The following is a 115,343-nucleotide window of genomic DNA, read 5'->3' as shown; positions in this document are numbered from 1 at the left end:
CTGCTTGCCAAGAAGAGGCCAGAGGTTTCAGCACACGAGTGCTGGGCTACTGAGCCCGGTACACCCAACCAGATTCTGCGCACGTCAACACTGACTGGGCGCGGGAAGGACCCTGTTGCCCTGTGTCATCTCCGGACAGATCGAGGGCAACTGCAATGGCCAATTTCAGCAAGTCGGACCTTGAATTCATCCTCAAACAGATCTTCATCGCTGAGGCACACGCCGATGGCGCCAGCCTGATCGACCTGTTGCCCAACAGCCAGGTACCCTTTGGCCTGCGCACGGTGGATGGCAGCTACAACAACCTGGTCACCGGGCAGAGCGAGTTCGGCGCAGCCGACAACTCGTTCCTGCGCCTGCTCGAAGCGTCTTACCGCGCCAACTATGTCGGCACCGGCAATGTCGTCGATTCGCAACCGCGCACCATCAGCAACCTGATCGTCGACCAGACAGCCAACAACCCGGCCGCCGTCGAGGCCAACGGCGGTGCCGCGCCGGTGATGAGCCCTGGTATCGATGGCGTATTCGGCACCGCAGACGACAAGCCTGTGTTCTTCATCCCGAACGTGTCGCCAGACGCCGGGCTGACCGCCGGCTTCAACGCCTGGATGACCTTCTTCGGCCAGTTCTTCGACCACGGCCTGGACCTGGTCAGCAAGAGCAGCACCGACATCGTGTTCATCCCGCTGCGCCCGGACGACCCTCTGTTCGTGGCCGGCAGCCCGACCAACTTCATGGTGCTGTCCCGCGCCGTGCGCACCGCCGGCGCCGATGGCGTGGTGGGTACCGCTGACGATAGCCAGCCCAACACCACCTCGCCCTTCGTCGACCAGAGCCAGACCTACAGTTCGCATCCCTCGCACCAGGTGTTCCTGCGCGAATACACGGTCAACGCCGCAGGTGAGCCGGTGGCAACCGGGCGCCTGATCACCAACCGTGATCTGGGCGCCGATGGCAAGTTCGGCACCGCCGACGATGGCAACGGCGAAAGCGGTGGCATGGCTACCTGGGCAGTGGTCAAGGCCCAGGCCCGCGACTTGCTGGGTATCAACCTGACCGATGCCGACGTGCATAGCGTGCCGCTGCTGGCCACCGATGCCTACGGCAACTTCCTGCGCGGACCCAACGGCATGCCGCAGGTGGTCATGCGCGTGAACAACGGCGCCGATGGCATTGCTGGCACCGCCGATGACGTCACCCAGCTGGTCGAGGGCGACCGCAATGCACCAATCAGCCTGGCCAATGCCGTGAGCACCGGGCATGGCTTCCTTGACGATATCGCCCACAATGCCGCACCGGTGGTGGTCGGGGGGGCGCTGCAGGCTGACGCCGACACCCTGGTGGGCAACGCGCAGCCGGTCGGGCAGGGTGGCAACAACCTGACCTACGACAACGAATTGCTCGACGCGCACTACATCGCCGGTGACGGCCGGGTGAACGAGAACATTGGCCTGACCGCCGTGCACCATGTGTTCCACTCCGAGCACAACCGCCTGGTGCAGCAGACCAAGGACACCCTGCTGGGCGCGGGCGACCTGGCGTTCCTCAATGAGTGGCTGATCGACGACGTAACCGCTATCCCCACCACGCCTGCCGACATCGCCGCGCTGGTGTGGGATGGCGAGCGGCTGTTCCAGGCCGCCAAGTTCGGCACCGAGATGCAGTACCAGCACCTGGTGTTCGAAGAGTTCGCCCGCACCATCCAGCCGCAGATCGACGAGTTCCTCGCCCCCAACGGCTACGACACCTCGATCAACCCGGCGATCCTCGCCGAGTTTGCCCATGTGGTGTACCGCTTCGGCCACTCGATGCTGACCGAAACCGTCGACCGCTACGACCCGGCGTTCAACCCGGTTTCTGCCGACCCGGCCAACCCCGACCAGCAGTTGGGCCTGATTGCCGCGTTCCTCAACCCGCTGGCGTTCGCCGGTAGCGGGGCCACGGCCGATGAAGCGGCGGGCGCAATCATCCGCGGCGTTACCCGCCAGGTGGGCAACGAGATCGACGAGTTCGTCACCGAAGCCCTGCGCAACAACCTGCTCGGCCTGCCACTGGACCTGCCTGCGCTGAACATCGCCCGCGGTCGTGATACCGGCATCCCCAGCCTGAACGAGGCCCGCCGCGAGTTCTATGCCGCCACCGGCGACAGCCAGCTCAAGCCCTACATCAGCTGGGTCGACTTTGCCGATCACCTCAAGCACCCGGCGTCGCTGATCAACTTCATTGCCGCCTACGGCACTCACAGCAGCATTACCGGGGCCACCACCGAGGCCGCCAAGCGCGCCGCCGCCGTGGCACTGGTACTTGGCGGAGACGGCGCCCCCCTTGACCGCCTCGACTTCCTCAACGGCACCGGTGCCTATGCCAACGTGACGCTGGCCGGCGCGGACGGCATCGCCGGCACGGCCGACGACATTGCCGGGGTGACCGTGACCGGGGTCGACGCCATCGACTTCTGGGTCGGCGGCCTGGCCGAGAAGAAAATGCCGTTTGGCGGCATGCTTGGCTCCAGCTTCAACTTTGTCTTCGAAACCCAGCTGGAAGCGCTGCAGAACGGTGACCGCTTCTACTACCTGTCGCGCACGGCGGGCATGAATTTTGGTACGGAGCTGGAAAACAACTCCTTTGCCAAGCTGATCATGGCCAACTCCGACGTCACCCACCTGTCCAACACCGTGTTCCTCACTCCCACGTTCACCCTGGAAGTGAACCAGGCCAACCAGTTCACCGGGCTGGGCGCCGACGGCAAGGCCGACCCCACTGGCGGCATCGAGATCAACGGGGTTGAAATCGTCCCATTGGTGATCCGCGATAACCCCGATACCGTCGGGCCAGACAGCAACTTCCTGCATTACACCGGTGAAGACCATGTGGTGCTGGGTGGCACCGCGGGCAACGACATCATCATCTCCGGCGAAGGTGACGACACCCTCTATGGCGATGCCGGTGATGACGTGCTCGAAGGCGGCGCCGGCAACGACGCGGTGCTGGGCGGCGCGGGCGACGACATCATCACCGATTCGTTCGGCGACAACCGCCTTGAAGGCAATGCCGGCAACGACGTGATCGTCGCTGGCAGCATGGGGGTTGCCGGTAACCTGATCCTGGGCGGCGATGGCCAGGACTTCATCATCACCACCGAGGACATCAGCACCACCTTCGGTGGCCAGGGCGACGACTTCATCCTCGGCGCCAAGACCAACCTGCCACCTACCGGTAACGAGGGTGACGACTGGATCGAGAAGGGTACCCAGGACGGCGCACCTGGTGACAACTTCGCGCCCTTGCTGGGTGACGAAGTCATTGGCAACGACATCTTCGTCGGGGGCGGCGGCTTCGACGAAATGATCGGTGAGGGCGGCGACGATATCTTCGTCGGCAGCGATGCCCAAGACAAAATGGATGGCATGTCCGGTTTCGACTGGGTCACCAACAAGAATGACCGCGTCGGTGTCACCGTGGACCTCAGCCTGGCCGCATTGGCTCAGCCCCATGGCAACGCGCCTAACCAGAACGCTGGCGTGTTCAACCCGGTGGGCGCTTCGCCGGCATCGATTCTGGACAGGTTCGCCGAGGTCGAAGGGGTGTCCGGTTCGGCCTACGCCGATGTGCTCAAGGGCGACGACGTCGATGCCGTGACCATTCTCAACCATGGCGGCGCCACCGGCAGTGCGCTGACCAACGTGGCGCTGATACGTGGGCTGCAGCAGTTCCTGGCGGATGCCGGCCTGCCCACCACCGGCTTTGCCACCGGCAACATCATGCTCGGCGGCAATGGCAGTGACCTGATCGAAGGCCGGGGTGGCGATGACCTGATCGATGGCGACAAGTGGCTCAACGTGCGCATCGCCGTTTACGCCCCTGGCGACGTCGACCACACCGGCCCGGAAATCGCCAGCTTCGACAGCATGACCGACATGATTCCGTTCATGCTTGACCGCACCTACAACCCCGGCCAGCTCAAGGCCGTGCGCGAAATCCTGCCCGGCACTTCGACCGGCGGGGCCGCCTTCGACACGGCAGTATTCTCTGGGCTACAGAGCGAGTACGTGGTGACCCAGAACACCAAGGGCACCGCCGATGTTGCCGATGACGTCTGGACCGTCACCGATACCGTGGCCGGCCGCGATGGCGTCGATACCCTGTTGCACATCGAACGCCTGCAGTTTGCCGATAGCCAGCGCGTACTGGTGGAGGGGGTGAACGCACAGCCCACCGGCAGCCCGACCCTGCTCGACGGCAACGGCGGTGCGATTACCGTGGGTGACATGCTGACGGTGAGCGTGGCCGCCGTCCGCGACGCCGACAATATCAGTGCGGGCAACCCGACTGGCTCGCTCGCCGACCGTTCGGTGTCCTACTACTGGCAGTTCGAGGCCGACCCGGGCAGCGGTGTGTTCCAGGACATCATCCTGCTACCGGCCGGCGACCTGGCCTTCCAGAGCGCCGATGGCACTTCGTTCAAGGTGTCTCCAGACCTGGCCGGGCTGAGCCTGCGGGTCAAGGCGATCTATCAGGATGCCCATGGCACCACCGAAGTGCTGTACTCGCAGCCTACCACCGTGGTGCAACCGGGCGCGCCCGTGGTGCCGACAGCGGCCACCCCGGTGGTGGATGCCAGTGACGGCGGTGCCGGCCTGCACATGGTGCGCTCCGACCTGAACTTCATCCTCGCGCAAATCAAGATTGCCGAGGCCGATGCCGCCGGGCAGGACATCCTCTCGCTGATCCCCAACGTCCGCGCAGCCTTGGGCCTGCGTGCGGTGGATGGTTCGAACAACAACCTGATGAACCTGAACGGCAACAACAACACCCAATACGGTGCCGCCGACAACGTCTTCCCGCGCGTGACCGACCCGGTATTCAACCCGGCCGAAGGTGCGCCAGCCGGTTTCTTCGGCCCAGGTTCCCCCGCGATCCCGGGCTCGTCGTACCAGCAGACCAGCGGGCCGGTGTTCGATTCGCAGCCACGTACCATCAGCAACCTGATTGTCGACCAGACCTCCAACAACCCGGCAGCCTATGCCGCCGCGTATGACCCGGGTGTCGATGGCGTGCTCAACTTCGGCGCCGCAGGCAACGACGACGTGCTCAAGGATGGCGTGCGCATCGTCGCCAGCCCAGGTATGGACGGCCAGTTCGGCACCACCGACGACCATGACGTGTACCTGTTCGAGAACACCGCTGCCGATGCCGGGCTGTCTGCGCCGTTCAACGCGTGGATGACCTTCTTCGGGCAGTTCTTCGACCATGGCCTGGACCTGGTCACCAAGGGCGGCTCCGGTACCATCTATATCCCGCTGCAACCGGATGACCCGCTGTACGTGGAGGGTGGCTTCACCAACTTCATGGTGGTAACCCGTGCCACCAACCTGCCTGGGCCGGACGGCATCCTCGGCAACGCCGACGACATCCGCGAACACACCAACACCACCACGCCATTCGTTGACCAGAACCAGACCTACAGCTCGCATCCCTCGCACCAGGTGTTCCTGCGCGCCTATGTAATGACTGACGACGGCCCGGTCGCCACGGGACGGTTGATCACCAATCGCGACCTGGGCGCTGATGGCAGGTTCGGCACGGCCGACGACAGCGAGATCGGCGGCATGGCCACCTGGAAGGTGGTCAAGGCCCAGGCCCGCGACCTGCTCGGCATCAACCTGACCGATGCCGACGTCGACAACGTGCCGCTGCTGGCCACCGACGCCTACGGCAACTTCATCAAAGGCCCCAACGGCTACCCGATGGTGGTGATGAAAGGCCTGGACGGTATTGCCGGCACCGCTGATGACCAAGAGGTCGAAGGCAACCCGCTGGCACCGCTCGACTTGACCAACGCCGTGCGTACCGGGCATCAGTTCCTTGCCGACATCGCCCACAATGCCGCGCCGGTGTTCAGTGGCGGCGTGCTGGCGCCGGATGCCGACAACGTGGCCGGCAATGCCGTGCCGGTCAACCCGCAGACCGGTGCCAACCTGGCCTACGACAACGAACTGCTGGACGCGCACTACATCGCCGGTGATGGCCGGGTCAACGAGAACATCGGCCTGACCGCCGTGCATGCGATCTTCCACTCCGAGCACAACCGGCTGGTGGCGCAGACGATGGACACCGTGCTCGACTCGGGTGACCTGGCCTTCCTCAACGAATGGCTGCTCAACCCCGTCAGCGCCTTGCCAGTCACCCCGGCCGAGATCGATGCCTTGGTGTGGAATGGCGAGCGGTTGTTCCAGGCGGCCAAGTTCGGCACCGAAATGCAGTACCAGCACCTGGTGTTCGAGGAGTTCGCCCGCACCGTGCAACCTCGGGTCGACCTGTTCTTTGCCCCGACCCAGGTATACGACGTCGACCTCGATGCCTCGATCGTGGCCGAGTTCGCCCACACCGTATACCGCTTCGGCCACTCGATGCTGACCGAGACTGTCGACCGCTTCGACATCGACTTCAACGTCATCCAGGACCCGGCCAGCGCCAACCCCGACCAGCAACTGGGGCTGATCGCGGCCTTCCTCAACCCGCTGGCTTATGCCGCCAGTGGCGTTACCCCCGAGGACGCCACCAGCGCCATCGTGCGCGGGGTCACCCGCCAGGCCGGTAACGAAATCGACGAGTTCGTCACCGAGGCGCTGCGCAACAACCTGCTCGGCCTGCCACTGGACCTGCCAGCGATCAACATCGCCCGTGGCCGCGACGTCGGTATCCCTTCGCTGAACGCTGTGCGCCGCGAAATCTACGGGCAAACCGGCGATACCCAGCTCAAGCCGTACACCAGCTGGGTCGACCTGGTGCAACACCTGAAGCACCCAGAGTCGCTGATCAACTTCATCGCGGCCTACGGCACCCACAGCACCATCACCAATGCCACCACCCTGCTGGAAAAACGCGCCGCGGCCATGGCCCTGGTGTTCGGCGGCGATGGCGCACCCGCCGACCGCATGGACTTCCTCAACAGCAGCGGCGCCTGGGCCAACGTGACCCTGCCCGGCAAGGACGGTGTACTGGGTACTGCCGATGACCTCAAGGCAGTCACCGTGACCGGTGTCGATGCCATCGACCTGTGGATCGGCGGCCTGGCGGAAGCAAAAGCGCCCTTTGGCGGCATGCTCGGCAGCACCTTCAACTTCGTGTTCGAGAACCAGATGGAGAAACTGCAGGACGGCGACCGCTTCTACTACCTGGAGCGCACGGCGGGCCTGTCGATGAACGCCGAGCTGGAAAGCAACTCGTTTGCCAAGCTGATCATGGCCAACAGCTCGGCCACCCACCTGCCAGGCCTGGTGTTCTCCGACCCTGGCTTCTACCTGGAACTGGACCAGACCAAGCAGTACAACGAGGGCCTTGGCAGCGCCGATCCGCTGGGCGAAAACGGCGAGCAGGTGGTGTTCCGCGACAGCCCGCTGACGGCTGGCCCAGACACCCACTACATCCGCTATGCCGGTGCCGAGCACATCGTGCTGGGCGGCACCAACGGGGACGATATTCTGGTCTCCAGCGAAGGCGACGACACGGTCTGGGGTGATGCCGGCAACGACCGCATCGAAGGTGGCGACGGCAACGACCAGCTGCGCGGTGGGGCCGGCGACGACATCATCAGCGACATGGGCGGTGACGACAACATCCAGGGCGGCGACGGCAACGATGTGTTGCACGGCGGTAATGGCGTCAACCTGATCATCGGCGGTTTCGGCAATGACTTCATCGTCACCGGTGAGGACGCCTCCGAAGCCATCGGCGGCCAAGGCAATGACTTCATCCTCGGCAGCAAGGCCAACGAGCAGGACATGGGCAACGAAGGTGACGACTGGATCGAGAAGGGCACCTCGGACGGCGCGCCTGGCGACAACTTCGACCCGCTCGGCAACGACCCGGTCATCGGCAACGACGTATTTGTCGGCGGCAACGAGAACGACAAGTTCAACGGTGAAGGCGGCGACGACATCATGGTCGGCAGCCTGGGGTTTGGCGACCGTTACATTGGTGGCTCGGGCTACGACTGGGCAACCTTCAAGGACTTGGCCCAGGGCGTGTCCATCGACATGAGCGACCGCTTCTTCGATGTGCCACCGGTACCGGGTTCGGGCGCTTCGACGCTGGTGCGGTTCGACATCATGGAAGGCCTGTCGGGGTCGGCGCATGGCGACTACCTGCGCGGTGACAGCGAAGACGCCACCTCGCTGCCTACTGCAGGTGCTACCGGCAGCGTGCTGACCAACATCAGCCTGATCGACGGCCTGGCCGGCCTGCTGGCGGCCGGTGCGACCTTCTATGACGGCGGCAACATCATCCTCGGCGGCAGCGGCAGCGACTTGCTCGAAGGCCGGGGTGGCGACGATATCCTCGACGGCGACAAGTGGCTGAACGTGCGCATCAGCGTACGCGCCAACCCTGATGGCACCGGCCCGGAAATCGCCAGCTTCAACAGCATGGAGCCGATGGTGCCGTTCATGCTCAATGGCACCTACAACCCCGGCCAGTTGGTGATCGTGCGGGAGATCCTCAGCGGTACCGACCACTTCGACACGGCGGTGTTCTCAGGGGTGTCCACCGACTACAGCGTGGTGGTCGATGGCAACTCGGTGACCGTTACCGACCTGGTGGCCGGTCGTGATGGCGTCGACCACCTGACCGGCATCGAGCGCCTGCAGTTCTCTGACAGTTCGCAGGCCTCTGGCGTCGGTACGGCAGTCAACGCCGGCCCCACCGGCAACCTGGCGATTCTCGATGCTACCACCGGCCTGCGCGATGATACGCCAGTCAGTGGCCAGCTGCTGAGGGTAAGCAACCTCGCCGTGCATGACGCGGACAATGTCAGCGCAACCAATGCGACCGGTGCGGTGAACGGCCCCGTGGCCTACTACTGGCAAGTCGAGGCGCTGCCGGGTTCCGGGGTTTATGAAGACATCACGGTAGTGGCCGCTGGTGAAGCGACACGGGCCACCGGTACGACCTACCGCGTCACGGACGATGTCGCCGGCCTGAACATCCGCGTGCGTGCGGTGTACCAGGATGCCAAGGGCACGCTGGAAATCGTCGATTCGTCGCCGAACAGCGCGCCGAGCGCCGGGCCGACCGTGACCGGGCTGCTGGTGCAGAATCAGACGCTCACCGCCAACCCGGCCACCATCGTCGATGCCGACGGCCTGAGCAACCCTCAGTTCAGCTTCCAGTGGCAGTCCAACCGGGGTGTCGGTTGGGTCAACATCGCTGGCGCCATCAGCAGCACGTTCGTCCTGACCCAGGCGCAAGTGGGGCAGAACATGCGCGTGGTGGTCAGCTACGTGGATGACTTTGGCGTGCAGGAAAGCGTCGCCTCCGACATCCTCGACCCGGTGGCCAACGTCAACGATGCGCCGACCGGTGCGTTGCTGATCAGTGACACCACACCCGACCAGGGCCAGACGCTGACCGCACTCACCGGCGCAATTGCCGACATCGACGGCCTGGGGGCCTTCAGCTTCCAGTGGCAGCAAGGCACCGGCGGCACCTTCGCCGATATCGCCGGGGCTACGGCGGCCACCTTCACCCCTGGCTTCGCCCAGGGTAACCAGCAGCTGCGGGTGATCGTGCGCTACACCGACGGCTTCGGCACCCTGGAGTCGCTGACCTCGGCGGCGACCGCTGCAGTCACCGTGCCACCGGGTGTTGTACTGGTTGGTACCAATGGAGCCAACACCCTGACCGGTGGCGCAGGCAATGACGTGATCTCGGGCTTGGGCGGCAACGACACGCTCAACGGCCTGGGCGGCAGCGACCAGCTGTTCGGTGGCATTGGCAACGACATCCTCAATGGCGGTGACGACCCTGACTTCCTCAATGGCGAGGATGGCAACGATACCCTCAACGGCGGGCTTGGCGCAGATGCCATGAATGGCGGTGCCGGCAACGATACCTTCCTGGTCGACAATGCCGGGGATACCGTCACCGAGGCACTCAATGGTGGCACGGACCAGGTGCAGACCAGCCTGGCCAGCTACACCCTGGGCGCCAACGTCGAGAACCTGACCTATACCGGCAGCAGCGCCTTTACCGGTACCGGTAACGCGCTGGCCAACACCCTCACGGGGGGGGGCGGCAACGACCTGCTCAACGGCGGTGCGGGTGCCGACCGCTTGGTGGGTGGCGTGGGCAACGACACCTATGTGGTGGATGACGCCGGGGATGTGGTGGTCGAGGCGACGGGGGCCGGTACGGACCTTGTGCGTACCACGCTGGCCAGCCACACCATGGCCGCCAACGTCGAGAACCTGGCCTATACCGGGGTGGGCAACTTCACCGGCACGGGTAACGGGCTGGCCAACATCATCGACGGTGGGGCAGGTAATGACACGCTCAGCGGCGACGGCGGTAACGATGTGCTCAACGGCAATGCCGGCAACGACATCCTCAACGGCGACACCGGGAACGACCAGCTGTTCGGCGGCCTGGGTGACGACCAACTGCGCGGTGGGGGAGGTGACGACAGCCTCGATGCCGGTGACGGCAACGACACGTTGCTGGGGCAGGCCGGTAACGACAACCTGAACGGGGGCGCTGGCGATGACAGCCTGGATGGCGGCAACGGCAATGACACCCTGCTGGGCGGCGATGGTAACGACACATTGTTCGGCGACGTGGGTACCGACACCCTGATCGGGGGGGCCGGCAACGACTTCCTCAACGGTGCGGCAGGTAACGATACGGTGGTGGGTGGGGCCGGTAACGACACCATGATCGCCACCGATGGCAACGATGTGTTCCAGTTCGCTGCAGGCTTTGGCAACGACCTGATCATCAATTTCGATGCCATTGCGGCGGGTGGCCAGGACCGGCTGGATATCACCGCCCTCAACATCACCGCAGCCACCTTTGGTGCCAGTGTGACCATCGCCGATGTTGGTGCGGACACCTTGGTAAGCATCGGTGCTGCCGACTCCATACGTTTGGTGGGGGTGGCAGATGCAACCACGGTGACCGCCGCAGACTTCATCCTGGCCGGTTGAGGGGGCGCAGGGGTTAGCTGTTACGGGTACAGCAGGGGGCTGCGCAACAGCCCCCTTTTCCCGCGCAAGGGGTCGCCGAATGTTGCCCCGGGCTTGTCCAGCGACCACGGCAGTTGCTTCGCGTTATACTCCGCGCCTTTTGCCCGTGCCGGAATCCGCCCATGCGCCAGGTTTTGCTCATCGTCGATGTTCAGTCCACCTTCAGCCCGCCCGAGTGGCTGGTCGATGGTTTGCGGCGGTTGTCAGCGAACATTCCCACCATAGCCTCGGTCGAGTTGCACGATGAACAGGTCACGCCGTTCGAACGCCAGCTCGGCTGGCACCCGGCGGCCGAGGACGAGAGCCTGGTCGAGGCCGACCAGGTGTTCGTCAAGCATGGCTATGGGCAAAGTGCCGAAGCTATCGAGTACATCCGGCAACTGGGTGTAGAGCGGGTGCTGGTGTGTGGGCTGCAGACCGAAACCTGCGTGCTGGCCGCCGGCTTTGCCCTGTTCGATGCAGGGCTGATGCCCACGCTGGTGACAGACATGACAATAGGGTCGTCGCTGGACCGCTCGGGCAAGCTGGGTACCGACCTGTGGAAGCACCACTTCCGCCAGGTCACCACCTCGGCCGAGGTGCTGGCTGAACTGGCCGGACGCGAGTAGTGCATGCGCTGGCGGGTCATCTTCGTTCAGACAGAGGTGGCGCGTTCAGCTGGATCGGCTCCACGCGCCTGATGCTGCTTGCGCCTGCGGGTAAACAGCAGACGCAACAGGGTGTTCCAGCAATAGCTCACCAGTACCCCTCCAGCGAGTGCCAGGGCTATCTCGAACAGCGGGTGCCTGAAAACATGCTCCGCTACCGACTCGAACTGGAAATGCGTCAGGTAGATATACAAGGTTGACGAAGCGATCACCGCACCTGCCCGTGCAACCAGGGCGGGTACTGGCACCGAGCGGAACCAGACAAGTGCCAGCATCGCTGGCAGGGCGATGTCGACATAGTGTGTAAACGCTTGCCAGCCAACACCGGCAAGCGCCATCAGGTCCAACTCGCCAACCACCAGCACGGCCACTGCACTGGCCACCCATTTGCGTGAGGTCGTGTCGGCATGGTGCACGGCCATGCCCAGTACCATCACCGCCAGGAAGTGCTGGGGCACCCGGTTGAGCAGGGCGCTGGCGTCGAATACGAACTGGTTGAGGAGCACATCCAGCGCCACCAGTGCACAGGCAGCGATGATCAGCCAGCGAAACGGGTCGGCAATCAGCACCTGGCGCACGCGCCTGATCGACAGCACCAGGCCAATGATCACGATCATCTGCACCAACACTTCGATGTACCAATAGTTGAACAGGCTGACCTCGCTGGCGGGGAACCAGTTGGAAACCAGCAGCAGCGATTGCCAGTGCAGCCGGGCGAATACCAGCTGGATCAATGCGCTGTACAACAGTGTTGGTACCACGATGGCTGCCAGTGGCCTGAGCAGCGTGCGTGCATCGCCACGCGCTTCGATGGCCTTGAGCTGAAAGCGCGCCAGGGCGATGCCGGAGACCAGGAACAGCACCGAGGTTTCGCCGAGTATCGGCCAGTGGTCGAAATCACCCAGGTGGCCGACCACAATCAGGATGATGGCGAGCATGCGGATGAACACCGGCATTTCCATTACCCGCCACGCGCCTTTGGGCGGCGCACTCAGCTCGGCCAGCTGGCACACCGGCAGGGTTTCCCAACGTTCAGGCAGGTGACCGATAAGCGCCTCCAGCACACGCGAGGCCTGCACGAACGACAGCGAGTCGCCGCCCAGTTCGACAAAGCTCAATCTGGCGTCCAGGCGCGGTACCTGGAGGATGCGGGCCCAGGCTGTACTCAGCTTTTCGGCCAAGGGTGACAACGGTGGGTTGATACTGTCGTCAAATGCCGCAGGCAGCGCGCGTTTGTCGACCTTGCCGTTGGGGGTGAGCGGCAGGGCATCAAGGAACACGAACAGCGCCGGAACCATGTAGTCAGGCAGCTGGCCGCTAAGGGCCTGGCGCAGTTCGTCAGCACGGATGGCCTGCTGCGCGACGCAATAAGCCACCAGCCGGGTCGATGCACCCTTGTGGTTGGCCAGGACAACGCATTGCCCTATGTGCGGGTGACGGCAGATGGCGTTCTCGATTTCTGCCAGCTCGATGCGATGCCCCCGGATTTTCACCTGGCTGTCAGCGCGCCCCAGAAAACTGGCGCTGCCATCGGCCAGATAGGTGCCCAGGTCACCCGTGCGGTAACAGCGGTCGGCCGTGTCAGCGGTGAACGGGTTGGCGATGAATTTGGCTTCGGTCAGCCCCGGGTCGCCCCAGTATCCCCGTGACAGGTAGGGGCTGCGGATCAGGATTTCGCCTGTCTCGCCCTCGTTGACCAGCTGGTTGGCCGGGTTGACCACCAGCAACTGTGCATCGGCAATGCCTTTGCCCAGGGGCACGCGGGCATTGTCCATTTCCGGGTCGAGGGTGTGGAAAGCCATGGCCTGTGGGGTTTCGGTGGTGCCGTAGAAGTTCACATTGACGGCATTCGGTGCGATGGCGCGGACCTGCTGGTACTGCGTCGGGCTGAGTGCATCGCCACCCCAGAACAGGTAGCGCAGGTGGTCGAGAACCTGGCCGTTCAGGTGTGCGCCAGTTTCGATCAGCTTGCCCAGCGGCGGGGTGAGGTGGATCACGCTCACACCGTGCTGGTGAAGCCAGCCGGCCAGCCATGAGGGGTCGGTCAGGGTCGACTGGGCCGGGCAGGCAATGGTCGCGCCAAGCGACAGTGGCGTGAACACGTCGCGGTATACCGGGTCGTGGCCCAGGCCAGAAAGCAGCGAGAAGGTGTCGGCCTGGGTAAAAACGTGCTGGCGCACATGCCAGTCGATGAAGTGCACCAGCGGTGCGTGGTGGGTAACGATGCCCTTGGGCTCACCGGTGCTGCCCGAGGTGAAGGTGATGTAGGCCGGCTGCTCAGGGCTGACAGCGGGCAGCGCGACAGGTTGGCCAGCGAAGGCCTGCAGCGCCTCAGCGGGGGCTTCAGGCACCGTGACGACCATGGGCTGGCCGACGTCGACGGTGGCCTCGGCGCAGCGCAGTATCACCGCAGGCTTCAGGGTGCTGACGATTTGCTCGATACGCGCGGCCGGGTAAGCGGCGTCAGCCACGGTGAAGGCCAGGCCGGCACGCAGGCAGCCGAGCATGGCGTATACCAGGGCGGCGCTGCGATGGGTGACGATGACCACACGATCGGTGCCGCTGGCGGCGTTTTTAACCAGAAACGCGGCAATGCCCGCGCTGATCTGCTCCAGTTGGGAGTAGCTGCAGGTTGTGTGCTGGCCAATGATGGCAATGGCCGCCGGGCAGCGGCTGGCCTGCTTGATGAACGCGTGGTGGATGGGCTGTTCGGCACGGTACGCCAGGCACAGCGTCGGGTTCGGGCGCAGGTCCGGCATGATGATCGAGTGCTCCGCAGGAACGTTGGGCTGGCTGGTAGCACAACGCTAGTGCAGGCTGGCTGATGGCGCCAATGCATGATCGCTGCTTGCGATAGCCGGGAGCTCCAGCGCAGCAAGCCAGCCCCCACAAAACCCTGCTAACCCTACGGGTTAGCGGTTGTTCCAGGGGAGCCGCCTTGCGCTGCGACATGGGTTGTCACAGGCCTGGTTTTCAGGCCACATCCACGAGCACGATCTCGCTGTCCTCGATGGCGGTCACCCGCAGCACCGCTTCCTGCTCGATCGCCACGCCATCGCGCGCCTTGGCCCGCAATCCGTTGATCTCCACCAGCCCCTTGGCCGGCACCAGGTAACCCCGGCGTTCGGCATCGAAGCGGTACTCGGCGGTTTCACCGGCTCGCAGGGTGGCAGCCACCAGGCGGGCATCGGTACGGATCTGCAGGCTGTCCTCGTCACCCGCGCGGCCGCTGGCCAAGGTCACGAAGCCCTCACCGCGCTCGCCTTTGGGGAACGGCCGGCTACCCCACTGCGGTGCTTCACCGGTGCGCTCCGGCACGATCCAGATCTGGAAAATACGTGTATCTATATCTTCCAGGTTGTACTCGCTGTGCACGATGCCGGTACCGGCGCTCATGACCTGAACATCACCGGCTTCGGTACGGCCCTTGTTGCCCAGGCTGTCCTGGTGGCTGATCGCGCCTTCACGCACATAAGTGATGATTTCCATGTCGCGGTGCGGGTGCGGCGGGAAGCCGCTGCCGGCTGCGATCAGGTCGTCGTTCCAAACCCGCAGGTTACCCCAGTGCATGCGTGCCGGGTCGTAGTACTCGGCAAACGAGAAATGGTGGTGGGCATCGAGCCAGCCATGGTTGGCGTGGCCGAGGCTTTCGAAGGGTCGCAGTTGCAGCATGGTCGTGCTCCTTGAATCAGTGGAATGACGCCATGATGCGCTATCGAAACATCGAAAATAAGCGTAAATATCGGCTTAAAACAATCTGATTTATAGATGCTTTTTCTGCGGCGTTTTATTCGCTTCATCGCCTAATCCACTGATCTGCAAGCATTCGCTGGCGATTTTTCGTCGATGCGGCGAACATGCCTGCTGTTTTGAATTTCAACGGAGTGACCGTGGCCCACGAGCAACCCCTGGCCCCCGCCGACCTTACCCCTCCTGCCCAGTTGCCCTGGTTTCGCCGCCTGGCCGCCCGCCTGCTGGGGCGTGGCCTGACCCGCCTGCAAGCCCAGCACCGCGACTCGTGGTTCCTCGGCCACGCCACAGGCCAGCGCACTGGCCATGCCGATGGCGTGCGTGAAGGGTTCGAGCGTGGTCGGGTGGAGGGCTATGAAGCGGGGCGCCAGGTGCTGGTGATACGCGATACGCGCCCCGACAGCGCCGCCGTGCCAGGCCAGGATGACAACTTGTTCGACGACTGGCGCCTGCCGTTGACGGCCGAGTTGAAGAAGCGCTTCAAGGCCGATGTCGCCCAGCGTCTGCCCGCCGAAGCCCAGCCCAGCGCCGCGCAATGGAAGCTGATCTTCAGTGACACCCCGTCTACCTGCGTGGTGGCAGGCGCCGGGGCAGGCAAGTCCACGTCGCTGGTGCTGCGCATCCTGCTGCTGCGTCATTACCTGGGTTACGAGCTGGATGCGATGACCGTGGTCACCTTCACCCGCGAATCGCGCAAGGACTTCATCAAGCGCCTGCTGCAGGTGTTCGCCCTCTGGCAGATCAACCTGCAGCCTGTGCAGGCCCGCGAGCTGGTGCGCACGTTCCATTCGCGCATCCTGCCGCTGGTGCGCAGCCTGCCGGGCTTCGGCCAGGTGCGTGCATTTGAAACACTGGGCCACGAGATGCCTGCGGGGCGTGAGGCCGAGGCCGACAGCAACCCGTTCGACCTGCGCCTGAACGATGCCCAGCGCCAGCAGCTGAACCAGTGCTACAGCAGCTTGCTGGGCGAGAGCCCGCGTTTTGCCGAGCTGGTCGGCCAGTTGCGCAGCGAAGCCTTGCAACTGAAACCGCTGGACCCGAACAACCCCGATGTGCAGAAGCGCGCACAGGTGACCCAATTGGCCGCCCAGCGCGACGAAGAACTGTGCGACGTGATCGAGGACCTGTGGTTTGCCGCCGGCGTCTGGCCGATCAAGGGTATCGAGCCCTGCCGCGAAACGGTCGACATCCGTGGCAGCCGCTTCCATGTGCACGGCCGCCTGGAAGGCCAGGGGCCTTTGGTGGTGCTGGGCTTCGACCCCGCACAAAGCGCGCAATACCAGCGCCCCGGCGCCAAGCTGACCGTGCGTGCCGAGTGGGCGGTCAAGCGCACGCTGCTGCAGGCGTTCTGCGACAGGCCGCTGATCTGGCTCGACAACTACGCCATGGCCAGGCGCCTGGCGGCATCGTTGGCGGGCGATGCCGTGGCCGGTCCTGGCTTCGAGTACAAGGTCAAGGGCGAACTGGCCCCGGCGCCGCTGCTGGATGCGTTCGTCGGTGCCGCCAACTTCATCGAAAACCTGGGGTTGGAGGTGAACAAAGCAGTGGCGGCGATGAGCTTTCCGTCCGGCGATAGCGATGCACTGTTCTTCGAGGCCCTGGCGCTGTACTGGAAAGCCCTGGAAGCGCACCTGCTGGACCAGTCGCCGCCGGTGATGAGCTACAACCGCATGTTCGCCCTGTTTGGCGAGAACAACCCAGAAAACCTGCACTTGCTGCCCGATCCGTTGCTGCGGCCGCTGGCGCACCTGATGATCGACGAGTTCCAGGACGTGTCGCCGCAGATCGTCAGCTGGTTGCGTGCCAGCCTCGCTGAAATACGGCGCCGCGGCCCGGCCATGCACACCGGGCGCCATGCCCAGCATTCGTCGTTGCTGTGCGTGGGTGACGACTGGCAATCGATCTACGGCTGGCGTGGCAGTTCGCCCAAGTATTTCATGGAGTTCACCAAGGCTTTCCCGTCGCCGGCCAATACGCGGGTGATGCTGGTCGACAACTACCGCTGCCAGCAACAGGTGATCGATGCGGCCGAGCACCTGGTCAAGGGCACCCCGGCGATTGCCGGCAAGAAAGCCCGCGCCAGTGGCCCGGCGGCCGAGTTGCCCGGCTCGCCGGTCAAGGTGTTCGACCGTGACGAGGCTGCGTTGGGCGAAACGCTTGTCGAGCACTACCAGCGGGGTGAGACGGTCATGATGCTGTACCGCAAGGGCAGTGACCGGGCCTTGATGAACGAGCACCTGCAAAGCGTGCTGCACGCCGAGGCGGCGCTACCGGCCGAACAGCGCCGGCTGCGCCAGCTGACCTATCACAGTGCCAAGGGTTTGCAGGCCGATGCGGTATTCATGCTGGGTGACTGCCAGTACCTGACCAGCTCACCCTACAAGAACCAGGTATACCGCCAGGCCGGGCTGGGCAAGGCAGGTGATGCCCAACCGTTCGATACGGCACAGAAGGAAGAAGTGCAGCGCTTGGCCTACGTGGCGGTGACCCGTGCAGTACAGCACTGCTATTGGCACGTGGAGGCCGCCAATGGTGACGCCGCAGCGGCCCCACGGGCGTCCAGCCAGGTGGACGGCAAGCAGGCCTTCTTCGAAGACCTGCGCGGGCAGTGAGTGGGGTCAGCGGCCGATTGTTTGCGTCTGGCGGGTGAGGCTGGTCAGCAGACCGGTTTCAACCTGCTGCTGCTCGGCAGTCAGCGCGTCAACGCCCTGGCGATACTGCTGCTCGTTGAGCACCACGCGACGTAGCCTGCCGTCAGCATCCACCGGGCTTTCAGGCATCACCCTGGCCAAGGCTCGTCGCACCGAGCTGTCCAGGTATGTCACCGGCTCGGCGGTTTCATCCAGGCAGTAATAGAGGTAATCAAGGCCTGGCCGCCAAAAGTCGGTGATCAGGCTGAACTGGGCCGCATGCTCTCGTTTCAAGTACTCGACCCAGCCCGGCTGCTGGGTCAACCATTGCTCCCGAGCGATGGCATCCCTGTCCAGGGAAAGGACCGCAGCTTTCACCATTTCGATGATTGTGTCGTTGATTCTGGCCGTATTGCGGTACAGCATGCCTCGGCTCGGCTCGGGGTAGTCCAGCGCGCTGGCCAACGACTGGCGCAAGGCCAAACGTACCTCCACATCGTCCACCAGCCCCGTTTGAAGTTCGCTGTCCGGAAAGGCTGAGGGGTCGTCCAGCTCATCGTAGGGGGGGAGGTTTTCATCGAAGGCCCCGTCGAGCAGCGCCTGTTTGCGCAAGGACCTTCTCCAGCTGATGCGATCGGCCAGTTGATTGACCTGACTGCGTCGATACAACTTGCCATACAGGCTCAGTAGATCAGCTGGTCGACTGCCGGCGACGGCTGCGGCTTCGTGGGCCAGCACTTCTATCTCCAAGGCACTGAACGCGTCGGCACCCGCGTCGCCACAGGTTGGCGGGAAGTCGCCGGCCACGGTGGCAAGGCGCTCACGCAGCACGGTGTCGTGGGCAGCGTCATCCAGCAGCTTCCAGACGCGCGCCCTCAGGGCCTCGCCATCACGCTGCGCTTCTGCCGACTGGGCAAGACGTTCGAGTACGCCCAGCAGCGCTGCGTTTTCACCTTGGTCGAACAGGTCGCTCCACAGCTGCTCCTCGGCATTGCTCGCCTCGCCACGGAAAACGCCTTGCCACAGTGGCACGTCTTCTGCGTGCTCGAAGACGTTGACGCCGCTGCTGCCCAGGCGTGCACGTGTCTGGGCTTCCAGGGTGTTGTAGTTGAACAGCCAGCGGCGCTCCGGCAAGTGCGCGGCGACATCGCGGGCAAACGGGGTACGCAGCACACCAGGCAAGTCTGGCAGGGTACGAATGCGGTTGGACGAAAGGTTCAGATAGCGCAGTTGGTACTGGGGCTGGCTCATCAGGACGGTCAGGCTGTCGGGCCACTGCTGCAGTTCGCAACGCTCAAGCTCCAGGTGGACAAGACGGGCCATGAAGCGCAGGTCGGGTGCCAGTTGCAGTGGGTTGCCTGAAAAGTGCAGTAGTACGGGGTGGATCATGTCCTGAAACTGGGCAGCAAGGCTTTCGTCGAGGGTGATTTGATTGTGGGCCAGGCCGAGGGCATCCAGGGGCAAGCGCGTCAGGAAGCCCAAACTGGTGGTGTCGAGTTGCAGCCGGTTGCGGCTGAGCCACAGGAGTCGCAAGCCGGGCATTGCTCCGATGGCCTGTTGGGCGGTGGGTGAAAGGGTGGTCAGGCCATTGTCGGTCAGGCCCAGCTCGCGTAGCCGCGGTGCCGACCTGAGCGCCTCGAACAATGTCTCGGCATCGATGTCCGGGTTGCCGACGATTTCCAGGGTTTCCAGGTTAGGGAAGTTTGCCAGGAAGCTGCCCTCCAGGCGCCGCATCTGCAGCCCCTCGAGCCTGAGATTGCGGATATGCGGCATGCGTGCAGTGAAAGCGGGTAGCGCTTCGAGCTGCATACGGTCCAGTACCAGTGTTTCGGCTTGCGCGCCACCTTCACGGCGGGAAGCGCTCATCAGTCGCTCGGTGCATTGCTGGCGATCAAAGCGCTCTTCAAGGGTGCGGGCGGTGCTTACCCAACGGTTGAGATCTCGGTTGAGAGTACGCTGCTCGACCTCCAGCTGGTTGATCGCACTACCCAGGTCGCCTCCTCGAGCCAGTTCGGCTTGTAGCCCGGTGATTTGCTCGCTGCTGAGTTCGGGGTAGAGCGCCCGGAGTCGACGTGCAGCCGGCAAGGCGCGTCCCTGCAGGCCACGGCCGCTCAGGGGATAGCCCAGCTGGCCGTTGGCCAATCGCAAAGGGGAGCGGAACCTGGGGTTGATGGGCTGTTGGCCAAGCAGTGAGGCGCAGTGCTGGCGATCACCAAGGGCAAGTTGCAGCAACCGGGCCGGGTCAGCCTGCGGGTGCGCGGCTTGCAGCGCCTGCTTGATGCGTAGACTGTCGTCGTTGGCCAGGCTGGGCCTGAACAGGCCGAGGAGGGCGCGGTCAAGCCGCGCTCGAGCTTGCAGAAGACGTGCTTCCTCGGCAACGCGAAGCGGCACCCGTCCGTTTGCCAGGCGTTCCCGTTCGGCGTTGCTAAGGTTGGCAAGCAATTCTTCAAGCGCACTGTCCGGCAGCCCGGGAAACTGCCGGGCGAGGGTTTGTGCAGTGGGTGGGTGTGTGGGACGGCGTCGTTGTTGCAGGCTCTCGAACAGCGCCTCGCGATGCTGTTCCAGGTGTTGCGCGAGCTTGTTGTTCAGTGCGGACGATCGGTGCTCAGTGGGTGTGTCACCGAGCAACTGCTCAATGGCTTCTTCATCCATCTGATCCAGCACGGTCTGGCTCAACTGGCCATTGTCCAGGTCGGTACGGGTAATTTCGATTTCTGTCTGGCCCAGCGTGTGAGGGGGGCCGTAGCGCACCGATTCGCCCCAGGGTTCTGGCCCTTGGTAAACCTTCAGCACGTTCCCCTCGGGCCACCCCGGCAGGCGCAGCAACTCAGGCAAGGCAAAGTTCTTGTACGCAGCCAGCGGCAACCCATGGCGTACGCAGTTGATGATCTGTTGGGTCTGATTGTCCAGTTGCAACCGCTGCAGCGTGTCGATCAACAAAGCGGGTGGACGCAGGCCCGCTGCCTGGGTGCGGCGCAGCACGTCTGGATCGGTACCGGTAGTGCGCATGGCATGGTCCCGTTCGCTGTCGTCCAGGCCTGCGCTATGGCTGCCGAGGCGGCGCGCAAGCTGTTCACGGTCCCATTCCAGAGGCTGTTCATGGGCCAGTTGCCAGCGGGCGTTACCATGATGCAGCAAGCGTGGGGCATAGGCCTGCGCATCCTCGGGGTGGCGCACGCGCCATTGCTGATCAGCGCCCTGAAACACCTCGTACAGGGTCCCATCCAGCTTCAGGTAGGTCTTTCCGTCGACGTGCACATGGCCGAGCAAATCGGGTTGAGCCCCCTCAGGAATAGCCGCCGTGCTCGCATAGGGTTTCATGTCGGGATGCCAAAGCACTTCCTTGTCTTCATGCCATACACTTTTCAGTGCATCGACAAAGCCAGACGCCTGGACGATCCTGGTGCCCACTGCAAAGCCGGCAATCACGCCCGCGTTGATGGCCAATGATTCCAGCTGCGCCAGTGCCTGCCGGGTATCACCTTCTTCCCAGGCCTCGAACCCGGTGAAAACAGAGCTCATCAGGTCGTAAGCAAAAACGCCTAGCATGACCGTGTTCAACCCCGGCACGAAGAACGCGGCGACATTCAGCACGTTCATCCCCAGGTCGAACCAGTACTTCAGACGCTCATTGCGGGCGTTGGCGTCGACTTCGGCGGTAGGCACAGCAATGGTTTTTGCGTCGGCCTTCATGCGCGCAAGGTGTGCGTTGTATAGGTTCGTCCAAGGGTCGGTTCGGATTGGCGAGAGCGTGAAAGGGATCACTGGCATGATTCGGGGTTTGCGTATGCCCGCTTCATCCTTTTCGAACAGCGCAATTTCCAGCTTTACGGCAAGTTCTTTTTGCCTGTCCTTGTAGGCGAAATGCACCAAGGCGCGGCGAAACTCGCTTTGCAATAGCCGGCTGCGCAGGTGCTTGCCCGCTTCCTGACGAGAAGCGAACTCCCTTACCGGGTGCTCGCTGTCGCCAGGGACATACACAATGCAGGGGTTCGTGCGGTAAGGGTTGTCCGGCCCGATGAACAGTATTTCGTGGACGGGGATATCGAACAGGTTGAAGTGCCAGCAATGCAACGCCTCGTTTTCATAGGTGGGGTGAGACTTGCCGTCGCACAGTTGCCCAAGCGCATCGAGCCCGGCCTCGCTCAGCAGGCCTTTGAGCTTGGCGATCAATGCCTGGACCCTCAAGGCCTCACGGTTCGCTGCAATCGACAGGCGCTGGATTTCAGCGCGATTGGCGCCTTCATGGGTTGCAAGCAGATGGTCTTGATAACGTTTGCCAAGGTCCAGCGCCCGACAATGTCTGACGAAGTCCGCCATCGTCAGGCCTGCCAGGGGCGTGTCGCTGCCAGCGGCGTTGGTGAGCCTGCTGTAGGGGCCTACTTCGTCCAGCCCCTCGAAGTTGTGCAGGGCAGCCTCCAGCAAGCTGCGTGTTTGCGGCTGGCCGACCGGGCGAGTAGCCAGCACATCCGCTTCCACGTCCGGGACCAAAGGCGTTTCCACATCGGGAACGCCGACCCAGATGTTGGCCTCTGACTCAAAGGGCTGGAAGACATACTGCGCCCTGTCTACAGGCACATTCAGCTTCAACCGCTCGGTCAACAGCGGGCCGCAGAACGCGATGATGTCCTTGAACTCGCCCAGCGCCTGTTTGACTTGCGCCAGCCGTTTGTTACGGGTTTGCAATGCGTTGTGCAACTGCTCACGCGTTGGCTCATCGGCAGTGGCATACCACGCGTAAGGGCTGCCATCTTCATCGAGATATTCCTTGTACAGGCTCTGCACCACTTTGCGTGTATGCGTGGGTTGGAGCGCCTTGCTCCATTTCGGTAACGATCGGGTTATCTGGCTTTGATGCAACGGTGTCGGGGTTGTCATGGTCACCATCTCTTTTGTGGGGGGAGATAGTCCACGCTGATCAAGGCGCCGGGGTGCGGTAGATAGTTGTTGGCTGCGGTCGGTCCTGCGCATGCGCGGGTCGGTGGCGGGCTGGCAGCGAGGGAGGATCTGCGAGAGGGTGAGGCAGGTCATGGTGCAGGCTTCAGCCAAGGAGAATTGCAATGCGTTCGCTGTGCAGTCCGAAAGACCACCTGCTAGACCTCGATGGCGTTGAAATAGCGGTTCGCACCTGGGGGGCAGAAGACGGTATCCCCATATTGGCCTTGCATGGCTGGCTGGATAACGCTGCCTCGTTCGAGCGCCTGGCACCGATGCTGGACGGCTGCTTCGTGGTGGCCCCCGACCTGATCGGCCATGGCCGTTCTGGCCATCGTCGCCACGACAGCGGCTATTACCTGTGGGAGCATGCCGAAGACATGCTGGCGGTGACCGACAGCCTGGGCCTGGCGCAATTTCATGTGCTGGCCCATGGGATGGGCACCGGTATAGCGTCGCTGCTGGCGGCGATGACCAGTGGCATTGCCAGCATGACCTTCCTCGACGGCATGGGCGCACCGTTCACGGTGGCCGAAGATGATCGCGTGCAGCACCTGGCGCGGGCCTACCGGCTCAAGCGCATGGTACAGCGCAGCCAGTTGCCGGGTTTTGCCGAGCCGGATGTTGGTCGCTTCGACGACCTGGACAACGCCCTGGCGCAACGCCGCGAGCGGCTGGACACCGAACTGTCGGAAGGTGCCGCTCGGCTGCTGGCGCTGCGCGACCTGCTACAGCTGGACGATGGCTATTGCTGGCGCCACGACCCGCGGCTGGTATTGCCCGAACCCATGCCACTGACCGAGCGCGAAGCCTGCGACCTGCTCAGCCAGATCCGCTGCCCGTTGTACCTGCTGTTCGGCCGCCAGGGGGCCTTCACCGGCGAGGCCTTTACCCGGCGTCAGGCCGCCTTGCCCAGCCAGGCGAAAGTCTCCTGGCACCCAGGCGGGCACCACTTCCACCTGGATGCGCCGGACCGGGCGCTGGTCGACCAATTGCTGCGTATCCTGACGCGCCATGAAGGGGGCGTACTGCAACGCTTGGTGAACGAGTAGCTGATTCTGGTCACGCCGCGTGAACCTGCGCTATGGTGGCGAACCTATTCGCAAACACGCCACAGGGAGCCCGGCATGCGGCCTTTCACCATCAAGCACATCGACCACCTGGTGTTGCGGGTCAGCGACCTGCCGCGCAGTGTTGCCTTTTACACCGAGCTGCTTGGCTGCACCGTCAGCCGCGTGCGCGAAGACCTGGGTATGGTGCACCTGGCCACGGGCACGGCGATGATCGACCTGGTGACCCTGGATGGCCCACTGGGGCAGCCAGGCGGAGCGGCACCGGGCGTGGAAGGGCGTAACCTGCACCATTTCTGCCTGCGCATCGAGCCGTTCGACGAGGCCGCGTTGACGGCCTATCTGGAAGCCGCCGGGGTAAAGGTGGAGCCTGCCGAGAAGCGGTATGGTGCCGAAGGCGAGGGGCTTTCGCTGTACTGCTACGACCCGGATGGTAATCAGGTCGAGTTGAAGGGGCCGGTAGTGCCTGGCGGGTGAAACCGCCCCCGCCAAAATCGTCAGCCAACCCGCTATCGCCCGGCACCCCGGTGCTGCGTGTCGTCCAGGCCGCCCTCTCGTGCAGGGCCCGGCGGGTGGATATCCAGCCAATCCCGATTATGCTTCATGAACCTTGCTGCGATCCGAGGCGGCCAGCCTCGTCGTGCTTCGCGCAACCAAAGCAAGCGCCAGGGCCTGGGTGCGACGGTGAAGTGGTTGTGAGGTGCTCCGGCCTGCATGACAACATGACGGAGGCAACCCATGGCGGTTCTCGACAGCACATCCACGGGCAGCGCGCCCCAACGCGGTATCACCAAGGAGGAGCGCAAGGTCATCTTCGCCTCGTCCCTGGGCACGGTATTCGAGTGGTACGACTTCTACCTGTACGGCTCACTCGCCGCGATTATCGCCAGGCACTTCTTCGCTGGCGTCAATGAAACCACCTCGTTCATCTTTGCCTTGCTGGCCTTTGCCGCCGGCTTTGCCGTCCGACCGTTCGGCGCCATCGTGTTCGGCCGCCTGGGCGACATGATCGGGCGCAAGTACACCTTCCTCATCACCATTGTCATCATGGGCCTGTCCACCGCAGTGGTGGGCCTGCTACCGGGCTACGCCACGATCGGCGTGGCCGCGCCGATCATCCTGATCACCCTGCGCTTGCTGCAGGGGCTGGCGCTGGGCGGTGAGTACGGCGGCGCGGCCACCTACGTGGCCGAGCATGCGCCCAAGGGCCGCCGCGGCTTTTTCACTGCCTGGATCCAGACGACTGCCACCCTGGGGCTGTTCCTGTCGCTGCTGGTGATCATGGCCTGTCGCACCGCCATGGGGACGGAAGCGTTCGAGGCCTGGGGCTGGCGGATACCGTTCCTGCTGTCGATTCTGCTGCTGGCGATTTCGGTGTACATCCGCCTGCAGCTGAACGAGTCGCCAGTGTTCATGAAGATGAAGGCCGAGGGCAAGGCATCCAAGGCGCCCCTGACCGAATCGTTCGCCCGCTGGGACAACCTCAAGGTGGTGATCATGTCGCTGCTCGGCGGCACCGCCGGCCAGGCCGTGGTGTGGTACACCGGGCAGTTCTACGCGTTGTTCTTCCTGTTGCAGACGCTCAAGATCGAGGCGCAGACCGCCAACCTGCTGATTGCCGGTTCATTGTTGATCGGCACACCGTTCTTCATTTTCTTCGGCAGCCTGTCCGACCGGATTGGCCGCAAGAAGATCATCATGGCCGGCTGCATCATCGCCGCGCTGACTTATTTCCCGATCTTCAAGGCACTGACCGAGTATGGCAACCCGGATGTATTCGTTGCCCAGGAGCAGAACCCGGTGGTGGTGGTGGCCGACCCGGGCCAATGTGCATTCCAGTTCGACCCGGTGGGCAAGGCCAAATTCACCAGCTCCTGCGACATTGCCAAGAGCCTGCTGGCCAAGCGCGCCATCCCGTATACCAATGAAGCGGCGGAACCCGGCAGCGTGGCACAGATCCGCATTGGCGAACGGGTATTGCCGAGCTTTGATGGCAGCAGCCTGGCGGCGGCGGACTTCAAGGTGCAAAGCGAAGCGTTTACCGCAACCCTGAGTGGTGCATTGAAAGAGGCGGGCTACCCGGAAAAGGCCGACCCGGCGAAAATCCACTACCCGATGGTGCTGTTGCTGCTGACCATTCTGGTGATCTACGTGACCATGGTCTACGGGCCGATTGCCGCCTGGCTGGTGGAGCTGTTCCCGGCGCGCATCCGCTACACCTCGATGTCGCTGCCTTACCACATCGGGAATGGCTGGTTCGGCGGCTTCCTGCCGACCGTGGCGTTTGCCATGGTGGCAGCGACCGGGGATATCTATTACGGCTTGTGGTACCCGATCGTGATTGCCGTGATGACGGCGGTGCTGGGGATCTTCTTCCTGCCGGAGACCAAGGATCGGGATATCACTCACACCTGAAGGTCGAGTTTGCCTGTGCCGGCCTCTTCGCGGGTGAACCCGCTCCTACAGGTACCGTGTAGGAGCGGGTTCACCCGCGAAGGGCTGCAAAGCAGCCCCAACAATCTCTGCCCCCCTGCGGCCCCCGTAGGAGCGGGTTCACCCGCGAAGGGCTGCAAAGCAGCCCCAACAATCTCTGAACCCCTGTGCCCCCCGTAGGAGCGGGTTCACCCGCGAAGAGGCCGGCACAGGCGATCAATCAGTCGAAGTAGCCACGAAGCCCGAATGCATACCCGGTATCCACAGCTGTCGCCTCACCCCGGCTCCAGCGCTTCTTCAGCACGAACTCGAACGCTGGCTCGTACAACCCGTCGCGCACCAGTGCCCCCGCCAGTACCTCCACGTCGTACCAGCCATTGTCCAGCTCGATGATCGGCCGCCCAGGCAGCCGGTAACGCGCCATCAGGTCACCCAGGGTCTTGGGCGTGAAGTGCTGCAGGATGCGCCAGGTGTACAGCATCAGCGCACCGTGCTCGATCCGCAGTACATAGCCATTGCGCCGGTGCTTCAGGCGGCTGCCGGCCTCGCGCAGGGCCGGTGTGTGGTTATCGAGGGTGAAGAGGATGCGGTAGGGCAGGTTGTCGACACCGGCCAGCGGCAGCACGATGCCTTCGCGCACAGCCTGGTCGCCGCTGTCACCGTGGGTGAACGCATGGGCCAGGTCGTCGGGCAGTTGCTGGTCTTGCTTGAAGCGTTCGAGCAACTGGATATCGCCAAGCAGAAAGTAGTCGACCAGGTCGTTGAGCACTTCGCTGAATTCGTGGCGCATCTGTTTTCCTTGTGGGTGCGCATTGGGTTAAGGGCAACCGGCTAATGCTTCTGGGCAATCTGGATCAGGTTGCCGCACGTGTCATCGAACACCGCCACGGTAACCGGCCCCATTGGGGTTGGTGGCCGGATGAACTGCACACCGGCCGCACATAGCCGGGTGTATTCGGCCTGGATGTCACGCACGCCGAACGAGGTGGCGGGGATGCCATCCTGCTTGAGCGCGGCCTTGTACACCTTGGCCGCCGGGTGCGCGTCGGGTTCCAGCAGCAGTTCGACGCCATTGGGGTCGTTGGGCGAAGTCAGGGTCAACCAGCGGTGCCGGCCCATGGGGATGTCGTGCCTGGGCTCGAAACCGAGTACGTAGTGGTAGAAAGCCAGGGCCTTGGCCTGGTCGTCGACGAGGATGCTGGTGACCACGATCTTCATAAGCGCACACCGTTTACCTGGGGCCGATGACTATCAGTAAAGACGTTCGGGCGTTTTTGACCAGTGGTTGCTGTGCCACGGGGCCCCGTTCCAGGCGCAAGCGTGGTGCGGCGCCGGTTTGCGCAGGCCTGTGAGCCGAGGTACTGGCAGACCCTACAAAAAACCTGCTCAAGGCATAGGTAAATCCTTCAGCGCTCAGCCCCCGCAGAGCGGCAGCCAAGGGTAAAGTGTGAGGCATGATCCCAGCCTGCCCAGACCCGCGTCAGAGAGGTACCCTGTGGCTGCCTATACCTTGCGACAACTGAAGTACTTCGTCACCACCGTGGAAGCGGGCAGTGTGGCCGAAGCGTCACGCCAGCTGTACATCGCCCAGCCGTCCATCTCCACGGCCATCAAGAGCCTGGAGGAAAGTTTCGGTGTGCAGCTGTTCATCCGCCACCACGCCCAGGGTGTGTCATTGACGCCCAGCGGCAAACGCTTCTACGCCAAGACCAAGTCGCTGCTGCAGATGGCCCATGAGTTCGAACAGAACGCCCTGGCCGACAACGATACCGTCGCCGGGCAGATCGACATTGGCTGTTTCGAAACCGTGGCGCCACTGTACCTGCCGCGCCTGATCGCCGGCTTTCGCCAGCGCTACCCGGGTGTGGACATTCGCCTGCGCGACGGTGAGCAGCAGGACCTGATCCAGGGCCTGACCGCTGGAACATTCGACCTGGCATTTCTCTATGACCACGACCTGGATGGCACCATCGAGGCCGAGCCGCTGATGCCGCCGCAGAAGCCCTATGTGCTGCTACCCGAGAACCACCGCTTTGCCAGCCAGGCCCAGGTCTCGCTGCGCGACCTGTGCCCCGAGCCGATGATCCTGCTGGACGTGGCCCCTAGCCGCACCTACTTCGTCAGCTTGTTCAACGAGATGGGCCTGGCACCGAACATCGTCTTCAGTTCGCCGTCGATCGAGATGGTGCGCGGCATGGTCGGTCAGGGTTTCGGTTTTTCGTTGCTGGTAACCCGTCCGCACTCGGAATACACCTATGACGGCCAACGCCTGGCGATGCTCGACATTGCCGAGCCGGTGGCGCTGTCGGGGCTGGCTGCGGCGTGGTTGAAGCGAGTCCAGCTGACCAAGCCGGCGCAGTTGTTCGTGGAATTTTGTCGCGAAGAGCTGGCGAAGTTCCTGAACTGAGCACGCCATGCCACCCCGGCAGGAGGAGCATGGCGTGGCGATTGCTCAGGGGTTGACCTGGTAGCCGCGCCCTTGCAGGCAACCGCTGTAGGCACTGGCATGGGCCTGGGTTTTGGCCTCGTCCTGGCCGCGCCGGTCCTGGCGCCGGTCCTGACGCTGGCGCATGCCACCGACCGCGGCCCCGGCGGCGGCCACTTCGCCGGCACGGTTCTGCCGGTATTGCTGCTTGGCATCGTCACCCACCCGGTCATACAACTCGTCATGCTGGTTGCCGCGCACCTGCGCGCCTACAGCACCGGCGGCGGCACCCGCAGCTGCACCGCGAACCCGGCCACCGACATGTGGGTCGCTGGACGTCGCTGTGCCGTTTGCGGCATTGGTGGCTACGGTATTGCAATCGTTGATATCCAGTTGCATCTGCTGGCTGCTCTGGCCCTTGAGCGGCACCACCGACTGCGCCTGGGCGGCCGATGCTGCGCACAGCAGCATCAACAGGTAACTCCACGTGAACGTACGCATGGCACACCTCCACCGGGCGGAAAGCCCGCCTCACAGAATAGTTCGCCTTTGATGTCGTGATGGAAGTTTTGCCCAGATGGTCTACACCGGATATCAGACGCCGTTCCGATTAGCCTCTTGGCCTGATCCAAGGCTACCTGTGGGCAAACCATGAGCCAGACGCAAGATGTGATCATCTGCGAGTATTGCGACACGGTGTACCACCGTGCACCGCTGCTCAAACATCAACGTGCCCTTTGCCCGTGCTGTGGCGGCGTGCTGTACCGGCACAGGTCACTGACTATCGAGCAGCGGCTGGCACTGAGTGTGACTGGCGGTGTCCTGCTGGTGTTCGCCAACTATTACCCGGTGATGACCATCGGCATGCAGGGGCTGACCCACTCGGCCACATTGTGGGACGCCGTGCAGATCCTCAGTCATGGCAGTATCACCTTCATCGCTCTGGTCATGGCGCTGTCGATCATTTTTGCGCCGCTGCTGCAAATTGCCCTGTTGTGCTGGGTGTTGGGTTTTGCCCTTGCCGGCCAGCGTGCCCCCGGCTTTGCCCTGTGCATGCGTGGCCTGGAAAGCCTGCGGCCCTGGAGCATGCTGGAGGTGTGTCTGCTGGGGGCAATGGTGGCAGTGATCAAACTGGCGGGGCTGCTCGATGTGATCCCCGGTATCGGCCTGCTGGCCCTGGCCGCATTGAGCATGTTGATCATCCACATTGCCGGCAAGGACATCCGCGACTTGTGGGAACAGGTATGACTGCCCCGGTCAAGGCGCACGACCTTGGCTTGTGTCTGTGCCATGGCTGTGGCCAGGCATGCGACACGCGCAGTGGCGCGCACACCTGCAACCGTTGCGGCGCCGTCATTCACCGACGCAAGGCCAATGCCATCAGCCGTGGCTGGGCGTTTCTGCTGGCCGCACTGATTTTCTACATCCCCGCCAACCTGCTGCCGGTGATGCACACCGAAATGCTCGGCAGTGGTACAGAAAGCACCATTGGCGGTGGCGTGCTGGAGTTCTGGGAAGCCGGGGCCTGGGACATCGCGCTGATCATTTTCATTGCCAGCGTGGGTGTGCCCGCCATCAAGTTCTTCTCCCTTGGCCTGCTGCTGTTCACTGCCCAGCGTGGTTCTTCCTGGGCCTGCCGGCAGCGTTCGCAGTTGTACCGCTTCGTCGAGCTGATCGGCTATTGGTCCATGCTCGATGTGATGGTAGTGGCGCTGGTGGCTGCGCTGGTGCAACTGCGCGGGCTGGGCACCATCGAGCCGCGTGTGGGCATTCTGTTCTTTGGCATGGTGGTAGTGCTGACCATGTTCTCTGCGATGAGCTTTGATCCACGCCTGATCTGGAATAGCCATGCCAACGAGGGGAGGCCGCATTGATGGGGCAACAGACTGACAAGCGCGAGGGCCCTGGGCAGGTTGAAGTGCGCACCCGACGTTGGAGTGTGTCGCTGGTATGGATCGTGCCGATCCTGGCGATCCTGATCGGCGCTTCGCTGGTGGTGCGCAACTGGATGCAGCAAGGGCCGGTGATCACCATTTCTTTCCACAGTGGCGAGGGATTGGTGGCGCACAAGACCCAGGTAAAATACCGCAGCGTGGTGATTGGCGAAGTGACCACGGTGGACTTGGCCGACGACAAGAGGAGCGTGGTGGCCAAGGTTCAGCTCTCCAACGATGCCCGTTCATTCGCTACCCGGGGAGCGCGCTTCTGGGTGGTGCGACCGCGCATCGGCGTGGGCGGGGTTTCCGGGGTGGACACGCTGCTTTCGGGCAGTTTCATCGGGGCTGATTCCGGCGAGTCGAAGGTGCCGGAAAAGTCTTTTGTCGGGCTGGAGCTGCCACCGCCGATCACCTATGACGAAAAGGGCAAGCGCTTTGTTCTTGTCGCCAGCGACCTCGGCTCGCTGGATATCGGCTCTTCGATCTACTACCGCAAGATCCCGGTGGGTGAGGTGGTGTCCTTTGCCCTCCAGGACGATGGCAAGGGGGTAGAGATTGGGGTGTTCGTGCAGGCGCCCTACGACACGTTCGTCACTGCTGACACGCGCTTCTGGAATGCCAGTGGCATCGACATGCAGATCGGTGCCAATGGCCTGAAGGTCGATACCGAATCGCTGTCGTCGATTCTGGTGGGCGGGCTGGCCTTCGGCTCGCCCGATTTCGCGGCGCAAGCCGAGCCTGCTGCCGACCAGGCCCGCTTCCAGCTATTCGCCGACCGCGACATGGCGCTGTCGCCTCCGCATGGCCAGGCGCAGTACCTGCAGTTGCGCTTCGACCAGGCCATGCGCGGCCTGTCGGTGGGCGCGCCAGTGGAGTTCAAGGGGGTGGAGTTTGGCCGGGTCACCTCGATCCAGCTCGATTACGATGCTACGCGGCAGAGCTTCCCGGTAGTGGTCGATGCGGTGATCTACCCGCAGCGGCTAGGGCCGGTGCACCGCAAGATGCTGGCGGTGTTCAAGCACACCGAGGGCGATATGCAAGGGGCGCGGAAACTGATTGGCACCTTTGTCGAGCATGGGCTTCGGGCCCAGGCGCGTAGCGGCAACCTGATCACCGGGCAGATGTTCATTTCGCTGGACTTTTACCCCGATGCCCCCAAGGTGGCCTTCGACATGGCTGCCAACCCCATCATGATCCCGACGCTGCCCGGCAGCCTTGAGCAGTTGCAGGAACAGCTGCAGAGGGTAGTGGAGCGCATTGCCAAGCTGCCGCTGGAAAGCATCGCCGGTAACCTGGACGGCAGCCTGCGTGAACTGCGCGCCAGCCTAAAGCAGTTCAATGGCCAGACGTTGCCGGAGGTGAAAGTGGCGCTGGACGAGGTGCACAAGACCCTGCGCACGGCCAACTCGGCAATTTCCGAAGACTCGCCGCAGCGCGAGCGAATGGGTGAAACGCTGGACGAGCTGGAGCGCATGTCGCGTTCGCTACGTGACCTTGCCGATTACCTGGGCCGCCACCCCGAGTCGCTGATTCGTGGCCGGCCGAAATCGGCCGGGCCTGCAGACCTTGAACCCTGAGGAGACAGCCGATGCAACGACTGCGCAATGCATGTGTGGCCAGCCTGCTGGTGTGGCTCGGGGGCTGCAGCAGTACGCCGAACAACTACCACACGTTGGTACCGAGCGACCCGGTACGTGACAGCGGCCAGCGCATTCAGGTGGTCAGGGTGGCTGTGCCGCCCCAGGTCGACCGCCCACAGTTGGTGGTGCGGCAAGGGCAGAGCGGCCTGGCCATTCTGGAGACGGAGTGGTGGGGCGCCAACCTGGTGGATGAATTCCGCAGCGCCCTGCAGGACCTGTTGGGCGGCCCGGCGGGTGGCGGCAAGGCGTCGCTGCGGGTGGATGTGCAACGCTTCGACACGGTACCAGGGCGCTACGCGTCGCTGGAGGCCGTGTGGCGCCTGAAGCAGCAAGGGCAGGTCGAGCTGACCTGCCGTACGTCAGTGCAGACTGCTGCGGACAACAGCATCACCAGCCTGGTGAATGCGCACCAGGCCAACCTGCGCAAGTTGGCCGAGGCGGTGCGGGGGAGTGCCCTGCAGGGTAGCTGCCGGGCATGAACCGGCCTTATTACTGCCGGGTGCTGGCTGTTTCCTGTGCCCCGTCGGCCTTGTCCTGCGGCAGCTGATCGAACTCGCGCAAGCCATCCTTGCGGTACGGATCGCCGATCCAGCGTGGTGCTGCCACGAACTGTGGACTCACCAGGCTCTTGGCCGGTTCATAGCGGTCGTAGCTCAATCCGGCCAGGTCTGACAGGGTATGGATCAGATGCGAACTGCTGTAGGGGCGGTTGGCCATTGCCTGCAAGTCACGCGGGTGTTCGGCCTGCCAGCTAGGCGAGGTCCACAGCAGGAACGGGATGGTGTACATCGGCCGGGTCGGTGCGCCTTCATTGCGCCCCAGGCGGTCGTGGTCACCGGAGCTGTACACGTCTTCACCATGATCGGACAGGTACATCAGGAACCCGTTGGGGTTGCCTGCCGCATAACGCTTGATCAGGCTCGACACCACATAGTCGTTGTAGCGCACCGCGTTGTCATAGAAGTTGTAGGTTTTTACCTGGTCCGCTGTCAGCTTGGCTGGCACACCCTGCCTGTCGTTGAAGTGCGCATAGTCGTCCGGGTAGCGGTAGCGGTAGTCCATGTGCGTGCCCAGCAGGTGCACGATGATGAACTTGTTGGGCGCAGGGTCTTGCAGGGCTTTCTCGAACGGCGCCAGCACCACGTCATCGTACTGGCGGGCATTCTGGTTGCGCTGGTTGTTCAGGTACACCGGCGCGTCTGTTTGCTGCGAGAAGGTGGTGAGCATGGTGTTGCGCTTGGTCAAGGTCTGCTGGTTGGTGATCCAGAAGGTCTTGTAACCTGCCTGTTTCAGCAGGTTGATCAGCGACGGGGCGCTGAGGAAACGGTCCGGGTTCTGCTCGTCGCCGAACGTGAGGATCTGCTGCATCACTTCGATGGTGTACGGGCGCGGCGATACCACGTCGCGGAACACGGTCAGGCCCGTATCGCTGGCGGCCAGCGCGTCGAGGTTGGGCGTGGTGTCGCGGTCATAGCCATACAGGTGCATGTGCTCGCGGGTGGTCGACTCGCCGAGCACCAATACCAGGGTGCGTGGCGCTGTACCACTGCTGTCGCGCAGGTTTTGCAGCGGTGGCAGTGCGGCATTCTGGGCCAGCAGTTTCTGCATGTTGTCCAGTTGCTGGCGGTACTGTCGGTAACCGACCAGCAACTGCCAAGGGACGGCCGGTTCCATTCGCTGCTGCACTTTTTCGAGCGCATCGGCGAAGTTGCGCTCCTGGGTGACCATCTGCTTGTAGAACGGCACGACCAGGTTGGCCACCAGCAATAGCACGACCACCGGCAGGCGACTGCGCAGTGGCAGGCTGACCGGGCGCACGCGCCGCCACAGCAGGACCGCAACCAGCGTGTACAGCACCAGTGCCAGGCCCAGCCCCACGCTGAAGTATTGGCTGAAGTACTCACCAGCCTCGGCGGTGTTGGACTCGAACATCACAAAGATGACGCTTTGTGAAAATTCCTGGCGATAGATGCCGAAGTAGCTCAGGCCCACCAGCGAAGCCGCCCACAGCACCAGACCGATGATTGCCGCGGTGGCGCGAGTGAAGCGCGGCAGCAACAGGACGGGCGCCAGCCACAGGCTGCTGAGGAACAACGCATCGCGAAAACCGGCGAAGCCGGTCGTCCCGCTGAACAGCAGCAACGCTTGGGTTACACCGGAGAAATACCAGAAGAACAGCAAGAGCCAGCCGAGGCCGGCCCAGTCCACGCGCTTGTGCGCGGCGGGGGATGTAGTGTGTGACACGTATGCCTCGTCGTACCTTGGCGGCCAGCGGTTGTGCGCGTGGCCGGAAAGGGCGTGACGCTAATCTGCGGACTGTGAAAATAACGTAAACGCGTTTAATCCTGCGACCTGCATGGCCGTAGCAGGCATACGCTGGGCCGTTCACCGCGTTTTCCCCTCGCCGCCGGGGTATGATGGCGGCAGCGAAAACGTACTGACAGGCCCCTAGACCATGAACCGTCGTAAGAAGATCAAGCAGCTATTGCAGGCGCATGCCAAAAAGGCCAGTGCCAAGCTGGCGCCACGCAAGCCCAAGTATATCTGCAAGGCGGATCGCTTGAAGATGGAGGCAGAGGCGGTGAGCGAGAGTTCCCAGCTGGCTGACTGACACCGCCCCTGCACCGATCGCATGGGCTTCAACGGCGGTAGTAATAATGCGCGTCATGATGACGCTGGCGCATGGCGCGCTCATGGCGGCGCTCCCAATCACGGCGCCGTTCCCAGTCGCGCCGCCGCTCCCAGTCCCGGCGGGCTTGTTCACGCCGCCACTGTTCGCGCCGCCAGTCGCTTCGGTGGTCGTGCCAGCGATCGTCATCATGCGCCAGGAGCGTGGCCGGCTGTTCAACGGCCACGCTGGCCACGCTCGACCAAGGGTTGCCGGCTGGCTTCAACGGTGACTGGACGGCCGGTGAAACCGGTTCGGCTGCTTTCATTTGCGTTGCCGATGCCGTGCCCACCGCCGCGAGCGAGAACAGGCCGAGCAGCACCAACCTTGCGACACGTATTTTCATGAGCGTAGCCAACCTCTGATAACGAATGAGCCATCTGGCCAGCAGGTGTGGGGGGCGAACCTTGTCTCGCGTTCCGCTACCTTTCTGTGCCTCACACATAGACAGGGAATCAAGAAAAAGTTCGCTACAGCAACAACTTGTAGAAAATCGCCGTGGCAGTTGGTGCTGTGCAGCACCCGCTAAAGGTGCCATTGCACTCGGTCAACTGCCTGCAAATACCTCACGCAGATGCCCCCGATAACTGTCGAACGCTGCAATCGCCCCCGCTACCACCTCTGCTTCCTCCTGCTCCCCCAGCACCAGGCTGTCCAGCCTGGCAACAAATTCGCGCCAATGCAGCGCTCGGCCATCCGGGTGAGGGGCCAGGTGGCGGGCCCCCTTGTCACCCTCCAGCCCAAGACGTTGCGTTTGCTTGTAGAGAAACGCCGCCCCCAGGTTCGAACCTTCACTGCAATACAGCCATCCCAGGGCCTGGGCCGAGCTGACACGGACCAGTTGGGCGGGCGTTGGCAGCGGCAGGCCGAGGTCGCGCAGGTCGGCCTGGACTACCGCGAACCGTGACAGCGCCTCCAGCCCCGGCAGTTGCTGGTTGAGCTGTTCATCCTGATACAACGCCAACAGGCTGCCATGAAAGCGGTGCTGCACCTGCAGGAAGCGCCCATAACGCTCGCGGTTCTCGAAAGGCCGCGCTGCCATCACCAGTTGATCGACGCTGTCATGATCCCTGCTGCTGGCCGCTTTCAGGCGTTTGCAGCGGCTGGGTTCGGTGAAGGGGAAAGTTACAGCGGTCATCGGCGTATCCGTGGCAATAGAGCAAGGTCCCCATGATGCTTGCCCTCCTTGGCAGGCAGCAAGCGTCACACACTCGACCTGACCGAGTTCGCAATGATGGAGTGCAAGGTCGATGCTCATTTATCATGGCGGCTGCTTTTACCATTGCCAAGGATACCTGCCATGAGCGCCCTTCAGTTCCGCACCCCCGTTCCCGCCGATGCCGAGCGTTGCTACGCCATCGAAATTGGCGCCTATGAAGGGGATGAGGCGGCCACGCTGGAGAAAATCCGCACGCGTATCACGCAGTACCCACAAGGCTTCCTGGTGCTGGAAAGCGACGGCGAGATTGTTGGTTTCATCAACAGTGGCTGCGCCCACGAGGTCGTGATGTCCGACGAGGCCTTCAAAGAGCTGGTTGGCCATGACCCGGCGGCCGCGAACGTGGTGATCATGTCGGTGGTTGTAGACCCGGCCCACCAGGGCAAAGGCTACGCCAAACTGTTGATGAACGAATTCATCGGGCGCATGCACGCGGCGGGCAAGCAGACCATTCACCTGATGTGCAAGGAGCAGCATGTGGCCCTGTACCAGAAGCTTGGCTACCGATACGTGAAACCGTCGCCGTCGGACCACGGCGGCATGGCCTGGCATGAGATGGTCATGGACCTTTGAGTGGACATGACATCGTAGTGTGCGCTACCCGCAGCTTGCCTAGGTGACAGCGCAGCCCAAAGGGCTGCGCATGCCCTTCATTCAACCCGGCGATGCCGAGCTGATGCCTGGCCTCAAGTGCCACTGACCAGCTGATGGGCCAGCTGGTTGTGGCGTTCCAGTACGCGCGGCAGGTCGACGGTGGCCAGCTGGCCGTCTTTCACCACGACGCGGCCGTTGATCACGCTGGTATGCACCTGGGTCGGGGTGCAGAACACCAGTGCCGCCAATGGGTCATGGTGGCCGCCAGCATACGCCACATGGCCCAGGTCGAAGGCGACGAAATCGGCGACCATGCCCGGGGCCAGGGCGCCAATATCATTGCGGTTGAGCACTTTCGCGCCACCCAGGGTGGCAATCTCCAGTGCTTCGCGTGCGGTCATCGCGTCAGGGCCAAAGCCCACCCGTTGCAGCAGCAGGGCCTGACGCACTTCACCGATCATGCTGGCGCCGTCGTTGGAGGCAGAGCCATCGACCCCCAGCCCCACCGGTACGCCGTGGTCGCGCATCTTGCGTACCGGGGCGATGCCTGAGGCCAGCCGCATGTTCGAGCATGGGCAGTGGGCGACGCCGGTGCCGGTGCGGGCGAACAGCTCGATGCCGTGCTGGTCGAGCTGCACGCAGTGGGCATGCCATACATCATGGCCGACCCAGCCAAGGTCTTCGGCGTACTCGGCAGGGGTCATGCCGAACTTCTCGCGGCTGTAGGCGATGTCGTTGACGTTCTCGGCCAGGTGGGTGTGCAGCGACACCCCATACTGGCGCGCCAGCACGGCAGCCTCGCGCATCAGGTCGCGGCTGACCGAGAACGGCGAGCATGGCGCGACCACGATGCGGCGCATCGAGCCGTGGCTGGCATCGTGGTAGTCCTCGATCAGGCGTTGCGATTCCTTGAGGATGTCGGCTTCCTTTTCCACCACCGAGTCAGGTGGCAGGCCGCCTTGGCTCTGGCCCACGCTCATGCTGCCGCGCGCGGCATGGAAGCGCATGCCGATCTCGGCCGCCGCGTGGATGCTGTCGTCGAGCTTGCAGCCGTTGGGGTAGATGTACAGGTGGTCGCTGGAGGTGGTGCAGCCGGACAGGATCAGCTCGGCCATGGCGGTCTGGGTCGACACCGCGATCATCTCGGGGGTCAGGCGCGCCCAGATCGGGTACAGGTTGGTCAACCAGTTGAACAGCTCGCCGTCCTGAGCTGCCGGTACCACGCGGGTGAGGCTCTGGTACATGTGATGGTGGGTGTTGACCAGGCCTGGGATGACCACCTTGCCGGCCATGTCCAGAATCACGTCGGCGTGCTGCGGGAGGGTTTCGCTGGGGCCGACTTGCTTGATCAGGTTGTCTTCGATGAACAGGCCGCCGTTCTTGATTTCGCGGCGTTCGCCGTCCATGGTGACCAGCAGTGCGGCGTTTTTGACGAGGAGCGTTTTTGCAGGGTTTGTAGATGACATGGTGCAAGCCTGCGCAATACGCATCGGCGATTACCGATGTCATAGGCGCTCGGTATTGTAAGCAAGCTTTTTACTGATTGTATACAGCTCGAAGCGCCAGTGCCGGCCTCTTGGCGGCTATAGCCGCGAAGAGGCCGGCACGGGTTGCAGCCATGAAAGATCACACCGCCTCGCGGCTGCTCACACCCTCCAGCAACCGGGCAATCCCCAGCGGGTTAGCGTTTTTCAACGCATCCGGCAGCAGTGCGTCCGGGTAGTTCTGGAAGCACACCGGGCGCAGGAAGCGGTCGATGGCCAAGGTGCCGACCGAAGTGCCGCGGGCGTCGGAGGTGGCCGGGTAGGGGCCGCCATGCACCATGGCATCGGAAACCTCCACACCGGTCGGGTAGCCATTGAGCAGCAAGCGCCCGGCCTTGCGTTCCAGCAACGGCACCAGTGAGGCAAAGGTGCGCAGGTCGTCAGGTTCGGCAATCAGGGTGGCAGTCAGCTGACCTTGCAGGTGACGCAATGCTTCGGCCAATTGCTGGGCATCGGCCACTTCAACCACCACGGTGCTAGGGCCGAACACTTCTTCCTGCAACAGCGGGTCGCCATTGAGCAGCAGGCTCACGTCGGCCTTGAACAACTGCGGCTGAGCCTGGTTACCGGTTTGCGGTTGGCCGGCCAGATGCTGGATACCCGGGTGCGCCAGCAGGTGCTGCACAGCGTTCTGGTAGCTGCGCAGGGTGCCAGCGTTGAGCATGGTCTGCGGGCTCTGGTCGGCCATGCGTGCCACCAGCGTTTGCAGGAAATGCTCGAAGTGTGGCGACCGGATACCCACCACCAGGCCCGGGTTGGTGCAGAACTGCCCGCAGCCCAGCACCACCGAGGCGGCCAGCTCGGTCGCCACCTGTTCACCGCGAGCCTGCAGAGCCTGCGGCAGCACGATCACCGGGTTGATACTGCTCATTTCGGCGAACACAGGGATCGGCTGCGGGCGCGCTGCGGCCATGTCGCACAGGGCGCGGCCACCGCGCAGCGAGCCGGTAAAGCCGACCGCCTGAATGGCTGGGTGCTTGACCAGTGCTTCGCCCACACCGGCACCGTAGATCATGTTGAAAACGCCTGCCGGCATGCCGCTGCCGGTCACTGCACGGTCGATGGCCGCGGCCACTTGGGCCGCAGTGAGCATGTGCCCGCTGTGTGCCTTGAACACCACCGGGCAGCCGGCGGCCAGCGCCGAAGCGGTGTCACCGCCAGCGGTGGAGAAGGCCAGTGGGAAGTTGCTGGCGCCGAATACGGCCACCGGGCCCACGCCGATGCGGTACTGGCGCAGGTCCGGGCGCGGCAGTGGGGTGCGCTGGGGCAGGGCGCGGTCGATGCGTGCAGCGTAGAAGTCGCCACGCCGTACCACCTCGGCAAACAGGCGCAGCTGGTTGCTGGTGCGGCTGCGTTCGCCGCGGATGCGTGCTTCAGGCAGTGCGGTTTCGCGCATCACGTCCTGGATGAAGTCATCACCCAACGCGTCCAGTTCGCTGGCGATAGCGTCGAGAAAAGCGGCGCGCTGGTCCGGGTGGGTGCTGCGGTAGCTCGGGTAGGCCACCTCGGCGGCCTGGGCGGCGGCCTCGACTTCATCGCCAGTCGCCTGGTGGAAGGCGTAGGGCAGTGTTTCACCGGTGTGGGCGTCGAGGCTGTGCAGCAGCACGTCACCGTGGCCACTGAGCTGGCCGGCGATGTGGTTCAGGCGGTGTTCGATGGACATTTCGTTTCCCGTTGGCAATGACAATCGTTGGTCAGGACTGTAGGGGGCGAACGGGGGGCTGAATAATGATTAATACGGATCGGGCGATAACGAGCAGTTATCACCCGGGTTCTCGCGATGCCCTGCAGGAGCGGTCATGCAAGGCGTCAGGGCTCACTCGGCCATCTGCAACTCTGGCAGCTTCACGCGCAACGCCCGGGTCAGCCCCAGTAGCACCAACAGGCCCAGGCCCATCCAGCACAGGCCGATGGTGAACGACAGGCTGGTCAGGCTGCTCCATAGCCACAACGTGCTGAGAAAGCCCAGGCCGGGAATGGCGCCGTACAGCAGGTAGTTGCGGCAACCGCGCAGTTTCTGGTCAACCAGGTAGTGCTTGACCACCGCCAGGTTCACCGCCGAAAAGGCGAACAGTGCGCCAAAGCTGATCATGTTCGCCACGGTATCCAGGGTGATTACCAGGGCGATCAGCGACAGCAGGCTGACCACCAGGATGGCAGTGGCCGGCACGCGCTTTTTCGTCACCAGCTGGCCGAATGCCCGCGGCAATGCGCCGTCGCGACCCATGGCGAACAGTACGCGCGACACGCTGGCCTGGGACACCATGGCCGAGGCGAAGCAGCCCGCCACGTAGGTAGCGGTGAAGGCGGTTACCAGCAGCTCGCCGCCCACCCGGCGCATCACGTCCACCGACGCCGAATCCGGGTCGGCGAAGCTGCCCCAGTCGGGGAACACCATCTGCGCGCAATAAGACACCACCAGAAACAGCAGGCCGCCGATCAACGACACCGCCAGAATCGCCACGGGAATGCGGTAGGTCGGGTTACTGGTTTCCTCAGCCATGGTCGACACCGCATCGAAGCCGAGGAACGACAGGCACAGCACGGCGGCGCCGGTCATGATCAACGGCACGCTGAAGCCATCGTGGTGCAAAGGGGCCAGCAGCGACACCGGCTCCGCCTGTCCGCTGAGCTTGAGAATGGACAAAGCGACGAAGACGATGATGAACACCAGTTGCACCACCACCAGGATCCAGTTGACCCGGGTGATCGACTCGATGCCGATCAGGTTGAGGAAGGTGACCAGGGCAATGGAACCCGCTACCCACACCCAGGCATGGATGGTCGGGAAGTATTCCGACATGTAGATGCCGATCAGCAGGTAGCTGAGCAGCGGTAGAAAGATGTAGTCGAGCAGCAGTGTCCAACCGGTGATGAAGCCGATATGGCTGCCGAAGGCCTTGCGCGTGTAGGTGTAGACCGAGCCGGAGTAGGGGTGGGCCTGGACCATGCGGCCGTAACTGTAGGCGGTCAGCAGCATGGCGGCGAGCGTTAGCAGGTAGGCGGTGGGCAGGTGCCCTTTGGTCATCTGGGTGACCAGCCCGTAGGTGGTGAATACGGCCAGGGGCACCATGTAGGCCAGGCCAAACAGCACCAGGGCGGTCATGCTCATGGATTTGCGGAAGCGGCCGGTGCTGGTGCCGGGTTGCGAGGGTGCATGCGGGGCGGGGCTATGGGCTGTACTTGTTGTTGTATGCATTGCTAACTCCTGAAAAGGGATGCAGGACACCGCGGCAGGCGAGCAGGCTCGCGACCGTCAGGTGTTGTGCAAGGAGGTCGAGCCGAAAGCTCGCAGCGCTGGGGCGGGTTGATGCTCCCACACCCTGCAGGCACCCGGAATCACCCTTTGGGGTGAGCGGACACAGCCCTTGCCCGGCTCACCCCAAAGGGTGATTCCGGTGCCTGCAGCGCCGTGGGAGTATCTGCTCAACGACGCACCGCACTGGCGGCGGTGCCACTGAGAAGAAACGGCAGGCTTACAGTGACCAATCAATTGCTTTCAGAACAATGGTTCGAGCACCAGGCCAAGGTCACCGAGGCGATCGGCCGGCCGGGCTTTGCCGCCAGCCTGTTTGCAGCACTGGGTGTGATCCGGCCGATCCAGGCGACCACGGTGTACCTGTACCCGCACGACGGCATGCCCTGTGCGCTGTTCGAGCAGGATGACAAGGCGCCCTGGCAGCCCGAGGGCAATGTCAGCCGCTACCTGTCGGGCTTCTACCTGCTCGACCCGTTCTACGGTGCTTGTGTGGAACAGGTCGAATCCGGCTGCTACGGCCTGTTCGAAGTGGCACCCGACCACTTCGAGGTCAGCGAATATTACCAATCGTTTTACCGCCACTCGCACCTGGAGGATGAACTCAACTACATCCTGCAGGTGGCGCCCGGGCAAAGCCTGGCGGTGTCGCTGGCCTTCACCGACAAGCTGGATGGGCAAAGCCGCACGCGGTTCGGGCTCATCACGCCTTGGGTGCTGGCGGTACTCGGCAAGCATTTTGCCGGGCTGGACAGCCGCGCAGGGCGCTTCGAGAACATCCTCGAACAACGTATCCATGCCGCGCTGAACAACTTCGGCAGCTCGCTGCTGACCGAGCGTGAATGCCGTATCGCCCAGCTGATCCTGCGTGGCCACTCGACCAAGTCGCTGGCCGAGCGGTTGGGAGTGTCGGAGGACACCATCAAGTCGCACCGCAAGAACGTCTACGCCAAGCTCGACATCGGCACCCAGTCCGAACTGTTCTCCCTGTTCATCGATGCACTGGCCAATGCCCAGGGCGTGCTGGGCAAGGACCCGCTGGAAAGCTACATGGGCAAGCTGCGCTGAGCGCCAGCTGCCCTGCAACCCCACCGCAAAGGAAAACCAACAATGAACGCGCCTTTCGCCCCGCAACGCCAGACCCGTGACTATCAGGCAGCCGATGCCGCCCACCACATTCATGCCTTCCTCGACCAGAAGGCGCTGAACGCCGAAGGGCCGCGGGTGATCGTCGGGGGCGAACGCCTGCACCTGTGGGACAGCGAGGGCAAGCGTTACCTGGATGGCATGTCCGGCCTGTGGTGCACCCAGCTCGGTTATGGCCGTCGTGACCTGACGGCCGCCGCAGCCACGCAGATGGATCAGCTGGCCTACTACAACATGTTCTTCCACACCACCCACCCGGCGGTGATCGAACTGTCCGAACTGCTGTTCAGCCTGCTGCCGGGGCACTACAGCCACGCGATCTATACCAACTCCGGCTCCGAGGCCAACGAGGTACTGATCCGCACCGTGCGCCGCTACTGGCAGGTGGTTGGCCAGCCAGGCAAGAAGGTCATGATCGGCCGCTGGAACGGCTACCATGGCTCGACCCTGGCGGCCACGGCGCTGGGCGGGATGAAGTTCATGCACGACATGGGCGGGTTGATTCCGGATGTGGCACACATCGACGAACCCTACTGGTACGCCGAGGGCGGTGAACTGACCCCGGCCGAGTTCGGCCGCCGCTGCGCCTTGCAGCTGGAGGAAAAGATCCTCGAACTGGGTGCCGAAAACGTTGCCGGCTTCATTGCCGAACCCTTCCAGGGGGCCGGCGGCATGATCTTCCCGCCGGAAAGCTACTGGCCGGAAATCCAGCGTATCTGCCGCCAGTACGACGTGCTGCTGTGCGCCGACGAGGTGATCGGTGGCTTTGGCCGCACCGGCGAATGGTTCGCCCATGAATACTTCGGCTTCGAGCCCGACACCCTGTCGATTGCCAAGGGCCTGACCAGCGGCTATGTGCCCATGGGTGGCCTGGTGCTGAGCAAGCGCATTGCCGAGGCGTTGGTGGAGCGCGGCGGGGTATTTGCCCACGGGCTGACCTATTCCGGCCACCCGGTGGCGGCGGCAGTGGCCATCGCCAACCTGAAGGCGCTGCGTGACGAAGGCATCGTGCGCCAGGTGAAGGACGACACGGGGCCGTACCTGCAGCGCATCCTGCGGGAAGTGTTTGCCGACCACCCATTGATCGGCCAGGTGCAAGGGGCCGGACTGGTGGCGGCGCTGCAGTTCGCCGAGCACAAGCCGACGCGCAAGCGCTTTGCCAACGAGAACGACCTGGCCTGGCAGTGCCGCACCTTTGGTTTCGAGGAAGGGGTGATCATTCGCTCGACCCTGGGCCGGATGATCATGGCGCCGGCCTTGATCGCCAACCACAGCGAGCTGGATGAGCTGGTGGAGAAGACCCGGATAGCCGTAGACCGCACGGCGCGGCTGGTCGGCAAGCTCTAAGCCGCTGACAAGGGCAACGCGCTTCCCTGTGGGAGCGGGCACGCCCGCGAACACCGGCGAAGCCGGTGCCATCCACCGTGTCGCCTGATTCGCGGGCATGCCCGCTCCTACAGAGGGAGTGCGGCGTGCTTGCGGACTGTGTGGTACCTGTTACTTGCGCAAGAAGGACCGCCACGACGGTCGTCTGGAGTACAAATGTACACTCTCGAATTCTGGCAACAACGCGCCTCGGACCTCTACCTTCCGGCCCATGCACTGATCGACGGCAAACCCGTCAACGCACAGGATGGCGCCACCTTCGCAGCCATCAACCCCGCCACCAACAACGTAATGGCACAGGTTGCCGCCTGCGGCCATGCCGAGGTCGACCTGGCTGTCGCCAGCGCCCGTCGAGCCTTCGAGCAAGGCCCCTGGCCGCGCATGGCGCCGGGCGAGCGCAAGAAAGTGCTGCTGCGCCTGGCCGAGCTGATCATGGCCCATCGCGAGGAGCTGGCCCTGCTGGACTCGCTGAACATGGGCAAGCCGGTGATGGATGCCTACACCATCGACGTGCCGGGCTCTGCCCATGTGTTCGCCTGGTACGGCGAGGCGCTGGACAAGCTGTACGACCAGGTGGCGCCCACTGCTGCCAATGCGCTGGCCACCATCACCCGCGAAGCACTCGGTGTGGTCGCGGCCGTGGTGCCGTGGAACTTCCCCCTCGACATGGCCGCGTGGAAGCTGGCCCCGGCGCTGGCTGCCGGTAACAGCGTGGTACTCAAGCCCGCCGAGCAATCACCGTTTTCGGCCCTGCGCCTGGCCCAACTGGCGCTGGAAGCGGGGTTGCCGGAAGGCGTACTGAACGTGGTGCCGGGCCTGGGCGAGCAGGCCGGGCAGGCGCTGGGCCTGCACCCGGATGTGGACTGCCTGGTATTCACCGGCTCCACCCAGGTGGGCAAGTACTTCATGCAGTACTCGGCGCAGTCCAACCTCAAGCAGGTGTGGCTGGAGTGCGGCGGCAAGAGCCCAAACCTGGTGTTCGACAACTGCCAGGACCTGGACCTGGCTGCGGAAAAGGCCGCCTTCGGCATTTTCTTCAACCAGGGCGAGGTGTGTTCGGCCAACTCGCGGCTGTACGTGCAGCGTGCCATCCACGATGAGTTCATCGAGCGGCTGCAGGCCAAGGCTCGCCAGTGGCTGCCCGGTAACCCGCTGGATCCGGCGAGCCGCGCCGGGGCCATTGTCGATGCCGGGCAGACCGGCCGCATCGAGGCCGCCATTGTGCGTGCCGGGCAAGAGGGCGCGCGATTGGTGTGTGGTGGCCGACGCCTGACCATCGAAGGTTCGGACAACTACATCGAGCCGACCATTTTTGCCGGTGTTGAGGGCCGCATGAGCCTGGCGCGGGAGGAGGTGTTCGGCCCGGTGCTGGCGGTCAGCGCCTTCGACACCGAAGAAGAAGCGGTGCGCCTTGCCAACGACAGCATCTATGGCCTGGCAGCTTCGGTGTGGAGCGACGACTTCAACCAGGTGCACCGGGTAGCGCGGGCCTTGAAAGCCGGTACCGTATCGGTGAACACGGTCGATGCGCTGGATGTGACGGTGCCGTTCGGTGGGGGCAAGCAGTCGGGGTTTGGCCGCGATCTGTCACTGCATTCGTTCGACAAGTATTCGCAGCTCAAGACCACCTGGTACCAGTTGCGCGGCTGATGCCCTGATCATGGCCCACGTCGCCTGTGTCGCGGTACAAAGCCTTGCACGCTCGTCTGTAAACGTGTTGCCGGCCCGGCAGAACGCTCACGCGCACTCTACACTGCTGCAGACATCAGCCAAGGCAATGTGCCGCACATGGAGTACCTGGGATGGGCTGCGTGTCGACGAGGCGTGTTGTTGGCAATACAGGACGTGGTATTTCACTGCAGTGGCTGGTGGCGCTGGCTATCGTGCTGGGCATGCTGCTGCTCGGCGCCGCCCTGGCCTGGCAGGGCTATCGCGGTATTCGCCAGACCCTCGTGGCTGCTGCTGGCGATGCTGCCCAGCAGGTTGCCAAGACCATCGATGAGCGCGCCAGGCGCCTGATCGAGCCGGCGCAAAGCAGCATCCGCCTGCTTGCCCACAACACGACGCTTCACACCCAGGCACAGCGCATGGATCGGCTGCCACAGCTGGTGGAAATGCTGGACGCCAACCGCATGCTCAGCGCCGCCTATCTGGGTTACCCCAGCGGCGAGTTCCTGCTGGTGCGTCGCCTGCATGACCCGCAGCTGATGCAGCGTTTCGCCGCTCCACCGGGCACGGCTTTTCTGGTGCAGAGCGTCAGCCATGGCGACGGCGCCAAGGTGCAGGGCGAGTGGCGCTTTTATGATCGGGCGCTGAACTTGTTGCAGGCCCAGGCCAAACCTGACTATCGCTACGATCCACGCCTGCGCCCCTGGTTCGCTGAAGCCACGGTACAACCCTCTACTGTGCTGACGCGCCCCTATGTGTTCTTCACCACCCGCGAGGTCGGCTTGACCATGGCCCAACGTAGCGTCGACGGTGGGGCCGTGATCGGCCTGGACGTTTCGGTCAATGACTTGGCCAGTGAGATTCAGGACCTGCGCATGACCCCGGGTACCGAGATCGTTGTGGTCGATGACCAAGGCGATGTTGTGGCTTATCCGGACCCGCAGCGGGCAATCGTGCACGATGGGCAAGGCGTGCGCCTGTCACGTGTCGCCGAGCTGGGCGCTCCCAGCCTGGCGCAGCTATACGCTGACCTGCCGAAGGGCAACCAGCCTCAGCCTTATCAGGTGGACGGCCAGACCTGGTATGGCATTCGTGTGCAGCTGACCACCCTGGCCGGGCACGACTTGCACGTGCTGATTGCCGTACCAGGCCACGAGCTGCTGGTGGGGGCACGCAAAGTCTTGTTCGAGCAGTTGCTCTGGACCGTGGCGCTGATGGCCGTGTTGCTGGTGCTCGGCGGTGTGCTTGGCCGGCGCATTGGCCGCCCGCTGCGGCTGTTGCGCGAGCAGGTTCAAGGCTTGGCCAGCTTTGATTTCAGCCGTGAAGTGGGCGTGCACTCGCGGGTTTCCGAGGTGCGCGAGTTGAGCCGCGTGCTGAGCCGCATGTCCGGTACTATTCGCCACTTTCAGGCGATTACCCTTGCGCTCAGCCGCGAGCGAGACCTGGAGCGCATGCTCGATGGCGTGCTGAGCCATCTGGTAGAAGCTGCCGGGGGCGACGCCGGCGGGGTTTACCTGTACGACGCTGAACAGGCTTTGCTGCGCCTGGCCGCCTCGTGCCGCGGTGAACACTACCCAAGCGAGCTGGCAGTGGATGAAGGCGCCCGGCAGCACTTGGCTGCAACAGTGACCCAGGCCCTCGGCCTGCACGAGCGCAGCCTGGCCGTGGTGCTTAATGACCGTAGCCGGGCACTGTTGGGCATCCTGGTCCTGCAAATGGGCGAAGAGCAGGCGCAGGAGCGGGTGGGCGAGGCATTCCGGCGCTTTGTCGAGGAATTGTCCGGAGTGGCTGCGGTGGCTATCGAAACCCGCCAGTTGGTCGAAGCCCAGCAACGCCTGCTGGACGCCATGATCAAGCTGCTGGCAGACGCCATCGATGCCAAGAGCCCCTACACCGGTGGCCACTGCGAGCGGGTGCCTCAGCTGGCGCAGATGCTGCTGGATCAGGCAGTGGCAGCCGACAGCGGCCCGTTCGCCAGCTTCAGCATGACCGAGGCAGAGCGATACGAGTTCCATGTGGCAGCCTGGCTGCACGATTGTGGCAAGGTCACCAGCCCCGAGTACGTGGTGGACAAGGCGACCAAGCTGGAGACCCTGTACAACCGCATTCACGAAGTACGCATGCGTTTCGAAGTGCTGTGGCGCGATGCGGAGCTGGCTTATTGGCAAGGCCTGGCCAGCGGCGTCGACCAGCAGGTACTGAAAGCCGCCCTGAGCCGAAGCCAGGCCGAGCTGCAGGACGACTTCGCTTTCGTCGCCCAGGCCAACATCGGCGGCGAGTTCATGCAGGACACCGATATCCAGCGCTTGCAGGTGATCGGCAAGCGCCGCTGGCTGCGCCATTTCGATAACCGCCTGGGCATCTCCCGTGACGAGGCGGAACGCCTTGTTGGCGTGCCGCAGCCTGAACTACCGACAGAGGAGCCATTGCTGGCCGACCGCCCCGAGCACTGCGTGCCCTGGGGTACCCGCACGCCGCCGGTGGTGAAGGGCGACCCGCGTAATATCTGGGGGTTCGACATGCACCTGCCAGGCCACGCCAGCAACTACGGCGAGCTGTACAACCTGTCGATCCGCCGTGGCACGCTGACTGACGAAGAACGCTTCAAGATCAACGAACACATCGTGCAGACCATCATCATGCTCAGTGCACTGCCGCTCCCGCGCCAGCTCAAGCGGGTACCCGACATCGCCGGCAACCACCACGAAAAGATGAACGGCAGCGGCTATCCGCGCCGGTTGGACGGGCAGGACCTAGGCATTGCCGAGCGAGTGATGGCGATTGCCGACATCTTCGAAGCACTGACGGCAGCAGACCGGCCATACAAACCCCCGAAAACGCTGTCCGAATCGGTGAAGATCCTGGTGGCCATGGCCCGTGAGGGGCACGTCGACGGGCAACTGCTACAGCTGTTCCTCAGCAGCGGGGTATACCGCCAATATGCCGAGCGCTTCCTGCGCACCGAGCAGATCGACGAGGTGGATGTGGCCTACTGGCTGGCGCAAATTCAGGAGCGCAGCGCGGCGAGACCTGTGAGCTGAGGGGCGACAGCGCTGAACAATCAGACCGCGTGGCACTCGATTCAAGCGCCACGACCTTTCCCTGCGTCCTCCAGCAGAGCGCCGACCACCCGGGTATTGTGGGTCAGCTCACTCGTACCCCTGCACCCCGGCAATGTGCCGCCCGGCGACATAGCCAAAGGTCAGCGCCGGCCCCAGGTTGATACCGCCCGACGGGTACCAGCCACCAAACACGCTGGCCATGTCGGTACCTGCTGCGTACAGGCCTGCAATCGGTTGCCCGGCCTCATCCAGTACGCGGGCATTGCCGTCGGTGCGCAACCCGGCAAAGGTGCCAAAACAGCCGGGCTTTACTTTCACCGCATAGAACGGCCCGTGCTCGATGGGCGCCACGCAAGGGTTAGGGCCCTTGTGCTGAGGGTCACCCTGCTTGCGGTTGAACGGCGTGGAACCACGGCCAAACGCCGGGTCCTGGCCGTTACGGGCATGGCTATTGAAGTCAGTGACCGTGGCCCGCAGCCCGGAAGGGTCAATGCCGCAGGCCTGGGCGAGTTGCTCGAGCGTGGCGCCGCGTTTCAGGTAGCCGTTGCGCACATGCGGCCCTACCGGCAGCGGTGCCGGGCGGGCATGCCCCAGGCCATAGCGGCGCAAGAAGCGATGATCGCAAACCAGCCACGAGCACACCTCCTGACCCTGCGGCACTGCAGCGACCATGGCCGACACATAGTCGTAATAGCCATGCGCTTCGTTGACGAAACGCTTGCCGTTGGCCAGCACGCCGATAACGCCCGGTTTGCCGCGCTCGATAATGTGCGGGAAGTGGCCGACGCTGCCGTCGCGATACGGCACCTGTGAAACCGGTGCCCAGGCCACCGGCGACTTCAGGTCGGTGGCAACCACACCGCCGGCGGATTCGCCCAGGCGCAGGCCATCGCCAGAACACCCCTTGGGCGGCAGCGCCAGGTTGTCGTGGCCGCTGGCATCGCGCGGGAACAGTTGCTGGCGCCGGGCGTTGTCATTGGGGAAACCACCTGCCGCCAGCACCACGGCCTTGGCGCGGATCAGCTGCTCGCCCTGTGGCGTCGCGACCCACGCCCCGCGTACCTGGCCACCCTCGATCAGCAGGCGTTTGGCCGGCGCCGACGCTTGCAGGTGCACACCCAGGTCCTGTGCCGATTTAGCCAGGCGCGCCACCAGTGCCACACCGTTGACCAGGTGCATGGCCCGACCATGGCGGGCCAGGTGGTACAGGTGGCGGCCAAAGCGCTTGCACACGTGCAGCAGGGCTTTGGGCGAGCGGGTCATGTTAAGGAAGGCGGCAAGGTCGGTACCGGCCATGATCGGCATGCCCATGAACGAGGTTTCGCGCATGGTCTTGCGCAAGCGTGGCAGCAGGGCGCCAACCTCGCGGGCGTCGTAGGGCGCGGCGATCACCTGGTGGCCGCCAAGGGCTGCCCCCGGCGTATCGCCATGCATGTCCGGGATGCCATTGCCGTCGGCAAACTGCAACGCCGTGTACTTCTCGAAAAACGCCACCATGTGCGGGCACGCCTCAAGGAAGGCATCGACGCGCTCGGCATTGTAGTTTGCCCCCAGCTCATGGCGCAGATAAGTCCGCGGCTGTTCGATGTCTTCCTCGATGCCGGCCCTGCGCGCCAGCGGGTTGCGTGGCACCCAGGCCCAGCCGCCGGACCAGGCGGTGGCACCGCCAAACACCGGTTCTTTCTCCGCCACGATCACCTTCTGCCCATGCCAGGCAGCCGTGACGGCCGCCGCCAGCCCGGCGGCGCCAGAACCTATGACCAGTACATCGCATTCGGTTTCGAGAGGAGCGGAAGGCATTGCGGGTTTCCTGTGTTTTTATTAGAACTAAGTTCCATATTCTTATCAGCAGGTAGGGGGCTGCAAGGGCGGAATGGCCAAGTCCGGCAAGAACTGGGCGATCATCGGACATTCGAGTTGGCCCGAGCTGCGCTGGGTAGCGACGATGTGGAATCATCTTCTAGAATCCGCAAAAAAATCAGGGACCTGTGACATGGCTGGTAGTCAGATCGAACGCGCCTTCAGTCTTGTAGAAAGCCTTACCGGTGAGCCCCAAGGGCTGCCGTTACAAACCCTGGCCGAGCGCCTGGACATTCCCAAAAGCGCTGCGCACCGCATGCTCACAGAGCTGGTGCGGCTGGGCTATGTGCGCCAGAACCGGGAAAACAGCCGCTATCAGCTGTCGGCCAAGCTGGTAGCGCTGAGCTTTCGTTACCTGGCCAGCAGCGGTGCCGACATCATCCAGCCGATTCTTGACCGCCTGGCCCAGGACAGCGGCGAACTCGTGCGCCTTGGGGTGATCGACGGTGCCCGGCAAACCTGGATCGCCAAGTCCCAGGGGGCCCGCTCCGGGCTGCGCTATGACCCGGATATGGGGCGCGACGCGCCGCTGTTCTATACCGCCTCCGGGCATGCTTGGCTGGCCAGCCTGGACGATGAGCAGGCGCTGCAGATGGTGTTGCGCCAAGGTATTGCCGACCCCGACCAGTTCGGCCCGAACGCGCCACGCTCCACCGACGAGCTGCTCGCCTACCTGCACCGCGCGCGCGAGCGCGGTTATGCCTGGGTCGAGGAAACCTCCGCCATCGGCACCTCAGCCCTGGCCGCAGTGGTGCGCCGCCCGCAAAGTGACGAGGTGATCGGCGTACTGAGCATCGCCGGGCCCAGCGCGCGGCTGGCACAGAGCCGCCTTACAGCGCTGGCACCGCTATTGCTGGCGGCGGCAGAAGAGCTGTCGGCGGCCAGTCCCGCCAGCGAGCTGTTTGCCTGAGGGGATATTCCGGTCGATTACCGCACAGTCTGTTGCGCCTGTTCTTCTGAAAAGCTGAACTTGGTTCTAAATTGTCGAGTGTGAATTGTGGAACCCGGTTTCAGAATTTCATAACAACAATGACAAGAGGACAGGCTGTTGAACGCACCCCTTCGTATTGCCTTGATTGGCGCCGGCATCATGGGCCGGCAGCATTACCAGCATTTGCGCAATGTGCCGCAAGCCCAACTGTGTGCCGTGGCCGACCCCGGCCCGCAGGCCGAGGCCTTCGCTGCCGAGTGTGGCGTGCCCTGCTTTGCCGACCACCGGCAAATGCTGGAGCAGGTGCGCCCCGAGGCAGTGATCGTCGCCAACCCCAACAACCTGCATGTTGCCACCGCCTTGGATTGTGTCGAGGCCGGGGTGCCGGTGCTGCTGGAAAAACCGGTGGGGGTGCACCTGGATGAAGTGCGTGCACTGGTGGAAGCCTCACGCCGCCGATGTGTGCCGGTGCTTGTAGGGCACCATCGCCGACACAATCCGCTGATCGCCAAGGCGCACCAGGTTATCAACGAAGGCAAACTGGGCCGTCTGATCAACGTCACCGCGCTGTGGCAATTGCAAAAGCCCGACAGCTATTTCGAAACGCCCTGGCGTCGCGAGCCAGGGGCCGGCTTCTTGCTGACCAACCTGATCCACGACCTTGACCTGTTGCGTTACCTGTGCGGCGAGGTGGTGCAGGTGCAAGCCTTCACCCGCAACGATGTACGCGGTTTTGCCAACGAAGACAGCGCCGCAGTGCTGTTGCAGTTTGCCAACGGTGCCCTGGGCAGCCTGACCGGGTCTGACGCGGTGGCTGCTCCGTGGAGCTGGGAGCTGGACACTGGCGAAAGCCCTGTGTACCCGCGCCAGGATGGCCAGCCGTGCTATCTGCTGGCCGGTACCCAAGGAGCACTGAGCATTCCCCAGCTCAAGCGCTGGCATTACGCCGAGGCAGGCTCGGGCTGGCATACGCCCCTGTTGCAAAGCTCGGAAAGCATCCCCGCCGGCGAGGCATTGACCCTGCAATTGCAGCATTTTGTGCGGGTTGCCCGGGGTGAACAGGCGCCGCTGATCGACGCTGCCGACGGGGGGCGCACACTGGCGCTGATCGAAGCGATAAAGCAGGCAGCCCAAAGCGGTCGGGCTTGCGCGCCTGAGCACATTGGCTGACACAACCTTACTATTGCTGGTGATGATAAATGACTGATCGAATTTTTTCCCTCGCGGCCCTGACGGTGCTCGAGCTGTCTCCACCGGACATGGTCGAGGCCGCCGCCCGAGCGGGTTACAGCCATGTCGGCCTACGGCTGGTGCCAGCCACCGAACAAGAGCGGCATTTCCCGTTGGTTGCCGATGCCGAACTGCGTCGGCAAACCCAGGCGCGCCTGCGCGACACGGGCATCAAGGTGCTCGACCTGGAGATCCTGCGTCTTGAGCCGGCAACCTGTGTGGCCGATTTCGAAGCGATCCTGGCGGTGGGCGCCGGGTTGGGTGGCACTGAATTGCTGGTAGCGGGCAACGACCCCGACGAAGCGCGCCTGACCGAACGCTTTGCCGCATTGTGCGAGCTGGCGGCGCAATACGGCATTCACCCTCACCTGGAGTTCATGCCCTGGACCGACGTACGTGACCTGCGCCAGGCCATGCGGGTGGTGGCCAACGCCGACCGCGCCAATGGCTGCGTACTGGTGGATGCCTTCCACTTCAACCGCTCCGGGTCTTCGCTGGACGACCTGGCGCAGCTGAAGCCGCAGCGCATGCGCTATGCCCAACTGTGTGACGTTGCTGGCCCGGTACCGGCCGACATGGACGAGATCCTGCGCCAGGCGCGTAACGAGCGACGCTTCCCGGGTGATGGCGATGCCGACCTGGTTGGCCTGTTACGCGCCTTGCCGCCGAGCGTGCCGCTGAGCCTGGAAATCCCCACGCGGCAATTGCTGGAGCAGGGCATCAGCGGCGAACAGCGCGCGCGCATGGCGCTGGAGAAAGCCAAGGCAGTGTTGGCCGCGGTCTGATCGAGCGAACGTGGCGCATGGCACCGGCTACGCCACGTTCGCGAGTGAACCCATACCGAACGCTGCATTGTCGTTATCCGCTTCTCAAGAAACTCCAAGCCAAAAAAAGGGCCCGCAAGGGCCCCGTAGAGGTAAGTGGCTAGCGCTCTCAGGCGCTCTCGACCTTGCGCGGTGCCATGAAATACATCCACACCAGCGCCAGGAAGTACATGGCGGGGATCATGGTAAACAGCACGGCATAGTTGTTGTTGGTAGCGGTCAGCACGCTGCCGACAATCTGCGTCATGAACATCCCGCCAATTGCCGCACACATGCTGCCGAAGCCGAATACGGTGCTCACCAGATGCTTGGGTGTGTAGTCCATCACCAGGCTCCAGATATTCGCCGTCCACGCCTGGTGCGCGCCTACCGCGATCGAGATGGCCGCCACCGCGACCCACAGTCCACTGGCGTTGGCGGCAAAGATGACGCTGAGCATGGTGCAGGCAAAGATCAGCATGGACACCAAGCGCGCTGTCGTGGCGCGCACGCCACGGCCGATCAGCCACGACGACAGGATGCCTCCCCCGATACTGCCGAAGTCTGCCGTCAGCCAGATGATGATCAACGGGATGCCCATCTGGGTCACGTTGATGCCCAGGCTGTATTGCTGGTTCAGGAACGGCGGCAGCCAGTACAGGTAGAACCAGAACACCGGCGCGGTAATCGCATAGGCCACTGCAAAAGCCCAGGTGCCACGCAGGCGCAGGATACGGCTGAACGGCACGCGGGTCGGCTCGGGCTCATCATCCTGCTGGATGTACTGCACCTCGCTCTGACGCACGCGGGGGTGGTCTTCAGGGTTGTAGTATTTCAGCACCCAAAACACGACCCACACCAGGCCCAGGCTGCCCATGGCGATGAACGCAGCCTGCCAGCCCCACACAGCCAGGATCAGCGGCAACAGCGCGGGGGTGACCATGGCGCCAACGTTGGTGCCGGCGTTGAACAGCCCCGTTGCAATGGCCCGCTCACCCGCCGGGAACCACAGGCGCACGGTCTTGACGCAGGCCGGGTAGTTGGCGGCCTCGGTCAGGCCGAGGATGAAGCGGCAGACCATGAAACCTGCCGCCGAGGTGGCCAGGCCGTGGGCACCCGTGGCCAGGCTCCACAGCAGTACAGCGAAGAAGAACGCCCGTTTGACCCCGACCTTGTCGATCAGCCGGCCTTGCAGCAGAAAACCGATGGCGTAGCCGACCTGGAACCAGAAATTGATGTTGGCGTAGTCCATCGCCGTCCAGCTCATTTCCTTGGCCAGCACGGGCTGCATGATGCCGAGGGCGGCGCGGTCGATGTAGTTCAGGGTGGTGGCGAAGAACACCAGGGCCAGCATGCCCCAACGGGTCTTGCCGACGCCGAAGGCGCCGCGGAGCTTGTCGCCGATCGAGCCCTGGGACATCCGGGGCGCGGCGGGGGGGATCTTGGAGTGGTTCATAGACTGCTCGTTTCTTGAAATTGTATTCAGCTGCGGTGCTACGGGTACGTGACCGTTTCCCAGGCAGGGGGGCACGCAAGGCCGGTGCATGGTGAGCAGTGAAGACGGCAGCGTCAATTCAAGAGACGGGCTACTGTTCGGTTATCGAACGGTTGCGTTGGCCTGCGGGCGCGGCAGGTATTCACCTCACTGAAGGGTAGAAGGCTTTGGCCCTGGTTGCCTGATGCGCGCAACACCGACATCAATGATGTGCACAGCTCCCGCTCAACGCTCTACCGGCCAGATACCCGAAGGTCATCCCAGGGCCAAGGGTAATGCCGCCGCTCGGGTAGTACCCACCCATCACGCTGTGCATGTCGTTACCCACTGCAAACAACCCGGGTATCGGCTGCCCTGCGTGGTCCAGTACGCGGGCTGAGGCGTCTGTATCCAGGCCGGCGAAGGTGCCAAGGCTGCCTGGCAGCAGTTTCACCGCATGGAACGGCCCCTTCAGCAACGGCCGAAGCGACGGGTTAGGTGCCTGCTGCGGGTCGCCTTGGGCCCGGTTGTAGGCCGACGCGCCACGTAGAAAGGTAGGGTCTTCACCTTGTGCCGCATGATGGTTGAAGCCCTCCACCGTGCGCTGCAACTGCTCGGCGTCGATCCCGCAGCGCTGCGCCAGTTGCGCCAGGGTAGCGCCGCTGTGCAAATAGCCACTGCGCTGATAGAAGCGGGTAGGGAAGGGAAAGGGCTTGGCCCAACCGATGCCATAGCGCCGTTGCGCAGCATGGTCGCAGATCAGCCAGGCCTCCGGCTGCTCAGCCTGCGGCGTGGCGGCGAACAGCGCGTTCATGAAGTCGTGGTAGCAATCGGCTTCGTTGACGAAGCGCCGACCATCGCGGCGCACGGCGATGAAACCGGGCTTGGCACGGTCGATCAGGTGTGGGAAATGGCCGAAATGGCCATTGCGGCGCGGTACCTGCGATACCGGCGCCCAGGCGCCCCCGTGGGCGCCTGCCGCAGACACCCGCCCACCCGCCTGTTCGCCCAGGCGCAAACCATCACCGCTATTCTCCCTGGGCGCAGCGGAGTAATGCTGGTCACCGTCCGGCGCGTGCGGCATCAGCTGCGAGATACGCTGGCGATCATGTGGGAAGCCACCGCAGGCCAGCACCACACCACGCCGTGCGTAGATCGCTTGGCCATCGGCAAACAGCGCGCCGTTGACCCGTTCTTCGCACAACAACAGACGGCTGGCCGCTTTCTCGGTCAGCAATGTCACGCCACGATCAAGGGCGCTGCGCAGCAGGCGCGCCACCAGCGCGTTGCCATTGACCAGATGCAAGCCGCGACGGTGCAGCAGCAAGTCTCGGCCATGGCGCAACAGGCGCTTGCCAACATGCAGCGCTGCCTTGGGCGAGCGTGTGGCGTTGAAGAAGGCAGCCATGTCGGCGCCCCCGGCAATGCCCATGCCGGCCAGGCTGACGATGTCCAGCGGTGGGCGTAACGTGTGCAGCCAAGGCCCCAGCCGTCGCCCGTCGTAAGGTAATGCACACAGCGAGCGACCGCCGCGTGCACTGCCATCGCCTTCACGCATGTCGGGCATACGGCTACCGCACTGGAACTGCACGGCTGTGTGTTGCTCGAAGAACGCCACCATTTCCGGACCATGGCGCAGGAAGGCGCGTTGACGCGGGTCCAGCTCGCGTGTGTGGGTTTGCGCACGCAGATAGCGCTCCGGGGCATCGTCGGCTTCGACGATGCCTTCGGCGATGGCCAGCGGGTTGCGCGGTATCCACAACCAGCCCCCCGACCAGGCGCTGGTGCCGCCCAGCTGGCTGGCTTTTTCCGCGACGACCACTGTCAGGCCATGATGCGCGGCGGTTACGGCGGCAGCCAGGCCAGAGGCGCCGGAGCCGATGACGAGTACGTCACATTCAAGGGGGGGCATGGAAGGGGTCCGCTCGGCTGTTGGAAGAAGTGGCGTGTGGCTTACTGCAGCGGCGAGAAACCGGTCGGGCGCAGCAGCCGTGATTGCAGGCGCAGTACCGCGCCCAGCTCGCGGTTGCGTCGCGAGAATTCCGCCCAGCGCGAGTCTGCCGCCATGGCTGCGCGGCGTGCCATGCGGTCGTCGAGGCTGGCATAGCCCCAGATGTGCACCACTTGGTTGACGTCGCCGAACTCGCTGGTGAAAAAGCCCACCAGGTTGCCCAGGTGTTCGCTCTGCACCTCGAGTGCGTGGCTTTGGTACAGGGCCAGCCAGTCGGCCATTTTCAATGGGTCGAGGGTGTAGGTTCTCAGTTCGTAGTACATGCCGGGTTCTCCGTAGGGGTAGCCGGCGCCTGCAGGCGCGCGGTGATGTGGTTGGCAGCAAGCCAGCCGAAGGTGAGGGCAGGGCCCAGAGTGATGCCGGGGCCGGGGTAGGTGCCCTTCATCAGTGAGTTCATGTCGTTGCCCACCGCATACAGCCCGGGAATCGGCAAGCCGTTGCGGTTCAGCACGTTGGCATCGGCGTTGGTCACCAGGCCACGGGCTGAACCGAGGTCGCCGGTGTGAATACGGATGGCGTAGAACGGCCCCTTGGTCAGGGGTGCCAAGCATGGGTTGGGCGTATGTTGCGGGTCGCCCATGTAGCGGTTGTAACTGTTGCCGCCTTTGCCAAAGGCGCGGTCGATGCCATTGCTGGCATCGCTGTTGAACTGTGCAAGTGTTTGCGCAAACACCTGTGGATCGACGCCGATGGCCAGGGCCAGTGCCTGCGATGTGGTGGCCCGATACAGGTAGCCTGCATCGATCAACGCCTGGTTGTTGACGGGCTTGGGCCGCGCCAGGCCAAGCCCGTACCGGTTCATTGCCTCGGCATCGCAGACCAGCCAGCAGCTGGCAATGCCTTTGGCGAACATGGTGTGCACGAAGTGGTGGTAGGAGTCGGACTCGTTGACGAAGCGCCGCCCGGCTTGGTCTACCGCAATAACGCCCGGCTTGGCGCGGTCTGTGACCAGGTGCGGGAAGCGCTCACGTTCACCATCGGCATGACGTAGTTCGGAAACCGGTGCCCAGAAGAAGTTGGCCGCCAGGCCCTCGCCCTCGGCTGCTGCCACGGCCTGGGCAAGGCGCAGGGCGGCTCCGTCGTTGGCCGGTGGTGACAGGGTCAGGTGCGGCGCCTTTTGAGCCGGGCGGTAGTCGGCGGCCATTGCGCCTGCTGCGAATCCGCCCATGGCGCACACCACGCCACCACGGGCCATTACCCGCTCACGGCGGCCCTCGCGCTGTACGACCACGCCCGTGATCACGCCGCGCTCGGCGATCAGCTCCACGGCTTCGCTGCGCAACCACAACTGCGTGCCGTGGGCGAAGGCGCTGGTGGCCAGGCGGGCGATCAATGCGTTGCCGGTGGTAAGCCGGGTGCCGCGTGGGTGCTGCAGGCGGTCGCGCGCGTAACGCGCCATCAGCTTCAGGCAATGCCACAGTGACCTGGGTGAGCGGCGAATGCTGAGGAAATGCTGGATATCCACCCGGTTGACCATCATGCCGCCGAACAGCAGCATGCCGGGCGGTGGCATCTGCAGGTCCTGGAAGCGTGTGCCGAGGTGCTTGCCGTCGTATTCGACCATTTCCAGCGCCCGGCCGAACTGAGTGGCACCGGGTGCATCCGGGTAATAGTCGGGCGAGAGTGGGCGCAGGGCATAACGCAGTTCGGTGTTCTGCTCCAGCCAGCGCAGCGCCTGGTGGCCATGCTCGATGAAGGCATCGCCCAAGGCGGGGTCGTAGCCGTCGCCGATGACCTGCTTGAGGTAGGTGCGCATTGCCTCGGGGGAATCCTTGGCGCCGGCGTCACGGGCTTGGTCGGTGCCGTACAGCCACACCGCGCCGCCAGAAATCGCCGAGGTGCCGCCAAAGCGTTCGGCCTTTTCCACCATCAGCACCTTCAGCCCGCGGCGGGCCGCTGTGGCGGCAGCGGCAAAACCACCGGCACCACTGCCCAACACAACCAGGTCGAAGCTGTTGTGTGTGTGCTCCAGAGTCGTCATGGCTTCAGATCTCCAACGGTGTGACGCCCATGAAGGCGCCAAGGTGGCCCAGTTGGGCGAAGGCCATTTCCGGGCCAGTCTGGATCCTGCAACCTACTTGCCGCGCGCGGTTCAGCAGCGGGGTTATCTCGGGTGAGGTGACCACGTCGGCGACCAGGGTGTCTGGCAGCAGGGTAGCCAGCAGGGCGGCGGACAACGGCAGCTCTGCGCGGGTGCCCATGCCGACTGGGGACGCGTTGGCCACCAGGTCGAAGTCTTCCAGCCCACTGAACTGTGTGCTGACCGTAAGCCCGGGGAAGCCGTTGCCGAGCAGTTCGCATACAGCACCCATGCGTGCTGTGCTGGGGTCGCTGAGGGTAATACTGGCGGTCCCTGCCTCAGCCAGTGCATAGGCAATGGCACTGCCAACACCGCCGCAACCGATCACCAGTGCCCGTTTGCCCGCCGGCTTGAAGCCATGCTTGTGCGCAGCGCCGAGGAAGCCGGCGCCGTCCACGTTGTCGCCCAGCAGGCGTCCGTCGCGCTCGCGGCGTATCACATTGACCGAACCCAGGGCAGCTGCGCGCACGCTCAGGCCGTCCACGCGGTTGGCCAGCGCCTGCTTGTAGGGCACGGTGACCACGCAACCGCGTAGGTTCTGCCAGCCACGCAGGGTATCCGCAAAGCTGTCCAGCGCCGCCTCGTGCAGGTCGAAGGGCAGCATGGCGAGGTTGCAGTTGTTGTGGTTGAACCAGGTGTTGAAGTTTTCCGGAGACTTCACCTGGGCGATGGGCGAACCGACGATGGCGACCAGTTCAGTGGAACCTCGAATCATGCTGACCTCCTTATTGGCGTTGTTATGGCGCCAAGGGTGAGGCAGAGGGGCGTGAGCAACAATGCGCCAAGCGGCCACTTAATGCGATAATCGCAGTCATGATCCGGTTATCGCAGTAATCGGCTGTTTTTATGCCTCTGGTAGCGAGTCGAATGCATGAACACACCCGTCATCCATCCCCGTGACCTGATCGCAGGCTTGCAGAAAGGCCTGGCGCTGATGCAACTGTTCAGCGCCGAGCAGCCGCGTCTGAGTGTGCCGCAGGCGGCCAGGTTATCTGGCCTTACGCCCAGTGCGGTGCGGCGGTTTCTGCTGACCTTGGTGCATGAGGGCTTTGCCGAAACAGACAGTCGTGAGTACTGGCTGACCCCCAAGGCCTTGCGTATCGGCCAGGCTTATGTGGACTCGGCGCAATTGCCGCGCATGCTGCGGCCGATTGTTGAACAGGTGGCGCGGCAGACCCAGGAGCACGTATCGGTGGGTACCCGCGATGGCGATGAGATCATCCATCTGGTGCGTAGCCGGTATAGCCATGTGGCGTCTTTGTCGATCAGGCCGGGCTCGCGGGTACCCATGTATTGCACGGCCAGCGGGCGGGTCTGGCTGGCCTGGCTGGATGAGGGGGCGCGGGACGAATACTTTGCCCGTCACCCGCTGCGGGCGTTGACGCCCTACACACTGACAGACCGGGCGCAGCTGGACGCTGAGCTACAGCGCGTGAAGGGGCAGGGGTTCTGTATCGTTGATCAGGAATATGAAATCGGTATGCGGGTGCTGGGGGTGCCATTGCTGGGGCGGGCCGGCCAGTTGAAAGCCACGCTGACCATAACTACTCATGCATCGCGGTTGAGTATTGATGAGATACGGTTGCGGTATTTACCGACCCTGTATGAGGCGCAGGCGTTGCTTCGGCCAGTGCTGGATTGACGCAGACATGGCGCAGTTTGCGGGCTGGCGCCATGAATGTGAGAACGGGTCACCTGGAAAGGTGGCTTTGCTCGCCTTTTGGGCCGCTGGACGGCCCAAACCTGTTGACTGTCAGGCTTCAGCATCCGGCTCGGTGGCCGGTAGTGGCTTTCAATCAATGAGCCAACCCTGGTCCCCCTCGATCAAGGTCCCTCCATGACTGGTAGTGTCACCCTCCCTTGCTGCGGGCTGGCCCTCGATGATCGTGCAGGCAGCGCCGGTTTCGATAACGGCGCCACAACTGATGCGATCGCCCATACGAGCGACGGCCTTGCCATCCACGAATGTTGCACTTGCGCCGGATTCCACAGTGCCTTCGCCATGGAGCGGGCAGCTATGACGATGGCCTACCAGTACGATGGGTTTCATTTGCGCTTCCTTTTGCCGGGTTGAATGGGGGCTTCCTCAAATGCTTCGGGAGGCGGTGGCGCTGCTCGGACGTTGAACAGGCGGCAGATGCCGTACCAGCAAATGGCGACGCAGAGGTTGTAGGGAAACAGCACGGCCCAGAACGGCAATTGCCAGTTCTTTTTGCCCTGCATTTCACCGGGCTCGCCGGTTCGCCAGGGGGCATAGTGGCGCCAGGCTTCTGCCGGGGTCAGGCAGATAGCATGGAGTGGCTTGTGCCACCAGTTGGGCTCACCGGGCGGGGGGAGTTTGTCCGGGCCGTGGTCCATGAAGTGGCGCAGGTATTCCCATACCTCGGCCACATGCTTGACGCCGGGTTCGGAGGGTTCGTTGCTGTCGACCCAGAGGCAGTCTTTTTGATGCAGGCTGCCGTCTTCCCGGCGGGGGGCGAAGGCGAGGGCATAGCTGGTGCTGAATGATGAGCCGCCGTATTCGGTGCGTTTGAAGATGCCACCTCCGGTGTTGGCCCATTCGAATACGAGTACCTTGCTCAAACGTTGGTAATAGATTTTTTGGGTCGCCCGATTGAAGCAGAAGCTTGATAGGCGTTTTATGAAATATATTCGATAAATGAGGAAAGGTAGGAAAGTGAAAGGCATAAGCAAGAATCCGGTCGCCAGTAATGGAGCGGATTCGTACATGTGCCATATATCTCTGGATAGTAAGTGTGGGTAAAAGCCGGCAATTGACAAAATAATTATTGCGCAATACAGCTTTCCCATGAAGACAGAGTCTGTGACCCATGGATTCCTTAAGCATAAAATGGTGTCAGATAAGCTTAATAGTTGTCCTGTGATAGAGGGCTTGTGTCCAGAGTCTGACATTGAGTTGAATATCCAGATGGTTGCCATGATCAGCGCTCTAGACGAAAAATTGACAGGATCTCAGCCATGGCCGGGAAGTCGCGGGTGCATGGCACGTTGGTGTAGTGCACCGTCAGGATGGGGACGCGTGAACTGCAGACAGGGCCTGGAGGTAGCGCTGCTGACGGAGGTGTCGCTCATGTACGCTTCCCTTTTTGGGTTGAATGCGCTGGGGCCTCCTCAAATGCTTCGGGTGGCGGTGGCGCTGCTCGGACGTTGAACAGGCGGCAGATGCCATACCAGCAGAGGGCGACGGAGAGGTTGTAGGGAAACAGCACGGCCCAGAACGGCAATTGCCAGTTCTTTTTACCCTGCATTTCACCGGGCTCGCCGGTTCGCCAGGGGGCATAGTGGCGCCAGGCTTCTGCCGGGGTCAGGCAGATGGCGTGCAATGGCTTGTGCCACCAGTTGGGCTCACCGGGCGGGGGGAGTTTGTCCGGGCCGTGGTCCATGAAGTGGCGGAGGTATTCCCATACCTCGGCCACATGCTTGACGCCGGGTTCGGTGGGTTCGTTGCTGTCGACCCAGAGGCAGTCTTTTTTGTGGAGGCTACCATCCTTCCTAGGCGGGGCAAAGGCAAGTGCATAGCTAGTGCTGAAGGATGAACCACCGAACTCTGTGCGCTTAAATACCCCTCCCTTGATATTGGTCCAATCGAATGAGATAAGTTTTTTGTTGCGTTGATATAGGATTTTTCCAGTTGCGCGATTGAGGTAGATGTTTGATAGGTTTTTTATGAAGAATATCCTGTAGGCAATGAATGGTGTAAATATTAGTGGTGCAATAACGTATTGTGCGAGTGAGTGAAGGTCCGCTAGCGCGGACTTTCTAAAATCCGCATCTATAATGTCCGGGTAGATATAAGCTGCTAACCCTAATGTCATGGCGGTGTATAATTTTCCCATGAATACGGAGTCGGATACCCATGGGTTCACGAGGGATAAGTGATGTTTGTTTATGGTTGATAGTTGGCTTGAGATGTGTGGAGTGAACTGAGAGCGTGCGGAGGGTGTGAAAATCCATGAAATGGCCATTATCGTCCCTCAAGTTTGAATGTCTGGGAGGAGCCTGCTTGTTCATCTAAACCTAGATTTGGCAGATATTTGATGTTTAGTTTAATGTGGCGGTGGTTTCGAATTTGATTCTTGAAGTGGAGTATCAGTCCACCCCTAATTTCATAGCAGTCTGGTGTGGCTGGTAATATAGATATGCCACTGTTCTCGAGTTGGCTACTAAGGCTGGCTTGCCATTCGCTCTGGCCCAATAGAAATCCCCGTAGGAGGACTGTAAACTCAGCAGTGGGGGGATGCTAGAAACTTGATTGTGTGTGATGGCAGTCCAGTTCGGAGTAGTCCATGTGTTTAAGTCAGTCCATTTGCTGTCCAGATGCCCTAGGTCAAATAGTTTTGTCTCGTTTTTTGAAAGCAGCGAGGGTGAGTAAAATACCTGGTGCCAAGCGTTGATTTCGTCTTTAATGTTGACGAAAGTTGGAAGTTTCTTGTCGGTATCTAAAATTATGTCTGGTCGGCTTTCGCCATCATTGAGACGGTTCCCAAATATACTTCGACTGGCCCATAGCTCTATAGGGGTGTGAAGGTGTTCGGTGGCTTTCGCATGGAGGTAGATGCCTCCAGCTATGATCGCAGCACCTAATAGGACTACTGCAGCTGCAGCCCATCCTGCAAAAGGGATAAGTGTTGTGGCGCCTGCAATAGCTAATCCACCTTCTAATACCAAGACGGAGCCTATTGCGACCGCGCCCCCGCCATAGAAAGTTAAATCAGAAGCGGCAGTATTACCGTGCATCTTCTGCCTTTGGGATTTTTTATAGTCAGAGGCGAACCCTAGGAAAATAGCCGGGTAGCCGGCCAACCTTGCGAACAAATTACTTCCTAGGAGCTTGATTAGACCGTTACCAAAGGCCATGCCCGGCGCTGTGGCACTTAATCTCAGCATGACGGCCTTTTGCGTTGCCCGTACGCTGACCAACGTTGCCGCCGCTGCACCAATCACCCCGAAAACAGATGAGGCGAACCCTAGGGTGTATTCCGGTGCATCGCTCTTCTGCAGGCTGTTGTAGGCCGTCTTGAGCGATAAGATGTTGAACCACAGCATCCCCGCGTTTAAACCACCACCACCGCCCGAGGTGAGTAACCCAAGGAAGTTGGGTTTCACGCGCGCAGTGGTGGTCAGCTCGATGGACACCGTGCGGCTTCCTGATATGCGCAACGCTTTCATCTCTTCAACCTGCGCCATGCCGCTCTTCAGATACCTCTGCACTTCCTGGCTAAATGGATTTTCCGTAATGGCCTGCTCGGTGATTCGATAGCGCGCCGCCAGCAACCCCAGTGCTTTCTCGGCATTGGCCTCACGCGCTGCCAGCAACACTTGCTGGCGCAGGCCATGGCTGGCATCCCAACGGGTCTGGCCACGCAGGCGCTTGAGCACCACGGCATTGACCGACTGGGCGGTGAGGTCGGTGATGTCCGCCATGGCCGGGAAGCGCCCCGCCAATCCCTCGATCACGTTGTCGCTGGCGCCGAACAAGGTGCCGATCGAATCGGCTTTGTCCTTGAATGGGTTGAACGGCGCCAAGGCGGTGTAAAGCGGGCTGTCGTGCTGGTCCAGCCATTGCTCCAGGCGTTTGAAACGCCGGTCATGATCTTCGGTGCCGGGTGTCGGTTGGCCCATTGGGTGAATCAGCAACGCCAGTGAGATTTCCAGACCGCGGGCGGAGGTGCGTTCGTTGCGGTCGTAACAGGCCAAGGCGGCTGCCAGGCTGTAGGGGTTATCGATGTGTTGGGATTCGGCCGTCGCCAGCCACGCGTCATGATCGTTGCTGGCTTGCAAGGCCAGGTTGCGCAGGGCGGCAATGCGCCGTTCCAGCGCGTCGCGTTCGGCGAGGAAGCGCCGGTATTTGTCGACATCGAGACGCTGTGCCAGGCGCGCGCCATTGGGGGAATAATCTTCATGGGTGAGGGCCTGGAAGTGTGCCTCGGCCGGCGACAGGGCGGGCCCCCGGCGTGACGTGCCCAGCCTGAACGCGGCCAGTTCCGGTGAAGGGGCATCCGCCGGGTACAGGCTTTCCAGCGTCTTGTTCAACAGCATGGCGACCAGGTTGCGATGGTGAAAGTCGCGGCTCTGCGGGCTGAGCTGTTCGGCATCCAGCCGGTAGCATGCCGGCACGCGCTCCTGCTCGGGAGGTTGGGCGGGTTTTGTGTGCTCCAGTTGTTCGGCCGGCATCAGGTCACGCAGTTGATGCTGGTAGGCCGAGACCGACAGGCTCAGGTCCAGGGCCATGCCTTCGGCATCGGCGAGCGCCACCACCACCGGCACTTTCGGTTGGGTCCAGGGGTAGTGCCGGGCGATGGCAGTGAGGTTGCCGATGGGCAAGGTTTCGGTGATCGGGTCGCTGCTCCAGGTCAGCGGCATGCGCCGCTCGGTTGGCTTGAAGTCTTCGACCCAGGTTTGCAGGGCACTGACTGGCAACACATGGGGCTGGGTGGACGGCGCCTGGTTGCCGCTCACCAGCTCGGCCATGTCCAGCTGGCGCATGTGCCGTTTGCGCAGGGCTGCCGAACCGGTGATACGGGCGGTGATGGCGTTGGTCCACAGGTGCGGGCTGTAGCCGATCCACACTTCCTCGGCGGTGTCCTGGCAGGTGTCGGCCCACACCCAGCCGGTGCTCTGGCCGGACAGGTAGCGCTCACGGCGGTGGTAGTCCTCCAGCCCTTGGTAGCGCAGCTCCTTGTAGAGGCCCGCGCCGACGTGCTCATGAATGACCAGCTTTTCGCCCTGAAGGCCTTTCATGAACACGTAGACATAGCCCGGGCGCAAAGCGCGGAGGGTGTAGGCCGAGTGCTGCAGCGTGGGGAAGCCTTGTTCCAGGTTGAACCCTGCATCGGCATAGCGGCAGGCGGGGGCGTCGCCGGTGCGGGGCACGATGGCGTAGCGCACCGGCAGGATAGGCACGCGTGCGCTGCAGGCAGGGCCGGAGGTGGCGCTACTGACGGAGGCGTCGCTCATGTACGCTTCCTTTTTTGGGTTGAATGCGCTGGTGCCTCCTCAAATGCTTCGGGAGGCGGTGGCGCTGCTCGGACGTTGAACAGGCGGCAGATGCCATACCAGCAGAGGGCGACGGAGAGGTTGTAGGGGAACAGCACGGCCCAGAACGGCAATTGCCAGTTCTTTTTACCCTGCATTTCACCGGGCTCGCCGGTTCGCCAGGGGGCATAGTGGCGCCAGGCTTCTGCCGGGGTCAGGCAGATGGCGTGCAATGGCTTGTGCCACCAGTTGGGCTCACCGGGCGGGGGGAGTTTGTTCGGGCCGTGATCCATGAAGTGGCGGAGGTATTCCCATACCTCGGCGACATGCTTGACGCCGGGTTCGGTGGGTTCGTTGCTGTCGACCCAGAGGCAGTCTTTTTGGTGCAGGCTGCCGTCTTCCCGGCGGGGGGCGAAGGCGAGGGCATAGCTGGTGCTGAACGATGAGCCGCCGTATTCGGTGCGTTTGAAGAGGCCACCTCCTGTGTTAGCCCATTCAAACACAAATACCTTGCTCAAACGTTGGTAGTAGATTTTTTGGGTTGATCGGTTGAGGCAAATGGTTGATAAGCCCTTTATAAAGAAAATTCGATAAGCTAGGAATGGAGTAAACACGAAGGGGGTTATTAATAATAAAAGCATCAATAAAATGTCTTCGTTGTAAAGTTTCGAGATGTTAGGGGGTAGATAAGGGTAAGTGCCTGTCAGCAGTGTGATCGTCATTGCGCAGTATAGTTTTCCCATAAACACGGAATCTGTTATCCATGGGTTTCTCAGGCACAAGGTATTCTCGGATACGTTTGCCAACTGCCCTCCAATTGCAGGGGTGTGTCCGGAGTATGACGTTGAATTGAATATCCAGATGGTTGCCATGATCAGCGCTCCAGGCGAAAAGTTGACAGGATCTCATTGTCTTCGTCCAGGCCTTGATTAGCGCTGTAAGCTAGATGCAGTGAGACATGATTTTGGTTGGCAACCGTGTTCTCGAAATGCAGGATTAAGCCAGCGTCTACGATGTGTCCGGTTGGAGTGATTGGGAATACGTCAATTCCTTGGTCGTCACGGAGGGAACTCAAACTTCCTGACCATTCACTTACGCCTAGCCTGAATGCAGGCAGCAGCACTGTGAACTCCACGGTTGGTTGGGGGGTGGCTACTTCGTTATGTATGATAGCTGTCCAATTTGGCGGCGACCAGTGGTTATTCTGATGCCATCGGGTGTCGGCTTTAGTTATGCCGAGGGATAGGGCCTGCTCGGCGGATAGTAACTTGGCCCCGTAATGTTCATTGTGCCAAGCCTTAATTTCTGTTTGCAGTGAGGTGAAAGCAGGAAGTTTCTTGTCAAAGTCCAAGTTGATGTCGGCGTGCGACTCTCCATCATTGATGCGATTGCCGAATATGCTACGTGCTGCCCACAGTTCTATTGGGCTGTGAAGGCGTTCATGTGCCTTGGCGTGTAGGTAGAGGCCTCCTGCGATGATGGCTACGCCTACTAGGACAAGGGCAGCGGCGGCCCATCCGGCAAAAGGTACTAGCGTTGTAGCTCCCGCAATGGCAAGTCCTGCTTCAAGAGTGACAGCAGAGCCAATGGCCATGGTTAATCCACCAGCAATTGTGTATCTGCCAGCCGTAGAGTTACCGTTATCGAATTGGCGCAATCCCTTTGACCAATCTGAGATCAGAGAAAATGCAATTGCCGGATATCCGGCTAAACGCGCAAACAGATTGCTACTCAAAAACTTGATAACCCCATTGCCAAAGGCCATACCCGGCGCTGTGGCACTTAATCTCAGCATGACGGCCTTTTGCGTCGCCCGCACGCTGACCAATGTCGCCGCCGCTGCACCAATCACCCCGAAAACAGATGAAGCGAACCCCAGGGTGTATTCCGGTGCGTCGCTCTTTTGCAGGCTGTTGTAAGCCGTCTTGAGCGATAAGATGTTGAACCACAGCATCCCCGCGTTTAAACCACCACCACCGCCCGAGGTGAGTAATCCAAGGAAGTTGGGTTTCACCCGCGCAGTGGTTGTCAGCTCGATGGACACCGTGCGGCTACCCGAGATGCGCAACGCTTTCATCTCTTCAACCTGCGCCATGCCGCTCTTCAAATACCGCTGCACCTCCTGGCTAAATGGATTTTCCGTAATGGCCTGCTCGGTGATTCGATAGCGCGCCGCCAACAACCCCAGTGCTTTCTCGGCATTGGCCTCACGCGCTGCCAGCAACACTTGCTGGCGCAGGCCATGGCTGGCATCCCAACGGGTCTGGCCACGCAGGCGCTTGAGCACCACGGCATTGACCGACTGGGCGGTGAGGTCGGTGATGTCCGCCATGGCCGGGAAGCGCCCCGCCAATCCCTCGATCACGTTGTCGCTGGCGCCGAACAAGGTGCCGATCGAATCGGCTTTGTCCTTGAATGGGTTGAACGGCGCCAAGGCGGTGTAAAGCGGGCTGTCGTGCTGGTCCAGCCATTGCTCCAGGCGTTTGAAACGCCGGTCATGATCTTCGGTGCCGGGTGTCGGTTGGCCCATTGGGTGAATCAGCAACGCCAGTGAGATTTCCAGACCGCGGGCGGAGGTGCGTTCGTTGCGGTCGTAACAGGCCAAGGCGGCTGCCAGGCTGTAGGGGTTATCGATGTGTTGGGATTCGGCCGTCGCCAGCCACGCGTCATGATCGTTGCTGGCTTGCAAGGCCAGGTTGCGCAGGGCGGCAATGCGCCGTTCCAGCGCGTCGCGTTCGGCGAGGAAGCGCCGGTATTTGTCGACATCGAGACGCTGTGCCAGGCGCGCGCCATTGGGGGAATAATCTTCATGGGTGAGGGCCTGGAAGTGTGCCTCGGCCGGCGACAGGGCGGGCCCCCGGCGTGACGTGCCCAGCCTGAACGCGGCCAGTTCCGGTGAAGGGGCATCCGCCGGGTACAGGCTTTCCAGCGTCTTGTTCAACAGCATGGCGACCAGGTTGCGATGGTGAAAGTCGCGGCTCTGCGGGCTGAGCTGTTCGGCATCCAGCCGGTAGCATGCCGGCACGCGCTCCTGCTCGGGAGGTTGGGCGGGTTTTGTGTGCTCCAGTTGTTCGGCCGGCATCAGGTCACGCAGTTGATGCTGGTAGGCCGAGACCGACAGGCTCAGGTCCAGGGCCATGCCTTCGGCATCGGCGAGCGCCACCACCACCGGCACTTTCGGTTGGGTCCAGGGGTAGTGCCGGGCGATGGCAGTGAGGTTGCCGATGGGCAAGGTTTCGGTGATCGGGTCGCTGCTCCAGGTCAGCGGCATGCGCCGCTCTGTTGGCTTGAAGTCTTCGACCCAGGTTTGCAGGGCACTCACTGGCAACACATGGGGCTGGGTGGACGGCGCCGGGTTGCCGCTCACCAGCTCGGCCATGTCCAGCTGGCGCATGTGCCGTTTGCGCAGGGCTGCCGAACCGGTGATACGGGCGGTGATGGCGTTGGTCCACAGGTGCGGGCTGTAGCCGATCCACACTTCCTCGGCGGTGTCCTGGCAGGTGTCGGCCCACACCCAGCCGGTGCTCTGGCCGGACAGGTAGCGCTCACGGCGGTGGTAGTCCTCCAGCCCTTGGTAGCGCAGCTCCTTGTAGAGGCCCGCGCCGACGTGCTCATGAATGACCAGCTTTTCGCCCTGAAGGCCTTTCATGAACACGTAGACATAGCCCGGGCGCAAAGCGCGGAGGGTGTAGGCCGAGTGCTGCAGCGTGGGGAAGCCTTGTTCCAGGTTGAAGCCTGCATCGGCATAGCGGCAGGCGGGGGCGTCGGCGGTGCGGGGCACGATGGCGTAGCGCACCGGCAGGATGGGCACGCGTGCGCTGCAGGCAGGGCCGGAGGTGGCGCTGCTGACGGAGGCGTTAGTCATGGGCAGGCTCCTTGCTTTCGACCAGTGCCTGGAGCTCGCGAAGGCGGGCCTGGGGCGACTCTTCGAGGTTGGTATAGATTTTTCCCGCCTTGTCATTGCTCATCAGCCACATGTGCCCGGCTATCAGCCGAATGAATTGGCCCGCAACTTCCTCGCTCCGGAAATTGAGGGCTGTCAGTTGCGGCAGGAGTGTTTCTATCCATAGGCGTATGTCCGCCAAGGTATGGTTGGCATGGGGCGGCATGGCCAAGACCTCATGCGCCAATGAGAGGACAAAGTGCTCGTGCATGCCTGCTTGCAGCCGATCAAGTTCAAGCTGCTGGAGGGTCAAAGGCAGTTCTGATTTTGAGCGGGCAGCAATCGGCTTGTTTTCGTGTGTTTTCCACTCATGAGCCGGCCCCCAGTTGACTCGCCATGCCAACCGAGACACCGGGCCAAGCCAGGCCTTGCGATGGTCGTCGTCCAGCGCATTCAGCCAGGCTGCAAGATGGTCCGGTGTGACATGGTGAGTGGCAACGCTGTGGTCAGGGAGCACGACCTGCACCAGGCTGGTGAAGTGGTCTGCCAGCGCTGCCAGGCCAACCTCGGCATCCAGCGCGATGGCGCCACCGATAGGCATCCAGGTCGTGATTGCATGGGCAAGCAGCTCGTGAGCGTCTGCAACGTCCACCAGCAAAGGCCCAAACTCATGACGGTCATCCAGGGCGCTGTTCTTCCATAACCATGCCTTTTGAGTATTCCGGCTGACAGCGTTTATAAGGTCGAGTACCGATGGGGCATAAGCAGGAACCAGTTCACCCTCCTGCGGGATGGGCCGATAGGCCCAGTACTCGATTGCCCTGGTCATGAGCAGCAGAAAGCGGCAGTTATGAGCGAAGTCTTCGCTGCGCGGAGCAACTGATGACGGTGTAGTCATTGGACTGGCCCTCGGATACAGCGGCAATCGGGCAGGGGGCAGGAACCATCAGGGCGGCGCCCACACAAGCGCTCCAGAGGCTTGCCGGTGTTCGGTGCACTGCTGATGGAAAAGGGGCTTGTCGTCCCATTTGCCGACTTGAGCATCTGGCCGGTGATGCGAATCGTCGGGCTGTCCAGGGTGATGCCTGTTTCGTCGATTCGAATGGAGCCACCAGGGCCTTGGATGACCACGGCTTCCGATGCTCGAAGTTCATAACGGCGTGTACGTCTGCGGATATCCCCACGGGCTTCCAGATCGGCATGCCCTTCGACCCGTTGCTCGAAGTTGCCACCGATACGGGTGTGGTGATTGGCGGCGATCTGGTCGTGACGGTGATTGCCGATGTTTTCGACACGGTCCTTGGCGATCCTGATCGTGTGGTTTCTACCGATGTCGAGCGCGGCGTCCTGCCCAATGGTGACGCGCTCGTCATTGCCAACCGTTTCCGTACGGTCGTGGCCGATCAGGATCGATTCGTCGTGATCGACCTGCTCTTTGCGGTCATTGCCGACCTGCGTAGTCTCATCGTGCTTGACCACATTGTTCTGGTCCCTCTGGGCATGAATGAACACTTCCTCCTGGCCCAGTTCGTCTTCGAAGCGCAGCTCGTTGAAGCCATCGCCCTTGTGGGTCTGGCTCTTGATGGTCATGCGGGTCTTGTGGCGGGGAAGGTCGTAGGGTGGCAACTGGTTACCGCAGTAAGTACGGCCGGTGATCATCGGCTGATCGGGGTCGCCGTTGACGTAGTGGATGATCACGTCCTGGCCAATCCGTGGGATGGCCATCGAGCCCCAGCTGCCGCCGGCCCAGCCTTGGGATACGCGTACCCAGCAGGAGCTGAACGCGTTGTCCTGGCTTTCTCTGTCCCAGGGAAAGCTGACCTTGACCCGGCCCCATTCGTCGCAGTAGATCTCTTCACCGGGCGGCCCCACCACGGTGGCCATATGCGGGCCGTCAACGCGTGGTTTGGGCAATGGGGCTGGGCGCCACTCGGTTCTGCCTGGCACCAGTACCGCCTTTTGCTCGTAACGTGTGCCCTGGTCGGCCCCGGCAGTTTCTTCCTGCAGGCTGGTGAACTGGCTGCCTTCGTGGCGAACCGTGCTGACCCGCCAATGCACATTCAGGTCTTCGCGCGGGTGGCCGGTCAGGGTGAAGCTCAGGCCTGGTTGCAGGCGCACATCGTCGCCTTGGACTTGGGCAATACGCACGTCATGGCGCAAGCCGGTGATGCGGTTTTCGGTGAACGGCTTGCCAACGGCATCGCGTTTGTAACGGCCGGGGTAGTCGAAGCACTCATAGTCCGTGGACTGGTGCTCAAGATAGGGGCCCGAGGCCCTGTGTTCCTGACGATAGGCCGGGTGGGTGAAGGTGTAGTCGCGTTGAACCTGCCGTGCAGTACGCACTTGTTCGCTGTAGCGCAAGCGCCGTAGGCACGGTTGAGGCTGGTCGCCGCCGTGGTTGGAATGGTACAGCACGGTGTCCGGGGCTGACGGTTCACGCTCACGGTAGAAGCCTTCGGCGTCGTCCTCGTGTTTGATGACACCGTGACTTATCAGACCGAGTGACTGCAGTCTGTCGGTGATGATCAGCTTATGGCGTTTTTCGTTGTGCTCGAAGCGGTAGACAAAGCCTTCTTCGGCCGCGAGGCGGGCGATGAAGTCGAGGTCGGTTTCGCCGGCTTGTACGCAGAATTCGCGCACCTGGTGGTCCAGGCTGGCGCGTAGTTCGTACTGGTCGATGCCCTGGCGCTTGAGCATCAGCTCGAGAATTTGCGGTACGGTCTTGTGCTGGAAGATGCGCCAGTTCGAGCGCAGGTTGGCCCGTGCCAGTTGGGGCTCGACCAGCGCGTGGTAGTAGGTGCGGTAGAAGCCGCTTTCAGCCTGGCTGAAACGGCTGACAAGGCCGTGCACGTACCGTACCGGGCGTTCGCCCTCCAGGATGGTGAAGAGCACGGGCTTGTCGAGCAAATGGCCGAAGTCGATGTCGTTTTCGAAGCTGATCAGTTTCAGCTCCAGTTCAAAGGGGGCGCTGATGCCCTCTCGGAGTTCGAACGACACCACCTCGAATTCAGCTTTGCCAACGAGTGCCTCAAAGCTGTAGCGCAAATCAGATTGGCTAGGCATAAAAGATCCTTGTCCGCCGTCTGAATCAACACAAAGCCCGGGCGGGCATGGCCTGCCCGGGGCATTTGCACAGGTCAGGCGGCAGGTGCGCGCCAGTCGTCAGAGCCTTCGGTATTGGCTACATCGTGAGCCCACGTGATCTTTCGATAAGCCAGCGATACTTCAACCAGTTGGGTGTAGTTTTCATTGTCTTTGTCGAGTGCGTGGGGAAGCACGGTATTGATGCTGACGATGGTGGCGTCTTCGAGCGTGGTGGTGAAAAAATGCTCTTGTTTGCCTTCCGACGAGGTGCGATACCAGCTGACCTCGACCGTTGGCAGCATTTCGCCGGTGGCAAGTGCCTGATACATCAGGGGGGTAGCTTTGTTCAGTGAACTGGTGAATATGAAAGGCTTATGCACGCGCTGGCCACTCGGTTGACCGCTCTGGGGGTCAGTGGGCGTAATCACCTCATGCTTGATTTCCTGAACCAGAATCTGATCTTCATGGCCTTGTTGGAACACGTTGCCGACGGAGTCAGCGGTGAAGGCGCCAGCGGTGATGTTGCCTTGGGTCTGGCCTACGATCTTGATGTAAGCGGGTGTTGGCATGGCAGTTACTCCTGCGTCCATGTGGGTAAAGCACGCACACCACAGGTGGCGTGGCCATCGGAAACGATGGGCTTGTCAACGAGGCAGGTACCTCGTCAATTCAATGAATCAGCTGCGCCGTGGATCGACGCGCTACTGCTGCAAGATGCCGTTGAGCGACTCCAGCACCTCGGTGGTAATCAGGTGCAGGCGATAGCTGTAGATGCTGTAAGCCACCGCCATGGCGATGGCGGAAATCACCAAGGGGCTCCACCAGGGCCATTGCCGGCTCATGCGGAAGTTGCGTGGGGCCACATTGGTGTAGGGGTCGCAGACTTCTTCGGGGGTAGGGCCGCGCAGTTCGCGGATGATCCCGTGCAGTTGGTGAATCAATGCGTTGAGTGTTTCTTCGCCTTTCGGCGCGAGCGCGTACTTGCCCTTCAGCCCAAGGCACAGGGCGTAGTACATGAACTCCAGTACGTCCTGGTAACGCTTGGGCTCCTGCATCAGGCGGGTAATCACCGTGAAGATTTTTTCTCCACCCCAGGTCTCGTCGTGGAAGATGCTGAGCAGCGGCTCCTGGCTCCAGCAGCTGCTCTTGCCCCAGGGGCGCTCCATAACGGCCTCGTCTATGAACAGGCACAGACCGTAGGAGTACGCCAGCAACTGAGCCGGCTCGTAACCGTGCTGGCGCATTTCTTCCTGGATGTTGTCGATCTGGCCGCGCACTTGCTGGTGCACGTCCTGGATGTTTGGCAGCTCGTCCAGCGTACGCAGGCGTATAACCAAGCCGAACAACGGCGATGCGGCATCCAGCATCAGGTTGGCGAAGCCGCCCCGCAGCTGAAATTCCGGGTCAGCGGGGTAGCCTTCGGAAACGGGCTCAGGCTCAGTTTTGTCCGTGGATACTTGCGCATTGGTTGCCGCAGCCCGGGGGGCGGGTACTGGCTGTTCAAGGGTTGAATCAAGCGCGTTGACTGCAGCGTTGTTTTCATCGGTGGGCGTATTGTTGTCTTTTCCCATGTCACTCACTCCTGATCGCCCAGAACTGCAGTTCAAGCCCTGGGAAGTCGCCCGCAATGTGGATGCCGAAGCCATTCGCCTTGCTCATGCACGCCCAGGCCGGGTCTCGTCGGTCCAGCTCGAAGTAGCTGAAGCCCGCATGGAAGGGCAGGTCGCGGGGCGCCACGGGTAATGGCAACAAAGGGATGCCCGGCAATTGCAGCGGCACCAGGTCATTCAGTGACTCAAGTGAGGTGATCTTGGCTTTCTGGATGAACATCTGGCGCAACGCCTGTGGTGGCAGGTCGGCGCGCACGGCGAGGATGAAGTCGGCTTCGTCGATCAGCCGGCGATCTTCCAGCGTGGTCGTCATCACGCCGAATTGTTCGCTCTCCAGCGGCAGTGAAACAGCGCGCGGCCGCAAGACGGTGCTCAGAGACCGGCGCAAGGTGTCTTCCAGCGGTTTGAAGGAGGTGCGCAGTGCGGTGTGGTGATAGGCGGGGTACTCCTGCGGCAGCCGGTTCTGGTCGGTGAAGGTGACGAATTCGCCGCAGGCCTGGCTCATGCACAGGTACAGCTGCTCGGGGTGCGTTTGCGCTTGCCTGGCCAGATGCTGGAAGCATGGCCACCAACGGTTCATGGCCTGCAGCAGGTTGAAGTCGCGAATGTCGGCGATCCCGGACTGGCCCGAGGCACCAATCCGCGTGGCAAGGCCGCGCGCCCGCTCGCGCAAGGTATGGGTGATTTCCTCAAGAAACCGCTGCAGCGCTGGCACCGCCCGCACCGAAACGCTGGTGGGGTAGAACGCTTCGTCCAGTTGCAGGCTGCCGTCGGGGCGCCGTTCCAGAATACGTGCCAGGGCCAGGCGGGTGTAGGCGCTGCTGTCTTCGGTCTTGCGTTTGAGCTGCAGGTTGGGCACCGCAAGGTCTACCTGCACCAGGTCACCGTCAGCGGTGTGGGTATCCTTGATTTCCTGTGCCTGGGCGGTATAGCGGAAATTGGCTGCATTGTCGGGCCAGCTCACTTCGCGGCCGCCATCGGTACGCAGCGGCAGGCACAGATAAACCTCACTGTCTTGGCACGCGTCGTCGCCGATTTCCAGCGGCGGCGGTGGCGGCAGGTCGGCGGGAATGTCGAACACCGTGCCGTCCGGCATCACACCTCGCGCCCGGGTGATGGCGACTTTGCCCAGGCTCAGGTATTCGTCGTTCAACTGAAGTTCGCTGAAGCCGTAGAAGGCTGCATTGAGGCTGGCGAGGCGCTGGTGCAGGGCTGCTTCGCTGGCCCTGGCCGCCTGTTGGAAATGCTGTGGTTTGACGAACAGGCCTTCGGGCCAGAGAACGGGATTGCGTGAACTCATGGGCGCTCCGTGTCAGCGTGAGTAAGCAGGAAGGGCAAAGGGTGTTGAGGCGCCATCAGTCTTCTTCCTTGAGCACGATGTGCGTGTCGTTGACCAACACCGACAGCATGATCTGGCGGCCACGCGGCGGAATGCGCAGTACTTGTCGCCAACTGGCGTTTTCATGGCCTCGGTAGTCGGCAATCACCGCGACGAAGCGGGTTTCGGCGTGGATGGGTTCGAACGGGATGTACTTGAACTGGCCAGGGCGCAGCAGGTAGTCGTCACTACGGATATAGGTACTGCGCAGCGCCTTGGCCGGGTCCTGCTCCAGTAGCTGGTACACGGTGTTGCGCAGCAGTGAGTCGTCGCGCAGTTGCAGGATCGTGATGGCAATGGGCGTGGCGACCAGCGCTGAGGCAACGCTTGTGGTGCGCGGCAAGGTCAACGCCACCTGAGGGTCGTCGTAGCTGCCGGGGCCGCTTTCTTCCAGGGGCGAGCGAGCCGGGTCGCTTTCGTCTCCTTCGTCCAGCTCGACGGGGGACATGGCCGGGAATTGCGCTTGCAGGTATTCGAACAGAACCCCGATTTTTTCGGTCAACGCATAGGGGTCGCCAGCACTCAGGGTCACAGCGTAGGGGCTGGGCTCCAGGGCGCGATCCTGATCGGCTGCGACGTCAAGGCTGTCCGGATTGCCGTTGAGGGTAGGGCTGGCATTGATGCTGAATGCGACCTCGGTCGGGTGATCCTTGGGCGGCCCGATGGGCAACGAGTGGTCCATGGCCACCTGGCTCATTCTGCTCAAAGAGGTGCAGCCGGCGGGGCCGACCAGCGCAAGCAGCAGGGGGGCGAGCAGAAGTGGATGAGGCTTCATGGGTATGCTCCGGCAATCAGGCGCTGCAGCGGGTTTTCTCGGAGTGCCCCTTCACCGTCTGCTGCGTCCAGCGCTGCCAGAGGGTCGTTCCCCATGGCTGCTTTGAAGACCGAGCAGATCTCGACGGCTGGTTGGGGGGCAGAAGGCTGTGCCGGCCAAGCGGGTGCAGGCGCTTCGGCTATCAGGCGGTCGAGCACCCTCGGGTCCGGGTTGAACAGGTCCTCCAGCGAGCGTGTGCAGGCCTGATCCTGGGAGTACTGAACCTGTAGGCGATAGGCACCAATGAGAAGCTGGTCACCCTCAACCAGGCGCCTGGGTGGAAGCGGCCCCAGGCTGTTGGCACTGCCATTGACGTAGGTGCGGTGGCAGTGGTCGATCACACAGAAGCTGCCCTCGATCCAGCGGATTTCGCAGTGGATGGGCGCAACGGCCTGATCGCGGTCATTGATTCGCCAGTTTGCTCGCCCGCTGCCGATGGTGCCGCCCTTGCAGTCGAACAGGTGCCGAGCAGTAACGCCGTGCTGCAGTTGGTCGAGGTTGGTGATGCTCAAGGTGACTGTGCTCATGAGCGCCCCCGGAAGCGTACAACCGGGCTGATCTGGCCATGCCGGTCGTCGACGAAGCTGGTCCAGCCCAGATAGGCACCCTGGCTGCGGTGCAAGCAGAAGGGTGACAACGCGCTCTGCTTGAGGCGCAGCTCCAGGTCATAGGCCAGCCCGTCACGCAGCAGAAAGTCGATCAGTGCGCGCAAACGGCCGAAGTTGATGCCGCTGGGCAGCAAGTCCCGCAGCTGCTTCTGGTCGAGTTCGCTGAGCACGATGGTGAACTTGCTGCTGCGGGTGCGCGTGCGGCTGCCAATCATGAACGTGCTGCCCAGCTGGCCGTTGGTCCGCCCCAGGCTTGCAAGCTGCCTGGACGGCGTGACGACTGATCGCGTCTCGAACTCGCGGATGTGCACCTGCTTGAGGTCGAAGCAGTGCGCAATGATGCCGGCCACAGTGCCCGGCGCACGGCTGCGGCTGGCGATTACGCCGGCAAAACTGAGCAGGCGGCTCCAGGGCAGCGCCGTGTCCCCTCGCAACTGCTTGTCGTTAAGCCCCAGCAGGGCAAACATGTACTGCGAGAACCCGTCACTGGCACCTGGCTGGAAGCGGATGTAATAGCGGTACTTGCGCCAGATACGGTGCAACAGGCTGAGCAGGTAGTGGTTGAAGAAGTCGAAGAAGGCCGGCCGTACACCGATGCCATGCGCATGTTCATACGCCACCTGTTCCAGATAATAGGTGGGCAATGGCGAATCGGTGCCGTGCAACCCCAGGAACGTGGCAACGACGCGGTAGCGCTCGTCCTCAGCGGGCATTCGCTGGGCTTTGTACACGTCCGATACAGGGAAGGTCAGCCGTGTGTCGCAGGCCAGGCGCACGCGCAGCCGGGTGGCCTTGTCCGGCCAACGCGGTTCCAGGTTATCGCCATGCAGCCCGTGCAACCGCTCCAGCAACTGGAAGAAGTTGTACTGGTGCGCTTTGCAGAGCAGCTTGTCGGCTAGATCAGCGGTTGCTTGCCGGTCTGTATTGGCCATGTGTAGTGCTCGTTATTGGTGGTGTTGATCACTTCCAGCTGGTGGAAGGAATTGATGCTGGCGTACAGGGCGAAGAAATGAGCGAGCACACAGCTGAACAGGTACAAGTCGCCTTCGCAGAGGAAGGCGGACTGGTCCAGTTTCAGCAGGGTGTGCAGGCCGCGAATGGGTTGCCCCTTGATCAGCCAATCCATGGGCTGCGTATGAATGTCGCGCATACCCTCCAGGCGTTTACGGGTGGTGCGAGCCTGCTGGATGTCGTGCAGGGCCATGAAGTCATAGGCGCGGATCACCGCTTTCAGCGGCTCTACCGAGAGCATGGACAGGTAGTTGAGCGACATGTTGGAGATCAACGCCCACTGCAACTGGCCGTCCAGCACCGGGCGACAGGGGCGGGTGGGGGTACAGAGATTGGTGTAGGTGGCCAGCGGCGGCGTAAGTTCGCTCAGGACGTTGATGTCATCCACGCCTAGCGCCAGCGGTAGGTCCCGATTGGTGCAGGTGAGGTCGATGGACGCGGTTTCCAGCTCGCCTATGTAGCTGTTGGCGTCGGCGCGGACGAAGGCGATTCGATGCATGACGCCATTGCCGTGCAGGCACTCTTCCAGCTGGCAGCGGTAATACAGCGCCGTGCGCCCCTGGACGTGCTCGATTTCATGGGCGAAGGACTCGAAGGGACGGAAGGTCCGAAGGTGCTCACCGGTGTTACCGTCAGTCGTCGTTCGGGTGCTGATCACCTGGTCGACACTGAAGATTTCGTAGCCGTGCGGCGCTGTGCCCTTGGGCTTCAGTGGAACCATGGCGTCCTTGCCGGACAGGTCGATGGGCTCGGCGCTGTGCTGGAACAGGTTGACCGCAGGTGCGCAGAACAGGTTGAAATCTGCTTTGCCGACACGCAGCGAGTCGGGTAGCTGGCGCGTGAAGTGAAATTCAAGGTTTACCTGCTGGCTGTCATGAGCTGGCCAGATCTTTTCCAGGCCGGTAACGCTGAAAAAGTGGAAGCGTTGAGGGAACGCGAAGTACTCCTGCAGGATGCGATAGCCATCAAAGACGTTCTGTGGGTAAGGCAGCAAGGCGTCGTTGGGGCTGAACCCTGGGAATGTGATGCTGTTTGCCGGCAGCCGACGAACCTCGCCATTGATGGTCACGCTGACATCCTTGAGGTATTGAGAAACCCACAGATAAAGCGTGCGCGCGGTTCGAGCATCGCCGCTGAGGTAAAAGTCGAGGCTGGTACAGCCCAGGCTGTTCAACGGCCGCTCGACCAGTGATTGCAGGCTGATGCAGATCACAGAACTATCGGATGTCTGGGTGGCTGCGACCGTGTCGATCTCGAACGGATGAATGTTGACCGCTGTACAGGTGCGGAACTCGCAGGCCACGCCGTCTACCGGTTTCGAGAACAGCCGCGACCCCTTTGGGATGCGCTGTGACTGGCTGAGGGATTGCCTCACCGGGCTGAACTTGATGATCGTCGCGCTGGGCAGCGGCCGCAGGTAGTTCGGCCACAGCAACTGCAGCATGGGATGGGTCAGCTCTGGCAAGTCGTCTTCCAGCTTCAGCCGTAGCTTGGCGGTCAGGAACGCAAAGGCTTCCATCAGGCGTTCGACATCGGGGTCGCTGGCACCTTTGCCAAGCAACCGCGCGAGTTGTGGGTTTTCCTTGGCAAAGTCGTTCCCCAGTTCGTGCAGGTAACGCAGTTCTTCGCTGAAACTGTCTCTCAGTGACATCGGTCACCTCACTCGCGTGTAGCGATTGTGGCCATCGACCAGCAGCTCGAGTTGCAGCTGCTCTGCGTGGTTGTTGACCTGTACCAGGCAGTCCAGCCTGAAATGCAGCTCCAGCGGGGCATGGGTATCGGGCACTGCGTTGAGCGTGCGTACCTGTATGCGCGGCTCGAAGCGCTGGAGGGTGCGACGGATATCCGCGCTCACCTGCACAAGCAAGTCGCCGTTGCTCACGTCATGCCCATTGAAGTCGCGCAGGCCCAGCTCAGGGCTGCTCTGGGAGCACCCCTGGCGGGCATTCAGCAGCGTTTCGAGGTGGCGCTTGATGGCGGCGAACTTGTGGGAAGCGCTCTCGCGTCGGGAGGCCTCCCGGCGGGTGCACTGGTCCACCATCAGGCGATCAAAAAGACCACTCATTGCGTATCGAGCCGCCCGACCAGAGAAATCTCGAAGTTCGCGCCCATGTACTTGAAGTGCGGGCGTACGGCGAGCGAAACCTGGTACCAGCCCGGGTCACCCGCAACATCCGAGACCTCAATACGGGCGGCACGCAGCGGCCGGCGGCTGCGAACGTCGGCAGACGGGTTCTCCTGGTCGGCGACGTACTGCTTGATCCATTTGTTCAGCTCGGACTCAAGGTCACGGCGCTCTTTCCAACTGCCGATCTGCTCGCGCTGCAGCACCTTGATGTAGTGGGCGAGCCGGTTGACGATGAACAGGTAGGGCAACTGGGTACCCAGCTTGTAGTTGGTCTGTGCCTGAAGCCCCTCAGGGGTTTTCGGGAAGTGCTTGGGCTTTTGTACCGAGTTGGCGGAGAAGAACGCGGCGTTGTCGCTGTCTTTGCGCATGGTCAGGGCGATGAAGCCCTCTTCGGCCAGTTCGAATTCCTTGCGGTCGGATATCAGCACCTCGGTAGGGATCTTGGCCTGCAACTGGCCCAGGGATTCGTACAGGTGGACCGGCAAGTCTTCGACGGCACCGCCCGATTGGGGGCCGATGATGTTCGGGCACCAGCGGTAGCGGGCGAAGCTGTCGTTGATGCAACTGGCTAACAGAAAAGCAGAATTGCCCCACAGGTAGTTGTCGTGCTGCCCGGCGATGTCTTCGTTGTAGTTGAAGCTCTCGATCGGTTGTTCCTGCGGGTGGTAAGCGGAGCGAAGCATGAAGCGTGGCCCGGTCAGGGCGACGTGGCGGGCGTCTTCGCTTTCACGAAAAGCGCGCCACTTGGCATGCCGAGGGCCGGCGAAGAGGTCTTTTATTTCCTTGAGGTTAGGCAGCTCCTCGAAGCTGTTCAAATTGAAGAATTCGGGGGCAGGTGCAGCAAGAAAAGGGGCATGGGACATGGCGCCAACGGAGGCCATGTAACTTAGCAACTTGATGTCAGGGGAAGAGGGGCCGAAGTTGTAGTTGCCTACCATGGCCGCAACCGGCTCTCCCCCGAATTGGCCATAACCCGCGGTGTAAACATGCTTGTAGATACCGCTGCAGGTAATGTCAGCAGCATTTTCGAAGTCGTCGAGCAGGTCCTCTTTAGTGACATGCAAGACTTCAAGCTTGATGTTCTCCCTGAAGTCCGTGCGGTCGACCAGAAGTTTCAGGCTGCGCCATGATGATTCAAGCTGCTGGAACTCAGGCTGATGCAGAATGGCATCCATCTGTTTGCCGAGCATTCGGTCGATCTCGGCAATCATCTGGTCGGCTCGGTGTTTGTTGATCAGTTGATCCGGGTCATTGCTCTTGAGGATTTCGGCGATGAAGGCAGATACGCCCTGCCTGGCAATCTGGTAGCCCTCCTGAGCAGGCACCAGCTTGGTTTCTGCCATGATCTGGTCGAGCAAGGTGGCATTGCTCAATGTGTCGGCCGTTGCGTCTGTGGTGATGGCGGTGCTGCTTGGCTTGGGCATGGGGACGCTCCGTTGTCTCAATTTTTTTCTGGCGCCTCGAGCACCAGGTCCAATTCTTGGGCGAGCTGCTTACGCGCCTGCTCGTTGTTAAGCAGGTGCTGCAATTGCTTGCGGAAGGCCGGGACGTTACCCAGCGGGCCTTTCAGGGCGACCAGTGCTTCGCGCAGCGCCAGCAGCTTGTTCAGCTCGGGCACCTGGCGCGCGATCCGGTCCGGCCCGAAATCGTTGATGGACCTGAACTGCAGGTGGACGGCCAGCTCGGTATCCGGGGCGGTGCCAAGCCTGGACGGTACCGTTACGTCCAGGCTCACGTTGGCGTCGTTCAACACGCTGTTGAATGTATGTTTATCGATGCGCATGACCTGACGGTCCTCAAGCGCACGGTTGTCATCCAGGCCGAAGTCGCCCAGCACCAGCATCTTGTGCGGCAGCTCCACCTCAGCCTGCTCATCGCTGGTAGCGGGGACATACTTGATATTGACGCGTTCTTTCGGCGCAACGGATCCCGTATTGTTAGACATCGGTACGCAACTCCCTGTTGGGCTGTAGGATGTTCAGGTGCTAGTTGTGTTTATTGTTGTCTCGGTCTTGTAGGAAGATTCCCACATATGATTAATGGGTTGGGTTATTTGTCCGTTCCCTATGAAAACGATGCGCGGAAGAGTGGTCTTTGGTCGAGCATTAAGATGTAAATAAATATTTGTTTGTGTGCATTCGGTACTGTGTAATAGGCTTCTGCTGGATTTGTTTTAATTGGTCGCGCGGACGCATAGGCATTGCTATCTATTTGTAGGAAAGTTCTTTGCGCCATATAGGCCATTTGTACTATTCAGAGAGTAAATTCAGGATGATTAACCGCTGTGCATATGGCGCCGGTCTCTCGTTGCTGTTTTGTCTGCAGCCGGTGCTGGCAGGCTCCACGCGAGACTGTCCCCGGATCGTGTCCAACGTCGAGCGACTGGCCTGTTTCGATCAGGCTGCTGGCACCCCGGCGTACACGCCAAAGCGGCAGTGGTCTGCACCGGAGCAGCAGGCCCCCACTGTGTTACGGGTGATGGCAAATGAAGCTGAACGGGCACCGGATGACCTGACGTTTCGCATCGGGAGCCAGCCCCAGGACGGGGCAGGCGCACCAGCGCTTGTGATTTCGGCGCCCGCCATCGCATCGGGTGATGAACGTGCCTACATGGCAATCAGTTGCATCCAGGCCATCTCCCGGCTACAGCTGATTGCCAGGCGTCCGATCGAAGCAAGCTGGGTCAAGGTACGCCTGAGCGGGGAGGGCTGGTCTACCCGTGAGACCCCCTGGCAGGTGATGGAGAACGGTCAAGTGCTCGATGCCGGGCGGGGCCTGCCCGCCATAGAGCAGATCAGGAAGCTGATCGGTGCCCAGCGTATCGAGGTTGTGAGTGATCACGGCGAGGTCGACGGGCTGACCTTCGATGCGCAAGGCCTGGACCCCTTGATCAGCCGAGCGCGAAGCACATGCCGGTGGTAGCGCAGGTATCCAGGGAAGAGGTCACTCGGTTGCTCGCGCCGATTGATCCGGCAGTTCCGGCTGGCCTGTTCGATGTCGAGGACGAAACCTATCAGGCCATTGATCAGGAGATGGTCAAGCTGGGTGGGCTGCAGGAAGCCTCGATCGACTGGGTGTACATCGAAGACGCGTCCCGTCAGTACCTGAGCCAGCAATGCAAGCACTTGCGAATCGTTGCGCACCTGAGTGCCGCATGGTTGCGTAGCGGCTGCTGGGAGCAGTGGGGATGCACCTTGGCGTTGCTGGCCGGCATGCTCGAGTGCTATTGGGAAGCCGCTCATCCCAAGCCGGGACCGAAAGGCTTCCTGGGCAAACGCAAGCTGGTTGCCCTGGTGATCGATCGCTTGGCCGAGGCGCTACCGCGTCTTGATCGTTTTACCTACACCCCGACCCACGCAGCGGCAGCGCAGGCTGCCTTGAAACGCCTGCAACAACAGGAAACGGTGCAGCTGGACACGGCAGCACTGGGCGAACTTGAGCGCCTGCTAGGCAAGTACTCGGAACTTGCCAACGGTGTTGGTGAGGCTGCTGTGCCCAAAGCGGCGGCTGCAACCGAGAAGCCTGCGCCGTTGGCCGATGTCATCGTCACACCCGTGTCACGCATGTCGATGGGCAATGAGCGTGAGACACGGCGGGCTGTGCTGTCCATGGCCGAGCTCATCAACCAGCAGGACCCTTACGACGCTACCGGCTACCAGTTACGGCGTTTCGGTTTGTGGGCGCACATTCAGGTTGCTCCCCAAGTCAGGCAGGGCAACCGTACGGAATTGATGGCGGTTCCGCTGGATATCACGCGGGTCTATGAAGAGGCCATAGCCAGTCAGGTGGTTGACCCCGCCTTGCTGCAGCGCATTGAAAAGAGCCTGACGGCTTGCCCCTTCTGGATTCGCGGCAGCTTTCTGGCTGCGACCGTCGCCACACAGCTGGCGATGTGCGAGGTGGCCGAGGCCATCCGTTGTGCCACCGCCCGGTTTGTACAGCGTATGCCTTCGCTGCAGCAGTTGTGCTTCAGCGACGGGCTGGTATTTGTCGACGACCAGTGCCTGGCCTGGCTCAAGGGCACGCAAGGGCCGTCAGGCCAAGGTGCAACCCCCCAGGAGTTCAGCGGCCTGCGCGAGGAGCTGGTCAGCCAGCTGGAAACGGGTGGCGTAGAACCGCTGCTCCTTCGGCTGCAAGGGCTGCAAGCGGGCTTTCGTGCTCCCCGTGAGCGTTGCCACACCACGGTGATTGCAGCCGATCTGCTGGCCGCGCGGGGCGTGTCCTGGCTGGCCCAGGACCTGTGCGCCAGCGTTGCCCGAACCATGCAGCAAACCACCGCCAGTGCGTGGGAGCCCGAGGTATTTCAGCGGCTTCAGCAGTACGCCTCATCCCCAGCGCTGGCAGTTCAAGACAAGGATCAAGAGCCTCGATGAATCAAATATGGACGCAACTCAAACGTTGGGGCTGGCCGTGGGTAACGCGCATTGGCCTGGCGCTGCCGCTGCTGCTAGGGCTTGGCGCCTTGCTGATGCTGGTCGCTATCTGGTGGCTTGGCCCGCAATGGACGTGGCGGGAGCAGCAGCCGCTGGCAAGTGTGGCTCATCGCAGCGTGGCAAGCCTGGTGCTCGTGCTGGTGCCGCTTCTGTGCTGGCTTGGGGTGCTGCGCACGCGCTTTCGCCGCCTGCAAGCGGAGCGCCGCCAGGCACTGGCCGCCGAACAGGATGTCGCGATACCGTTCGTGCAGGCGCAAGAGCGGGCCTTGAGCCAGGGGCTTGAGCGGTACCTCGACAATGCAGGTGGGCGACGCGCGTTGTACCGGCTGCCCTGGTACCTGGTGTTGGGCGACGAACAGTCCGGTAAAAGCAGCTTCATCGACCGCACCGATCAGCGCTTTACCCTGACGCGTATCGACCAGGCCCAGGCACGGGGCCGACAGGCTGAAGCACTGGCCTACCCGGTAGGCTGGTGGGTGAGCGATGATGCCGTGATCATCGACCCGCCCGGTGTTTTCATCAGTCAAAAACCGCCGGCGGGCTCGGCGGCCAACGCCCCCTCCGAAGCCTTCGCGCCGCCCGGCATCCAGGCCCGGTTGTGGGAGCACCTGTTGGGCTGGCTGCAGCGTAAGCGAAGCCAGCGGGCGCTCAATGGTGTGTTGCTGGTGGTCGACCTGCCGGCGCTGCTGCATGGCAAGCCCGAGCAGCGCGTCGCACTGGCCCATGGGTTGCGCACACGCCTTTACGAAGTGAGCAGTCAGTTGGGGGCGCGCCTGCCGCTGTACGTGGTACTGACCAAATTCGATCTGCTGGACGGCTTCGACCAGTTCTACAGCCAGCTTCCGGCCGCCAAGCGTGAAAGCCTGTTGGGGTTCACCTTCAAGCTAGATGCGGTTGACGCGTTCGACGCCTGGCTGGATGAGTATGACGAGCACTACGGGCGGCTTCTCACCCAATTGCAGGAGCAGGTCATCGACCGGCTGGATGTACTGGGCAAGACAGCGCCGTGCGGGCGCCTGTTCTCACTGCATGCACAGTTGATCGGGTTGCGCCCCATACTGCAGGCATTCCTGCGCGAAACCTTGGCGAGTGACCGGTTCACCACGCCACCCTTGGTACGTGGTGTGTACTGGTCGTCAGTGGTACAGCAAGGCGACATGCGCAATGCCTTTGTCCGAGAAGCGGCTCAGCCCTACACGACGAAGCTGCCCCTGCGTGAAGGTAAGGCACAGGGGAAGGCGTTGGTCTATTTCATCCAGCAAGCATTCAGGCGGGTTATCTATCAGGAAGCCGGGCTGGCGGGTGACAATGTTCGGGTTGCGCGCAGCAAGCGCCACTTGCTGTGGGTGGGCTCTGGTGTAGGCATCCTGGCGTTCAGTATCGCCGTTGCCAGCTGGCAGCGTTACGCCGACATCAATGGCGCCAAGGCTGCCAGTGTGCTCGCCAAAAGCCAGGAGTACAGCGGTCACGAAGTCGATATACGTCTTGATCCGACCGGGCGCAACCTGCTGGCTCCACTGGACCAGATTCGCGATGCGGTGTCGGTGTTTGGCGACTATCGTGCGGCCTGGCCGGTGGTTGCCGATTTTGGCTTGTATCAAGGGCGCAACATTGGTCCCTTGGTTGATGAGGCGTACCTCAGCTTGTTGTCTAAACGTTTCTTGCCGGCCTTGGCCAGTGGTGTGATCGATGCCATGAACGCAGCACCACCTGGCAGCGAGCAACAAATGGCCGCGCTCAGGGTTTACCGGATGATCGAGGACCGTAACAGCCGCCGGCCCGAATGGGTCGAGGACTGGATGGCCCGTCAGTGGCAGCGGGCCTTTCCTGGCCAGGGGCAGTTGCAGCGTGACCTCATGCAGCACCTGAAATACGCCTTGGCCTATGCCGATACCGATTTGCCGCAGTACCGCCAGCGGGTCAGCGAAGTGCAGCAGGCGCTGCGCAAATTGCCGTTGCCACAGCGGGTCTATGCTGCGCTCAAACAACAATCGTACCAGCAGTTGCACGCCGGGCTGGACCTGCGTCATCAGGTAGGGCCTGCGTTCGACGTGGTGTACCAGCCGTCTTCCGGGGCCAGACAAGGGGATGAGGATGTAAGGCTGGCCGCCATGCTCACCGCCAAAGGCTTCAGGGAATACTTCGAGCCGCACAGCCAACGCTTCGCTGAAATGGCGATGGTTGATCAATGGGCATTGGGGGAGCGCAGTCAACTCGACTATTCGGACGTCGACCGCGATGCGCTGACCGAGCGGCTGTATAACCTCTACAGCGCCGATTACATTGACAGCTGGCGGCGCGCCCTGAACGCTTTTACGGTGGCTGACTTCCGTGATCTGGACCATGGTGTCGCGATCCTGGAGCAGTTGACCGGCCCCGCAGCACCGTTGCAACGGCTGCTGGATACGGTCAGGGATAACACCTCGCTTGCGCCTCCAGCAGCTGTTGAAGCATCGGGTGAGCTGAGTACGCTGCGCGTAGCAACCGGAAAACCCGAGCAACAGCAAGCGTTGGCCATCCAGCGGGCGTTTGCAGGCTTGGGCGCCATGCTGCAGGCGACAGGAGAAAAGCCGAGCTACTACGATGAAACCCTTGGCGCTGTTGCGGCCGTGCTGGACTACGCCAAGGCCGTACAAGACAGCCCGGACCGCGGCAAGGCCGCGTTGCAAGCCGTGCATCAGCGCTTTGCGATGACAGGGCAGGACCCGATCGGCACCCTGCAACGTATTGCCACAGGTTTACCGGAGCCTATCAGCCACCAGGTCAGAAAGCTCGCCGACCAGACTGCCCAGGTGCTGAACGTTGAAGCACTGCGCGAACTGGAGCGACGTTGGGATGCTGACGTGTACAGTTTTTTCCAGCAACGCCTGGCAGGCCGCTACCCCTTTGTGGTGAAGGCACCCGATGCTTCTTTGGATGACTTCGAGGCGTTCTTCGGGCCGAAAGGGCGCCTGCAGCAGTTTAATGATCGGTATCTCAAGGTTTTCCTGAAGGACAACCTTGAGGCCTTGCAGTCCGCTCAGCACGGGCAATCCCTGATTCGTGCCGACGTGATCGAGCAGCTCGAGCTGGCGGATCGCATCCGCGAAACCTTCTTCGATCAGCGTGGCAAGCTGAGTGTACAGTTCAGCATCGAGCCCTTGGGGCTCAGTGCGAACCAGCGTACCAGCCTGCTGGACCTGGATGGCCAGTTGATTGCCTACACCCATGGGCCAAGCCATATCACGGGTATTGTCTGGCCTAATACCTTGGGGCAGCAGGTCCGCAGCAATCTCACCTTGCTAAGGCAAAATGGCAACAGCAGCAGCCTGGAGTACCGTGGCCCGTGGTCGATGTTTCGCTTGCTCAGCCGCGGCGCGCTCAATGGCCGGACGGCGACCAGCGTGGACCTGAGCTTCAGGACCGGAGATGGCGTGATGCGCTATCGGCTTAACGCTGAAAAAGCCTTCAATCCCATTACCCAGCAACCTTTCAAAGGCTTCCGCTTGCCCCGAGGCTTGTTGCAACAGCCAGCCAGTGTGGTGCAGGCGGTGCTACCGGATGGGCAGCGACCATGAGCATCGTCAGGGGCGCAGTTCATTGACTGGGTAGGCTTTCGAAGCCTGGGTATGCCCTGGCTGCCCCCGGCCTCTGCTTACTCCACAGCCTCGGCCACGCCCTGATCCTCACCCAGGAACCCGCCACTCTGATGCTGCCACAACCGTGCATAGGTACCCTTTTTCGCCAACAGTTCGGCATGGGTGCCTTGCTCGATGATGCGCCCTTCATCCATCACGATCAGCCGGTCCATGGCGGCGATCGTCGACAACCGGTGGGCGATGGCAATAACGGTCTTGCCTTGCATCATTTCATCCAGGCTCTCCTGAATGGCCACCTCCACCTCCGAGTCCAGCGCGCTGGTGGCTTCGTCAAGCAGGAGGATCGGTGCGTTCTTCAGCATCACCCGGGCAATTGCAATGCGCTGGCGTTGGCCGCCAGACAGCTTGATGCCGCGTTCACCCACCAGGGTGTCGTAACCGCTGTTGCCCTGGCGGTCGCTGATCTGGCTGATGAAACCATCGGCCTGGGCACTGGCCGCAGCGGCACGGATCTGTGCTTCGGTAGCATCGGGGCGGCCATAGGCAATGTTGTCGCGAATCGAACGGTGCAACAGCGAGGTGTCCTGAGTGACCATGCCGATGGCGCTGCGCAGGCTATCCTGCGTGACCTTGGCAACGTTCTGCCCGTCGATGCGTACTTCCCCCTTGTCCACGTCGTAGAAGCGCAGCAGCAGGTTGATCAAGGTGGACTTGCCGGCGCCGGAGCGGCCGACCAGGCCGACTTTTTCGCCCGGACGGATGTGCAGCGCCAGCTCATTGAGCACCTGGCGCTCGCCGTTGTAGTTGAAGCTGACCTTGTCGAAACTCACCGCGCCACCCGTGGTTACCAGCTCTGCAGCACCCGGCACATCCTGCACCTTGGGGCCGCGGGTGAGGGTGGCCATACCGTCCTGCACGGTGCCGATGTTTTCGAACAGCGAGGTAATTTCCCACATGATCCAGTGCGACATACCGTTGACGCGCAAGGCCATGGCGGTGATTGCCGCCACGGCCCCGGTGCCAACCTGGCCCTGGTGCCACAGCCACAGTGCGTAGCCACCGGCACCAAAGATCAAGCCCACCACCAACGCCTGGTTGACGATTTCGAACTGGCTCACCAGGCGCATCTGGCGAAAACCGGTCTGCTTGAAATCTTCCATGGCTGCGCGCGCAAAGTGCGCTTCGCGGTTGGAGTGCGAAAACAGTTTTACCGTGGTGATGTTGGTGTAAGCGTCAGAAACCCGCCCGGTCATCGACGACCGGGCATTGGCCTGCTCCTGCCCGACCTTGCCCAGCCGGGGGACGAAATACAGCATGGCCAAGCCGAACAGCACGACCCAAGCAATGAAGGGCAGCATCAGTTTCAGGGCAAAGCCGCCGGCCAGGGCAATGATCGCGATGAAATACACGCCAATCCCAGGCAGGATTTCAATGAGTGTAAACAGCACATCGCGTACTGCCAGCGCCGTCTGCATCACCTTGGTAGTGACCCGGCCAGAAAACTCGTCAGAAAAGAACGATAAGCTCTGGCGCAACATCAGGCGGTGAAAATCCCAACGCAGCCGCAGCGGCATGTTGATCGCCAGCACCTGGTGCTGAACCATGGTGCGCAGCGCCACCAGCCCGATGCTGACCACCAGCACGATGCCGATCCCCCACAGCACACGGCTTTCCTCGGGGCCAACAGTACCGCCTGCCTGCCAGGACGCGAGCAGGTCGACCACCTGGCCCAGGAACGCGAATAGCCAGGCTTCGTATATCGACACCCCGGCACTGAGCAGCGCCAGCGCCAGGATGTAGCCACGGGCGCCGCGGGTACAAGCCCACATGAAGCGCAACAGGCCAACGGGCGGCGGTGGTACCTCGTCGGGTGGGAAGGGGTCGAGCCGACGTTCAAAGATACGCAGCATGCTTGTCTCCGGAAAACGGTTTTTGCTTAACCGGTAACCATACAGCACATCACAGCATTCGCCTGTAGGTAGACGCCGCCGAAGCAGGTTCGTGTGGCTGGCGCCTGAAACCCACTGCATTGCTATAGCGGTGAAGCAAGGCCTGATTTGAAGCGTGCGACTGCGGGCTTGCCTGTGGCGACTTTTCCCGCCATTATCCAGCCATACCTACGCAACGGGCTTGCCAGCATGTCCACATCCAACCACGCCATTTCCGCTTCGGGCTTCATCGCTCAGGCAGACGCGTGCGTTGCCGTTGCCAAGAAATCCAAGAAACAGCCGCTCATCTGACCGAGGCGCGCTGTCTCGTCAGGTGGGCTGACGAGACAGAAGGCGCCAGGTATCCCTGCCACCACTTCCACTCTTCGCCCTGCTGACGCTGACTTTCGGTCAACATCAGGAGTTTTTGCATGTCGAATTTCCGTGGTATCTGGATCGCCCTCGTCACGCCAATGCGCGCCAATGAAATCGACTTCCCAGGCCTGGAAAAGCTGGTGAAGAAGCTGCTCAAAGACGGTGTGGCCGGTTTTGTGGTGTGCGGTACCACGGGTGAGGCAGCGGCGTTGTCCAAGGCCGAGCAACTGGCAGTGCTGGATGCCGTGCTGGCCTGGGTGGAGCCTGGCAGGGTGGTGATGGGCCTGTCAGGTTACAACCTGGGTGAGTTGCTGGCCTTCCAGGCTGAAATCCAGCAACGTGACATTGGCGGGCTGCTGGTGCCCGCACCTTGCTATATCCGCCCTTCGCAGGCTGGCATCGAAGCCTTCTTCGCCACCGTGGCCGATGCGGCCAGCGTGCCAGTGATCGTCTACGATATTCCCTACCGCACTGGCGTACGCATCGAACGTGAAACCCTGCGCCGTATCGTGCGCCATCCACGTATTGCGGCGGTGAAAGACTGTGGCGGTGACAACGAGACGACCATGGCCCTGATCGAGGACGGCCACGCTCAGGTGCTGGCCGGTGAAGACCTGCAGATCTTCAATAACCTGTGCCTGGGTGGGGCTGGCGCCATTTCGGCCTCCGCGCATGTGCGCGCCGACCTGTACGTACGCATGGTGCAGCAGGTCGACAGCGGCGACTGGGCCGCCGCGCGTGGTACGTTCTACCAGTTGCTGCCCTGGATCAAAGTGGCCTTTGCCGAGCCCAACCCGGCCGTGGTCAAGGCGGCATTGCAGCTGCAAAGCCTGATTGCAGACGAGCTGCGCGAGCCCATGCAGGCGTGCACGAACACCACCCGAGACAAGCTGCAAAGCGTGCTGTGTTCACTCGGCGCCTGAAGCGGCAACGGTTGATGGCGGGTTGACAAGCCGCCACACCCTTGGTCGGTTCGGGGTCGGCGGGTGCCTCGCGAGCGGATTTCTGCCAGCTACGCGCTGAGACAGAGTATTGCCAGGGCCGCTTTGCGGCCCTGTCGCGACCCCAGGTTGCTCCTACGCTGGCTGGGTCGGCAGGCGCTTTTCCATCGGCTGATACACCAGCCCGGCAAACTCACCCACGTCGCCTGCCAGGGTGAAGCCGTAGCGTTGGTAAGCGGGTACAGAAGACAATGATGCCTTTACCGTCACCACCTCAGTTCTGGCATGCTCCAGTGCTGCGTTCATCAGGCGCTTGCCTATACCCCGGCGTTGCAGGCTTGGTGCAATGAACAACATCGCAACGTGACGGCCTTCCTTGAGCTCGATCAGCCCCGCGATAGCGCCTTCGAAAAAACAGGCCAGCATGAGGTTGTCACCCTGCATGCGCTCGGCAAACGCCTGGGGTGCTGACACCTGGGTAAAGGTCTCGATACCTTGCGCCGATAGCGTGGGCGCGACTGCCTGCATGAAGGCATCCATGCACAAGGCGCAGGCTTGGGGGAGGTCGTCAGGGGTGAGCGTGCGTACTTGCATGGTAATCGTCCTTGTCGGGTGTCCTTCTGTTGCCCACTTTAACCTGTTACGGGTTCAAGGGCCGATGCGGTATCAAGCAGCCCTGGCAGCGCCCGGCTTGCGCTCGCCAATCAGGATGTCTTCGAAGAATGCCCCGACAGGTTCGGTAGGGTGGCACAGCTGTATCTCCAGCACCCACACCACCTCGCTCGGGACAATCTCCACCTCGGCCAGCTTGTCCTGGCCATACAACACATGCGGGAAGTCGGCGATGCGATGCCCGGCCAGGTTGCGCTCCAGCTGCCAACCTTTGGCCTGGGCACTGCGCTCGGCGAAGTCGTACAGTTCACGCCCGGTCAACCCGCGGCCCCAGGCCTGGCGGGTCTCGTCGAACACTTCATGCAGTGCCTTCACGCAGGCGTGGTGCAGGGCGTGCTGGCCAAACACGAACGTATCGCCATAGTCACCTTCATAGCCATCCCATACCGGGCCAACGTCGACCACGACGATGTCCGTGGCGCGTAGCGCACGTTGAAGGTCAATGCCTTGCCGTGGCGTACGCACGGTATCGTCGCCAAATCGGATGTAGGTGGGGTGCCAAGTGTGTGAGGCGCCCATCGCCTGCAGGGTATGCGCGGCCATCTCCAGGGCCTGGGCAGTGGTCATGCCGACCTGCAGTTGGCTGGCAATGGCAGCCACGGCCCGCACCGACTGTTCGCGGGCCGCGAGCATGCCGTCCAGCGAATAACGTGGGCCGACCTTTTCCAGCTCAGGGTGCAGTGTGCTGGCTGCTGAAGCCTGCGTTGTCAGTGCACCACTGGCGACAAAGGCCTCGGCCACAAAACGATGGGGCTGTACCCCTGCCGCAAGGCATTGCTCGCGAGTCTGGCTGATCATATTGGCATTGCCACAGGCGTAGACCTGGGCTTCGCCCCAGCGATGCGTCTGGCTGAGCGCCACCTGCTGTATACGGGCCTGGGCCGAGAGTACCGGTTGCCAGCGAAAGTGCGGGTGCACACGGCTGGACACATCGAGAAATTCGCGATCATAAAAATCCGCCGGCGAAGAGCCGCCCCAGTACAGCGTGACGTCGGCATCGCCGGCCAAGGCCGTCAGCAGCAGCGGCTTGATGCCGGCGTAACCTGTGCCGGTGGCGAAAAGGATCAGCGGGCGTTGGTCATCGTGCTGCCAGGTACAGGCGCCCAGCGGGCCTTCGAGCTTTACCGTTGCACCTGCTTGCAGGGTGGGCAGCAAACCTTCGGTGAACAGCCCACCGCTGACCTTGCGAATGTGAAACACCAGTTGCCCTTGTTCCTGGGCAGGCAGGTTGGCAATGGAGAAACAGCGGCTGTCGCCGTTGTCCAGCTGGAACCGCATGTACTGGCCCGCCCGCACCTCCAGCGGCTGAGCAGGCTGCAACACCAGCTCGACGATATCTGCGCTCAGCGCGCGCTTGCCAACAACCTGTGCCTGGGTTTCCAGTGCCGGGGCGTCCAGTGACCAGCCGGGTATTTCCAGGCGCATGTCGCTGCAGGCGTGGCTCTGGCACAGCAACATCTCGTCGGCGGCCAAGGGGTAGGAAGGCGGCGGTGTGTCCGCATCCCGCTGCTTGTCCTGATGCTGCCCTGAGACCACCTTGACCTTGCACGAGCCGCAGGCGCCGCGGCGGCATGAAAAGGGTACCGGCAGGCCGCTGGCGAGCATGGCATCGAGCAGCAGCTCCTGGCTGGCTTCGAAGGTTTTGCCCGAGGGCGACAATTCAATGACGTGGCGGCTTTGCATGAGCACCTCGGGGCAAATGGAGGTTCGATTGTTGCTATAGTCCAGGACCAGCAGAACCTCCAGTTTTGGATATTTCATATGGTCCAGCTTCGTAAATGGCAGCCACTGCTCAGGCTCGATGGGGCACAGGCTTCGTACCGGCAGATCGTCGAAGGGCTGGTGGCCGCAATCAGCGAGGGTCGCCTGCGCCCTGGCACGCCGTTGCCGGGCACGCGGGAGATGGCGCAATTGCTGAACGTCAATCGCAAGACCGTGATCCTTGCTTATGAGGAAGCCGAAACCAAAGGCTGGCTGCAAAGCGTGCAACGCCGGGGCACCTTCGTCAGCCAGCAGCTGGCGCCTGGCACAGCGGCCGTTTCCGGTGCCGTGCGGCCTTTTGCCCTGGCGCTGCCAGAGGAACCTGCCGTTGCCTACTTCAAGGCGAACGAACAGGCTGTAGCGCAGCAAGGGCGGCCGGGGGCCTTGTTCTTCGACAACGGCGCCTGTGACCATCGCCTGCTGCCACAGGCTGTACTGCATCGCTATTACCGCAATGCCTTGCGCAGCAGCTTCACCAGCAACAGCGTGCGCCACGGCAGTGAGTGCAGCAGCCGCAATCTGCGCAGCGCCCTGGCCGACATGCTGCGACACAACCGCAGCCTGAACGTTGGTGCCGAGCATATCTGCCTGACCCAGGGGGTGCAGATGTCACTATCCCTGGTGGCCAGTGTGTTGCTCAAGCCGGGTGACGTTGTGCTGGTCGAGCGCCTGAGTTACCCCCCTGCCTGGGAGATCTTCCGTCAGCTGGGTGCCCGCCTGGTGACCGTGGAGCTGGACCATGAGGGTTGCCGGGTCGACCAGCTCGATGCCCTGTGCCGGCAGCACAAGGTGCGGATGATGTACATAACGCCCCATCACCAGTTCCCGACCACGGTCAGCCTGCCAGCCGGGCGCAGGCAACAGCTGCTGGAGCTGGCGCGCCAGCATGCCTTTTGCGTGGTCGAAGAAGATTACGACTACGAATACCACTTTGCCGGGCGGCCCTATCTGCCGTTGGCCAGCGACCGCCAGCAGCGGCACGTGATTTACATTGGCTCACTGTCCAAGCCTTTGGGCAGCACGTTTCGTTGCAGCTATATCGTGGCACCGGTGGAAGTGACAACCGCGCTGGAACGCAGGGCCATGCTGACCCTGGGGCAGGGCGATGCAGTCATGCAGCAGATGTTGGCGGACCTGATCAATGATGGGGAGCTGAAGAAGCACTTGCGCCGGGTCAACCGCGAGTACCGGCGCCGGCGTGAGACCTTGTTGGGGTGTTTGCGCGATGCGTTCGGTGAGCAGATCAGCGTGCAGGCGCCAGAAGGTGGTCTGGCGTTGTGGGTGAGGTTTGCCGATGAGATCAACGTGGATCAGTTGGTCGACAAAGCGCTGGAACGGGACCTGGTGGTGCGCAGTGGGCGACAGTTTTCACCGTTTGGCCATGCCGAGAACGCCTTGCGCCTGGGGTTTGCTTCGCTGGATGCCGATGAGATCCGGCAGGCGACCCAACGCCTGGCAGACGCAGCGAAAGCGATTGGCAAGGCGCGGTAGCGGATGGCACGGGCTTCGCCCGTGTTCGCGGGCAAGCCCGCTCCCACAGTGATCGCGCTGGCCTCAGGATTTATGCAAAAGGGTTATGCCCTCAAGGGTTTCGAGGCCTCTGGGTCTCAACGCATTCCGTTCGGTTACCGCACATAACCGCATCGCGGCGCCTCAAGCCTGCGCCAGTACCTCCGATAGCAGCACACCCACCCTCGAATCATCGATCAGAAGTGGTGCCAACAAGGAGTACTGCCCGCATGCTTGCCAACCTGAAAATTCGCACCGGAATGTTCTGGGTGTTGTCGCTGTTCAGCCTGACCCTGCTGTTTTCGACCGCCAGTGCCTGGTGGGCTGCCTTGGGTAGCGACCAGCAGATCACTGAACTGGACCAGACTGCGCACCAGTCGGACCGGTTGAACAATGCGTTGCTGATGGCGATTCGTTCCAGCGCCAACGTGTCTTCGGGTTTTATCGAGCAGTTGGGTGGCCATGACGAGAGTGCAGGCAAACGCATGGCGCTGTCGGTGGAGCTGAACAACAAGAGCCAGGCGCTGGTCGACGAATTTGTCGAAAACGCCCGCGAACCCGCCCTTCGCGGGTTGGCAACCGAGCTGCAGGCTACCTTTGCCGAATACGCCAAGGCGGTGGCTGGGCAGCGTGAAGCGACCCGCCAGCGTTCGCTGGAGCAGTATTTCAAGGTCAACAGCGATGCCGGTAATGCCATGGGGCGGTTGCAAACCCTGCGCCAGCAGCTGGTGACCACACTGAGCGAACGTGGCCAGCAAATCATGCTCGAGTCCGACCGGCGTCTGGCCCGGGCACAATTGCTGAGCCTGTGCCTGCTGGGCGTGACCGTGGTGCTGGCGGTGCTGTGCTGGGCGTTCATTGCCCAGCGTGTGTTGCACCCCCTGCGTGAAGCCGGTGGGCATTTCCAGCGCATTGCCAGTGGCGACCTGAGTGTGCCGGTGCAAGGGCAGGGCAACAACGAGATCGGCCAACTGTTCCATGAGCTACAGCGCATGCAGCAGAGCCAGCGCGACACCCTTGGGCAGATCAACAACTGTGCCCGGCAGCTGGACGCCGCCGCCACGGCGTTGAACGCGGTCACCGAGGAAAGCGCCAACAACCTGCGTCAGCAGGGGCAGGAGCTGGAGCAGGCCGCGACTGCCGTGACCGAAATGACCACGGCAGTGGAGGAGGTTGCGCGCAACGCGATCACCACCTCGCAAACCACCAGTGAATCCAACCAGCTGGCCGCGCAAAGCCGCCGGCAAGTCAGTGAAAATATCGACGGCACCGAAGCCATGACCCGCGAAATCCAGACCAGCAGTGCGCACCTGCAGCAGTTGGTGGGGCAGGTGCGGGACATCGGCAAGGTGCTGGAAGTGATCCGCTCGGTGTCCGAGCAGACCAACCTGCTGGCGCTCAATGCTGCCATCGAGGCGGCCCGTGCCGGTGAGGCCGGGCGCGGCTTTGCGGTGGTGGCGGATGAGGTGCGCACACTGGCCTACCGCACGCAACAATCGACCCAGGAAATCGAGCAGATGATCGGCAGCGTACAGGCGGGGACCGAAGCTGCGGTGGCTTCCATGCAGGCCAGCACCAACCGCGCCCAGTCGACACTGGACGTGACCCTGGCCTCGGGGCAAGTGCTGGAGGGCATCTACAGTGCGATCGGCGAAATCAACGAGCGCAATCTGGTCATTGCCAGTGCGGCCGAAGAGCAGGCTCAGGTGGCGCGGGAAGTAGACCGCAACTTGCTGAACATCCGCGAACTGTCTAACCATTCCGCTGCGGGTGCGCAGCAGACCAGCGAGGCGAGCAAGGCGTTGTCGGGGCTGGTGGGGGAGATGACGGCGTTGGTGGGGCGGTTCAAGGTTTGAGGCGCTGCGCCTGCGTGGAACATTAAGATAAGGTTAAACTTATTTAAAGTTCCCCTTGCGGGTTGACTTCGATACTACGCTTGAATAAAGTTCGACCGCCCCGAGCGCGGGGCCTTTTTTCCCTTCACTGAAGAATTCAATGGACACAGTATCTCGTCGCTGCCTGACCCTTGCCGAATGGCCGGGTCAGGCACTTGAACCGGAACACCGGTCCCGACACCCTGGTCGGGCAAGCCGCGCCAGAGCCTGATGCTCCGCCGTGACTTGCCGCCGCCGGTGTTGGCCGGTTGGAGGCAAGCTCATGAACCTCACTTCATTCGTTTCACCTCGCCAGCCTGCGTGCCCTGTGCCGCAGCAGGCCGGCGCCTGGCCGCGGCGTCTGCACGGCTACCTTGACCACCACCAGGAACCCCCAAGTAGATGCGGGGTGCTGGCGCGTCTTCATGCACGCTTGAGCCCCCACACTTCTCACTGAATAACAGATATTGAACGGTATCTTTGTGCTCGAACTTTTCACGTTAAAAGTTCGCGGGATAACTATTGCCCTGTGTTTATGAAAAGGAATCAAACCATGGATTGCGCGAGTAGAAAGTTCGCTGCCGACACAACTTCCGACTCTCGGCAGCGGACAGACAACTGTCGGAAAGAACCAGCATTATTCAGCGACCCGACATGCCTTCGTTCACCGCCTGAGTGAAACGTCTGTGTGTCGTGCCGCCGCAGCGGCAGGAGCACAGCAACATGACTGTCAAACACCGTAACACCTCATCGGCCAAGGCCGAACGCGAAACCCGCCTGTCCACCCGCGCCGCCCGTGAAGCACGCAATGGCCTGGCGGTCACCCTCGCCAACCTCGATGCCAGCGAACAGGGCTTGACCGAGCACGAAGCCGCCAAGCGCCTGGTGCGCGATGGGGCCAACCAGGTTGCCCACGACCCGCAACCCCACGCCCTGGTGCAGCTGTTCAAGGCCCTGCACAACCCGTTCATCTATGTACTGCTGACCCTGGCCGGGATCAGCTTCGTCACCGACTACTGGCTGCCGGTCAGTGCAGGCGAAGCAGACGACGCCGACCTGACCAAGGTCATCATCATCATGACCATGGTCAGCCTCAGCAGCCTGCTGCGCTTCTGGCAGTAGTACCGCTCGAACAAGGCTGCCGACGCGCTCAAGGCAATGGTGCGCACTACGGCCACCGTGTTGCGCCGCGAGCAGACCGGGCAAGCCCCGCGCCTGCGCGAAGTGCCCATGGACGAACTGGTGGCCGGCGACATCGTGCAGCTTTCTGCAGGTGACATGATTCCCGCCGATATCCGCCTGCTCGAAGCGCGAGACCTGTTCATCAGCCAGGCCGTGCTCACCGGCGAAGCGTTGCCGGTCGAAAAGTACGACACCTTGGGTAATGTCGCGCAGAAGTCCGCCGCCGAGCATGGCGCACATCAGGACAACCTGCTCGAGTTGCCGAACATCTGCTTCATGGGGACCAATGTGGTCAGTGGCCGCGCCCGCGCCGTGGTGGTCGCCACCGGCCGACGCACCTATTTTGGCTCGCTGGCCAAGGCCATTGCCGGTTCGCGCAGCCAGACCGCTTTTGACCGCGGCGTGAACAGCGTCAGCAGCCTGCTGATCCGCTTCATGCTGGTGATGGTGCCGGTGGTGTTCATGATCAACGGTGTGGTGAAAGGCGACTGGGGGGATGCCTTCCTCTTCGCGCTTGCCGTGGCAGTGGGCCTGACCCCGGAAATGCTGCCGATGATCGTCAGCGCCAACCTGGCCAAGGGCGCCGTTGCCATGGCCCGGCGCAAGGTGGTGGTCAAACGCCTGAACGCTATCCAGAACCTGGGCTCCATGGACGTGCTGTGCACCGACAAGACCGGTACGCTCACCCAGGATCGGATCATCCTCGAGCACCATGTGCGCTTCGACGGCCAAACCGACAAGCACATCCTTGAGCTGGCCTGGCTCAACAGCCATCACCAAAGCGGCATCCGCAACCTGATGGACCAGGCCGTGCTGCATTTCGCCGGCCAGGACCACCAGTTCCAGGCGCCTTACGCCTACGCAAAGGTCGACGAACTGCCGTTCGACTTCATCCGCCGCCGCCTGTCAGTGGTGGTGAAGAATGCCTTGGGCGATCACCTGCTGGTAAGCAAAGGGGCGGTCGAGGAGATGCTCGCCATCGCCACCCATGTGCAGGAAGGCGACAAGGTCGTTGCCCTTGATCCGTGCCGTCGCCAGCAGCTGATGGCCAGGGTCGATGCCTTCAACCAGGACGGCTTCCGCGTGCTGGTGGTTGCCACCCGGCAGATCCCGGCGGCCGAAGGCAAGGCGCAGTATCACACCGAAGATGAGCGCGATCTGGTCATCCAGGGCTTGCTGACCTTCCTCGACCCGCCCAAGGAAACGGCCGGCCCGGCCATCGCCGCCTTGCGCGACATGGGCGTGCAGGTAAAGGTACTGACCGGCGACAACCCGGTGGTCACGTCCAAGGTCTGCCGTGAAGTAGGCCTGGCGCCAGGCCAGCCGTTGCTCGGCCAGGACATCGAGGGCATGGACGACACCACCCTGAAGCTTCAGGTGGAGGAGCGCACCGTCTTCGCCAAGCTCACCCCGTTGCAGAAATCGCGCGTGCTCAAGGCCCTGCAAGCCAATGGTCACACCGTGGGCTTCCTTGGCGACGGCATCAACGATGCCGCCGCCCTGCGCGATGCTGACGTCGGTATCTCGGTGGACAGCGGCACCGACATCGCCAAGGAATCGGCCGATATCATTTTGCTGGAAAAGAGCCTGATGGTGCTCGAGGAGGGCGTGCTCAAAGGTCGCGAAACCTTCGGCAACATCATGAAGTACCTGTGCATGACCGCCAGTTCCAATTTCGGCAACGTGTTCTCGGTCCTGGTGGCCAGTGCGTTCATTCCATTCCTGCCGATGCTGGCGATCCACTTGTTGCTGCAAAACCTGATGTATGACTTTTCCCAGCTGTCGCTGCCCTGGGACCGCATGGACAAGGCGTTCCTCAGCAAGCCACGCAAATGGGATGCCCGCAACATCGGCCGCTTCATGTTGTGGATAGGTCCTACGTCGTCGATCTTCGACATCACCACGTTCGCCCTGATGTGGTACGTGTTCGCCGCCAACAGCGTCGAAATGCAGGCGCTGTTCCAGTCTGGCTGGTTCATCGAGGGCTTGCTGTCACAGACGCTGGTAGTGCACATGCTGCGCACTCGCAAGGTACCGTTCTTCCAGAGCACCGCTGCATTGCCGGTGGTATTGGCAACGGGGCTGGTCATGGCATTGGGTATCTACATCCCGTTCTCCCCGGTGGGCGCGATGGTCGGCCTGGTGCCGCTGCCGTGGGAGTACTTCCCTTGGCTGGCCGCCACCCTGCTGGGCTACTGCGTGGTCGCCCAGGCCATGAAGACCCTCTATATCCGCCGTTTCGGCCAGTGGTTCTGAGCGATGCAAGGAGAGCAGACCATGCGAGTACTGATATGTGCAGGGTGCAACTACGCCGACACCCGGCGCTGCCGCCAGGCCTTGGACGACGTCCAGCGCCAGCGGCCGATCCGGGTGTTGATTCACGGTGGCAGCCAGTTTCTTGGTGGGGAAATCGAAAGCTGGGCGCGCGAGCATGGCGCCGATCTGGTGCGTTACCCGCCAAACTGGCAGCTGCACGGCAAGCAGGCCGAACGCCTGCGCAACCTGTTCATGCTCAATGACAGCCGCCCTGACCTGTTGCTTGCCTTGCCCGGTGGCGATGACACCGAGGAGCTGCTGGCCAGGGCCCGTGGCGCCGAACTTCAGGTGGTGTACGCCAGGCAACCACGCCAGCCCGAGCGGGACGATTGCAGCTAATGCAAGCGCCTGGAGCCGTACGGTACCTGTGGGAGCGGGCGTGCCCGCAAAGCAGGCGCCTCGGTTTCACGGCCTCAAGCTTTGTGCAGCCGTCCTGGGCGGCTGCTCAGCCTGGCTGCACTGCCAGATCGTTGCTGACGTTGCGCCCCAGCACCAGCACGGTGACAAAGCCACAGCCCACCAGCGCCGTGGCCAGGCTCAGCAGTACCGCAGTGCCCATATGGTCCACGACTTGCCCGCCGAAGAACGAGCCCACGGCAATGATCACCTGGAACATGGCCACGAACAGCGGCATGCCACGCTCGACATCCTTGGGCGCCACGACAAACATCCAGATATTGGCGCAAGCCGGGAACGCACCGAAGGCAAAGCCCCACAGCGCGATCAGCATCGCGGCACCCGTCATGCCGGTGGCGAAGTGCGGGAACAGGGCGGTGCTGACTGCGATCATGAGCGCGACCAGCATCAGGGTATGCCGCACGCTGCGGTTGGCAGCAAAGCCGGCGAAGATGTTGCCCATGAAGCCGGCCACGCCATACAGCAGCAACAATGAACCGATCGTAGGCCCGTCAAAGCCGGCATTCTGTTTGAAGAACGGTGCGACATAGGTGTACGCAGCAAAGTGCGCCAGGCCGATCAGCAACACGGCGATCAGACCGACCCGTGCTTGCGGGTTGATGAACAACGCCGGCAGGTCGCGGATGCGGATGGCCTTTTCCGGCATCAGCCGCGGCAGCAGGAACACCTGTGCCAGCAGCACCGGTACGCCTACCAGTGCAGTGACCAGGAACGTCATGCGCCAGCCCATCAGGCCACTCAGCCAGGTGCCGACAGGCACGCCCACTACCGTCGCCAGGGTTACGCCAGCCATGATGATGGAGTTGGCTTTGGCTACGCCCATTCCGTCAGGTGCCAGGCGGCCGCTGAGGGCGATGGCTGTCGCCCAGAAGCCGCCAATACTGATACCCAGTAGCACACGGCCGACCAACAGCAGGTTGAAGTCACCGGCATAGGCCACGATGGCGTTGGCGATGATCATGATCAGCGTCAGGCCGATCAGCAGGTAGCGCCGGTCCAGTGCGCCGACGCCTACGGAAATCAACGGGGCGGCTAACGCAGCCATGATGCCGGGCAGGGTCACCATCAGGCCGGCAAGGCCTGCACTGATGCCCAGGTCGCTGGCCACATCGTTGAGCACCCCCACCGGGAGGAATTCACTGGTGACCAGGGCGAAAGCGCCCACGGCTACCGAGAGGATTGCCAGCCATTGCTGGGTCACGCTTTGTTGGCTGTGTTCGGGAAGGCCGCGAGGGGCCTGGCTGTTGCTTGGCATGGGTTAGGTTCCATGAGGGATCTCGCCTGTAGCAGGCGCAGGAGCGGGGGGATTTGCAGGGGATTGTAGAGGCGGCCGTGCCCGACCGACAGGCAGGCCGCTCGATAGTAATCATCAGTGCAATCGATGAAACGCCTTGTGTAGAGCGCCCTGGCAGCGATTACGCCCTACCGGTGCCGCACCGGTGCAGGCCATGGCGATTTGCAGCCTGCAGCGTCAGCTTCTCTTTCCTGCGTCGTATACCGGGGGGCCAGCGAGTGATCGAACGCACCGTACGGGCTTCGCCGTCGGCTAGGTATGCTGTTGCTCACCCTCCACCCACTGCTGGTAGGTGATGCGGCTGATGTGCTCAGTACGATAGTCGTCGAGGAAGCGGTTGTGCTTGTTTTCTTCGGTGTGATGATGACGGAAGCCACACTTCGCCTGGGCAGCCTGTGACTGGCTGTTGTCAGTGTAGTAGCCACACCACAGTGCCTGCAGTTTCAGGGTTTCGAAGGCGTGGCGCATGACTTCCCGCACAGCCTCCGGAACCAGGCCTTTGCCCCAGTAGGGAACCCCGATCCAGTAGGAAATTTCACCTTCTTGTTCACTGATCTCGAAGTTGCTGTTACTGCCAGTCAGCAGGCCGACACAGCCTACGGCACGTTGATTCTGCTTGAGCTCAAGGGCGTACACTTCGGGGTGGTTGAACACTTCGCGAATGACCTCGCGGCTTTGCTCCACACTGGTGTGCACAGGCCAGCCCGCAACGGGGCCGACGCGCTCGTCCTTGGCATATTCGTACAAATCAGCAGCGTCGCTCTCCAGCCAAGGGCGAAGCAGCAAACGTTCGGTTTCCAATTTCATGTCCTGTACTCGTGTCTGGTCCGTTGGGCCAGCGTATGGCCGACTGGCCACGCGGTAAACGTCACTACCTTGGCATTATCGGTACTTTTCGAAACTGGACGGGTGCTTGATGCTAGGCTGTTGGCTCTATCTGGCGGTGGTACCGAGTGCGATGCATCACATTCCGAAACTTTACGCGGCTGGTGATCCGATCCAGACAGGTGAAAGCACGCTTGCCGATGGGCAGGGGGCGCCACTGTCGTTCGGTCATGCCTATCTGACACTGCTTGTGTGCCTGTCCGGGGCTGCCCGTTTCACGCTGAACTTCAAAGAACATGCTGTCAGGCGCGCAGATGTGCTGGTGCTGGCCGAAGACACCATAGCCTTGCTCAAATGTCGCTCACGATGCTTCAAGGTGTTTTTCTGCCTGATACCACAAGCACTTGCTGCCGAGGTCGCCTACCCACTGCCCAATTCATTGTTCGTCTTTCTGCACGACCATCCGCACTGTGTACTTGCCGAAAGCGAGAGGCCGCTGCTGGAAGGGTGGCTGATGCAGATGCGCGATATTGTGCGGTGCTGTGCCACTTATCAGCACATCATGCTGCGCAACCAGCTACAGAACCTTTTCCTGAAGATTGCCGAGCAGCTTCCTGTGTTACCGACAGCAGGCAGGGCGTTCAGCCGCAAGGAAGCGCTGAGTTGGCGATTCTGGGAGCTGGTAGGCAAACACAGCACCCGGCAGCGCGAGGTTAAGTTCTATGCCGACGCGCTTAACATCACCCCGTTCTATCTGTCGCAACTGACAAAGGTGTATTTCAATTCCAGCCCGAAAGGTTTGATCGATCGGCAGGTGACCCTGGAAATCAAGGCACTGCTTTCTTACAGTAATCACGCTGTCGGGCAAATTGCCGATGCGCTCAATTTTGCCGACGCGTCTTACCTGTGCCGCTATTTCAAGCGTCAGACCGGTTTTTCGCTTTCCAGCTACCGCAGGCAAGCGCAGAACGTGCAAGGGCAGGGCTGACGCTTGCACAGCGGCGCCTGCCGAGGGCGCTTATCAGCGTGCTCGGCAGGCACGGTACGCTATGGCGAGACCAGCACATCACACTGCGATTCGTTCAGTACATGCTTGGTGACGCTGCCCACCAGCAGTTCCTCCAGCGCGCTTGCCCCTTGCTTGCCGACCACGATCAGGTCGCACTCCAGCTCCTGTTCCTGCTCGGCAATGCGCCAGCCAGGGTCACCGTGCACCAGGATCTGCCGTGCATCGGCCAGGCCGGCAGCCTCACTCAGCGCCGCGAGCTGTACTTGTGCATCCTTGCGGATGACATTGCGGTAGTGGGTGAGGGTGTCGTGGTCGAGATGGGCGAAGCGCACGCTGGCTTCGAACGGGGCTTCGTACGCATGCAGCAGAATGATCTCTGCTTGCGGGGCAATGGCCTTGGCCAATTCGATCGTGCGCAGTGAAACGGACGAAAAATCGACTGGCACCAGCACGGTGCGGTAGGCATCACGAGGTGCCGGCTTGACCACCAGCAAAGGGCAGGGCATGCGGTTGAGCAGTTTCTGCACAGTTGAACCCAGCAGCAGGCGCCGCGCTACGTTCTGGCCCCTGGCCCCACACACCAGCAGGTCGCTGTGCTTGTCCTGCACCACCCGGTTGATCTCCGTGATCACCGAGCCGCTGGCGACCTGCACGCCAGCGGAGATACCGTAACGCTGGAACAGCAGCGCTGCCAGTGCGTGGGTTTTCTCGCCTGCGCTATCCAGTACGCGTTTCAACAGATCGTCATCAGGCGTCACCAACTGTTTGAGGCGCTCGAAGGGTGCCGGGTTGGCAACGTAGACCAGGTCCAGCGAGGCCTGTTGCGCATCGCTCAGGTAGGCCGCCCGCTCAGCGGCGTTGCGGGCATGTGGGGAAAGGTCGGTGGCAACCAGTATGTGTTTCAGCGGGTTCATGTGGGGCTCCTTGGTCAAGGCGCGCACAGCGATCAAGCGGTAAACCTTGCGCACTGTGCACCTGTCGGTACTTGAGTCATTCCTTGCGTGCAGCCATCGTCGCGCGAACCCGGCGCGAGGGCTTGATTTGGGTCAATGGCGTGCAGGTGTAGCGGCAGGTCATGCCTGCCAACAGCACTGCCGGTGTAGCTGCAAGGCTGATTACCTAGGGCTGGCGGGCTGCCTCATTACCGTCTTGACCCTCAGCCTTTCAGCCCGGATTTCCCAGTGGCCTGCCATGAAACCGCATCAACTGTCGCAGCGCTGTCGGCCCTGCAACAGCAGCAGTTCGGTGAGCGTGTCCATGGCCGGTGTTGCCTGGCTGCCTTTTCGGGTCACCAGCTCGTAGGGGTCGCTGACCGAGCCCATGCTCAAGGGCAGTATGCTGACCTGCTGATTCATCGCACATTGCCGGGCCACGTCGATCGACACCAGCGCAACGAAGTCAGGACGGTTTTGCAACAGCGACAAGGTCGCCAGGATCGAAGTGGTTTCAACCAGGTGCAGCGGGAAGCGCAGCCCGGCATCGTGAAATTCGCGCTCCAGTTGCACGCGCATGGGCATGTTGGCCCGGTAGACGATCCAGCGGCTCTCGGCCAGGTCGGCAAGGCTCAGGCTTGGCGCATGCTTCAGCGGGTGGTCGATGTTGGCGATGACCGCCAGTGTCTCATCCTGGACAAAGGTGCTGGCGAACAGCTGCGGCGTATTGCTGACACTGGTGCGGCACAGGGCGATGTCCAGGCGGCCGCTCTCGATCTGCGTCAGCAGCGACTGGCTGGTGTCTTCGATGATTTCGAACGACATCTGTGGCTGGATGCTGGCCAGCTCTGACACCGCCTTCATCAGCAACGGTACCGCCCCCATGATCGCCCCCACAGCCAGCCGGCCGCCGACCCCACGCAGGATTGCATCCAGATCGTGCCGCAGGTTGGCGATATCGGTCTGCAACAGGCGTGCGTAGCGGATGGCGCAGTGCCCGGCGGCCGTGGGCTCCAGGCCTCGGTTGGTGCGGTTGAACAGCACAGTGCCGAAGGTGGTTTCGATTTCCTGCAAGGCCTTGCTGGCACCAGGCTGGGTAAGCCCGACGCTGCTTGCTGCACCGAGCAGCGAGCGGTGCTCGTCCAACTCGATCAACAAGCGCAGGTGGCGGGCGTGGAGGCGGGACATGATCGAATTGAGCGATGGGGTCATCTGGTATTCGTCCTGGTTATACCGATATGGATTGTTCTCAATACCATGGCCAGCCGCGCATTCCTATACTGGCGCTGCACAGTGTCGCATCCAGTGCGGCTGAAACGCCCAGAACAATAAAGCCAGGAGCCTGCCAAGCCTTATGTCCCTGATCAACTACATCACCCAGATCCAATTCGATATCGGTGCCATTGCATGCCTGCCTGCCGAATGTGAGCGCATTGGTATAACCAGGCCTTTGATCGTGACCGACCGTGGCGTGCGTGCCGCCGGTATCGTCGATACGGCGTTGAACACCTTCGCCAGCGACACCGCACAACTGCCGATCTACGACGGTACGCCACCCAACCCCAACGAGCATGCCGTGCGTGAGGCCGTGGCCATGTTCAAGGCGTATGGCTGTGATGGCATCATCGCCATTGGCGGTGGCTCGGCGATCGACCTGGCCAAGGGGGTGGCCGTGTGTGCCCGGCACGACGGCCCGTTGAAGGGCTTTGCGGTGATCGAGGGCGGCCTGGCCCGGATCACCCCGGCAACCGCGCCGGTGATTGCGGTGCCGACCACGGCCGGCACGGGAAGCGAGGTCGGGCGCGGAGCCATCCTGATACTCGAGGACGGGCGCAAGGTGGGGGTGATCTCGCCCCATGTGGTGCCCAAGGTGGCCATCTGTGACCCGGCACTGACGCTCGGGCTGCCAGCACAACTCACGGCTGCCACCGGCATGGATGCGATTGCCCACTGCCTGGAAACCTTCATGGCACCTGCGTTCAACCCGCCTGCCGACGGCATTGCCCTGGACGGCCTGTGGCGGGCCTGGCGCTTCATCGAACGAGCCACCCGCGAGCCGGGCAACCTGGACGGGCGCATCAACATGATGAGCGCATCGCTGCAAGGTGCGCTGGCCTTCCAGAAAGGCCTGGGCTGCGTGCACAGCCTCAGCCACGCGCTAGGCGGGATCAACCCGCGCCTGCACCACGGCACCCTCAATGCGATCTTCCTGCCTGCCGTCATCCGCTTCAACCGCACGGCCGAAACGGTGGTGAATGAACACAAGATGCAACGCATCGCTCAGGCGATGGGGCTGGCCGATGACAGCCAGATCGAAGATGCCATTCGCCACATGACCCGTACGCTGGGCTTGCCGACCGGCCTTGGCGAACTGGATGTCAACCCGGACCTGTTCCCACGCATCGTCCAGGGCGCGTTGGCCGATCACAGCCACCGCACCAACCCACGTGAGGCATCTGCCGAGGACTACCAGTGGCTGCTTGAAGCGTCGATGTAAGCCGTTACCTGCTGTTCAACCAATAACAACAAAAGTGAACGCCCATGAATACCAAATATGCGCAACCCGGGCTTGCCCGCGAACCTGAAGCGGTCGCCAGCTCGAACCCGTTCAGAAAGTACCAGGTCATCACCGTCAGCCTGTTGCTGGTGATCGGCATCATCAACTACGTCGACCGCAGTGCGCTGTCGATTGCCAATACGTCCATCCAGCGCGACATGGGCATCACGCCGTCACAGATGGGCATTCTGCTGTCGGCGTTTTCCCTGGCGTATGCCTTTTCGCAACTGCCCTTGGGCATGATCATCGACCGCCTGGGCAGCAAGATTTCGCTGGGGGCGGCCCTGCTGGGCTGGTCGGTGGCACAGACGGCTTCTGGCCTGATCAACAGTTTTTCTGCATTCATCGGGCTCAGGGTGGTGCTGGGAATTGGCGAGGCGCCGATGTTCCCGTCGGCGGCCAAGGCGCTGGCGGAGTGGTTCGAGGCCGAGAAGCGGGGGACGCCGACCGGCATCGTGCTGTCATCGACCTGCATCGGGCCGTGTCTGGCGCCGCCGTTGCTGACGCTGCTGATGGTCACCTGGGGCTGGCGCGGCATGTTCATCGTCACCGGAGTGTTCGGCATTCTGGTTGCCGCCTGCTGGTTCGCCTTCTACAAAAGCAAGGCGCGGTACCTGGCCGAACTGCCTGCCGAGGCGCGTGAGCAACTGCTGGCGGCCCAGGCGCATAAACAGGCGGTGCCAAGCGCCAGGCCCAGTGTGCAGGCACAACTGGCGGCGTGGGCCGAGCTGTTCCGCCACAAGAGCACCTGGGGCGCAGTGTTGGGCTTCATGGGGGTGATCTACATGCTGTGGCTGCACCTGACCTGGCTGCCGGGCTACTTCGAGCGCGAGCATGGCTTGAGCCTGTACCAGACCGCCTGGGTGGTTTCACTGGCCTATGTGTTCGGCGCGTTGGGCACCATTGTCGCGGGCCGCATCTGCGACCGCCTGGTGAAGAACGGTGCCAGTGTGCTGGGTAGCCGCAAGCGGGTTGTCGTGACTGCGTTGCTCGCGGCGGCCGCATTCACCGTTCCCCTGTCGTTCGGTAGCGGCTTTCTGCTCAGTGTGGCGCTGCTGTGTTGCGCACTGTTCAGCGTGAACATGGCCAGCTCTACCGCATGGATGATCGCCAACACCGTGGTCGATAGCCAGCGCGTGGCCTCGTTTGGCTCGATCCAGAACTTCGGCGGCTACCTGGCAGGCTCTGTGGCGCCCATCGTGACTGGGTTCAGCATTCAGCAGACCGGGTCCTTCGCTTCGGCATTCCTGATCAGTGCCGCCGTGGCTGCGGTTGCTGCGATGGCTTATGTGTTGTTGTTGAAGCAGCCGGTTTCCACTGATCGTTGAGCATGCAACTGCGGGTGGAAAGCATCAGGCAGTTAAATAACAATTTGTGATGATTTGCATCATGACAATATATTTATCCTTATCAATGTCAGGCCCTAGCATCTGTTGTCCGCCATCGCCTATTTCAATGAGGTCTTGATGAACCGTTCGCTCTTCGTACACCAACGCACTGCAGCCTTGCTACTGCAACACTGGCGCAGCGGTGACCTGCTGACGGAACTGCCCGCCAGCCTCAAGCCCGAGACGTTGAAACAAGGCTATGACAGCCAGGACCAGTTGTTTGCTGCTGCCGCAGGCCAGCGCGCCGGGTGGAAGCTGGGCGTCGGCAGCCCGGCAGGCATGCGTGCCGGCAAGTTGTCGCGGCCCTTGATTGGCCAACTGGAAGCGGGGCGTTGCCATGCCGATGGCGCACATATCCAGCTGCCAGCGGTTACGCCGGTGACCATCGAATGCGAAATTGCCTTCGTGCTGGAGCGGGATATTCCTCCGCAAGCCGGGCGCGTACCGGTGAGTGAGGATATTCGCGCCACGTGCGTCACCTTTGAAGTGGTGCGTTCGCGCTTTGTCGACCGAAAGGCTGTCGGCTGGCCAAGTTTTGTGGCTGACAACGTGGGGTTTGAAGCATTGGTGGTCGGCAATAGCCTGGGCGCCGGTATCAATGTGCCGTTGCTCGCCGACCTGGCCGAAACCACCGAGGTGCATGTGGATGGTCAATGGCGCGTCGGTGGCTTGTCTGGCGATGCGGCCACCGACCCGCTGGTGTCGCTGGCTCACCTGTACGCGCACGCTGCCGAGCGTGGCCAGACCCTGAAGGCCGGGGATGTCGTGACCACCGGGGCCATGTGCCAGCCGTTCGACCTGCATGAAACCGGCCACCAGGTCAGCGCCAGGTTCCTTGGCCAGACCCTGACGTTTACGCTGTAACGGCCGACCATTGCTCGAACGCTGCCTGCATTCTTTGCCGGGTCTGAGGGTCGGCGGGGATCAGGTGTTCGATGCGCAGTGACTGCACGGTGACATCCTGCGGCATGCCAAAGGTGGTGAACGTGGACAGGAACCGCAGCTCACCATACGGGGTGTTCACGCGGGTCAGCAGCAGAGGGGTGGCTGTCGTCATCTGGCACGGGCTTGCCGGGGCCGGCAAGTCGCGCAAGCGCGCTGCCAGTGCCGGATTGCCTGCGGCCTCCCTGGAGGCACGTTGCCAGGCAGCAGCGCGGATTTCCGGCGCGTTGGCCAGGTGATCACCCAGACCACCGGGGCACAGCAGTGTCTGCAGCAGGTTGAGGCCGGTTGCCGGCTGTGCGCTGACACCGGCCATCGCCAGCAGCAGCCCGGTACTGGCGTTGGCGGCGATGACGTCCCAGTGGCTGTCGATGACGATCGCCGGAGCGGGGTTGTTCACCTGCAGAATATGCTCGATGGCAGTATTCACCAAGGCCAGTTCAGGCGCATCGAGCGGCGTGGCGGCGTAGCGGGGTGCGTATCCTGCAGCAACGAACACTTCGTTGCACCGCTCCAGCGGCGCATCCAGGGCCGAGAGGAGGGCATGCAACGTGCCTGGGCTGGCTTTGGCGCGTCCTGTTTCCACGCAGCTCAGATGACGCTGCGACAGCCCCGTCAGCAGCGCCAGTTCCAGCTGGCTGAGGTTGGCCTGACGGCGCAGTTCGCGAAGATGCTGGCCCGCTGAGATATGCGGGGCAGGGGTGCTGCGATGGAACAGATGCTGATTCATGCGTTGCCCTGATCGTCCTTGAGTGCAATGTCCATGACCTCACGGGTCATTGAGTGCAAGCAACCCTATCACTACTGTGCCGGCAAACCCTATCAAGGAGAGCTATATGGGCTTGCGTATCTGCGCGCTGGCAATACTGGTGCTGTTTTCGCTGTATACCGGCTGGACGATGCTGATTGCCGAGCAATCGCTGCTGGCATTCGGGCTGGCACTGCTGGCGCAGGCGGACACGGCCCAGGTGGTCATCGACCTGTACCTGATGGCCGGGCTGGCCGGTTGCTGGATGGTGAGAGACAACCGCATGCGCGGCAGAGCCGGCATCGCGGTGCTGCCTTACCTGCTGCTGACCGTCGTGTTCGTTTCGCTGGGGCCGTTGCTGTACCTGGTGATCAGAGGCGTTGCCGAGGGGCGCCAGCCATGAGCAGTGCCTTGCAGGTTTATGCGCTGTGTGTGGTGGTGCTGTTCCTCAAGATGTTCCTGGTTTCCTGCTATCAGGGCTATCACCGCTTGCGCTTCGTCGCGTTCACCAACCCGGAGGACGCTGCCGTGTTCAGGCGCATCGCCCTGGCCGCAGAACGCCCGCAGGTGATACGTGCTGCCAAGGTTTGGGCCAACGACCTGGAGAACATTCCCATGTTCTTTGCCCTCGGCGGGCTGGCTGTTGCGCTGGAAGCCGCCACGCTACCGGTGCTGTGGCTGAGTGTGGTGTTCACGGTTGCCAGGGTCCTGCACACGCTGGCCTACCTGCGGGGTTTGCAGCCCTGGAGAACGTTGTTCTATGGCATCGGGGTCATTTGCCTGATGGGATTCTGCTTACTCATCACCGCGAGAATAGGCGGCTGAACCAAAATATTGCATGAGTCATCTTGATGCTTTCACATAGCAGTACTAATACTTAAGCACTGCCGAAGGGGATGATCATGCAGACACGCTTCGTTGTGGTTCCCGCAGTGCCACTCAAGAAAGAGGCTTATCCTCGGCGGCTTGGCTTTCCTGCCGCACTGGGGGAGGGTTACGACCTCTACGACACCCAGGACAAGATGCGTCTGAGCCTGAACTTTTCCACCCGTGCCCAGGCTGAGTTCGAATGTGCATGCCGCAACCGCTGTGGGGATGGCGGTGATACAGGTCTCGCCGGTATCGGTTGATCGCCTGCAGTGGCCAGGTTCCTGATGCTGCGTTGCATGGTCTATCGACACCTTCAAGCGTTTGCGTCGAGGCCGGAGCCGTTTCAGGGTTCCGGCTGGGCGCGTGATGGCACAGTCAATAAGCTCTACCGCGCGGCCTGCCATTCAATAGTCACAAAGTTGTAACACAGCTGATGCAAAGTGTGCCGGCCATCACATGGAGCACATTTTGATGAAACGCCTGATGAAGTCTGCTGCACTCGCCGTTGCCGTTTCCCTTTGCGCCACCTCGGCAGCCTTTGCTGCAGAAAACGTTCGGTTGACCGGTTCGGGCGCCAGCTTCCCTGCACCGATCTACCTGACCTGGTTCAAGGACTTCAGCAAGAACACGGCTGGCGTCACCGTCGATTACCAGTCCAAGGGCAGCGGCGCGGGCGTTCAGGACTTCCTGAACAAGACCGTCGACTTCGCCGCCAGCGACTCGGCCATGAGCGAAGCAGACATTGCCAAGGTTGGCGAAGGCGTGCAGTTGCTGCCAATGACCGCCGGTGAAATCGTCCTGGCTTACAACCTGCCGGGTAACCCTAAAGGGCTGAAGCTGCCGCGCGACGTCTACTCCAATATCTTCCTCGGCAAGATCACCCAGTGGAACGACCCGCAAATCGCGGCGGCCAACCCTGACCTGAAGCTGCCTGCCACCCCGATCACCGTGGTCGTGCGTGCCGACTCCAGCGGCACCACTGCCGTCTTCACCAAGCACCTGTCGGCCATCAACGCTGACTTCAAGCAAGGGCTGGGCGAAGGCAACACCGTCAACTGGCCGGCCACCGACAAGTTCATCAAGTCGCCGAAGAACGACGGCGTAACCGCCACCGTCCGCCAGACCCCGGGCGCCATCGGCTACATCGAGTACGGCTTCGCCAAGCTGGCCAAGGTCGACTTCGCCATGTTGCAGAACAAGGCTGGCCAATACGTCGTGCCGAATGCCGAGAGCGGTGCCGAAGCACTGGCTGCGGTGAAAATGCCGGAAAACCTGGTGGCCTGGCTGCCTGACCCGGACGGTGCCAAGTCCTACCCGATCACTTCCTATACCTGGATGATTTTCCGCAAGGACAACGGCAACCCGGAAAAAGCCAAGGCCATGCGTGAAATGGTCGAGTACAGCCTGACCAAAGGCCAGACCATCGCCGACTCGATGGGTTACATCCCGCTGCCGCCGTCGGTAGTCGACCAGGTGCGTAAAGCGTCCGCCAACATCCAGTAATACCCAGGCGCTCCCGGTATCGGCATGAAGCCATGCCGGGGGTGTTTGTCCCTTGTCCCGGAACTCGCCAATGAACACTCCTTTTGCCATACCGGATAACCCCGACTCCGCGTGCCAGCCACCGTCTGCGAAAGACTTTCTGGTCGATCGCACCTTTCGTGCGCTTGCGCGCATTGGCGTGGTGCTGGTGCTGGCGCTGGTCTTCGCGCTGGTCTACGAAGTCGGCCGCAAGGCACTGCCTGGGATTGAAAAGCACGGTTTTGACGTGTTGTTCGGCAGCGTCTGGGACGTTAACCAAGGCAAGTACGGTATTCTGCCAGCGATCTGGGGTACGCTTTACAGCGCCTTGATCGCCCTGTTGATCGCCGGTTTCTTCGGCGTCAGCATGGCCATTTTCCTGACCCAGGATTTCCTTCCGGCCAAGCTTGCCGCGGTGTTTCGCACCATCGTCGAGTTGCTCGCCGCCATCCCCAGCGTGGTGTACGGCCTGTGGGGCATCTATGTGGTCATCCCGGCGATTCGCCCGTTGACCGCCTGGCTGAACAGCGAGCTGGGCTGGATCCCGTTTTTCGGCACCTCCCTCAGTGGCCCAGGCCTGCTGCCTGCGGCGCTGGTGCTGGCGATCATGATCCTGCCGACCATCGCGGCGGTTTCCCAGGATGCGCTGACCAGCGTACCGATGAAAACCAAGCAGGCTGCCTACGGCATGGGTACTACCCACTGGGAAGCCATCCTCAAGGTGATGGTGCCCTCGGCGGCTACCGGCATCTTCGGTTCGCTGGTGCTGGGCCTGGGCCGTGCACTCGGTGAAACCATGGCGCTGGCCATGCTGGTCGGCAACGCCAACACCATTTCCCTGTCCTTGTTCGCACCGGCCAACACCCTGGCGGCGCTGCTGGCGCTGAACTTCCCGGAAGCCGGCCCGAACGAGGTCGAAGTGCTGATGTACGCGGCACTGGTACTGATGTTCATCACCCTGCTGGTGAACGTCCTCGGCTCGATGATCATGCTCTACGCTCAGCGTGGTAACAAACAATGACTGACCTGACGACCCCTGTAGCCGCGTTGCCCAGTCTGCAGCGCAAGCTGGAAGGCCGCGCCCTGCGCAGCCTGGTATTGACCACCCTGGCATGGTTCGCGGCACTGGTGGCCAGCGTGCCGCTGATTTCCGTGCTGTACATGCTGATCACCCGCGGTGGCGCACGGCTCAACCTGGAAGTGTTCACCGAACTGCCACCTACCGGTTTCGAAATGGGCGGCGGCTTCGGCAACGCCATGGCCGGTACCTTCGTCATGGTCGGCATTGCCGCCGCCATCGCCGTTCCGGTCGGTATTTTGGCCGCCGTGTTCCTCGCCG

General features: G+C 62.3%; 81 protein-coding genes and 2 pseudogenes (1 of these 83 running past the window's edge). 39 read left to right on the top strand and 44 right to left on the bottom strand.

The annotated features are described in order from the left end of the window. Positions 1-155: 155 nt before the first annotated feature. Positions 156-10,982 (top strand): peroxidase family protein, encoded by a 10,827-nt coding sequence (locus tag PRJ_RS16845; RefSeq protein ID WP_104962022.1) that lies wholly within the window; start codon positions 156-158, stop codon positions 10,980-10,982. A 161-nt stretch (positions 10,983-11,143) separates the two neighbouring features. Continuing rightward, positions 11,144-11,629 (top strand): isochorismatase family protein, encoded by a 486-nt coding sequence (locus tag PRJ_RS16840; protein ID WP_020190308.1) that lies wholly within the window; start codon positions 11,144-11,146, stop codon positions 11,627-11,629. Between the two features lie 26 nt (positions 11,630-11,655). Here the strand turns inward: PRJ_RS16840 and PRJ_RS16835 are convergent, their stop codons facing one another. Together PRJ_RS16835 and PRJ_RS16830 are read right to left on the bottom strand one after the other, a co-directional pair. Next, positions 11,656-14,427: an amino acid adenylation domain-containing protein gene (locus PRJ_RS16835; RefSeq protein WP_104962021.1), complete on the bottom strand. Its 2,772-nt coding sequence runs from the start codon at positions 14,425-14,427 to the stop codon at positions 11,656-11,658. Between the two features lie 214 nt (positions 14,428-14,641). Beyond that, positions 14,642-15,340 carry a pirin family protein gene (locus PRJ_RS16830; protein ID WP_010953491.1) on the bottom strand — a complete coding sequence of 233 codons (699 nt, stop codon included), beginning with the start codon at positions 15,338-15,340 and terminating at the stop codon, positions 14,642-14,644. A gap of 185 nt (positions 15,341-15,525) precedes the next feature. On the opposite strand from PRJ_RS16830, the gene PRJ_RS16825 reads away from it, so the two are divergent. Further along, positions 15,526-18,030: a UvrD-helicase domain-containing protein gene (locus PRJ_RS16825; protein WP_104962020.1), complete on the top strand. Its 2,505-nt coding sequence runs from the start codon at positions 15,526-15,528 to the stop codon at positions 18,028-18,030. 6 nt (positions 18,031-18,036) lie between these two features. Here the strand turns inward: PRJ_RS16825 and PRJ_RS16820 are convergent, their stop codons facing one another. Continuing rightward, positions 18,037-22,926, bottom strand: coding sequence for an NEL-type E3 ubiquitin ligase domain-containing protein (locus PRJ_RS16820; protein ID WP_371928125.1), 4,890 nt, complete (start codon positions 22,924-22,926; stop codon positions 18,037-18,039). Positions 22,927-23,108: 182 nt separating this feature from the next. Between PRJ_RS16820 and PRJ_RS16815 the strand changes: the two genes are divergently transcribed. From PRJ_RS16815 to PRJ_RS16805, 3 genes are all read left to right on the top strand, one after another. Continuing rightward, positions 23,109-24,035 (top strand): alpha/beta fold hydrolase, encoded by a 927-nt coding sequence (locus PRJ_RS16815; protein WP_010953494.1) that lies wholly within the window; start codon positions 23,109-23,111, stop codon positions 24,033-24,035. 75 nt (positions 24,036-24,110) lie between these two features. Further along, positions 24,111-24,530 carry a VOC family protein gene (locus PRJ_RS16810; RefSeq protein WP_003250810.1) on the top strand — a complete coding sequence of 140 codons (420 nt, stop codon included), beginning with the start codon at positions 24,111-24,113 and terminating at the stop codon, positions 24,528-24,530. 261 nt (positions 24,531-24,791) lie between these two features. Then, a complete protein-coding gene (locus PRJ_RS16805) occupies positions 24,792-26,468 on the top strand; it encodes an MFS transporter (RefSeq protein WP_064490777.1) in 1,677 nt (558 codons plus the stop codon). 238 nt (positions 26,469-26,706) lie between these two features. On the opposite strand, the gene PRJ_RS16795 is transcribed toward PRJ_RS16805, so the two are convergent. After that, positions 26,707-27,276: a hypothetical protein gene (locus tag PRJ_RS16795; RefSeq protein WP_104887412.1), complete on the bottom strand. Its 570-nt coding sequence runs from the start codon at positions 27,274-27,276 to the stop codon at positions 26,707-26,709. Between the two features lie 41 nt (positions 27,277-27,317). Beyond that, the gene (locus tag PRJ_RS16790; RefSeq protein WP_003250815.1) at positions 27,318-27,704 is read right to left on the bottom strand and encodes a VOC family protein; all 387 of its coding nucleotides are present in this window, start codon (positions 27,702-27,704) and stop codon (positions 27,318-27,320) included. A 277-nt stretch (positions 27,705-27,981) separates the two neighbouring features. Between PRJ_RS16790 and PRJ_RS16785 the strand changes: the two genes are divergently transcribed. Then, the gene (locus tag PRJ_RS16785; RefSeq protein ID WP_014591474.1) at positions 27,982-28,893 is read left to right on the top strand and encodes a LysR family transcriptional regulator; all 912 of its coding nucleotides are present in this window, start codon (positions 27,982-27,984) and stop codon (positions 28,891-28,893) included. A 45-nt stretch (positions 28,894-28,938) separates the two neighbouring features. On the opposite strand, the gene PRJ_RS16780 is transcribed toward PRJ_RS16785, so the two are convergent. Beyond that, the gene (locus tag PRJ_RS16780; protein WP_014591473.1) at positions 28,939-29,412 is read right to left on the bottom strand and encodes a YMGG-like glycine zipper-containing protein; all 474 of its coding nucleotides are present in this window, start codon (positions 29,410-29,412) and stop codon (positions 28,939-28,941) included. A 150-nt stretch (positions 29,413-29,562) separates the two neighbouring features. Here PRJ_RS16780 and PRJ_RS16775 point away from each other — a divergent pair, with 150 nt between their 5' ends. Genes PRJ_RS16775 through PRJ_RS16760 form a run of 4 tightly spaced genes read left to right on the top strand, consistent with a single transcriptional unit; the run spans position 29,563 to position 32,967 of the window. Continuing rightward, complete coding sequence (locus tag PRJ_RS16775; RefSeq protein WP_104962018.1) at positions 29,563-30,159, top strand: paraquat-inducible protein A; 597 nt, start codon at positions 29,563-29,565, stop codon at positions 30,157-30,159. Beyond that, positions 30,156-30,785 carry a paraquat-inducible protein A gene (locus PRJ_RS16770; RefSeq protein WP_104962017.1) on the top strand — a complete coding sequence of 210 codons (630 nt, stop codon included), beginning with the start codon at positions 30,156-30,158 and terminating at the stop codon, positions 30,783-30,785. The genes PRJ_RS16775 and PRJ_RS16770 overlap by 4 nt, the downstream gene beginning before the upstream one ends. After that, complete coding sequence (locus PRJ_RS16765) at positions 30,785-32,425, top strand: intermembrane transport protein PqiB (RefSeq protein ID WP_104962016.1); 1,641 nt, start codon at positions 30,785-30,787, stop codon at positions 32,423-32,425. Before PRJ_RS16770 ends, PRJ_RS16765 begins: the two co-directional genes overlap by 1 nt. Before the next feature lie 11 nt (positions 32,426-32,436). Continuing rightward, the gene (locus tag PRJ_RS16760) at positions 32,437-32,967 is read left to right on the top strand and encodes a membrane integrity-associated transporter subunit PqiC (protein ID WP_104962015.1); all 531 of its coding nucleotides are present in this window, start codon (positions 32,437-32,439) and stop codon (positions 32,965-32,967) included. A 10-nt stretch (positions 32,968-32,977) separates the two neighbouring features. Here the strand turns inward: PRJ_RS16760 and PRJ_RS16755 are convergent, their stop codons facing one another. Beyond that, positions 32,978-34,732 carry a phosphoethanolamine transferase CptA gene (locus PRJ_RS16755; RefSeq protein WP_104962014.1) on the bottom strand — a complete coding sequence of 585 codons (1,755 nt, stop codon included), beginning with the start codon at positions 34,730-34,732 and terminating at the stop codon, positions 32,978-32,980. Between the two features lie 211 nt (positions 34,733-34,943). Between PRJ_RS16755 and PRJ_RS16750 the strand changes: the two genes are divergently transcribed. Beyond that, positions 34,944-35,099, top strand: coding sequence for a DUF2986 domain-containing protein (locus tag PRJ_RS16750; RefSeq protein WP_064493526.1), 156 nt, complete (start codon positions 34,944-34,946; stop codon positions 35,097-35,099). 28 nt (positions 35,100-35,127) lie between these two features. Here the strand turns inward: PRJ_RS16750 and PRJ_RS16745 are convergent, their stop codons facing one another. Next, a complete protein-coding gene (locus tag PRJ_RS16745; protein WP_104962013.1) occupies positions 35,128-35,502 on the bottom strand; it encodes a hypothetical protein in 375 nt (124 codons plus the stop codon). A gap of 201 nt (positions 35,503-35,703) precedes the next feature. Beyond that, the gene (locus tag PRJ_RS16740; protein ID WP_104962012.1) at positions 35,704-36,294 is read right to left on the bottom strand and encodes a biliverdin-producing heme oxygenase; all 591 of its coding nucleotides are present in this window, start codon (positions 36,292-36,294) and stop codon (positions 35,704-35,706) included. 162 nt (positions 36,295-36,456) lie between these two features. On the opposite strand from PRJ_RS16740, the gene PRJ_RS16735 reads away from it, so the two are divergent. Then, complete coding sequence (locus tag PRJ_RS16735; RefSeq protein WP_047603929.1) at positions 36,457-36,948, top strand: GNAT family N-acetyltransferase; 492 nt, start codon at positions 36,457-36,459, stop codon at positions 36,946-36,948. 113 nt (positions 36,949-37,061) lie between these two features. Here the strand turns inward: PRJ_RS16735 and PRJ_RS16730 are convergent, their stop codons facing one another. From PRJ_RS16730 to PRJ_RS16720, 3 genes are all read right to left on the bottom strand, one after another. Continuing rightward, positions 37,062-38,435 (bottom strand): 8-oxoguanine deaminase, encoded by a 1,374-nt coding sequence (locus PRJ_RS16730; RefSeq protein WP_029615658.1) that lies wholly within the window; start codon positions 38,433-38,435, stop codon positions 37,062-37,064. A gap of 160 nt (positions 38,436-38,595) precedes the next feature. Then, positions 38,596-40,176 carry an aldehyde dehydrogenase (NADP(+)) gene (locus PRJ_RS16725; protein ID WP_104962011.1) on the bottom strand — a complete coding sequence of 527 codons (1,581 nt, stop codon included), beginning with the start codon at positions 40,174-40,176 and terminating at the stop codon, positions 38,596-38,598. Between the two features lie 153 nt (positions 40,177-40,329). Beyond that, the gene (locus PRJ_RS16720; protein ID WP_104887420.1) at positions 40,330-41,712 is read right to left on the bottom strand and encodes an APC family permease; all 1,383 of its coding nucleotides are present in this window, start codon (positions 41,710-41,712) and stop codon (positions 40,330-40,332) included. Between the two features lie 282 nt (positions 41,713-41,994). On the opposite strand from PRJ_RS16720, the gene PRJ_RS16715 reads away from it, so the two are divergent. The 4 genes from PRJ_RS16715 (at position 41,995) to PRJ_RS16700 (ending at position 49,010) form a co-directional block, all read left to right on the top strand. Next, positions 41,995-42,837 (top strand): helix-turn-helix transcriptional regulator, encoded by an 843-nt coding sequence (locus PRJ_RS16715; RefSeq protein ID WP_010953510.1) that lies wholly within the window; start codon positions 41,995-41,997, stop codon positions 42,835-42,837. 42 nt (positions 42,838-42,879) lie between these two features. Further along, on the top strand, positions 42,880-44,262 hold the full coding sequence (locus PRJ_RS16710) for an aspartate aminotransferase family protein (protein WP_004575424.1): 1,383 nt from the start codon (positions 42,880-42,882) through the stop codon (positions 44,260-44,262). A gap of 195 nt (positions 44,263-44,457) precedes the next feature. Next, entirely contained in the window at positions 44,458-45,951 is a 1,494-nt protein-coding gene (locus tag PRJ_RS16705; protein WP_104962010.1) for an aldehyde dehydrogenase, read from the top strand. 152 nt (positions 45,952-46,103) lie between these two features. Then, positions 46,104-49,010, top strand: coding sequence for an HD domain-containing phosphohydrolase (locus PRJ_RS16700; RefSeq protein ID WP_104962009.1), 2,907 nt, complete (start codon positions 46,104-46,106; stop codon positions 49,008-49,010). A 108-nt stretch (positions 49,011-49,118) separates the two neighbouring features. On the opposite strand, the gene PRJ_RS16695 is transcribed toward PRJ_RS16700, so the two are convergent. Further along, positions 49,119-50,831 carry an FAD-dependent oxidoreductase gene (locus PRJ_RS16695; protein WP_104962008.1) on the bottom strand — a complete coding sequence of 571 codons (1,713 nt, stop codon included), beginning with the start codon at positions 50,829-50,831 and terminating at the stop codon, positions 49,119-49,121. Positions 50,832-51,024: 193 nt separating this feature from the next. Between PRJ_RS16695 and PRJ_RS16690 the strand changes: the two genes are divergently transcribed. The 3 genes from PRJ_RS16690 to PRJ_RS16680 all read left to right on the top strand — a co-directional run bounded on the left by PRJ_RS16690 (position 51,025) and on the right by PRJ_RS16680 (position 53,837). Further along, positions 51,025-51,801: an IclR family transcriptional regulator gene (locus PRJ_RS16690; RefSeq protein ID WP_104962007.1), complete on the top strand. Its 777-nt coding sequence runs from the start codon at positions 51,025-51,027 to the stop codon at positions 51,799-51,801. A gap of 138 nt (positions 51,802-51,939) precedes the next feature. Further along, positions 51,940-52,992, top strand: a complete 1,053-nt coding sequence (locus PRJ_RS16685) for a Gfo/Idh/MocA family protein (protein ID WP_104962006.1) — start codon at positions 51,940-51,942, stop codon at positions 52,990-52,992. Between the two features lie 29 nt (positions 52,993-53,021). Next, positions 53,022-53,837 carry a sugar phosphate isomerase/epimerase gene (locus tag PRJ_RS16680; protein WP_104962005.1) on the top strand — a complete coding sequence of 272 codons (816 nt, stop codon included), beginning with the start codon at positions 53,022-53,024 and terminating at the stop codon, positions 53,835-53,837. Positions 53,838-53,985: 148 nt separating this feature from the next. Here the strand turns inward: PRJ_RS16680 and PRJ_RS16675 are convergent, their stop codons facing one another. From PRJ_RS16675 to PRJ_RS16655, 5 genes are all read right to left on the bottom strand, one after another. Further along, a complete protein-coding gene (locus PRJ_RS16675; protein ID WP_012052802.1) occupies positions 53,986-55,311 on the bottom strand; it encodes an MFS transporter in 1,326 nt (441 codons plus the stop codon). Positions 55,312-55,552: 241 nt separating this feature from the next. Next, positions 55,553-57,241, bottom strand: a complete 1,689-nt coding sequence (locus tag PRJ_RS16670) for an FAD-dependent oxidoreductase (RefSeq protein WP_104962004.1) — start codon at positions 57,239-57,241, stop codon at positions 55,553-55,555. Positions 57,242-57,282: 41 nt separating this feature from the next. Continuing rightward, on the bottom strand, positions 57,283-57,603 hold the full coding sequence (locus PRJ_RS16665; protein ID WP_003250862.1) for an NIPSNAP family protein: 321 nt from the start codon (positions 57,601-57,603) through the stop codon (positions 57,283-57,285). Further along, the gene (locus tag PRJ_RS16660; protein ID WP_104962003.1) at positions 57,588-59,321 is read right to left on the bottom strand and encodes an FAD-dependent oxidoreductase; all 1,734 of its coding nucleotides are present in this window, start codon (positions 59,319-59,321) and stop codon (positions 57,588-57,590) included. The genes PRJ_RS16665 and PRJ_RS16660 overlap by 16 nt, the downstream gene beginning before the upstream one ends. Positions 59,322-59,325: 4 nt before the next feature. Beyond that, positions 59,326-60,135 carry a shikimate dehydrogenase gene (locus PRJ_RS16655; RefSeq protein WP_104962002.1) on the bottom strand — a complete coding sequence of 270 codons (810 nt, stop codon included), beginning with the start codon at positions 60,133-60,135 and terminating at the stop codon, positions 59,326-59,328. Between the two features lie 156 nt (positions 60,136-60,291). Between PRJ_RS16655 and PRJ_RS16650 the strand changes: the two genes are divergently transcribed. Beyond that, on the top strand, positions 60,292-61,062 hold the full coding sequence (locus tag PRJ_RS16650; RefSeq protein ID WP_104962001.1) for an IclR family transcriptional regulator: 771 nt from the start codon (positions 60,292-60,294) through the stop codon (positions 61,060-61,062). A 150-nt stretch (positions 61,063-61,212) separates the two neighbouring features. On the opposite strand, the gene PRJ_RS16645 is transcribed toward PRJ_RS16650, so the two are convergent. The 18 genes and pseudogenes from PRJ_RS16645 to tssB all read right to left on the bottom strand — a co-directional run bounded on the left by PRJ_RS16645 (position 61,213) and on the right by tssB (position 82,877). Then, a complete protein-coding gene (locus PRJ_RS16645; RefSeq protein ID WP_064491505.1) occupies positions 61,213-61,470 on the bottom strand; it encodes a PAAR domain-containing protein in 258 nt (85 codons plus the stop codon). Then, complete coding sequence (locus PRJ_RS16640; RefSeq protein ID WP_104962000.1) at positions 61,467-62,360, bottom strand: DUF6708 domain-containing protein; 894 nt, start codon at positions 62,358-62,360, stop codon at positions 61,467-61,469. Before PRJ_RS16640 ends, PRJ_RS16645 begins: the two co-directional genes overlap by 4 nt. Before the next feature lie 149 nt (positions 62,361-62,509). Continuing rightward, positions 62,510-63,406, bottom strand: coding sequence for a DUF6708 domain-containing protein (locus PRJ_RS16635; RefSeq protein WP_104961999.1), 897 nt, complete (start codon positions 63,404-63,406; stop codon positions 62,510-62,512). Further along, positions 63,406-66,398 (bottom strand): annotated as a pseudogene (locus PRJ_RS16630) (T6SS effector BTH_I2691 family protein). Before PRJ_RS16630 ends, PRJ_RS16635 begins: the two are co-directional and overlap by 1 nt. Further along, entirely contained in the window at positions 66,395-67,288 is an 894-nt protein-coding gene (locus tag PRJ_RS16625; protein ID WP_104961998.1) for a hypothetical protein, read from the bottom strand. The pseudogene PRJ_RS16630 and the gene PRJ_RS16625 overlap by 4 nt, the downstream one beginning before the upstream one ends. Positions 67,289-67,290: 2 nt before the next feature. After that, a complete protein-coding gene (locus tag PRJ_RS16620) occupies positions 67,291-70,281 on the bottom strand; it encodes a T6SS effector BTH_I2691 family protein (protein ID WP_104961997.1) in 2,991 nt (996 codons plus the stop codon). Next, positions 70,274-71,197, bottom strand: coding sequence for a DUF4123 domain-containing protein (locus PRJ_RS16615; protein ID WP_104961996.1), 924 nt, complete (start codon positions 71,195-71,197; stop codon positions 70,274-70,276). Before PRJ_RS16615 ends, PRJ_RS16620 begins: the two co-directional genes overlap by 8 nt. After that, positions 71,194-73,362 carry a type VI secretion system Vgr family protein gene (locus PRJ_RS16610; RefSeq protein ID WP_104961995.1) on the bottom strand — a complete coding sequence of 723 codons (2,169 nt, stop codon included), beginning with the start codon at positions 73,360-73,362 and terminating at the stop codon, positions 71,194-71,196. Before PRJ_RS16610 ends, PRJ_RS16615 begins: the two co-directional genes overlap by 4 nt. 74 nt (positions 73,363-73,436) lie before the next feature. Then, positions 73,437-73,952 carry an Hcp family type VI secretion system effector gene (locus PRJ_RS16605; RefSeq protein ID WP_104961994.1) on the bottom strand — a complete coding sequence of 172 codons (516 nt, stop codon included), beginning with the start codon at positions 73,950-73,952 and terminating at the stop codon, positions 73,437-73,439. 132 nt (positions 73,953-74,084) lie between these two features. Beyond that, a complete protein-coding gene (gene icmH / locus PRJ_RS16600) occupies positions 74,085-74,954 on the bottom strand; it encodes a type IVB secretion system protein IcmH/DotU (RefSeq protein ID WP_104961993.1) in 870 nt (289 codons plus the stop codon). 1 nt (position 74,955) lies between these two features. Continuing rightward, positions 74,956-76,293 carry a type VI secretion system baseplate subunit TssK gene (gene tssK, locus PRJ_RS16595; RefSeq protein ID WP_104961992.1) on the bottom strand — a complete coding sequence of 446 codons (1,338 nt, stop codon included), beginning with the start codon at positions 76,291-76,293 and terminating at the stop codon, positions 74,956-74,958. Positions 76,294-76,348: 55 nt separating this feature from the next. Beyond that, positions 76,349-77,146, bottom strand: coding sequence for a type VI secretion system lipoprotein TssJ (gene tssJ / locus PRJ_RS16590; RefSeq protein ID WP_064491557.1), 798 nt, complete (start codon positions 77,144-77,146; stop codon positions 76,349-76,351). Then, positions 77,143-77,712, bottom strand: a complete 570-nt coding sequence (locus PRJ_RS16585) for an FHA domain-containing protein (protein WP_064491558.1) — start codon at positions 77,710-77,712, stop codon at positions 77,143-77,145. Before PRJ_RS16585 ends, tssJ begins: the two co-directional genes overlap by 4 nt. Next, entirely contained in the window at positions 77,709-78,725 is a 1,017-nt protein-coding gene (gene tssG, locus PRJ_RS16580) for a type VI secretion system baseplate subunit TssG (protein WP_104961991.1), read from the bottom strand. Before tssG ends, PRJ_RS16585 begins: the two co-directional genes overlap by 4 nt. Next, entirely contained in the window at positions 78,689-80,455 is a 1,767-nt protein-coding gene (tssF, locus tag PRJ_RS16575; RefSeq protein ID WP_104961990.1) for a type VI secretion system baseplate subunit TssF, read from the bottom strand. The genes tssG and tssF overlap by 37 nt, the downstream gene beginning before the upstream one ends. A 3-nt stretch (positions 80,456-80,458) precedes the next feature. Next, entirely contained in the window at positions 80,459-80,869 is a 411-nt protein-coding gene (tssE, locus tag PRJ_RS16570) for a type VI secretion system baseplate subunit TssE (protein WP_010953542.1), read from the bottom strand. Beyond that, entirely contained in the window at positions 80,866-82,356 is a 1,491-nt protein-coding gene (gene tssC, locus PRJ_RS16565) for a type VI secretion system contractile sheath large subunit (protein ID WP_064491562.1), read from the bottom strand. The genes tssE and tssC overlap by 4 nt, the downstream gene beginning before the upstream one ends. 17 nt (positions 82,357-82,373) lie before the next feature. Beyond that, the gene (tssB, locus tag PRJ_RS16560) at positions 82,374-82,877 is read right to left on the bottom strand and encodes a type VI secretion system contractile sheath small subunit (protein ID WP_104961989.1); all 504 of its coding nucleotides are present in this window, start codon (positions 82,875-82,877) and stop codon (positions 82,374-82,376) included. Between the two features lie 326 nt (positions 82,878-83,203). Between tssB and vasI the strand changes: the two genes are divergently transcribed. The 3 genes from vasI to tssM are packed head-to-tail and all read left to right on the top strand — an operon-like array spanning position 83,204 to position 88,922. After that, positions 83,204-83,854 carry a type VI secretion system-associated protein VasI gene (vasI, locus tag PRJ_RS16555; RefSeq protein WP_177331243.1) on the top strand — a complete coding sequence of 217 codons (651 nt, stop codon included), beginning with the start codon at positions 83,204-83,206 and terminating at the stop codon, positions 83,852-83,854. Further along, positions 83,842-85,305, top strand: a complete 1,464-nt coding sequence (gene tssA / locus PRJ_RS16550) for a type VI secretion system protein TssA (protein ID WP_104961988.1) — start codon at positions 83,842-83,844, stop codon at positions 85,303-85,305. Before vasI ends, tssA begins: the two co-directional genes overlap by 13 nt. Then, positions 85,302-88,922 (top strand): type VI secretion system membrane subunit TssM, encoded by a 3,621-nt coding sequence (gene tssM / locus PRJ_RS16545; RefSeq protein WP_104961987.1) that lies wholly within the window; start codon positions 85,302-85,304, stop codon positions 88,920-88,922. The genes tssA and tssM overlap by 4 nt, the downstream gene beginning before the upstream one ends. 77 nt (positions 88,923-88,999) lie before the next feature. On the opposite strand, the gene PRJ_RS16540 is transcribed toward tssM, so the two are convergent. After that, positions 89,000-90,853 (bottom strand): ABC transporter ATP-binding protein, encoded by a 1,854-nt coding sequence (locus PRJ_RS16540; protein WP_104961986.1) that lies wholly within the window; start codon positions 90,851-90,853, stop codon positions 89,000-89,002. 449 nt (positions 90,854-91,302) lie between these two features. Here PRJ_RS16540 and dapA point away from each other — a divergent pair, with 449 nt between their 5' ends. After that, complete coding sequence (gene dapA, locus PRJ_RS16530) at positions 91,303-92,169, top strand: 4-hydroxy-tetrahydrodipicolinate synthase (protein ID WP_104961985.1); 867 nt, start codon at positions 91,303-91,305, stop codon at positions 92,167-92,169. Positions 92,170-92,322: 153 nt separating this feature from the next. On the opposite strand, the gene PRJ_RS16525 is transcribed toward dapA, so the two are convergent. Together PRJ_RS16525 and PRJ_RS16520 are read right to left on the bottom strand one after the other, a co-directional pair. Beyond that, positions 92,323-92,781, bottom strand: coding sequence for a GNAT family N-acetyltransferase (locus PRJ_RS16525; protein ID WP_104961984.1), 459 nt, complete (start codon positions 92,779-92,781; stop codon positions 92,323-92,325). A 72-nt stretch (positions 92,782-92,853) separates the two neighbouring features. Beyond that, complete coding sequence (locus PRJ_RS16520) at positions 92,854-94,620, bottom strand: NAD(P)H dependent flavin oxidoreductase family protein (RefSeq protein WP_104961983.1); 1,767 nt, start codon at positions 94,618-94,620, stop codon at positions 92,854-92,856. Between PRJ_RS16520 and PRJ_RS16515 the strand changes: the two genes are divergently transcribed. From PRJ_RS16515 to PRJ_RS16500, 4 genes and pseudogenes are all read left to right on the top strand, one after another. Then, the gene (locus tag PRJ_RS16515; protein ID WP_104961982.1) at positions 94,621-96,111 is read left to right on the top strand and encodes a PLP-dependent aminotransferase family protein; all 1,491 of its coding nucleotides are present in this window, start codon (positions 94,621-94,623) and stop codon (positions 96,109-96,111) included. It abuts the gene before it with no gap. Between the two features lie 248 nt (positions 96,112-96,359). Then, positions 96,360-97,985 (top strand): methyl-accepting chemotaxis protein, encoded by a 1,626-nt coding sequence (locus PRJ_RS16510; RefSeq protein WP_104961981.1) that lies wholly within the window; start codon positions 96,360-96,362, stop codon positions 97,983-97,985. 741 nt (positions 97,986-98,726) lie between these two features. Beyond that, positions 98,727-101,441: pseudogene (gene mgtA / locus PRJ_RS16505) on the top strand (magnesium-translocating P-type ATPase). A gap of 21 nt (positions 101,442-101,462) precedes the next feature. Then, positions 101,463-101,840, top strand: a complete 378-nt coding sequence (locus tag PRJ_RS16500; protein ID WP_104961980.1) for a DUF2493 domain-containing protein — start codon at positions 101,463-101,465, stop codon at positions 101,838-101,840. 106 nt (positions 101,841-101,946) lie between these two features. Here the strand turns inward: PRJ_RS16500 and PRJ_RS16495 are convergent, their stop codons facing one another. Further along, on the bottom strand, positions 101,947-103,173 hold the full coding sequence (locus PRJ_RS16495; protein ID WP_104961979.1) for an MFS transporter: 1,227 nt from the start codon (positions 103,171-103,173) through the stop codon (positions 101,947-101,949). 291 nt (positions 103,174-103,464) lie between these two features. Continuing rightward, positions 103,465-104,019, bottom strand: coding sequence for a GNAT family N-acetyltransferase (locus tag PRJ_RS16490; RefSeq protein ID WP_104961978.1), 555 nt, complete (start codon positions 104,017-104,019; stop codon positions 103,465-103,467). A gap of 151 nt (positions 104,020-104,170) precedes the next feature. Between PRJ_RS16490 and PRJ_RS16485 the strand changes: the two genes are divergently transcribed. Then, positions 104,171-105,025 (top strand): AraC family transcriptional regulator, encoded by an 855-nt coding sequence (locus PRJ_RS16485; RefSeq protein WP_104962890.1) that lies wholly within the window; start codon positions 104,171-104,173, stop codon positions 105,023-105,025. 59 nt (positions 105,026-105,084) lie between these two features. Here PRJ_RS16485 and PRJ_RS16480 read toward each other — a convergent pair whose 3' ends face one another. Both PRJ_RS16480 and PRJ_RS16475 read right to left on the bottom strand, forming a co-directional pair. Further along, complete coding sequence (locus tag PRJ_RS16480) at positions 105,085-105,960, bottom strand: universal stress protein (RefSeq protein WP_064491595.1); 876 nt, start codon at positions 105,958-105,960, stop codon at positions 105,085-105,087. A 288-nt stretch (positions 105,961-106,248) separates the two neighbouring features. After that, the gene (locus PRJ_RS16475; RefSeq protein WP_104961977.1) at positions 106,249-107,190 is read right to left on the bottom strand and encodes a LysR family transcriptional regulator; all 942 of its coding nucleotides are present in this window, start codon (positions 107,188-107,190) and stop codon (positions 106,249-106,251) included. Positions 107,191-107,332: 142 nt separating this feature from the next. On the opposite strand from PRJ_RS16475, the gene PRJ_RS16470 reads away from it, so the two are divergent. The 3 genes from PRJ_RS16470 (at position 107,333) to PRJ_RS16460 (ending at position 110,787) form a co-directional block, all read left to right on the top strand. Next, on the top strand, positions 107,333-108,475 hold the full coding sequence (locus tag PRJ_RS16470; RefSeq protein ID WP_104961976.1) for an iron-containing alcohol dehydrogenase: 1,143 nt from the start codon (positions 107,333-107,335) through the stop codon (positions 108,473-108,475). Between the two features lie 44 nt (positions 108,476-108,519). After that, on the top strand, positions 108,520-109,863 hold the full coding sequence (locus PRJ_RS16465) for an MFS transporter (RefSeq protein ID WP_070095498.1): 1,344 nt from the start codon (positions 108,520-108,522) through the stop codon (positions 109,861-109,863). A 138-nt stretch (positions 109,864-110,001) separates the two neighbouring features. After that, the gene (locus PRJ_RS16460; RefSeq protein ID WP_104961975.1) at positions 110,002-110,787 is read left to right on the top strand and encodes a 2-keto-4-pentenoate hydratase; all 786 of its coding nucleotides are present in this window, start codon (positions 110,002-110,004) and stop codon (positions 110,785-110,787) included. Here the strand turns inward: PRJ_RS16460 and PRJ_RS16455 are convergent. Next, the gene (locus PRJ_RS16455; protein WP_010953573.1) at positions 110,777-111,595 is read right to left on the bottom strand and encodes a helix-turn-helix domain-containing protein; all 819 of its coding nucleotides are present in this window, start codon (positions 111,593-111,595) and stop codon (positions 110,777-110,779) included. The genes PRJ_RS16460 and PRJ_RS16455 overlap by 11 nt on opposite strands. 106 nt (positions 111,596-111,701) lie before the next feature. Here PRJ_RS16455 and PRJ_RS16450 point away from each other — a divergent pair, with 106 nt between their 5' ends. The 6 genes from PRJ_RS16450 to pstA all read left to right on the top strand — a co-directional run. Then, a complete protein-coding gene (locus PRJ_RS16450; protein WP_104961974.1) occupies positions 111,702-112,016 on the top strand; it encodes a DUF2834 domain-containing protein in 315 nt (104 codons plus the stop codon). After that, positions 112,013-112,438 (top strand): MAPEG family protein, encoded by a 426-nt coding sequence (locus PRJ_RS16445; protein ID WP_104961973.1) that lies wholly within the window; start codon positions 112,013-112,015, stop codon positions 112,436-112,438. The genes PRJ_RS16450 and PRJ_RS16445 overlap by 4 nt, the downstream gene beginning before the upstream one ends. Before the next feature lie 71 nt (positions 112,439-112,509). Beyond that, positions 112,510-112,743 (top strand): hypothetical protein, encoded by a 234-nt coding sequence (locus PRJ_RS16440; RefSeq protein WP_054889537.1) that lies wholly within the window; start codon positions 112,510-112,512, stop codon positions 112,741-112,743. Positions 112,744-112,954: 211 nt separating this feature from the next. Further along, positions 112,955-113,986 (top strand): phosphate ABC transporter substrate-binding protein PstS, encoded by a 1,032-nt coding sequence (pstS, locus tag PRJ_RS16435; RefSeq protein WP_014591398.1) that lies wholly within the window; start codon positions 112,955-112,957, stop codon positions 113,984-113,986. A 70-nt stretch (positions 113,987-114,056) separates the two neighbouring features. Beyond that, the gene (gene pstC / locus PRJ_RS16430; RefSeq protein ID WP_004574212.1) at positions 114,057-115,025 is read left to right on the top strand and encodes a phosphate ABC transporter permease subunit PstC; all 969 of its coding nucleotides are present in this window, start codon (positions 114,057-114,059) and stop codon (positions 115,023-115,025) included. Beyond that, positions 115,022-115,343, top strand: partial view of a phosphate ABC transporter permease PstA gene (gene pstA, locus PRJ_RS16425; protein ID WP_003254119.1) — the 5' end (the start) only. The gene runs 572 nt beyond the window's last position; only the first 322 of its 894 coding nucleotides appear in the window; its start codon is at positions 115,022-115,024; its stop codon lies beyond the right edge, outside the window. Before pstC ends, pstA begins: the two co-directional genes overlap by 4 nt.

The organism is Pseudomonas sp. XWY-1, assembly GCF_002953115.1.
In the GTDB taxonomy this organism is placed as follows: Bacteria; Pseudomonadota; Gammaproteobacteria; order Pseudomonadales; family Pseudomonadaceae; genus Aquipseudomonas; species Aquipseudomonas alloputida.
The sequence above is the reverse complement of the archived record's forward strand: the minus strand, read 5'-3'. Positions and strand labels throughout refer to the sequence as shown.

Excerpts from the sequence above, each read along its gene's own strand:
- PRJ_RS16845 (WP_104962022.1), top strand. The coding sequence starts at position 156 with ATGGCCAATTTCAGCAAGTCGGACCTTGAATTCATCCTCAAACAGATC.
- PRJ_RS16840 (WP_020190308.1), top strand. The coding sequence starts at position 11,144 with ATGCGCCAGGTTTTGCTCATCGTCGATGTTCAGTCCACCTTCAGCCCG.
- PRJ_RS16835 (WP_104962021.1), bottom strand. The coding sequence starts at position 14,427 with ATGCCGGACCTGCGCCCGAACCCGACGCTGTGCCTGGCGTACCGTGCC.
- PRJ_RS16830 (WP_010953491.1), bottom strand. The coding sequence starts at position 15,340 with ATGCTGCAACTGCGACCCTTCGAAAGCCTCGGCCACGCCAACCATGGC.
- PRJ_RS16825 (WP_104962020.1), top strand. The coding sequence starts at position 15,526 with ATGCCTGCTGTTTTGAATTTCAACGGAGTGACCGTGGCCCACGAGCAA.
- PRJ_RS16820 (WP_371928125.1), bottom strand. The coding sequence starts at position 22,926 with ATGACAACCCCGACACCGTTGCATCAAAGCCAGATAACCCGATCGTTA.
- PRJ_RS16815 (WP_010953494.1), top strand. The coding sequence starts at position 23,109 with ATGCGTTCGCTGTGCAGTCCGAAAGACCACCTGCTAGACCTCGATGGC.
- PRJ_RS16810 (WP_003250810.1), top strand. The coding sequence starts at position 24,111 with ATGCGGCCTTTCACCATCAAGCACATCGACCACCTGGTGTTGCGGGTC.
- PRJ_RS16805 (WP_064490777.1), top strand. The coding sequence starts at position 24,792 with ATGGCGGTTCTCGACAGCACATCCACGGGCAGCGCGCCCCAACGCGGT.
- PRJ_RS16795 (WP_104887412.1), bottom strand. The coding sequence starts at position 27,276 with ATGCGCCACGAATTCAGCGAAGTGCTCAACGACCTGGTCGACTACTTT.
- PRJ_RS16790 (WP_003250815.1), bottom strand. The coding sequence starts at position 27,704 with ATGAAGATCGTGGTCACCAGCATCCTCGTCGACGACCAGGCCAAGGCC.
- PRJ_RS16780 (WP_014591473.1), bottom strand. The coding sequence starts at position 29,412 with ATGCGTACGTTCACGTGGAGTTACCTGTTGATGCTGCTGTGCGCAGCA.
- PRJ_RS16775 (WP_104962018.1), top strand. The coding sequence starts at position 29,563 with ATGAGCCAGACGCAAGATGTGATCATCTGCGAGTATTGCGACACGGTG.
- PRJ_RS16770 (WP_104962017.1), top strand. The coding sequence starts at position 30,156 with ATGACTGCCCCGGTCAAGGCGCACGACCTTGGCTTGTGTCTGTGCCAT.
- PRJ_RS16765 (WP_104962016.1), top strand. The coding sequence starts at position 30,785 with ATGGGGCAACAGACTGACAAGCGCGAGGGCCCTGGGCAGGTTGAAGTG.
- PRJ_RS16760 (WP_104962015.1), top strand. The coding sequence starts at position 32,437 with ATGCAACGACTGCGCAATGCATGTGTGGCCAGCCTGCTGGTGTGGCTC.
- PRJ_RS16750 (WP_064493526.1), top strand. The coding sequence starts at position 34,944 with ATGAACCGTCGTAAGAAGATCAAGCAGCTATTGCAGGCGCATGCCAAA.
- PRJ_RS16745 (WP_104962013.1), bottom strand. The coding sequence starts at position 35,502 with ATGAAAATACGTGTCGCAAGGTTGGTGCTGCTCGGCCTGTTCTCGCTC.
- PRJ_RS16740 (WP_104962012.1), bottom strand. The coding sequence starts at position 36,294 with ATGACCGCTGTAACTTTCCCCTTCACCGAACCCAGCCGCTGCAAACGC.
- PRJ_RS16735 (WP_047603929.1), top strand. The coding sequence starts at position 36,457 with ATGAGCGCCCTTCAGTTCCGCACCCCCGTTCCCGCCGATGCCGAGCGT.
- PRJ_RS16730 (WP_029615658.1), bottom strand. The coding sequence starts at position 38,435 with ATGTCATCTACAAACCCTGCAAAAACGCTCCTCGTCAAAAACGCCGCA.
- PRJ_RS16725 (WP_104962011.1), bottom strand. The coding sequence starts at position 40,176 with ATGTCCATCGAACACCGCCTGAACCACATCGCCGGCCAGCTCAGTGGC.
- PRJ_RS16720 (WP_104887420.1), bottom strand. The coding sequence starts at position 41,712 with ATGCATACAACAACAAGTACAGCCCATAGCCCCGCCCCGCATGCACCC.
- PRJ_RS16710 (WP_004575424.1), top strand. The coding sequence starts at position 42,880 with ATGAACGCGCCTTTCGCCCCGCAACGCCAGACCCGTGACTATCAGGCA.
- PRJ_RS16705 (WP_104962010.1), top strand. The coding sequence starts at position 44,458 with ATGTACACTCTCGAATTCTGGCAACAACGCGCCTCGGACCTCTACCTT.
- PRJ_RS16700 (WP_104962009.1), top strand. The coding sequence starts at position 46,104 with ATGGGCTGCGTGTCGACGAGGCGTGTTGTTGGCAATACAGGACGTGGT.
- PRJ_RS16695 (WP_104962008.1), bottom strand. The coding sequence starts at position 50,831 with ATGCCTTCCGCTCCTCTCGAAACCGAATGCGATGTACTGGTCATAGGT.
- PRJ_RS16690 (WP_104962007.1), top strand. The coding sequence starts at position 51,025 with ATGGCTGGTAGTCAGATCGAACGCGCCTTCAGTCTTGTAGAAAGCCTT.
- PRJ_RS16680 (WP_104962005.1), top strand. The coding sequence starts at position 53,022 with ATGACTGATCGAATTTTTTCCCTCGCGGCCCTGACGGTGCTCGAGCTG.
- PRJ_RS16675 (WP_012052802.1), bottom strand. The coding sequence starts at position 55,311 with ATGAACCACTCCAAGATCCCCCCCGCCGCGCCCCGGATGTCCCAGGGC.
- PRJ_RS16670 (WP_104962004.1), bottom strand. The coding sequence starts at position 57,241 with ATGCCCCCCCTTGAATGTGACGTACTCGTCATCGGCTCCGGCGCCTCT.
- PRJ_RS16665 (WP_003250862.1), bottom strand. The coding sequence starts at position 57,603 with ATGTACTACGAACTGAGAACCTACACCCTCGACCCATTGAAAATGGCC.
- PRJ_RS16660 (WP_104962003.1), bottom strand. The coding sequence starts at position 59,321 with ATGACGACTCTGGAGCACACACACAACAGCTTCGACCTGGTTGTGTTG.
- PRJ_RS16655 (WP_104962002.1), bottom strand. The coding sequence starts at position 60,135 with ATGATTCGAGGTTCCACTGAACTGGTCGCCATCGTCGGTTCGCCCATC.
- PRJ_RS16650 (WP_104962001.1), top strand. The coding sequence starts at position 60,292 with ATGAACACACCCGTCATCCATCCCCGTGACCTGATCGCAGGCTTGCAG.
- PRJ_RS16645 (WP_064491505.1), bottom strand. The coding sequence starts at position 61,470 with ATGAAACCCATCGTACTGGTAGGCCATCGTCATAGCTGCCCGCTCCAT.
- PRJ_RS16640 (WP_104962000.1), bottom strand. The coding sequence starts at position 62,360 with ATGGCAACCATCTGGATATTCAACTCAATGTCAGACTCTGGACACAAG.
- PRJ_RS16635 (WP_104961999.1), bottom strand. The coding sequence starts at position 63,406 with ATGGCCATTTCATGGATTTTCACACCCTCCGCACGCTCTCAGTTCACT.
- PRJ_RS16625 (WP_104961998.1), bottom strand. The coding sequence starts at position 67,288 with ATGGCAACCATCTGGATATTCAATTCAACGTCATACTCCGGACACACC.
- PRJ_RS16620 (WP_104961997.1), bottom strand. The coding sequence starts at position 70,281 with ATGACTAACGCCTCCGTCAGCAGCGCCACCTCCGGCCCTGCCTGCAGC.
- PRJ_RS16615 (WP_104961996.1), bottom strand. The coding sequence starts at position 71,197 with ATGACTACACCGTCATCAGTTGCTCCGCGCAGCGAAGACTTCGCTCAT.
- PRJ_RS16610 (WP_104961995.1), bottom strand. The coding sequence starts at position 73,362 with ATGCCTAGCCAATCTGATTTGCGCTACAGCTTTGAGGCACTCGTTGGC.
- PRJ_RS16605 (WP_104961994.1), bottom strand. The coding sequence starts at position 73,952 with ATGCCAACACCCGCTTACATCAAGATCGTAGGCCAGACCCAAGGCAAC.
- icmH (WP_104961993.1), bottom strand. The coding sequence starts at position 74,954 with ATGGGAAAAGACAACAATACGCCCACCGATGAAAACAACGCTGCAGTC.
- tssK (WP_104961992.1), bottom strand. The coding sequence starts at position 76,293 with ATGAGTTCACGCAATCCCGTTCTCTGGCCCGAAGGCCTGTTCGTCAAA.
- tssJ (WP_064491557.1), bottom strand. The coding sequence starts at position 77,146 with ATGAAGCCTCATCCACTTCTGCTCGCCCCCCTGCTGCTTGCGCTGGTC.
- PRJ_RS16585 (WP_064491558.1), bottom strand. The coding sequence starts at position 77,712 with ATGAGCACAGTCACCTTGAGCATCACCAACCTCGACCAACTGCAGCAC.
- tssG (WP_104961991.1), bottom strand. The coding sequence starts at position 78,725 with ATGGCCAATACAGACCGGCAAGCAACCGCTGATCTAGCCGACAAGCTG.
- tssF (WP_104961990.1), bottom strand. The coding sequence starts at position 80,455 with ATGTCACTGAGAGACAGTTTCAGCGAAGAACTGCGTTACCTGCACGAA.
- tssE (WP_010953542.1), bottom strand. The coding sequence starts at position 80,869 with ATGAGTGGTCTTTTTGATCGCCTGATGGTGGACCAGTGCACCCGCCGG.
- tssC (WP_064491562.1), bottom strand. The coding sequence starts at position 82,356 with ATGCCCAAGCCAAGCAGCACCGCCATCACCACAGACGCAACGGCCGAC.
- tssB (WP_104961989.1), bottom strand. The coding sequence starts at position 82,877 with ATGTCTAACAATACGGGATCCGTTGCGCCGAAAGAACGCGTCAATATC.
- vasI (WP_177331243.1), top strand. The coding sequence starts at position 83,204 with ATGATTAACCGCTGTGCATATGGCGCCGGTCTCTCGTTGCTGTTTTGT.
- tssA (WP_104961988.1), top strand. The coding sequence starts at position 83,842 with ATGCCGGTGGTAGCGCAGGTATCCAGGGAAGAGGTCACTCGGTTGCTC.
- tssM (WP_104961987.1), top strand. The coding sequence starts at position 85,302 with ATGAATCAAATATGGACGCAACTCAAACGTTGGGGCTGGCCGTGGGTA.
- PRJ_RS16540 (WP_104961986.1), bottom strand. The coding sequence starts at position 90,853 with ATGCTGCGTATCTTTGAACGTCGGCTCGACCCCTTCCCACCCGACGAG.
- dapA (WP_104961985.1), top strand. The coding sequence starts at position 91,303 with ATGTCGAATTTCCGTGGTATCTGGATCGCCCTCGTCACGCCAATGCGC.
- PRJ_RS16525 (WP_104961984.1), bottom strand. The coding sequence starts at position 92,781 with ATGCAAGTACGCACGCTCACCCCTGACGACCTCCCCCAAGCCTGCGCC.
- PRJ_RS16520 (WP_104961983.1), bottom strand. The coding sequence starts at position 94,620 with ATGAAATATCCAAAACTGGAGGTTCTGCTGGTCCTGGACTATAGCAAC.
- PRJ_RS16515 (WP_104961982.1), top strand. The coding sequence starts at position 94,621 with ATGGTCCAGCTTCGTAAATGGCAGCCACTGCTCAGGCTCGATGGGGCA.
- PRJ_RS16510 (WP_104961981.1), top strand. The coding sequence starts at position 96,360 with ATGCTTGCCAACCTGAAAATTCGCACCGGAATGTTCTGGGTGTTGTCG.
- PRJ_RS16500 (WP_104961980.1), top strand. The coding sequence starts at position 101,463 with ATGCGAGTACTGATATGTGCAGGGTGCAACTACGCCGACACCCGGCGC.
- PRJ_RS16495 (WP_104961979.1), bottom strand. The coding sequence starts at position 103,173 with ATGCCAAGCAACAGCCAGGCCCCTCGCGGCCTTCCCGAACACAGCCAA.
- PRJ_RS16490 (WP_104961978.1), bottom strand. The coding sequence starts at position 104,019 with ATGAAATTGGAAACCGAACGTTTGCTGCTTCGCCCTTGGCTGGAGAGC.
- PRJ_RS16485 (WP_104962890.1), top strand. The coding sequence starts at position 104,171 with ATGCATCACATTCCGAAACTTTACGCGGCTGGTGATCCGATCCAGACA.
- PRJ_RS16480 (WP_064491595.1), bottom strand. The coding sequence starts at position 105,960 with ATGAACCCGCTGAAACACATACTGGTTGCCACCGACCTTTCCCCACAT.
- PRJ_RS16475 (WP_104961977.1), bottom strand. The coding sequence starts at position 107,190 with ATGACCCCATCGCTCAATTCGATCATGTCCCGCCTCCACGCCCGCCAC.
- PRJ_RS16470 (WP_104961976.1), top strand. The coding sequence starts at position 107,333 with ATGTCCCTGATCAACTACATCACCCAGATCCAATTCGATATCGGTGCC.
- PRJ_RS16465 (WP_070095498.1), top strand. The coding sequence starts at position 108,520 with ATGAATACCAAATATGCGCAACCCGGGCTTGCCCGCGAACCTGAAGCG.
- PRJ_RS16460 (WP_104961975.1), top strand. The coding sequence starts at position 110,002 with ATGAACCGTTCGCTCTTCGTACACCAACGCACTGCAGCCTTGCTACTG.
- PRJ_RS16455 (WP_010953573.1), bottom strand. The coding sequence starts at position 111,595 with ATGAATCAGCATCTGTTCCATCGCAGCACCCCTGCCCCGCATATCTCA.
- PRJ_RS16450 (WP_104961974.1), top strand. The coding sequence starts at position 111,702 with ATGGGCTTGCGTATCTGCGCGCTGGCAATACTGGTGCTGTTTTCGCTG.
- PRJ_RS16445 (WP_104961973.1), top strand. The coding sequence starts at position 112,013 with ATGAGCAGTGCCTTGCAGGTTTATGCGCTGTGTGTGGTGGTGCTGTTC.
- PRJ_RS16440 (WP_054889537.1), top strand. The coding sequence starts at position 112,510 with ATGATCATGCAGACACGCTTCGTTGTGGTTCCCGCAGTGCCACTCAAG.
- pstS (WP_014591398.1), top strand. The coding sequence starts at position 112,955 with ATGAAACGCCTGATGAAGTCTGCTGCACTCGCCGTTGCCGTTTCCCTT.
- pstC (WP_004574212.1), top strand. The coding sequence starts at position 114,057 with ATGAACACTCCTTTTGCCATACCGGATAACCCCGACTCCGCGTGCCAG.